At 64.2% G+C, this 112,299-nt stretch carries 108 protein-coding genes (1 of these 108 only partly in view); 42 read left to right on the top strand and 66 right to left on the bottom strand.

Translation table 11 applies throughout. The features are described 5' to 3' along the window. A protein-coding gene (locus tag N430_RS07630; protein WP_110635557.1) for a response regulator crosses the window boundary here: on the bottom strand, positions 1 to 261 show its start. 1,764 nt of this gene lie to the left of the window's left edge; 261 of the gene's 2,025 nt are visible here — the first part of the coding sequence; the start codon lies at positions 259 to 261; its stop codon lies beyond the left edge, outside the window. Positions 262 to 543: 282 nt separating this feature from the next. On the opposite strand from N430_RS07630, the gene N430_RS07625 reads away from it, so the two are divergent. Continuing rightward, on the top strand, positions 544 to 1,230 hold the full coding sequence (locus tag N430_RS07625) for a type 1 glutamine amidotransferase domain-containing protein (protein ID WP_110635229.1): 687 nt from the start codon (positions 544 to 546) through the stop codon (positions 1,228 to 1,230). A gap of 164 nt (positions 1,231 to 1,394) precedes the next feature. After that, entirely contained in the window at positions 1,395 to 2,168 is a 774-nt protein-coding gene (locus N430_RS07620; RefSeq protein WP_158288786.1) for a CSS-motif domain-containing protein, read from the top strand. A 16-nt stretch (positions 2,169 to 2,184) separates the two neighbouring features. On the opposite strand, the gene hppD is transcribed toward N430_RS07620, so the two are convergent. Then, positions 2,185 to 3,261, bottom strand: a complete 1,077-nt coding sequence (hppD, locus tag N430_RS07615; RefSeq protein ID WP_079227918.1) for a 4-hydroxyphenylpyruvate dioxygenase — start codon at positions 3,259 to 3,261, stop codon at positions 2,185 to 2,187. 302 nt (positions 3,262 to 3,563) lie between these two features. Between hppD and N430_RS07610 the strand changes: the two genes are divergently transcribed. Together N430_RS07610 and rarD are read left to right on the top strand one after the other, a co-directional pair. Beyond that, on the top strand, positions 3,564 to 5,150 hold the full coding sequence (locus N430_RS07610; RefSeq protein ID WP_110635235.1) for a cyclic diguanylate phosphodiesterase: 1,587 nt from the start codon (positions 3,564 to 3,566) through the stop codon (positions 5,148 to 5,150). Between the two features lie 32 nt (positions 5,151 to 5,182). Then, positions 5,183 to 6,070, top strand: coding sequence for an EamA family transporter RarD (gene rarD / locus N430_RS07605; RefSeq protein WP_110635238.1), 888 nt, complete (start codon positions 5,183 to 5,185; stop codon positions 6,068 to 6,070). Here the strand turns inward: rarD and N430_RS07600 are convergent. Further along, on the bottom strand, positions 6,033 to 7,604 hold the full coding sequence (locus N430_RS07600; RefSeq protein WP_110635241.1) for a TerC family protein: 1,572 nt from the start codon (positions 7,602 to 7,604) through the stop codon (positions 6,033 to 6,035). The genes rarD and N430_RS07600 overlap by 38 nt on opposite strands. Before the next feature lie 259 nt (positions 7,605 to 7,863). On the opposite strand from N430_RS07600, the gene N430_RS07595 reads away from it, so the two are divergent. Beyond that, the gene (locus N430_RS07595) at positions 7,864 to 8,445 is read left to right on the top strand and encodes a LysE family translocator (RefSeq protein ID WP_110635244.1); all 582 of its coding nucleotides are present in this window, start codon (positions 7,864 to 7,866) and stop codon (positions 8,443 to 8,445) included. Positions 8,446 to 8,503: 58 nt separating this feature from the next. Here N430_RS07595 and N430_RS07590 read toward each other — a convergent pair whose 3' ends face one another. Further along, entirely contained in the window at positions 8,504 to 9,331 is an 828-nt protein-coding gene (locus tag N430_RS07590; RefSeq protein WP_110635248.1) for an AraC family transcriptional regulator, read from the bottom strand. A 159-nt stretch (positions 9,332 to 9,490) separates the two neighbouring features. Between N430_RS07590 and N430_RS07585 the strand changes: the two genes are divergently transcribed. Continuing rightward, positions 9,491 to 10,543, top strand: coding sequence for a ComEC/Rec2 family competence protein (locus N430_RS07585; protein ID WP_158288787.1), 1,053 nt, complete (start codon positions 9,491 to 9,493; stop codon positions 10,541 to 10,543). Positions 10,544 to 10,640: 97 nt separating this feature from the next. On the opposite strand, the gene N430_RS07580 is transcribed toward N430_RS07585, so the two are convergent. The 3 genes from N430_RS07580 to N430_RS07570 all read right to left on the bottom strand — a co-directional run bounded on the left by N430_RS07580 (position 10,641) and on the right by N430_RS07570 (position 13,640). Then, positions 10,641 to 12,059, bottom strand: a complete 1,419-nt coding sequence (locus tag N430_RS07580; RefSeq protein ID WP_110635254.1) for a short-chain fatty acid transporter — start codon at positions 12,057 to 12,059, stop codon at positions 10,641 to 10,643. A gap of 190 nt (positions 12,060 to 12,249) precedes the next feature. Beyond that, a complete protein-coding gene (locus N430_RS07575; protein ID WP_060507397.1) occupies positions 12,250 to 12,906 on the bottom strand; it encodes a CoA transferase subunit B in 657 nt (218 codons plus the stop codon). A 35-nt stretch (positions 12,907 to 12,941) separates the two neighbouring features. Continuing rightward, a complete protein-coding gene (locus N430_RS07570; protein ID WP_110635257.1) occupies positions 12,942 to 13,640 on the bottom strand; it encodes a CoA transferase subunit A in 699 nt (232 codons plus the stop codon). A gap of 140 nt (positions 13,641 to 13,780) precedes the next feature. Here N430_RS07570 and N430_RS07565 point away from each other — a divergent pair, with 140 nt between their 5' ends. Together N430_RS07565 and N430_RS07560 are read left to right on the top strand one after the other, a co-directional pair. Beyond that, positions 13,781 to 14,686, top strand: a complete 906-nt coding sequence (locus tag N430_RS07565) for a LysR family transcriptional regulator (protein ID WP_110635260.1) — start codon at positions 13,781 to 13,783, stop codon at positions 14,684 to 14,686. Beyond that, positions 14,674 to 15,495 carry an aldo/keto reductase gene (locus tag N430_RS07560; protein ID WP_110635264.1) on the top strand — a complete coding sequence of 274 codons (822 nt, stop codon included), beginning with the start codon at positions 14,674 to 14,676 and terminating at the stop codon, positions 15,493 to 15,495. Before N430_RS07565 ends, N430_RS07560 begins: the two co-directional genes overlap by 13 nt. Positions 15,496 to 15,519: 24 nt before the next feature. Here the strand turns inward: N430_RS07560 and N430_RS07555 are convergent, their stop codons facing one another. Genes N430_RS07555 through lexA form a run of 4 tightly spaced genes read right to left on the bottom strand, consistent with a single transcriptional unit; the run spans position 15,520 to position 21,259 of the window. Continuing rightward, the gene (locus N430_RS07555) at positions 15,520 to 18,600 is read right to left on the bottom strand and encodes an error-prone DNA polymerase (protein WP_110635267.1); all 3,081 of its coding nucleotides are present in this window, start codon (positions 18,598 to 18,600) and stop codon (positions 15,520 to 15,522) included. Further along, on the bottom strand, positions 18,597 to 20,015 hold the full coding sequence (locus N430_RS07550) for a DNA polymerase Y family protein (protein ID WP_110635270.1): 1,419 nt from the start codon (positions 20,013 to 20,015) through the stop codon (positions 18,597 to 18,599). The genes N430_RS07555 and N430_RS07550 overlap by 4 nt, the downstream gene beginning before the upstream one ends. Positions 20,016 to 20,021: 6 nt before the next feature. After that, complete coding sequence (gene imuA, locus N430_RS07545) at positions 20,022 to 20,642, bottom strand: translesion DNA synthesis-associated protein ImuA (RefSeq protein ID WP_110635273.1); 621 nt, start codon at positions 20,640 to 20,642, stop codon at positions 20,022 to 20,024. Continuing rightward, entirely contained in the window at positions 20,642 to 21,259 is a 618-nt protein-coding gene (gene lexA, locus N430_RS07540; RefSeq protein WP_178083374.1) for a transcriptional repressor LexA, read from the bottom strand. Before lexA ends, imuA begins: the two co-directional genes overlap by 1 nt. A 95-nt stretch (positions 21,260 to 21,354) precedes the next feature. On the opposite strand from lexA, the gene N430_RS07535 reads away from it, so the two are divergent. Both N430_RS07535 and N430_RS07530 read left to right on the top strand, forming a co-directional pair. Next, the gene (locus tag N430_RS07535; protein WP_110635277.1) at positions 21,355 to 22,014 is read left to right on the top strand and encodes an HAD family phosphatase; all 660 of its coding nucleotides are present in this window, start codon (positions 21,355 to 21,357) and stop codon (positions 22,012 to 22,014) included. A 181-nt stretch (positions 22,015 to 22,195) separates the two neighbouring features. After that, positions 22,196 to 22,924 (top strand): thioredoxin family protein, encoded by a 729-nt coding sequence (locus N430_RS07530; RefSeq protein WP_110635280.1) that lies wholly within the window; start codon positions 22,196 to 22,198, stop codon positions 22,922 to 22,924. Between the two features lie 4 nt (positions 22,925 to 22,928). Here the strand turns inward: N430_RS07530 and ureG are convergent, their stop codons facing one another. From ureG to N430_RS07490, 8 genes are read right to left on the bottom strand one after another with little or no spacing between them, the layout of a single operon-like run. Next, a complete protein-coding gene (gene ureG / locus N430_RS07525) occupies positions 22,929 to 23,552 on the bottom strand; it encodes an urease accessory protein UreG (RefSeq protein ID WP_027916761.1) in 624 nt (207 codons plus the stop codon). A gap of 11 nt (positions 23,553 to 23,563) precedes the next feature. Next, positions 23,564 to 24,238 carry an urease accessory protein UreF gene (locus tag N430_RS07520; protein WP_110635283.1) on the bottom strand — a complete coding sequence of 225 codons (675 nt, stop codon included), beginning with the start codon at positions 24,236 to 24,238 and terminating at the stop codon, positions 23,564 to 23,566. Then, positions 24,238 to 24,783, bottom strand: coding sequence for a HupE/UreJ family protein (locus tag N430_RS07515; protein ID WP_110635286.1), 546 nt, complete (start codon positions 24,781 to 24,783; stop codon positions 24,238 to 24,240). The genes N430_RS07520 and N430_RS07515 overlap by 1 nt, the downstream gene beginning before the upstream one ends. A 23-nt stretch (positions 24,784 to 24,806) precedes the next feature. Continuing rightward, positions 24,807 to 25,292, bottom strand: a complete 486-nt coding sequence (gene ureE / locus N430_RS07510; protein WP_110635289.1) for an urease accessory protein UreE — start codon at positions 25,290 to 25,292, stop codon at positions 24,807 to 24,809. 10 nt (positions 25,293 to 25,302) lie between these two features. Then, on the bottom strand, positions 25,303 to 27,006 hold the full coding sequence (gene ureC / locus N430_RS07505) for an urease subunit alpha (RefSeq protein WP_110635293.1): 1,704 nt from the start codon (positions 27,004 to 27,006) through the stop codon (positions 25,303 to 25,305). Next, positions 27,003 to 27,320: an urease subunit beta gene (locus N430_RS07500; RefSeq protein ID WP_110635296.1), complete on the bottom strand. Its 318-nt coding sequence runs from the start codon at positions 27,318 to 27,320 to the stop codon at positions 27,003 to 27,005. The genes ureC and N430_RS07500 overlap by 4 nt, the downstream gene beginning before the upstream one ends. A 19-nt stretch (positions 27,321 to 27,339) precedes the next feature. Continuing rightward, the gene (locus N430_RS07495; protein WP_027916767.1) at positions 27,340 to 27,642 is read right to left on the bottom strand and encodes an urease subunit gamma; all 303 of its coding nucleotides are present in this window, start codon (positions 27,640 to 27,642) and stop codon (positions 27,340 to 27,342) included. Between the two features lie 9 nt (positions 27,643 to 27,651). Further along, the gene (locus tag N430_RS07490; protein WP_110635299.1) at positions 27,652 to 28,485 is read right to left on the bottom strand and encodes an urease accessory protein UreD; all 834 of its coding nucleotides are present in this window, start codon (positions 28,483 to 28,485) and stop codon (positions 27,652 to 27,654) included. 273 nt (positions 28,486 to 28,758) lie between these two features. Here N430_RS07490 and N430_RS07485 point away from each other — a divergent pair, with 273 nt between their 5' ends. The 4 genes from N430_RS07485 to N430_RS07470 all read left to right on the top strand — a co-directional run bounded on the left by N430_RS07485 (position 28,759) and on the right by N430_RS07470 (position 32,599). Then, a complete protein-coding gene (locus N430_RS07485) occupies positions 28,759 to 29,118 on the top strand; it encodes a hypothetical protein (RefSeq protein WP_110635302.1) in 360 nt (119 codons plus the stop codon). Between the two features lie 265 nt (positions 29,119 to 29,383). Beyond that, positions 29,384 to 30,403, top strand: a complete 1,020-nt coding sequence (locus N430_RS07480; protein ID WP_060514178.1) for a branched-chain amino acid aminotransferase — start codon at positions 29,384 to 29,386, stop codon at positions 30,401 to 30,403. 146 nt (positions 30,404 to 30,549) lie between these two features. Continuing rightward, positions 30,550 to 31,230, top strand: coding sequence for a response regulator transcription factor (locus tag N430_RS07475; RefSeq protein WP_103447069.1), 681 nt, complete (start codon positions 30,550 to 30,552; stop codon positions 31,228 to 31,230). Further along, positions 31,208 to 32,599: a HAMP domain-containing sensor histidine kinase gene (locus N430_RS07470; protein ID WP_110635305.1), complete on the top strand. Its 1,392-nt coding sequence runs from the start codon at positions 31,208 to 31,210 to the stop codon at positions 32,597 to 32,599. The genes N430_RS07475 and N430_RS07470 overlap by 23 nt, the downstream gene beginning before the upstream one ends. A gap of 138 nt (positions 32,600 to 32,737) precedes the next feature. On the opposite strand, the gene cysS is transcribed toward N430_RS07470, so the two are convergent. After that, a complete protein-coding gene (gene cysS / locus N430_RS07465) occupies positions 32,738 to 34,120 on the bottom strand; it encodes a cysteine--tRNA ligase (RefSeq protein WP_103447067.1) in 1,383 nt (460 codons plus the stop codon). Between the two features lie 9 nt (positions 34,121 to 34,129). Beyond that, positions 34,130 to 35,833, bottom strand: coding sequence for a glutamine--tRNA ligase/YqeY domain fusion protein (locus tag N430_RS07460; protein WP_110635308.1), 1,704 nt, complete (start codon positions 35,831 to 35,833; stop codon positions 34,130 to 34,132). Between the two features lie 248 nt (positions 35,834 to 36,081). On the opposite strand from N430_RS07460, the gene N430_RS07455 reads away from it, so the two are divergent. Together N430_RS07455 and N430_RS07450 are read left to right on the top strand one after the other, a co-directional pair. Then, positions 36,082 to 36,585: a peptidylprolyl isomerase gene (locus N430_RS07455; protein WP_110635311.1), complete on the top strand. Its 504-nt coding sequence runs from the start codon at positions 36,082 to 36,084 to the stop codon at positions 36,583 to 36,585. Then, complete coding sequence (locus N430_RS07450) at positions 36,582 to 37,304, top strand: UDP-2,3-diacylglucosamine diphosphatase (protein ID WP_110635315.1); 723 nt, start codon at positions 36,582 to 36,584, stop codon at positions 37,302 to 37,304. Before N430_RS07455 ends, N430_RS07450 begins: the two co-directional genes overlap by 4 nt. Before the next feature lie 120 nt (positions 37,305 to 37,424). Here N430_RS07450 and N430_RS07445 read toward each other — a convergent pair whose 3' ends face one another. After that, a complete protein-coding gene (locus N430_RS07445) occupies positions 37,425 to 39,737 on the bottom strand; it encodes an acylase (protein WP_110635319.1) in 2,313 nt (770 codons plus the stop codon). A 203-nt stretch (positions 39,738 to 39,940) separates the two neighbouring features. On the opposite strand from N430_RS07445, the gene N430_RS07440 reads away from it, so the two are divergent. Beyond that, on the top strand, positions 39,941 to 40,315 hold the full coding sequence (locus tag N430_RS07440; RefSeq protein ID WP_110635322.1) for a fe2+ zn2+ uptake regulation protein: 375 nt from the start codon (positions 39,941 to 39,943) through the stop codon (positions 40,313 to 40,315). 35 nt (positions 40,316 to 40,350) lie between these two features. Here N430_RS07440 and N430_RS07435 read toward each other — a convergent pair whose 3' ends face one another. Beyond that, a complete protein-coding gene (locus N430_RS07435; protein ID WP_003248064.1) occupies positions 40,351 to 40,539 on the bottom strand; it encodes a hypothetical protein in 189 nt (62 codons plus the stop codon). Between the two features lie 147 nt (positions 40,540 to 40,686). Between N430_RS07435 and N430_RS07430 the strand changes: the two genes are divergently transcribed. The 4 genes from N430_RS07430 (at position 40,687) to N430_RS07415 (ending at position 43,106) form a co-directional block, all read left to right on the top strand. Next, entirely contained in the window at positions 40,687 to 41,145 is a 459-nt protein-coding gene (locus tag N430_RS07430; RefSeq protein ID WP_110635325.1) for a hypothetical protein, read from the top strand. A 232-nt stretch (positions 41,146 to 41,377) separates the two neighbouring features. Further along, positions 41,378 to 41,758 (top strand): Mor transcription activator family protein, encoded by a 381-nt coding sequence (locus tag N430_RS07425; RefSeq protein WP_110635329.1) that lies wholly within the window; start codon positions 41,378 to 41,380, stop codon positions 41,756 to 41,758. A 54-nt stretch (positions 41,759 to 41,812) separates the two neighbouring features. Beyond that, positions 41,813 to 42,475, top strand: coding sequence for a DUF2589 domain-containing protein (locus tag N430_RS07420; protein WP_110635333.1), 663 nt, complete (start codon positions 41,813 to 41,815; stop codon positions 42,473 to 42,475). A 73-nt stretch (positions 42,476 to 42,548) separates the two neighbouring features. Continuing rightward, positions 42,549 to 43,106 (top strand): DUF2589 domain-containing protein, encoded by a 558-nt coding sequence (locus N430_RS07415; protein WP_110635336.1) that lies wholly within the window; start codon positions 42,549 to 42,551, stop codon positions 43,104 to 43,106. A gap of 5 nt (positions 43,107 to 43,111) precedes the next feature. Here the strand turns inward: N430_RS07415 and N430_RS07410 are convergent, their stop codons facing one another. From N430_RS07410 to N430_RS07400, 3 genes are read right to left on the bottom strand one after another with little or no spacing between them, the layout of a single operon-like run. After that, positions 43,112 to 46,786 carry a translocation/assembly module TamB domain-containing protein gene (locus N430_RS07410; protein ID WP_110635339.1) on the bottom strand — a complete coding sequence of 1,225 codons (3,675 nt, stop codon included), beginning with the start codon at positions 46,784 to 46,786 and terminating at the stop codon, positions 43,112 to 43,114. Continuing rightward, positions 46,783 to 48,525: an autotransporter assembly complex family protein gene (locus N430_RS07405; RefSeq protein WP_110635563.1), complete on the bottom strand. Its 1,743-nt coding sequence runs from the start codon at positions 48,523 to 48,525 to the stop codon at positions 46,783 to 46,785. Before N430_RS07405 ends, N430_RS07410 begins: the two co-directional genes overlap by 4 nt. Positions 48,526 to 48,578: 53 nt before the next feature. Continuing rightward, positions 48,579 to 49,229: an N-acetyltransferase gene (locus N430_RS07400; RefSeq protein ID WP_110635342.1), complete on the bottom strand. Its 651-nt coding sequence runs from the start codon at positions 49,227 to 49,229 to the stop codon at positions 48,579 to 48,581. 163 nt (positions 49,230 to 49,392) lie between these two features. Here N430_RS07400 and xthA point away from each other — a divergent pair, with 163 nt between their 5' ends. After that, the gene (xthA, locus tag N430_RS07395) at positions 49,393 to 50,205 is read left to right on the top strand and encodes an exodeoxyribonuclease III (RefSeq protein WP_079227856.1); all 813 of its coding nucleotides are present in this window, start codon (positions 49,393 to 49,395) and stop codon (positions 50,203 to 50,205) included. A 53-nt stretch (positions 50,206 to 50,258) separates the two neighbouring features. Here the strand turns inward: xthA and N430_RS07390 are convergent, their stop codons facing one another. Further along, entirely contained in the window at positions 50,259 to 51,011 is a 753-nt protein-coding gene (locus N430_RS07390; protein ID WP_110635345.1) for an anti-sigma factor, read from the bottom strand. Beyond that, positions 51,008 to 51,529 carry a sigma-70 family RNA polymerase sigma factor gene (locus N430_RS07385; protein ID WP_110635355.1) on the bottom strand — a complete coding sequence of 174 codons (522 nt, stop codon included), beginning with the start codon at positions 51,527 to 51,529 and terminating at the stop codon, positions 51,008 to 51,010. The genes N430_RS07390 and N430_RS07385 overlap by 4 nt, the downstream gene beginning before the upstream one ends. Positions 51,530 to 51,659: 130 nt before the next feature. On the opposite strand from N430_RS07385, the gene N430_RS07380 reads away from it, so the two are divergent. From N430_RS07380 to N430_RS07365, 4 genes are all read left to right on the top strand, one after another. Further along, on the top strand, positions 51,660 to 52,706 hold the full coding sequence (locus N430_RS07380; protein WP_110635566.1) for a catalase family peroxidase: 1,047 nt from the start codon (positions 51,660 to 51,662) through the stop codon (positions 52,704 to 52,706). Then, entirely contained in the window at positions 52,703 to 53,236 is a 534-nt protein-coding gene (locus N430_RS07375; RefSeq protein WP_110635358.1) for a cytochrome b, read from the top strand. The genes N430_RS07380 and N430_RS07375 overlap by 4 nt, the downstream gene beginning before the upstream one ends. Before the next feature lie 87 nt (positions 53,237 to 53,323). Next, the gene (locus tag N430_RS07370; RefSeq protein ID WP_110635361.1) at positions 53,324 to 54,529 is read left to right on the top strand and encodes an MFS transporter; all 1,206 of its coding nucleotides are present in this window, start codon (positions 53,324 to 53,326) and stop codon (positions 54,527 to 54,529) included. A 78-nt stretch (positions 54,530 to 54,607) separates the two neighbouring features. Continuing rightward, complete coding sequence (locus tag N430_RS07365; protein WP_027916793.1) at positions 54,608 to 55,153, top strand: cupin domain-containing protein; 546 nt, start codon at positions 54,608 to 54,610, stop codon at positions 55,151 to 55,153. Between the two features lie 40 nt (positions 55,154 to 55,193). On the opposite strand, the gene N430_RS07360 is transcribed toward N430_RS07365, so the two are convergent. Both N430_RS07360 and N430_RS07355 read right to left on the bottom strand, forming a co-directional pair. Next, entirely contained in the window at positions 55,194 to 55,787 is a 594-nt protein-coding gene (locus N430_RS07360; protein WP_110635364.1) for a 2-hydroxychromene-2-carboxylate isomerase, read from the bottom strand. Between the two features lie 26 nt (positions 55,788 to 55,813). Continuing rightward, on the bottom strand, positions 55,814 to 56,545 hold the full coding sequence (locus tag N430_RS07355) for an SDR family oxidoreductase (RefSeq protein ID WP_110635372.1): 732 nt from the start codon (positions 56,543 to 56,545) through the stop codon (positions 55,814 to 55,816). 87 nt (positions 56,546 to 56,632) lie between these two features. Between N430_RS07355 and N430_RS07350 the strand changes: the two genes are divergently transcribed. Together N430_RS07350 and N430_RS07345 are read left to right on the top strand one after the other, a co-directional pair. Then, positions 56,633 to 57,196 carry a TetR/AcrR family transcriptional regulator gene (locus N430_RS07350; protein ID WP_110635374.1) on the top strand — a complete coding sequence of 188 codons (564 nt, stop codon included), beginning with the start codon at positions 56,633 to 56,635 and terminating at the stop codon, positions 57,194 to 57,196. Continuing rightward, positions 57,183 to 57,776, top strand: a complete 594-nt coding sequence (locus N430_RS07345) for a DUF4157 domain-containing protein (RefSeq protein WP_110635376.1) — start codon at positions 57,183 to 57,185, stop codon at positions 57,774 to 57,776. Before N430_RS07350 ends, N430_RS07345 begins: the two co-directional genes overlap by 14 nt. A 95-nt stretch (positions 57,777 to 57,871) precedes the next feature. Here N430_RS07345 and N430_RS07340 read toward each other — a convergent pair whose 3' ends face one another. From N430_RS07340 to N430_RS07325, 4 genes are read right to left on the bottom strand one after another with little or no spacing between them, the layout of a single operon-like run. Continuing rightward, on the bottom strand, positions 57,872 to 58,339 hold the full coding sequence (locus N430_RS07340) for a DoxX family protein (protein WP_110635379.1): 468 nt from the start codon (positions 58,337 to 58,339) through the stop codon (positions 57,872 to 57,874). A gap of 10 nt (positions 58,340 to 58,349) precedes the next feature. Beyond that, positions 58,350 to 59,105, bottom strand: a complete 756-nt coding sequence (locus N430_RS07335) for a DNA-binding domain-containing protein (RefSeq protein WP_110635381.1) — start codon at positions 59,103 to 59,105, stop codon at positions 58,350 to 58,352. Further along, on the bottom strand, positions 59,102 to 59,935 hold the full coding sequence (locus N430_RS07330) for a DUF692 domain-containing protein (protein WP_110635384.1): 834 nt from the start codon (positions 59,933 to 59,935) through the stop codon (positions 59,102 to 59,104). The genes N430_RS07335 and N430_RS07330 overlap by 4 nt, the downstream gene beginning before the upstream one ends. A 16-nt stretch (positions 59,936 to 59,951) precedes the next feature. Continuing rightward, positions 59,952 to 60,239, bottom strand: coding sequence for a DUF2282 domain-containing protein (locus tag N430_RS07325; protein ID WP_085677313.1), 288 nt, complete (start codon positions 60,237 to 60,239; stop codon positions 59,952 to 59,954). 195 nt (positions 60,240 to 60,434) lie between these two features. Between N430_RS07325 and N430_RS07320 the strand changes: the two genes are divergently transcribed. After that, complete coding sequence (locus N430_RS07320) at positions 60,435 to 61,022, top strand: sigma-70 family RNA polymerase sigma factor (RefSeq protein ID WP_110635387.1); 588 nt, start codon at positions 60,435 to 60,437, stop codon at positions 61,020 to 61,022. Further along, complete coding sequence (locus N430_RS07315) at positions 61,009 to 61,650, top strand: DUF1109 domain-containing protein (RefSeq protein ID WP_110635390.1); 642 nt, start codon at positions 61,009 to 61,011, stop codon at positions 61,648 to 61,650. The genes N430_RS07320 and N430_RS07315 overlap by 14 nt, the downstream gene beginning before the upstream one ends. 6 nt (positions 61,651 to 61,656) lie before the next feature. Here N430_RS07315 and N430_RS07310 read toward each other — a convergent pair whose 3' ends face one another. The 3 genes from N430_RS07310 to N430_RS07300 are packed head-to-tail and all read right to left on the bottom strand — an operon-like array spanning position 61,657 to position 65,084. After that, positions 61,657 to 62,472: a helix-turn-helix transcriptional regulator gene (locus N430_RS07310; RefSeq protein WP_110635569.1), complete on the bottom strand. Its 816-nt coding sequence runs from the start codon at positions 62,470 to 62,472 to the stop codon at positions 61,657 to 61,659. Positions 62,473 to 62,525: 53 nt separating this feature from the next. Next, positions 62,526 to 63,944 carry an aminotransferase gene (locus N430_RS07305; RefSeq protein WP_110635392.1) on the bottom strand — a complete coding sequence of 473 codons (1,419 nt, stop codon included), beginning with the start codon at positions 63,942 to 63,944 and terminating at the stop codon, positions 62,526 to 62,528. 36 nt (positions 63,945 to 63,980) lie between these two features. Then, a complete protein-coding gene (locus tag N430_RS07300) occupies positions 63,981 to 65,084 on the bottom strand; it encodes a polyamine ABC transporter substrate-binding protein (RefSeq protein WP_110635395.1) in 1,104 nt (367 codons plus the stop codon). A gap of 230 nt (positions 65,085 to 65,314) precedes the next feature. On the opposite strand from N430_RS07300, the gene N430_RS07295 reads away from it, so the two are divergent. Further along, positions 65,315 to 66,706, top strand: a complete 1,392-nt coding sequence (locus N430_RS07295; RefSeq protein WP_110635398.1) for an FAD-dependent oxidoreductase — start codon at positions 65,315 to 65,317, stop codon at positions 66,704 to 66,706. Between the two features lie 173 nt (positions 66,707 to 66,879). Here the strand turns inward: N430_RS07295 and N430_RS07290 are convergent, their stop codons facing one another. Genes N430_RS07290 through N430_RS07270 form a run of 5 tightly spaced genes read right to left on the bottom strand, consistent with a single transcriptional unit; the run spans position 66,880 to position 72,664 of the window. Beyond that, positions 66,880 to 67,584, bottom strand: coding sequence for an NAD(P)H-dependent oxidoreductase (locus N430_RS07290; protein WP_110635401.1), 705 nt, complete (start codon positions 67,582 to 67,584; stop codon positions 66,880 to 66,882). 9 nt (positions 67,585 to 67,593) lie between these two features. Further along, positions 67,594 to 69,228, bottom strand: a complete 1,635-nt coding sequence (locus tag N430_RS07285) for an ABC transporter ATP-binding protein (RefSeq protein WP_178083373.1) — start codon at positions 69,226 to 69,228, stop codon at positions 67,594 to 67,596. A 2-nt stretch (positions 69,229 to 69,230) separates the two neighbouring features. Next, positions 69,231 to 70,058 (bottom strand): ABC transporter permease, encoded by an 828-nt coding sequence (locus tag N430_RS07280; RefSeq protein WP_110635404.1) that lies wholly within the window; start codon positions 70,056 to 70,058, stop codon positions 69,231 to 69,233. Between the two features lie 3 nt (positions 70,059 to 70,061). After that, complete coding sequence (locus tag N430_RS07275) at positions 70,062 to 71,021, bottom strand: ABC transporter permease (RefSeq protein ID WP_110635407.1); 960 nt, start codon at positions 71,019 to 71,021, stop codon at positions 70,062 to 70,064. Between the two features lie 41 nt (positions 71,022 to 71,062). After that, positions 71,063 to 72,664: an ABC transporter substrate-binding protein gene (locus tag N430_RS07270; protein ID WP_110635410.1), complete on the bottom strand. Its 1,602-nt coding sequence runs from the start codon at positions 72,662 to 72,664 to the stop codon at positions 71,063 to 71,065. A gap of 187 nt (positions 72,665 to 72,851) precedes the next feature. Here N430_RS07270 and N430_RS07265 point away from each other — a divergent pair, with 187 nt between their 5' ends. Next, positions 72,852 to 73,286, top strand: coding sequence for an Rrf2 family transcriptional regulator (locus tag N430_RS07265; protein WP_079228574.1), 435 nt, complete (start codon positions 72,852 to 72,854; stop codon positions 73,284 to 73,286). A gap of 187 nt (positions 73,287 to 73,473) precedes the next feature. Here the strand turns inward: N430_RS07265 and N430_RS07260 are convergent, their stop codons facing one another. The 11 genes from N430_RS07260 to N430_RS07205 all read right to left on the bottom strand — a co-directional run bounded on the left by N430_RS07260 (position 73,474) and on the right by N430_RS07205 (position 88,317). Next, positions 73,474 to 74,889 carry an aldehyde dehydrogenase family protein gene (locus N430_RS07260; protein WP_110635413.1) on the bottom strand — a complete coding sequence of 472 codons (1,416 nt, stop codon included), beginning with the start codon at positions 74,887 to 74,889 and terminating at the stop codon, positions 73,474 to 73,476. Then, a complete protein-coding gene (locus N430_RS07255) occupies positions 74,882 to 76,072 on the bottom strand; it encodes a pyridoxal phosphate-dependent aminotransferase (RefSeq protein WP_110635416.1) in 1,191 nt (396 codons plus the stop codon). Before N430_RS07255 ends, N430_RS07260 begins: the two co-directional genes overlap by 8 nt. A gap of 29 nt (positions 76,073 to 76,101) precedes the next feature. Then, positions 76,102 to 77,709, bottom strand: a complete 1,608-nt coding sequence (locus N430_RS07250) for a 5-guanidino-2-oxopentanoate decarboxylase (protein WP_110635419.1) — start codon at positions 77,707 to 77,709, stop codon at positions 76,102 to 76,104. 10 nt (positions 77,710 to 77,719) lie between these two features. Then, the gene (locus N430_RS07245; RefSeq protein WP_110635422.1) at positions 77,720 to 79,819 is read right to left on the bottom strand and encodes an acetate--CoA ligase family protein; all 2,100 of its coding nucleotides are present in this window, start codon (positions 79,817 to 79,819) and stop codon (positions 77,720 to 77,722) included. A 13-nt stretch (positions 79,820 to 79,832) separates the two neighbouring features. Beyond that, positions 79,833 to 80,993, bottom strand: coding sequence for an acyl-CoA dehydrogenase family protein (locus N430_RS07240; protein WP_110635427.1), 1,161 nt, complete (start codon positions 80,991 to 80,993; stop codon positions 79,833 to 79,835). Between the two features lie 36 nt (positions 80,994 to 81,029). Then, positions 81,030 to 81,821 carry an enoyl-CoA hydratase/isomerase family protein gene (locus tag N430_RS07235; protein ID WP_110635430.1) on the bottom strand — a complete coding sequence of 264 codons (792 nt, stop codon included), beginning with the start codon at positions 81,819 to 81,821 and terminating at the stop codon, positions 81,030 to 81,032. A 512-nt stretch (positions 81,822 to 82,333) separates the two neighbouring features. Continuing rightward, positions 82,334 to 83,740 carry an amino acid permease gene (locus N430_RS07225; protein WP_110635433.1) on the bottom strand — a complete coding sequence of 469 codons (1,407 nt, stop codon included), beginning with the start codon at positions 83,738 to 83,740 and terminating at the stop codon, positions 82,334 to 82,336. Between the two features lie 126 nt (positions 83,741 to 83,866). Then, the gene (locus tag N430_RS07220; RefSeq protein WP_110635436.1) at positions 83,867 to 86,119 is read right to left on the bottom strand and encodes an ATP-binding protein; all 2,253 of its coding nucleotides are present in this window, start codon (positions 86,117 to 86,119) and stop codon (positions 83,867 to 83,869) included. Next, positions 86,116 to 86,853 carry a substrate-binding periplasmic protein gene (locus N430_RS07215; RefSeq protein WP_371922766.1) on the bottom strand — a complete coding sequence of 246 codons (738 nt, stop codon included), beginning with the start codon at positions 86,851 to 86,853 and terminating at the stop codon, positions 86,116 to 86,118. The genes N430_RS07220 and N430_RS07215 overlap by 4 nt, the downstream gene beginning before the upstream one ends. Before the next feature lie 23 nt (positions 86,854 to 86,876). Beyond that, complete coding sequence (locus tag N430_RS07210; protein ID WP_110635442.1) at positions 86,877 to 87,593, bottom strand: response regulator; 717 nt, start codon at positions 87,591 to 87,593, stop codon at positions 86,877 to 86,879. Between the two features lie 76 nt (positions 87,594 to 87,669). Next, positions 87,670 to 88,317, bottom strand: coding sequence for a TetR family transcriptional regulator C-terminal domain-containing protein (locus N430_RS07205; protein ID WP_110635447.1), 648 nt, complete (start codon positions 88,315 to 88,317; stop codon positions 87,670 to 87,672). 106 nt (positions 88,318 to 88,423) lie between these two features. On the opposite strand from N430_RS07205, the gene N430_RS07200 reads away from it, so the two are divergent. The 4 genes from N430_RS07200 to N430_RS07175 all read left to right on the top strand — a co-directional run bounded on the left by N430_RS07200 (position 88,424) and on the right by N430_RS07175 (position 92,490). Next, positions 88,424 to 89,179 (top strand): enoyl-CoA hydratase-related protein, encoded by a 756-nt coding sequence (locus tag N430_RS07200; RefSeq protein WP_110635450.1) that lies wholly within the window; start codon positions 88,424 to 88,426, stop codon positions 89,177 to 89,179. A gap of 477 nt (positions 89,180 to 89,656) precedes the next feature. Next, the gene (locus N430_RS07190) at positions 89,657 to 90,331 is read left to right on the top strand and encodes a cysteine hydrolase family protein (RefSeq protein ID WP_110635456.1); all 675 of its coding nucleotides are present in this window, start codon (positions 89,657 to 89,659) and stop codon (positions 90,329 to 90,331) included. Positions 90,332 to 90,343: 12 nt separating this feature from the next. Continuing rightward, complete coding sequence (locus tag N430_RS07185; RefSeq protein WP_110635459.1) at positions 90,344 to 91,705, top strand: cytosine permease; 1,362 nt, start codon at positions 90,344 to 90,346, stop codon at positions 91,703 to 91,705. A 335-nt stretch (positions 91,706 to 92,040) separates the two neighbouring features. After that, positions 92,041 to 92,490 carry a GNAT family N-acetyltransferase gene (locus tag N430_RS07175; protein ID WP_110635464.1) on the top strand — a complete coding sequence of 150 codons (450 nt, stop codon included), beginning with the start codon at positions 92,041 to 92,043 and terminating at the stop codon, positions 92,488 to 92,490. Positions 92,491 to 92,543: 53 nt separating this feature from the next. Here N430_RS07175 and N430_RS07170 read toward each other — a convergent pair whose 3' ends face one another. From N430_RS07170 to N430_RS07155, 4 genes are all read right to left on the bottom strand, one after another. Next, positions 92,544 to 93,632, bottom strand: coding sequence for a helix-turn-helix transcriptional regulator (locus tag N430_RS07170; protein ID WP_110635468.1), 1,089 nt, complete (start codon positions 93,630 to 93,632; stop codon positions 92,544 to 92,546). A gap of 98 nt (positions 93,633 to 93,730) precedes the next feature. Further along, positions 93,731 to 94,690, bottom strand: a complete 960-nt coding sequence (locus N430_RS07165) for a PDR/VanB family oxidoreductase (RefSeq protein ID WP_110635471.1) — start codon at positions 94,688 to 94,690, stop codon at positions 93,731 to 93,733. 111 nt (positions 94,691 to 94,801) lie between these two features. After that, positions 94,802 to 95,920, bottom strand: coding sequence for an aromatic ring-hydroxylating dioxygenase subunit alpha (locus N430_RS07160; protein ID WP_110635474.1), 1,119 nt, complete (start codon positions 95,918 to 95,920; stop codon positions 94,802 to 94,804). A 136-nt stretch (positions 95,921 to 96,056) separates the two neighbouring features. Next, positions 96,057 to 97,673: a BCCT family transporter gene (locus tag N430_RS07155; RefSeq protein ID WP_110635477.1), complete on the bottom strand. Its 1,617-nt coding sequence runs from the start codon at positions 97,671 to 97,673 to the stop codon at positions 96,057 to 96,059. 232 nt (positions 97,674 to 97,905) lie between these two features. Between N430_RS07155 and N430_RS07150 the strand changes: the two genes are divergently transcribed. The 3 genes from N430_RS07150 to N430_RS07140 are packed head-to-tail and all read left to right on the top strand — an operon-like array spanning position 97,906 to position 100,056. After that, entirely contained in the window at positions 97,906 to 98,253 is a 348-nt protein-coding gene (locus tag N430_RS07150) for a metalloregulator ArsR/SmtB family transcription factor (protein ID WP_110635480.1), read from the top strand. Between the two features lie 21 nt (positions 98,254 to 98,274). Continuing rightward, positions 98,275 to 99,558: an arsenic transporter gene (locus N430_RS07145; protein WP_110635483.1), complete on the top strand. Its 1,284-nt coding sequence runs from the start codon at positions 98,275 to 98,277 to the stop codon at positions 99,556 to 99,558. 27 nt (positions 99,559 to 99,585) lie between these two features. Beyond that, the gene (locus tag N430_RS07140) at positions 99,586 to 100,056 is read left to right on the top strand and encodes an arsenate reductase ArsC (RefSeq protein ID WP_110635486.1); all 471 of its coding nucleotides are present in this window, start codon (positions 99,586 to 99,588) and stop codon (positions 100,054 to 100,056) included. 51 nt (positions 100,057 to 100,107) lie between these two features. Here the strand turns inward: N430_RS07140 and N430_RS07135 are convergent, their stop codons facing one another. Continuing rightward, on the bottom strand, positions 100,108 to 100,824 hold the full coding sequence (locus tag N430_RS07135) for a murein L,D-transpeptidase catalytic domain family protein (protein ID WP_110635489.1): 717 nt from the start codon (positions 100,822 to 100,824) through the stop codon (positions 100,108 to 100,110). A 90-nt stretch (positions 100,825 to 100,914) separates the two neighbouring features. Beyond that, on the bottom strand, positions 100,915 to 101,949 hold the full coding sequence (locus N430_RS07130; protein WP_110635492.1) for a L,D-transpeptidase: 1,035 nt from the start codon (positions 101,947 to 101,949) through the stop codon (positions 100,915 to 100,917). A 318-nt stretch (positions 101,950 to 102,267) separates the two neighbouring features. On the opposite strand from N430_RS07130, the gene N430_RS07125 reads away from it, so the two are divergent. Continuing rightward, positions 102,268 to 103,788: an NCS1 family nucleobase:cation symporter-1 gene (locus tag N430_RS07125; protein WP_110635496.1), complete on the top strand. Its 1,521-nt coding sequence runs from the start codon at positions 102,268 to 102,270 to the stop codon at positions 103,786 to 103,788. 336 nt (positions 103,789 to 104,124) lie between these two features. On the opposite strand, the gene N430_RS07115 is transcribed toward N430_RS07125, so the two are convergent. The 6 genes from N430_RS07115 to pstS form a co-directional block, all read right to left on the bottom strand. Beyond that, a complete protein-coding gene (locus N430_RS07115; protein ID WP_110635499.1) occupies positions 104,125 to 104,745 on the bottom strand; it encodes a hypothetical protein in 621 nt (206 codons plus the stop codon). Next, the gene (locus N430_RS07110) at positions 104,745 to 105,443 is read right to left on the bottom strand and encodes a hypothetical protein (RefSeq protein WP_110635502.1); all 699 of its coding nucleotides are present in this window, start codon (positions 105,441 to 105,443) and stop codon (positions 104,745 to 104,747) included. The genes N430_RS07115 and N430_RS07110 overlap by 1 nt, the downstream gene beginning before the upstream one ends. Positions 105,444 to 105,538: 95 nt before the next feature. Next, positions 105,539 to 106,324: a phosphate ABC transporter ATP-binding protein PstB gene (gene pstB / locus N430_RS07105; RefSeq protein ID WP_027918791.1), complete on the bottom strand. Its 786-nt coding sequence runs from the start codon at positions 106,322 to 106,324 to the stop codon at positions 105,539 to 105,541. A 49-nt stretch (positions 106,325 to 106,373) separates the two neighbouring features. Beyond that, complete coding sequence (gene pstA, locus N430_RS07100; RefSeq protein WP_103447793.1) at positions 106,374 to 107,267, bottom strand: phosphate ABC transporter permease PstA; 894 nt, start codon at positions 107,265 to 107,267, stop codon at positions 106,374 to 106,376. Beyond that, positions 107,267 to 108,232, bottom strand: coding sequence for a phosphate ABC transporter permease subunit PstC (gene pstC / locus N430_RS07095; protein ID WP_110635505.1), 966 nt, complete (start codon positions 108,230 to 108,232; stop codon positions 107,267 to 107,269). Before pstC ends, pstA begins: the two co-directional genes overlap by 1 nt. A gap of 72 nt (positions 108,233 to 108,304) precedes the next feature. Continuing rightward, positions 108,305 to 109,333 carry a phosphate ABC transporter substrate-binding protein PstS gene (gene pstS / locus N430_RS07090; RefSeq protein WP_110635508.1) on the bottom strand — a complete coding sequence of 343 codons (1,029 nt, stop codon included), beginning with the start codon at positions 109,331 to 109,333 and terminating at the stop codon, positions 108,305 to 108,307. A gap of 185 nt (positions 109,334 to 109,518) precedes the next feature. On the opposite strand from pstS, the gene ppk2 reads away from it, so the two are divergent. Next, positions 109,519 to 110,436, top strand: a complete 918-nt coding sequence (gene ppk2, locus N430_RS07085) for a polyphosphate kinase 2 (protein ID WP_110635511.1) — start codon at positions 109,519 to 109,521, stop codon at positions 110,434 to 110,436. A gap of 18 nt (positions 110,437 to 110,454) precedes the next feature. On the opposite strand, the gene N430_RS07080 is transcribed toward ppk2, so the two are convergent. Then, a complete protein-coding gene (locus tag N430_RS07080; protein WP_110635515.1) occupies positions 110,455 to 110,946 on the bottom strand; it encodes a GNAT family N-acetyltransferase in 492 nt (163 codons plus the stop codon). Positions 110,947 to 111,313: 367 nt separating this feature from the next. Between N430_RS07080 and N430_RS07075 the strand changes: the two genes are divergently transcribed. Then, the coding region (locus N430_RS07075; protein ID WP_116583636.1) for a type VI secretion system Vgr family protein at positions 111,314 to 112,299 on the top strand (986 nt) is incomplete at its 3' end.

The raw sequence follows: 112,299 nt of genomic DNA, 5'->3' as shown, positions 1-112,299 counted from the left end.
AGCCCACAACCTGTCGAATGCCTGCCCCAAGGCGTGGCCGTCACATTCGAGCAAATTCGCGTAAGCATCATTATGAATCACGGTCATCTGGGCGCCCCAGACCACTGCACAGGGAAACGGCGAAAGCACCATCATGTCGACGGCGATGCGCAAGGGTGCCTGCCAATGCGGCAGCGGCCCGAGCGCGCTGTGACGCCAGTCGAACCGCGCGACCTGCTCAGCCATGCCCTCTGCCGTTGACGACCGAGTGGCGAGCTCCATGCCTGATGCCGAAGGTTTGCGTGGCGAGTCGTTTACGAACACTATCGTGATTCCATCAATGCTCTTGGGTAAAAATTCCGTTTGCGCATCATCTGCCCGACGATTTGCCGCTGCAATAGCCGCAGGGTTAACCGCTTCACATTCGACGTAGCGCGCAGTCATCGCCCAATAGCATAGAGCCATTACCCAGATGGCGCCTTGGCAAACGGGAGCTATGCTCAATAGGTTTTCCCCGCGCCAAGGAACGCATTGCCCTTCAACGACAGACCAGGGAGCGTGGTGATGAGCAAGAAGATTCTGGTAGTACTGACCAACACAGCCAAGTACCCGACCCTGAAACGGGCCACCGGCCTATGGCTGGGGGAGGCTGTGCATTTTGTCGAGGTCGTGCAGAAAGCCGGGTATGAAGTCGATTACGTAAGCCCCAATGGGGGCTATGTGCCAATCGACCCACATAGCCTGCAGATGGCCCCGGAGCTGGACTGGCAATGGTACGACGACAAGTCGTTCATGAACCGACTGGGCACATCGTCAAGCCCGGGCAAGGTCAGGGCAGGTGATTATTGCGCCATCTACTACACGGGCGGCCACGGGGTGATGTACGACTTCCCGGACAACTCGCCGCTGCAGGAACTGGCACGCAAGATTTACGAGAGCAATGGCATCGTCGCCGCCGTCTGTCATGGTGTCGTGGGCCTGTTGAACATCAAGCTCAGCGATAACAGCTTGCTACTCAAGGACCGGCAGATTACCGGCTTTTCCAACACTGAAGAAAAACTGGCCGAGCTGGACAAGGTGGTGCCCTTTCTCACCGAAAACGAATTGGTTGCGCGGGGCGGCATCTACAGCAAGGACGATGACCCGTGGAAGCCGTTCGTGGTTTGCGATGACCGGCTGATCACCGGGCAGAACCCCGCCTCGACAGGCCTGCTGGCCGAAAAGGTCATCGCTGCACTCAAGCCGAAATGAGTCCTACACCTCAGTAGCCAAGTTCGCAAAGCTGGCATGGCGTTGGATTACAGCAGGAGTGCTTATTGATTCATAGGCTCTGCATTGGGCCAGCCATGTCGGGTGGCCCAGTGAAATGGGGCTGACCATTCATGTCAAAAAGCAGAACTGCAGGGCACGGCTTGGTGGAGTTGTTGCTGGCATTGGCAATCAGTTTGCTGCCCGTTCTCAGCGGGCTGATGATCTTGTTCTATCAGCATGACAAGAAACTTGAAGAAACCGCGCGTATTTCGGTCAACGAAGCGATCTATTCCGTGGATCTGGCATTGGATCGAATACACGCATCGGCTTCTACAGCACTGATGTTGGCAGGGGCTACCTGCGAGAGCGCCGAACCGCAATTGCTCGATCAGGTAGCGAAAGCACCGCACTTGCGCTCGCTGGCGTTGACCGTTGACGGCAGCACGTATTGCAATACCTTGAAAACGCCGTATCCACCGGATCACATGTTCCCGGATGCACAATCGCAATTTCGTCTGGCACTGCACCCGCCCGCAACCCCCAATTCCGTTTTGCTCGCCTATCAACTGACTGAGCAGAATATGGGAGTCATTGCCACGTCCTATGGCATGTTGCTGCGCAATGAACTGCGTGCATTTCAGACAGGGCTGACTTTGTTGCTCGAATTCGGAGAGTTATACATCTGGACCGACGGCGACAGTCGCGATCCGATGCGCCCATCTCAAGAAGAGTTTTTCAAAGAGGGTATCTCGACCAAGTATGGCTATACCGTCAAGGCGGGCTATGCAGCAGGTTACTCGGCACATGAGACGCGCCAGACGATGAAACAACTTTTCCCGTCCCTGGCGCTGGTCGGGGTCATTACCGGCTCGATCACTTACTGGGGTTTGTTCAGGCAACGTAACCAGCGTGTTCGCAGCGCCGCCAACAATGGCTGACGGCGCTGCATTTCACTTATTCGGCATTGAGCACGCCACGGCGCACCTGATCACGCTCGATGGACTCGAACAGCGCCTTGAAGTTGCCTTCACCGAAGCCGTCATCACCTTTGCGCTGGATGAATTCGAAGAACACCGGGCCGAGCAGCGTTTCCGAGAAAATCTGCAGCAGCAGGCGCTTGTCGCCTGGCTCGGAAGCGCCATCCAGCAGGATGCCGCGAGCTTGCAACTGGTCGACTGGCTCACCATGCCCTGGCAGGCGCTCTTCGAGCATTTCGTAATAGGTTTGCGGCGGTGCGGTCATGAAGCGCATGCCAAAGCCCTTGAGTGCATCCCAGGTCTTGAGCAGGTCATCGGTGAGGAAGGCCACATGCTGGATACCCTCGCCGTTGAACTGCATCAGGAACTCTTCGATCTGCCCGGCGCCCTTGGACGACTCTTCATTGAGCGGAATGCGGATCATGCCGTCAGGCGCGGTCATGGCCTTGGAGGTCAGGCCGGTGTACTCGCCCTTGATGTCGAAGTAGCGAATCTCGCGGAAGTTGAACAGCTTCTCGTAGAAACCGGCCCAATAAGCCATGCGCCCGCGATAGACGTTGTGGGTCAGGTGATCGATGATCTTCAGGCCTGCCCCTTGAGGGTTACGGTCGACGCCTTCGATGAAATTGAAGTCGATATCGTAGATCGAGCTGCCTTCCTCGAAACGGTCGATCAGGTACAGCGGTGCCCCACCGATACCCTTGATGGCCGGCAGGCGCAATTCCATCGGGCCGGTTTCGATCTCGACCGGCTGGGCGCCCAGTTCCAGGGCCCGGGCATAGGCTTCGTGGGCATTGCGCACGCGGAACGCCATGCCGCACACCGACGGGCCATGCTCGGCCGCGAAGTAGGATGCAATGCTCTTCGGCTCGTTGTTGAGGATCAGGTTGATGCCGCCCTGGCGATACAGGTGCACGTCCTTGGAGCGGTGAGTTGCGACCTTTGTGAAACCGAGTATCTGGAATACCGGCTCCAGCACGCCTGGCGTCGGCGAGGCCAGTTCGATGAATTCGAAGCCCATCAGGCCCATTGGATTGTCAAAGATATCAGCCATGTTCGTACCCTCATCTGCAGCGAAATTTAATGAATGCGTAGGATGTGGAACGGCAATGGTGGAGAGCACGGGATACCGCGCACGCTGCGGGCGAGGAAGTCACCAATGATCAGCTTGAACCCATGGTATGTCATATGGACCCATTCTCGGCGGGGGTTGACCCTTCAGAAACGAAGGACCTTATTGTTGTATTCGTAAATCGATTCTACATTGCGTAAATAGCTTTGTCGCGCATTAGTTCGCCACCTGCGCCGACAAACGGCTATCCTCAGCACGTCAGTCATCAGGAAGATCACCCAAGCATGCCCCTCACGGTCAAACGCCCCGCTCGCTGGAGCTGGCGCACGCTCCTGCCCTGGATCGTCGGCGTGGTGCCGATTGCCTGTGGCCTGGCGGTGATGAACTGGCAGATCGATCGCGAACTGCGCGTCAGCAGCCAGGCGACCACGCGCCAGGTGGTCGAGCATGTCGATCACATTCTAGACAACTTGGCCAATGCCGCGCAGGCCTTGCTGCCACTGGCCGGTACCCCCTGCGCGGACGCCCAGCTGGCCTTGCGCAGCCAGGTCACGCGCAATGCCTTCGTGCGCTCGACCAACCTCTTCCAGCACCATAACCTCTACTGCAGCTCGCTGTTCGGCGACTTCGACGAACAGGTCGAGGCCAATGACTACACCGATGGCCGGCTGTGGCTGATGGATGGCAACTCGGTTACACCGGGCCATGCCCTGCTGGTCTATCGGGCCAGCGACGGTGACCGTGGTGCCATCATTACCGTGGACGGCGATCATCTGCTTACCGCATTGCGCCTGATCGGCCCGGAGGAAGCGCTGCAACTGCGTGTCGGCAATGCCTGGATGGGCAAGGACGGCGTGGTGCACAGCGGTGCCCCACCGACAGCCGCCGCCGCCGATGTGACCCTGGGCTCTACCCGCTACCCGTTCAGCGTGCACGGTGGCTACGAGGCCGGCAAACAAGGTGAGGTGCTGCGCAGCCACTACCCCGCCCTGCTCAGCCTGCTGCTGGTGCTCGGTGTAGTGGCCGGCTGTGTTTGCCGCTGGCAGATTCGCCGGGCCAGCTCGCCCAGGGCCGAACTGCAGCGGGCCCTGGAGGCGGACGAGTTCTTGCCGTATTTCCAGCCGGTGGTGCGCAAGGGTGACTACCGCTGGGCCGGGGCTGAAGTACTGATGCGCTGGAACCATCCCCGTGAAGGCCTGGTGCGCCCCGACCTGTTCATCCCCTACGCCGAACACAGCGGCCAGATCGTCGCCATGACCCGGGCCCTGATGCTACACACAGCGCAGAGCCTGGCGCCCTACTCCGCGCTGCTGGAAGACGGCTTCCACATTGGCATCAACATTACCGCCGACCACTGCCGCGACCTGAGCCTGCTCGACGACTGCCAGACCTTCCTCCAGCATTTCCCCCCTGGGCGGGTACGGCTGACCCTGGAGCTGACCGAGCGCAAGCTGCTCGAAGCCACCCCGGTAGCCCTCGAGCTGTTCGCCAAGCTGCATGAGATGGGGGTGATGATCGCCCTGGATGACTTCGGTACCGGCCAGTCGAGCCTCAACTACCTGCGCCAGTTCAAGGTCGATTACCTGAAGATCGACCAGAGCTTCGTGGCCATGATCGGTGGCGACGCGTTGTCGCAGCACATTCTCGACAGCATCATCGAGCTGTCCGCCAAGCTGGGCCTGGGCATCGTCGCCGAAGGGGTAGAAACCGACGTCCAACGTGACTACCTGGCACGCAGCGGGGTGGACTTCCAGCAAGGTTACCTGTTTGCCCGGCCAATGCCGGCCGCTGATTTCCTCAAGGCACTCGCCACCCATCCGGGTGTCGCGCGGTTGCCGCAGGACGCGGCCCCTGAGATCATGCGCGGCTGATCCACCCGCTCACTCCCTTATCCGAGGCATTCGTGTCAAAAGGCATTATTTCGTCGGTCATGGCGTCCTGTCTGTTCGCTGTGATGTATTTCTATACCTCCTTGCTGTCGCCGCTCGATGGCGAAGAGATCTTTGGCTGGCGCACCTTGCTCACCCTGCCCTGCCTCACCCTGTTCATGTGGATCAGCAAAGACTGGAAACGCGTCGGCGAACTGCTCGCCCGCGTACGTCAGACGCCAATCCTGCTGCTGGGCATGGTCGGTACTTCGTGGTTGATGGGGGTGCAGCTGTGGCTGTTCCTCTGGGCGCCGCTGCACGGGCGTAGCCTGGAAGTGTCGATGGGCTATTTCCTGCTGCCGCTGGCGATGGTGCTGACCGGGCGCCTGGTGTATGGCGAGCGCCTGTCACGCCTGCAGAAAGTGGCGGTCAGCTGCGCCGCGCTGGGCGTCGGCCACGAGCTGTACCAGAATGGCAGCTTCGCCTGGGAAACCTTGCTGGTGACGATCGGCTACCCGATCTACTTTGTGTTGCGCCGACGCTGCCGCACCGACCACCTCGGTGGCCTGTGGTGCGACATGTGCCTGTTGCTGCCCTGGGCTGTTTATTTCGTCACCCAAGGGCCGTTGTCCACGGCCGACCTGCAGCAGCACCCCGGCCTCTACGGGCTAATCCCGCTGTTGGGGGCGATCAGCGCCTGTGCACTGATCGCCTACGTACTGGCCAGCCGCCTGTTGCCGTTCAGCCTGTTCGGCCTGCTCAGCTACGTCGAGCCGGTGTTGCTGGTGGGCGTCGCCCTGCTGCTGGGCGAAACCATCGGCCCGGATCAGTGGCTGACCTACCTGCCAATCTGGGCCGCGGTGCTGGTGCTGGTGCTCGAAGGCTTCAAGCACCTGCTGCGCCAGCGTCGGCGCTCGGTGTAAGGCGCACCTGGCGCACCCGGCGTTCCTCCACCGCCACCACGGTCATGCTCCAGCCATTCCAGGCCAGCTGGTCACCCACCACTGGCAGGCGGTCCAGCAAGCTCATCACCAGGCCCGCCAGGGTCTGGTAGTCCTCGGTGGCGCGGGCGCTGAAGCCTGTACGCGCCTGGACCTGGCTCAGGTTCAGGGCGCCACTGACGACAAAACTGCCACCTTCCTCAACGATCGCCGGGCCTTCAACCTCGCTGGCATCCGGCAACTCACCGGCGATCGACTCAAGGATGTCGGTCATGGTCAGCAAACCGGTGAAATCACCGAACTCGTTGATCACGAAAGCAATGTGCGTCGACTGGCTGCGCATCTGCTCCAGGGCGTTGAGGATGCTGAAGCTCTCCAGCAGGTTCAACGGCGCCCGCGCCATGCGTTCAAGGTCCGGCTGGCTGCCGGACAGCAGCTCCTTGAGCAGCTCCTTCTTGTGCACGAAGCCCAGCGGTTCCTCGATATGCCCGTTGCGAATCAGCGGCAGGCGCGAGTACGGCGAGTTGGCCAGCGCTTCGGTGATGGCGTGCTCGGGTTGCGCCAGGTCAATCACGTCGACTTCGGCACGTGCGGTCATCACTGTACGGATCGGCCGCTCGGCCAGGTTCAGCACGCCGCTGATCATCACCCGCTCACGGCGATCGAAAAGCACCTGCTCCTCGCCACCTTCGACCAGGTCGGCGATTTCTTCGCCCACCTCGTCAGCCTCGACCCGGCGGCCACCCAGCAGCCGCAGCACGGCATGCGCAGTACGTTCACGCAGTGGTCGGTGCTGCTGCAGGCTGCGCTTGCGGCGGGCACGGGCCAGCTGGTTGAACAGCTCGATGAGGATCGAGAAGCCGATGGCCGCGTACAGGTAGCCTTTCGGGATGTGGAAACCCAGGCCTTCGGCGGTCAGGCTGAAACCGATCATCATCAGGAAGCCCAGACACAGCATGATGACCGTCGGGTGGGCATTGACGAAGCGGGTCAGCGGCTTGCTGGCGACGATCATGATGCCGATCGAGAAGATCACCGCGATCATCATCACCGACAGTTCTTCGACCATGCCTACAGCCGTAATCACTGCGTCCAGCGAGAACACCGCGTCAAGCACGACGATCTGCGCCACGATCGGCCAGAACAAGGCATGACGCACGGCACCCGTAGCCTGGGTGACATGCCCTTCCAGGCGCTCGTGCAACTCCATGGTGGCCTTGAACAGCAGGAACACACCACCGAAGAGCATGATCAGGTCACGGCCGGAGAAGCTCTTGCCGAACACCTCGAACAGCGGCGCGGTCAGGGTGACCATCCACGAGATACTGGCCAGCAGGCCCAGACGCATGATCAGCGCCAGGCTCAGACCGATGACCCGCGCGCGGTCGCGCTGATGCGGCGGCAGCTTGTCGGCAAGGATGGCGATGAACACCAGGTTGTCGATGCCGAGCACCAGTTCGAGGACGATAAGCGTCAGCAGGCCTAGCCAGGCCGTGGGATCGGCTAGCCATTCCATTAGCGGGTACTCACGAAAGAAGCGTCACGAGGACGAAGGGGGGATGGCCGGGAAGGCCGGGGACTGGGGGGCTCCGCGAAGGTGCTCATATAGACCTTGATTGAAAATAGGGAAGACGATCCTACAAGCACAGCAGGTTTTTCTGATAGCGCGAAACTATTACAAAACCTGTAACCACGTTCAGGGGACTTTTCTTCAATACCCATGGTGCTTGAGGCAGCAGGATGGCGGCTTCGACATACACCAGGAGTTACGGAACATGAGCCTGTCCCTTTCCATGGCCGCATTCGCCCTAGCCGCTTCGATTTCTCCGGGGCCGGTCAATATCGTTGCCCTCGGCAGCGGTGCCCGTCATGGCCTGCGGGCGAGCCTGTGGCATGTGACGGGCGCGACGCTGGGCTTCTGCCTGCTGCTGGTGCTGGTTGGCCTGGGCTTGCACGAGCTGCTGTTAAGCTGGCCGTTGCTTGGCGTGGCGCTGCATTGGGGAGGCGTGGCGTTTCTGCTGTACATGGCCTGGAAGCTGGCCAGCGACGATGGCCAGCTGGGTGGCTCAGATGAGCAGCGTGCACCTTCGGCCTGGCAGGGTGCGGCGATGCAATGGCTGAACCCCAAGGCCTGGCTGGCGGCGGTGGCGGGCGTGGGTGCCTATACCGGTGGCGAACAGCAACTGCTGTGGTTGTTCACCTGGATCTACGGGCCGATCTGTTTCGTTTCGGTAGCCTGCTGGGCTTGGGCCGGCAGTGTGATCCGTCAGTATCTGCGGGAGCCGCGGTATCTACGGTTGCTGAACCGTGGGCTGGCGGTGTTGCTGGTGGGGAGTGCGGTTTATCTGCTGGTTTGATATCGCCAGTGCCGGCCTCTTCGCGGCTGAAGCCGCTCCCACAGGGGTATCACTATGCTCAAGTGCGGCGCTGTACCTGTGGGAGCGGCTTTAGCCGCGAAGGGGCCGGCACTGCATCGCGGTAATGCCCAGGTGTCGCCGCCAGGTGCTGCTTGAACGCCCGCTGCAGGTGCGCCTGATCGGCGAACCCCGCCTCCTGCGCCACCTCGGCGATTGCCCTTCCCTTGCGCAATAGCGCCCGCGCATGCTGTACCCGTTGATCCAGCAGATAACCGTGTGGCGTCAGGCCAAAGCGCTGGCGGAAGGCCCGGATCAAATAAGAGCGCGACAAGCCGCAGGCCGCGCAGACATCCTCAAGGCTCAGCGGGTCTGTGCGGTGAGCCCGGATGAACGCCGCTGCCGCGTCCAGTTGCGGATGGTCCATTCGCGCCTCATCTGCCAATGGCTGCAAATAGCGTGGGAGGTCGCCCAAAAAACGCTCCAGGCGATCTTCACGGTCGGCCAGCTCGTTGTCGAACAGGTCGGCAAACAGCTGCAGCAAGCGGCTGTACAACCCCGGCGAAGTGCTGACTGTCTGCACTGGCAGTATGAAGCCCCGGGCCTGCAGCCACGGCAGGTCGATGAACAGCATCAGGTACGACCAGGGCTGGCCGGCGATCGGGTTGCAGCTATGCACCACACCTGGGTTCATCAGTACCGTGGTACCGGCCATCACCTCGACGTGGCTGTCGCCGTTCAGGTAGGTGTTGCAACCACTGGTGATCACGCCGATGGAAAAGCTCTCGTGGGAATGGGCGGCATAACAGACCTTGCGCCCATCCCCCACGCGCCGGGCTTCGACGAAGGGCAATGCCGGATCCCGCCAGAACCGCGATACCTCGATCATAAGTCTGTCTTCCAGGTTGCGTCTGCTAGTAATTACATTTCCAGCCACGTTAGGTCACAAGCAAATTTTTGGCCATTGAAGGACGCCAGTGATAGCGCAACGATATCACCTTGAGTATTGTAGGGTGCGGTATCTGCAATAGCGTGTATGGAGAGCACAGTGCTTAAGGTTTTGAATGTTGGACAAGGTGATGCATTTCTTTTTTCCCCTGCGGCGTGCATGCGCAGTCAGGAACCGCTATTGATCGATACGGGCACCGCAAAAGCGAAGGTTGCCACGCGTATCCCCCCAAAACGGTATGTTGTGATGATCACCCACTCGCACGAAGACCACATGGGAGGCCTTCCGGCGCTGCTAAGGGCCAGCATGGTGAGTGAACTGATAATCCCTTACTACCTTCCAGAAGTGACCAGGATTGCAAAATTTCTGGGTAACGCTCTCAAGTCAGACATCAAGACTCCAGACTGGAGGAGAATCGCAAAGCTCAAGAAGGTGACTTTCGTTGCCGAAGGGAAAATGCTCTGCGATCACGCCACCGTTTTGAACCCCCCTTCAAATGTCGAAGAAATTAAACATGCGCTCCCGTTCCAGACGCTGGAAGGAGACATTTTCAGAGCCCTGAATATGTTGGGAGAACTTGGAATCGACCTGCCGACACAAGCGATCATTGATTACAATCCGCCATTGCTGCCCAATGATGATTTAGAGTATCGAGAACGCGCGATTGAATTCGTACATATGTTTTTCACTGGTTTGGCCGACGACCTTTCCCGACAACCTAAAGGGAACGCCGACTACCATATAAAGAAACATTTGGCACTTACCGCCAATCAGGCAAGCATCGTCTTCAGGCATCAAGGTCATGGGCACAGTTGGCTTTTCACGGGCGATGCCGACCAGCATGTTTTCAACCGACTGCTGGACAATGGGACCGATATTTCCGCCAACATTTTGAAAGTGCCACATCACGGGAGCAGGGAAAATCTGACGTCCGCCATTCTCAAAAACATCTCACCGTGCTACGCCATCGTTAGCCACAACAATAGAAAGTTCGGCCGATCCAGAGATCCTCACCCACACCATGAAGTGATCGACCTCCTTGATAGCATGAGAGTCAATACGTTCTACACAAACAATGTAATCAAAGAGCGCGCAGTATTGAAGAAACAGAGTACGGGGGTTGTTGCCGCAAAACTTATTGAGTTCATTTAAAAATCATAAGAACCTTACCTTTGATCGAATCACCGGCAGTCGTAATCAGATGACGTATCCAAATCTGATCACGCTATCGGTGATTTTTGTCTGGTTCTCAAGGCAAAACTGGCGGCACATACTGCAACGTGGTACCCAGTGCCCACAGCAACACCAGTACCAGCGGCACATGCACCAGCAACTGGACGAACGAAAAACCGATCAGATCACGCGCCTTGAGCCCCAGCACGCCCAGCAGCGGCAGCATGTAGAACGGGTTGATCAGGTTCGGCAGCGCCTCGGCGGCGTTGTAGATCTGCACCGCCCAGCCCAGATGATATTTCAGGTCGTTGGCCACCAGCATCACGTACGGCGCTTCGATGATCCACTTGCCACCGCCCGACGGGATGAAGAAGCCCAGCACCGCGGAATACACGCCCATCAGCAGCGCGTAGGTGTCATGGGTGGCGATCTGGGTGAAGAACAGCGAGATGTGATGGGCCAGGGTCTGCTCATCCACACCTTTGACCTGGGTGAGGATCGCAGCAATCGAGCCATACAGCGGGAACTGGATCAGCACCCCGGTGGTGGTCGGCACGGCGCGCGCCACGGCATCGAGGAAGCTGCGCGGGCGCCAGTGGAGCAAGGCCCCGAGCATGATGAACAGCAGGTTGTAGGTGTTCAGCCCGGAAATCGCAGTGATCGCCGGTTTGGTGGCGAACTCCTGGTACAGCCAGCCAGCGGCGAGGGCCACCAGCATCAGGATCAGGATCGGGCTGTGTTCCAGCCATTCGCCCGGGCGGGTACGCTTGGGCGCCGGCGGCGCAGTGAAGCTGGGGTCGACGCCACAGTCTTCGGCGCTGCGCGCACTGTTTGGGCCGGGGGCCGTGGCGTAGGCGATCACTAGCGAGACGATCACCAGGGCCGCCAGCATCACGCCGGACTGCCAGAGGAAAATGGTCTCGGTGAACGGGATCACGCCGGTGATCGACAGGATCGACGGCGGCAGACTGGCCGGGTTGGCCTGCAACTGCGCGGCCGAGGACGACAGGCCCAGCGCCCACACAGCCCCCAGGCCCAGGTAGGCGGCGGCACCGGCGGCGCGGTAGTCCATCTTCAGCTCGGTGCGACGGGCCAGGGCACGGACCAGCAGGCCACCGAACACCAGCGACAAGCCCCAGTTGAGCAGCGAGGCCAGCATCGAGATCAGCGCGACCCAGCACACCGCCGAGCGGCCGTTCTTGGGGATGCGCGCCAGGCGGTCGATCAGCTTGGCGGCGGGTGGCGAGCTGGCCACCACGTAGCCGCCGATGACCACGAAGGCCATCTGCATGGTGAACGGGATCAGGCTCCAGAAGCCATCGCCAAAGGCCTTGGCGGTATCGGTCGGCTTGGCGCCCATGGCCAGGGCGCCAATGCACACCAGCAGCACGGCCAGGGCGGCGAATACCCAGGAGTCGGGGAACCAGCGTTCAGCCCAGTTGGAACAGCGCAGGGCAAAGCGGGCGGAGCGGCTGTCTTGGATTTCAGCGGCCACGGTTACTTCCTTTTATTGGTCTTATCGGATACGTCAGGAAAAACACAAAACCCCTGTGGGAGCGGCCTTGTGTCGCGAAAGGGCCGCGAAGCGGCCCCACGAACGCAGCATCAATGCTGAAATCGCGGGGCTGCTCTGTAGCCCTTTCGCGACACAAGGCCGCTCCCACAGGGGTGGACAGTGTGATGCTTTAGAAGGTCATTTCCTTGACATCGTCCGGCACGATCAGCTTGCCGGCGGTTTTCTCGATGATTTCTTCAACGCTCACCCCCGGCGCGGTCTCGCGCAGGATGAAGGCGCCGTCTTCGATTTCCAGGTAGGCCAGGTCGGTCAGCACCTTGCGGATGCAACCGGCACCGGTCAGCGGCAGGCTGCAGCGCGGCAGCAGCTTGGACTCGCCATCCTTGGAGGCGTGGGTCATGGTGACGATGATGTTGTCGGCACCGGCCACCAGGTCCATGGCGCCGCCCATGCCCTTGACCAGCTTGCCGGGGATCATCCACGAGGCGATGTTGCCTTCCACGTCCACCTCGAAGGCGCCCAGCACGGTAAGGTCGACGTGGCCGCCACGGATCATGGCGAAGGATTGCGCCGAGTCGAAGATCGACGCGCCGCGGCGGGCGGTGACGGTCTGTTTGCCGGCGTTGATCATGTCGGCATCGAGGGTGCTCTCGGTGGGGAATTCGCCCATGCCGAGCAGGCCGTTTTCGGACTGCAGCATCACGTCCATGTCGGCCGGCACATAGTTGGCCACCAGGGTCGGGATGCCGATGCCGAGGTTGACGTAGTAGCCGTCCTTCAGTTCACGGGCGACGCGTTGCGCCATCTGTTCGCGGGTCAGTGCCATGGTCAGGATCTCTTTGTTGTTCTGATGGACGGCGCTCAGGCCTTGACGGTGCGCTTTTCGATGCGTTTTTCGAAGGTGCCGACGATCACCCGGTCAACGTAGATGCCCGGGGTGTGGATTTCGCTGGGCAGCAGCACGCCAGGCTCGACGATTTCTTCCACTTCGACCACGGTGATCTTGCCGGCGGTGGCCGCCAGCGGGTTGAAGTTCTGCGCGGTGTTGCGGTACACCACGTTGCCGTAGTGGTCGGCCTTCCAGCCCTTGACGATGGCGAAGTCGCCGGTAATGGATTCTTCGAGGATGTACTTGCGGCCCTTGAACTCGCGCACTTCCTTGCCGTCGGCAACCGGGGTGCCATAGCCGGTGGCGGTGTAGAAGGCCGGGATACCGGCACCGCCGGCGCGCATCTTCTCGGCCAGGGTGCCTTGCGGGGTCAGTTCGACTTCCAGCTCACCACTGAGCAGCTGGCGTTCGAACTCGGCGTTTTCGCCGACATAGGAGGCGATCATCTTGCGGATCTGCCGGTCTTCCAGCAGCACGCCCAGGCCGAAGCCGTCGACGCCGCAGTTGTTGGAGACCACGGTCAGGCCCTTGACGCCAAGGCGCTTGATTTCGGCAATAAGGTTTTCGGGAATGCCGCACAGGCCGAAGCCGCCGGCCAGTACTGTCATGTTGTCGGTCAGGCCTGCCAGGGCCTCTTCATAGGTTGCTACGCGCTTGTCCAGTCCGGCCATGCTGATCCGCCTTTTGTAGTTGTTGAACCGACGAGGCTGTCGGTGAGCGTGTGTAGCCATCTTCACCGCTGGCGACTGATTTGTTAATTTTGTTTTCATCATTGATTGATAACTTTTCCAAAACAGCGATCGAGACTGTCATGAACGTCAAGCAATTGCGCGCCTTCGTCGCCGTCGCCAAGTACCAGAGCTTCGCCCAGGCCGGTGAACACCTGCATGTGTCGCAGCCGGCCCTGAGCCTGACCATCAAGGCGCTGGAGGAAAACCTTGGCGGCGCCCTGCTTACCCGCACCACCCGCAGCGTCAGCCTGACCGCCGAGGGTGAAGTACTGCTGCCGCTGGCCCGGCGCCTGCTGGCCGACTGGGACGACACCGAAGAGATGCTGCGCCAGCGCTTCACCCTGCAGCTTGGCCGCGTGTCGGTGGCCGCCATGCCGGCCTTTGCCGGCAACCTGCTGCCGCATTCGCTCAAAGTGTTCCGCCAGCGTTACCCCAAGGTCAACGTCACCGTGCACGACGTGATCAACGAACAAGTGCTGGAACTGGTGCGCCATCGCCGCGTCGAACTGGGCATCGGTTTCGAGCCGGATAACAGCGAAGGCCTGAATTTCCATCCGCTGTACATGGACCGCTTCGTCGCCGTGGTGCCGGCCGATTCAGCGCTGGCCCTGCAGAGCCAGGTCACATGGGCGCAACTGTTGGCCGAGGACTTCATCGCCCTGCAACGCCCTTCGGCAGTGCGCTTGCTGATGGAACAGAATGTCGCGGCACACCACGGCAAACTGGCGGTGGCATTCGAAAGCCACCAGCTATCGACCATCGGCCGCATGGTCGCCAGTGGCCTGGGTGTGAGCGCGGTGCCGGCACTGTGCATTAATCAGATGCAGGAGCTTGGCGCCCGCTGCGTGACGCTGGTCGAACCCGCTGTCGAACGGCGCATCGGCGTGATTGCCCTGGCCGACCACAAGCTTTCCACCGCAGCCCAGGCGCTGCTCGAGGTACTGCTTTCCCATACCCAGACTCCGGAGGTGACATGCGTTACGTGAAACTGGCAGGTTGCAGCGTGCCGGCCATAGGCCAGGGCACCTGGTACATGGGCGAAGACCCGGCCCGCAAGGCTGGCGAAGTGGCCGCCCTGCAACAGGGCATCGAACAGGGCATGACCCTGATCGACACCGCCGAGATGTATGCCGAAGGCGGCGCCGAGGAAGTGGTCGGCCAGGCCATCGCCGGGCGCCGTGACCAGGTGTTCCTGGTCAGCAAGGTCTACCCGCACAACGCCAGCCGCCGCGGCGTGCCTGAAGCCTGCGAACGCAGCCTGAAGCGCCTGGGTACCGAGGTGATCGACCTGTATCTGCTGCACTGGCGCGGCCAGTATCCGCTGGAGGAAACGGTCGAGGCGTTCGAGCGCTTGCGTGAGCAGGGCAAGATCCGCCGTTGGGGCGTGTCCAACTTCGATGTCGATGACCTGCGCGAACTGCACAACCCGGATTGCGCGACCAATCAGGTGCTGTACAACCCGGCGCAGCGCGGCATCGAGTTCGACCTGTTGCCGTGGAGCCGCCAACGCGGCTTGCCGACCATGGCCTACTGCCCGCTGGCCCAGGCCGGGCGACTGTTGCAGCACCCGGTGCTGAGCGAGATCGCCGAGCGCCATGGCGCGACGCCGGCGCAGGTCAGCCTGGCGTGGGTGACGCGGGAGAATGATGTGATTGCCATTCCCAAGGCGGTGTCTGCGGAGCATGTGCGGTTGAATGCGGCTGCCGGGGCGTTGACCTTGACCCTTGAAGACCTGCGGGCGATGGACCGGGCGTTTCCGGCACCGACGCGCAAGCAGCATCTGGCGATGGTCTGATAGACCGCGAAGAGGCCGGCAAGATCAGTGAAAGTCCCGGCTCTTTACATCCAGCCCCTGCAGCAAGGGGCTGATGTCCTCCAGGCGCCGGGCTATCAAATGCCGAACCCCGTTCTCCTGCTCCAGCCGCCCGCTCACCTTGAGCAGCTGCGACCCCACCAGCGCCCTCCGCTGCCGCTCGGCCAGGTCCCGCCAGACAACCACGTTGACCATGCCGAACTCATCCTCCAGCGTGACGAAGGTCACCCCGCTGGCGGTCTGTGGCCGCTGTCGCCCCACCACCAGCCCGGCCACGGCAATCGCATCGCCATGCTCGACTCCTGCCAGTTCAGCGGAACTGCGACAGCCCAGCGCTCGCAACCGTGAACGCAACAGCCTGAGCGGATGCGGGCCCAATGTCGTCCCCAAGGTGTGGTAATCGGCAACCAGGTCTTCGCCAACCGTGGGCACGGGCAACGCCACCAGCGCTTCGGGGGCAGCCTGCACCTCGGCAAACAGCGGCAATTGCGCCTGCACTGCTGCCACCTGCCAGCGCGCCTGGTGGCGGTCGCGGGCCAAGGCTCGCAGTGCCCCCGCATCGGCCAGCCGGGCGCGGGCACGGCTGTCGAGCCCGGCGCGCAGGCACAGGTCTTCGACATCCCGCCAGGGGCGCTGCGCCCTCGCCTGCTCCAGCCGGCGGGCATCCGCCTCGCTGAAACCACGGATCTGCCGCAACCCTAGGCGTATGGCCAGAACACCGTGCTGATCGGGCTCCAGCGTGCAGTCCCATTCGCTATGGAACACATCCACCGGACGGACTTCGATCCCTTGCCGCCGCGCCTCCTGCAACAGCTGATCCGGGCTGTAGAACCCCATCGGCCAGCTGTTGACCAGCGCGCAGGTGAAGATCGCCGGCTCATGGCACTTGAGCCAGCTGCTGGCATAACACAGCAAGGCGAAGCTGGCCGCGTGGGACTCGGGGAAGCCGTAACTGCCAAAGCCTTTGATCTGCTCGAAGATACGCTCGGCGAACGCCGGTTCGTATCCGTTGCGCAGCATTCCCTCGACCAGTCGCTGGCGATGGGGCTCCAGCCCGCCATGGCGCTTCCAGGCCGCCATGCTGCGGCGAAGCTGGTCGGCCTCGCCGGCGCTGTAGTCGGCCGCGACCATGGCCAGCTCCATCACCTGCTCCTGGAACAGCGGCACGCCCAAGGTGCGCTCGAACACTTCCTTGAGCTTTTCCGAGGGGTAGGTCACCGGTTCCTGCTTGAGGCGCCGACGCAGGTAGGGGTGAACCATATCGCCCTGGATCGGCCCGGGGCGCACGATGGCGACCTCGATCACCAGGTCATAGAAAGTGTTGGGCCTGAGCCGCGGTAGCATGGCCATCTGTGCCCGTGACTCGATCTGGAACACACCCATGGTTTCGGCACGGCTGATCATCGCGTAGGTTGCCGGGTCTTCGCCGGGGATGGTCGCCAGGGTCAGCTGCCGACCACGGTGGCGCTGCAGCAGGTCGAAACAGCGGCGCAAGGCGCTGAGCATGCCCAGGGCCAGCACATCGACCTTGAGCAGGCCGACCATGTCCAGGTCGTCCTTGTCCCACTGGATCACCGTGCGCTCGGCCATGGCCGCGTTTTCCACCGGCACCAGGTGGTCCAGCGGCTGTTCGGAAATGACGAAGCCACCCGGGTGCTGCGACAGGTGACGGGGGAAGCCGATCAGTTCACCGGCCAGCACCAGAATGCGCCGCAGCGACGGGCTGCCGGGCTCGAAACCGGCCTCGGCGAGCCGTTGATCGTCCGGGATGCGGTCGCTCCAGCGGCCGCAGCACTTGGCCAGGGCATCCACCTGGTCGGCCGGCAGGCCCAGCACCCTGGCCACATCACGCACGGCGCCAGCAGCGTGATAGGTATTGACCACGGCGGTCAGCGCTGCGCGGTGCCGGCCGTAACGGCGGAACACGTACTGGATCACCTCTTCGCGCCGGTCATGCTCGAAGTCCACGTCGATATCGGGCGGCTCGTTGCGCTCACGGGACAGGAAGCGCTCGAACAACAGCCGATGTTCCATCGGGTCGAGCTCGGTGATGCCGAGCACGAAGCACACCACCGAGTTGGCTGCCGAGCCACGGCCCTGGCAGAGAATGTGCTGGCTGCGGGCAAAGGCGACGATGTCATGCACGGTGAGGAAATAGCTTTCGTAGCCCAGTTCCTCGATCAGCGCCAGTTCCTTGTCCAGCACCGCGCGCACCTTGCTGCTCGGCCCGCAAGGCCAGCGCAGCGGCAAGCCCCGCTCGCACAATACGCGCAGCCAGCTGGCGGGGGTCTGGCCCTCGGGCACCAGCTCGCGTGGGTACTGGTAGCGCAGTTCACCCAGGTCGAATTGGCAACGCTCGGCGATGACCAGGCTCTCGGCCAGCAGGTCTGCCGGGTACAGCTCGGCCAGTTGCTCCTGCGTGCGCAGGTGGCGCTCGCCATTGGCGAACAGATGGCGACCTGCCTCGGCCACGTTGCAGTGTTCGCGGATCGCGGTCATACAGTCCTGAAGCGCGCGCCGGCCGCGCACGTGCATGTGCACGTCACCACAGGCCACGGCACGGATGCCCAGCTGCGCCGCCAGTTCGCGCAGGCGCGCCAGGCGCCGGTCATCATCGCTGCCACGGTGCAGGTGCACGCCCAGCCACAAGCGCTCGGCGAACACATCGCACAGCCAGCGGCCTGTAGCCTGGTCATCGGCATCATCGGCAATCCACAGCGCCAGCAAACCTTCATGGTGTGGCTGCAGATCGTCAGCGAACAACTGGTAGTCACCCTTCTCGGCCCGCCGTCGGGCACGGGTGATCAAGGCACAGAGGTTCTGGTAACCGGTGAGGTTCTGCACCAGCAACACCAGTTTTGGGCCATCGTGCAGGCGCATTTCACTGCCGACGATCAGGCGCAACTGCTGTTCTTTGGCGGCCTGCCAGGCGCGCACGATACCGGCCAGGGTGCACTCGTCAGTGATCGCCAGGGCCTGATAGCCCTGCTCGCGGGCGCGGCGGAACAGCTCTTCGGCGCTGGAGGCGCCGCGCTGAAAGCTGAAGTTGGACAGGCAATGCAACTCGGCGTAGCCCGGTGTATTCATGCGAACCAGCCCTGCAGCCACAGCGGGCCGGGTTGCGCCAGGTCGTGGTAGGCCCAGCCACGCAGGCCATCGCGGGTTTCGATGCGGTAGTAGTCACGGCGCACGTCGCCACCGTCCCACCAGCCTGACTCGATGCGTTCGGCCTGCCCGAGTAGAGTGTGGCCAGTCGCATCCAGGGCCTGCGGTGTGGGCAGCAACCAGCCTGGGCGGCTACCGGGCAAGGCAGGCAGGCTGCCCTGGGCCCCCTGCTCCGCCTGCTGCCAGGCGCATTCTGGGCGGTGGTCGGCCTCGGCGCGCAACCCTTTGACGGCTTCATCCCCCAGGCGCGCACGCAGGCGTTCGCGCAGTTGCTCCCAGGGCTGGGCCTGCTTGGCGCGAGGATCGAACAGTGCCTGGTGCTGGGGCACGAAGGCTGGCAGGTCATCGGCGACCAGCCGCAGGTTGCGCACCGGTGCCGGGATGCGCAGCGGTTCAAGGCGCCCGCGGGCCAGTTCGAACAGCATGGCAGCGTCGCGCTCGGCGGCCAGCAGGCCCACCTGCAATTGAGTATCCGGCCCTTCGACGTGCTCCAGGTACAAGCTAAAGCGCTGCACACCGCAGTCACGCCCGGCGAGGAAGGCCGCGAGGTCATTGAGCATGCGCCGCATGGGGAACAGCAAGGCCTGGTGCGATTCGACGTCGAAGTTGAGTTCCAGGCGCGTTTCAAAGCGGTCCGGCGGCTGGTAGAAGTCCAACCCCATGGAGCGCAGCCCGAGCAACTGGTCCAGGTGCAACTGCACCTGGGCGGAAAATCGCCTGGCCAGCGCATCACGCGGCAAGGCCAACACCTGGCCCAGCTGGCGCAGGCCCATGCGGGCAAAGGCTTCGGCAGCATCGGTTGGCAACCCGACCCGTTCGATCGGCATGCGCGCCAGCGCCGCACGGGTTTCGTCACTGCAGGTCAGTGCCAGGCCATCATGGCCGTTGGCAAGCATGCGGGCCGCTACCGGGTTGGTCGCAAGTACGATGCGCTGGCGCAATCCCAGTGCAGCCAGTTCCTCGCGCAAGCGCGCCTCGAACAGCGGCCATGGGCCGAACAGCTGCAAGCTGGAGCCGACTTCAAGCAACAGGGCACGGGGGTAGTGAAGGCTTACCTGGGCACTGAACCGGTAAGCCCAGGCCGCCAGCAATTGCTGCAAGTGCTCGATGCGGGCCGGGTCGGCCTCGACACAGTGGAAGCCATCGGCCAGTGCCCGCGCGGCCGTCAGCGTCTGCCCGGCACGCAGGCCAAGGGCCGCCGCCGCAGGGTTGACGGCTTGCAGCAGGCGACGCTGCACGGGGCCGCCGATCAATACCAGCGGCGTATCGGCGTCGTCACGCTCGCGCAGGATCGAGTCCAGCGCCAGTTGGGGCAGGAGAATGCAGGCCCAGAGCATGGTGCATCAGCCCCGCCCAGGGCAGGCGATTGGCAAGGCCGGTGGCATGCCGCCACGGCACTTGAGTACGCGCCATTGCGCCGGGCGCGTATCCACGGCAATACGCAGCGCAGCGGGCGACGGGTTGTGCGCAGCCTGTTGCGGCCGACAGGCGAAGGCCAGTGCCTGCCCCGTTTCGGCGGCCACCTGCAGGCGGCGCAAGGCGCGGTCATCGGCGCGCTCCGGCCAGCACAGCACCGCCGCGCAGCTGCCAGAGCGCAAGCACTGTTCGGCCGCCCACAGGGCATCGGCCTGCCCGGCATCGACCTGCACCAGCCAGCGTAAATCCACGCCTGCTGCCTGCCAGGCCGGTGCATAGGGAATGAACGGCGGCGCCACCAGCACCACCCGCCCGCCTTCAGCCGTCAAGCGTGACAGGGATGGCCAGAGCAGTTGCAATTCGCCGCAGCCCGGGCTGGCCAACAGCAGCTCGCTGAGGGCTGCGGCCGGCCAGCCGCCATCCGGCAGGCGCTGGTCGAGCATCGCGTGGCCGGTCGGCTGCAAGCCGGCCGGACGCACCTGGCCCTGCCGCCCACGCCAGACCTGGCGCTGGTCAAGCAGCCGGTCGAGATCGACCACCGCGCCCATCAGTCGCGCCTCAACAGGCCACAGAACACGCCTTCGATGAAGAACTCGCGCTCAGGACCGACGTCGATCGGTGCATAGGCCGGGTTGCGCGGCAACAGCCGGTAACCGCCGGGCTGGCGCTGCAGGCGCTTGATGGTGACTTCGCCGTCCAGGCGCGCGACCACGATCTGGCCATCGCGTGCCTCGCCCTGCTGGAGGATGCCGACCAGATCACCGTCGAAGATGCCGTCTTCGATCATCGAATCGCCACGCACCTTGAGCAGGTAGTCCGGCGTGCGGCGGAACAGGCTGGGGTCGAGCAGCAATTGCTCGTGAATGCCCAGGTCCGGGCCGATCGGCGCACCGGCTGCCACTTGCCCGAGCACGGGAATTTCGAGGATTTCTGGCCGGCGCAGGGGCTCGGCCAGGCGAATGCCCCGCGCCTGGTTGGGCGTGACGTCGATGTAGCCGGCCTGGCACAACGCGGTGATGTGCTTGCGCGCCACGCTACGCGAGGCAAAACCGAAGCGGCTGGCGATATCGGCCAGGCTCGGTGGCTGGCCGTGGTCGGCAATGCGCTCGCGAATGAACGCGAGGATTGCACGGCGTTTTGGGGTGAGATTGTCCATGGAGTACATTTGTACTCTTTTCGGCGTACGCTGAACAGCCCCCTTTGTCGTCGGGTTTCGTTATCATCCTCGGGCTTTAGTTTTTTTGAATACCTGGATACCTGATGCTGACTGCCCTGCTGTTCGATCTCGATGGAACCTTGACCGACACCGACACCCTGCACTTGCAGGCCTTCCGCCAACTGCTGCATGACCATGACGGCCGCGAACTGACCCAGGAACAATTCGATGCCCAGGTCAGTGGCCGGGCCAATGGCGAACTGTTTGCCGAATTGTTTCCGCTTGCCGACACAACCGAGCGCCAGGCGCTGGCCGACCGCAAGGAAGCGCTTTTCCGTGTACTGTCACCTGTGCTGCAACCCATGCCCGGCCTGCTGCGCCTGATGGACCATGCGCGGGCCTGGGACATCGGCATGTGCGTGGTGACCAATGCGCCGCGGCTGAATGCCGAGCACATGCTCAAGGCCATGGGGCTTGGCCATCACTTCGAACATGTGCTGGTGGCCGAGGAGCTGGAGCGGGCGAAACCTGATCCGCTGCCCTACCTGACCGGGCTGCAGCGCCTGGAGGCGGTGGCGGGTGAGGCGCTGGCGTTCGAAGATTCGTTGCCGGGGGTGACGGCTGCGAGCGGGGCCGGGATCTTTACCGTCGGGGTTGCCACTACCCAGAAGCCGGAGCGGCTGCTGGCTGCGGGGGCCAAGCTGGTGGTGAAAGACTTCAATGATCCACAGCTGTGGGAATTGATCGAGACCATGCACGGCTGAAAACTACTCAGGATTTGCTGGCCTCTTCGCGGGTGAACCCGCTCCCACAAGGACTGCAAGCCATTCAAGGCCTGCACTTGACCTGTGGGAGCGGGACCATTCGTCGCCACCAGGCCTTATCCTGTCGATTCGTCCGCTCCCCACTCGACCACTCGCTGAACCCCTTCGCGGAGTCAGCACCATGAGCACCCCCGATCCCAAACACCCGATCGCCTCGCGCGAGCAATGGCTTGCCGCCCGCCGCCAGCTGTGGCTGCACGAAAAAGCCTTCACCCACCAGCGCGATGAACTCGCCGCTGCCCGTCGTGCCCTGCCTTGGGTCAAGGTCGAGCAGCCCTACCGTTTCCAAGGCCCGGACGGCGAGCTGAGCCTGGCCGACCTGTTTGCCGGGCGCAGCCAGCTACTGGTCTACCACTTCATGTTTGCCGAAGGCTGGAGCGAAGGCTGCCCAGGCTGCTCGTTCCTTGCCGATCACTTCGATGGCGCCAACCTGCACCTGGCCCATCACGACGTCTCGCTGGTCGCCGTATCCCGTGCGCCCTACCCCGAGTTCCAGGCTTTCCGCCAGCGCATGGGCTGGCGCTTCCCCTGGTATTCATCCCACGGCAGCGGTTTCAACGAGGACTTCGGCGTCAGCGTCGGCACCGAGGGCCAACGCCTGTACAACTATGAGCCGTACAACGGCAGCGAGGCCGAGCTGCCAGGCCTGAGCGCCTTCTACAAAGACACCGACGGCACGCTCTACCACACCTACTCCACCTATGCCCGCGGCCTGGACATCCTGGTCAATACCTACAACTTCCTCGACATTGCGCCGCTGGGGCGCAATGAAGCCGGGACCATGGACTGGGTGCGGCATCATGATCGCTACGAAGGGCAACCGAGCAAACCGCACTGCTGCCATGAGTGAGCGGTCAGCCCCTCACGCCCAGCATGCCCCGCTCAACGATGAAGTCGATCACCGCTTGCAGGCCTTCGCCCTTCTTCAGGTTGCTGAAGGTCCAGGGCCGCTGCGGGCGCATGCGCTGGGTATCACGCTCCATGACCTCCAGCGAGGCGCCGACGTAAGGCGCCAGGTCGGTCTTGTTGATCACCAGGAAGTCCGACTTGGTGATGCCGGGCCCACCCTTGCGCGGGATCTTCTCGCCCTCGGCCACGTCGATGACGTAGATGGTCAGGTCGGCCAGCTCCGGGCTGAAAGTGGCACTGAGGTTGTCGCCACCGCTTTCGACGAAGATCACTTCCAGGTTGCCGAACTTGCGCGCCAGCGCTTCGACGGCGGCCAGGTTCATCGAGGCGTCCTCGCGGATGGCGGTGTGCGGGCAGCCACCGGTTTCGACGCCAACGATACGCTCAGGCTCCAGGGCACCGGCTTCGGTGAGGATGCGCTGGTCTTCCTTGGTGTAGATGTCGTTGGTGACCACGGCTATCTGGTAGTGATCGCGCATGGCCTTGCACAGGCATTCGAGCAGCGCGGTCTTGCCAGAGCCGACCGGGCCGCCGACACCGACGCGCAGGGGTTGCTGATAGCTTTGCATGTAGGCAGTCCTCAGGAACGGAACAAACGGGTGTATTGGGTTTCGTGACGCGAAGAAGCGATTGCCAGCAGCGGCAGGCCGCCGCCGAGCTGGTCATCGGCCAATGCCAGGGCCTGGTCCAGCGCGCCGGGCAGTTCAGCGCCCAGGTCGCGTAGCAGGGTCTGCGCCGCCTGCTGGCCAAACGGCACCAGCTTGACCCCGGCCATCACTGCGCCTTCGAGCCAGGCGAAGCCATGGCCGAGGGCGAGCTGACGCAGCGGGATCTGCCAGTGCGCGGCGAGCCAGGCCATGCCGCCGAGCTGGCTGAGTTCGAGGCTGGCACGCCAGGCCGGGTCCTGGCCCAGCTGCCAGCCATCGAGCAAGCGTGCCAGGGCCGAGCCGCGTTGCTGTTCTTCCAGGCGCAGCTCGGCGGTTTCGCGGTTGGCCAGCAGGAAGTGGCTCCAGTGGCTGAACGCTTGCGCGTCGCCCGCCTCGCAGGCGCGGTACAGGCGCGCCAGCACCGGCCAGTCCAGGCAGGCCAGGGTGTCGTGCATCTGCTCGCGCTGCCAGGCGCTGAAGCCGGTAGTGCCCTGCACCCACCCCGCCTCGACGGCCCACTCCAACCCTTGCGAGTAGGTGAAGCCACCCACCGGCAGGCCGGGGCTGGCCAGCTGCAGCAGGCGCAGCAGTGCCAGGTCGCTGTTCATCAACCGGCCAGCACCAGTGCGGCGCCGGCCAGCATGCCGCCACCGAAGGCCTTCTGCAGGCCGCTGTGGCGGCGCAGCAGGCAGCCAACGCCGAAGCCGACGGCCAGCAGCAGGCCACTGACGGTGACGAAGCCAGCGCTGAACATCCAGAAGGCGCTTGGAGTGGCCTCCACACCGTGGGCCCAGCCGTGGAACAGGGCAAACACCGGCATGGCCAGGGCCAGCAGCAGCTGACGGCTCGGCAGCAGCACAGCGGCGGCGGCCACCAGCACCGACACGGCGATCATGCTTTCCATGCCCAGCACATCGCCGAACAGGTGGCCGCACACGGCACCGGCGAACATCGAGACCAGGGTGGCCAGCGGCAGGGCCAGGTTGCGCCGCGTCAGCGCGGCCAGCACACCGGTACCCAGCAGCATCAGCAGGTGGTCGAGGCCGGTCAACGGGTGCAGCAGGCCGTCTTGCAACGGGTTGCCGTCGTGACCCGGGTGGGCGAAGGCCGGCAGTGCGACCATCAGCAGGGCAAGGGCGAAAATCTTTTTCATGGAGGGTTCCTTATATGAGGGATTCAGGAATGGGCTGGCAGGCGCACGAACGGATGGTCGTTGCTGTGGCTGTGGCTGTGTGGCGCACTTTGGTAGGCACCGGCTTCAGGCTCGAACGGCGCCTGCTCGGCTAGCACCGTCAGGCCCAGGCCACGCAGCATGTCGTCAAGCACATGGTCGTGCTGGTAGCGCAGCAGGTCAGCTTCGATCTGCAACGGCACATGGCGGTTACCCAGGTGGTAGGCGGCGCGAGCCAGCAGGTGTGGGTCGTCGCAGCGCACGGTGGAAACCGCTTCGGGAGCTGCCAGCACACGGACCACATGCGCTCCCGAGGCATCGGCGAGCAACTCGCCGCCGCGCAGCAGGTGGCCACGTTCGAGCATCAGGCCGGCTTCGCGACCGTCGTCCAGGGTCACGCGCAGGCGGCTCTTGATACGGCTGTCGACGTCCAGGGTCACGGTACCGGTGACGGTCTCGGATGCCTCGATCCGGCGGGTCAGGACAATCATCTTCACTCCTTCAGAACAGGAAATAACGCTGGGCCAGCGGCAGTTCGCTGGCCGGCTCGCAGACCAGCAACTCGCCGTCGGCGCGCACCTGGTAGGTCTGCGAATCGACTTCGATCACCGGCTGCAAAGTGTTGTGGACCATGTCGGCCTTGCGCACCCGACGGCAGCCATGGGCGACACCGATCAGGCTTTGCAGGCCCAGTTCCTGATGCAGGCCGCGGTCCATGGCGGCCTGGGGCAGGAAGGTCATGCGCGTGGCGTGGCGGGCCGCACCCATGGCGCCGAACATTGGGCGGTAGTGCACCGGCTGCGGGGTCGGGATCGAGCCGTTGATGTCACCCATCGGTGCGGTAGCGATCATTCCGCCCTTGATCACCAGCGCCGGCTTGACCGCGAAGAACGCCGGCGACCACAGCACCAGGTCGGCCAGCTTGCCGACCTCGACCGAACCGACTTCATGGGCGATGCCGTGGGTCAGCGCCGGGTTGATCGTGTACTTGGCGATGTAGCGCTTGACCCGGAAGTTGTCGCTGTAGCCGGTATCGGGTGCCAGCGGGCCACGGCGCAGCTTCATCTGGTGGGCGACCTGCCAGGTGCGCAGCACCACTTCGCCGACCCGGCCCATGGCCTGGGAGTCGGACGAGGTCATGGCGAAGGCGCCCATGTCGTGAAGGATGTCTTCGGCGGCGATGGTCTCGCGGCGGATGCGCGACTCGGCAAACGCCACATCTTCGGCAATGCTCGGGTCCAGGTGGTGGCAGACCATGAGCATGTCCAGGTGCTCGTCGACGGTGTTGACCGTGTACGGCAGGGTCGGGTTGGTCGAGGACGGCAGCACGTTGGCCTGCCCCGCCGCACGGATGATGTCTGGCGCGTGGCCGCCACCGGCACCTTCGGTATGGAAGGTGTGAATGGTGCGGTCGCCGATCGCCGCCAGGGTGTCTTCGATGCAGCCCGACTCGTTCAAGGTGTCGGTGTGGATCGCCACCTGGATGTCCATTTCTTCGGCCACGCCCAGGCAGCAGTCGATGGCAGCCGGGGTCGAGCCCCAGTCTTCGTGCAGCTTGAGGCCCACCGCGCCGGCGGCGATCTGCTCGCGCAGCGCTTCGGGGCGCGAGGCGTTGCCCTTGCCCAGCAGGCCGATATTGATCGGCAGGCAATCGGCAGCCTGGAGCATGCGCGCCAGGTACCAGGGCCCCGGGGTGCAGGTGGTGGCATTGGTGCCGGTGGCCGGGCCGGTGCCGCCGCCAATGAAGGTGGTGACGCCGCTGGTCAGCGCTTCTTCCACCTGCTGCGGGCAGATGAAGTGGATGTGCGAATCGATACCGCCAGCGGTGACGATCTTGCCTTCGGCGGCGATCACTTCGGTACCCGGGCCGACCGGCACGGTCACGCCCGGTTGCACGTCGGGGTTACCGGCCTTGCCGATGGCGGCAATGCGCCCGTGCTTGATACCGATATCGGCCTTGACGATGCCCCAGTGGTCGATGATCAGGGCATTGGTCAGCACCAGGTCCATGGCCTCGGCGGCGAGCATCTGGCCCTGGCCCATGCCGTCGCGGATGACCTTGCCGCCACCGAACTTGACCTCTTCGCCATAGATCGTGAAGTCCTTTTCGACTTCAACCCATAACGCGGTGTCAGCGAGGCGCACGCGGTCACCGACGGTGGGACCGAACATGTCGGCGTAGGCCCGACGGGAAATCCGGCTCATGCCCTGCCCTCCAGTGCGCCATTCACCTTGCCCTGGAAGCCATACACTTCACGCTTGCCGGCATAGGCCACCAGCTGCACGGTGCGCGACTGGCCCGGCTCGAAGCGCACGGCAGTACCGGCCGGGATATCGAGGCGAAAGCCACGGGTCGGCTCACGCTCGAACACCAGCGCATCGTTGACCTCGTAGAAGTGGTAGTGCGAACCGACCTGCACCGGCCGGTCGCCATGGTTGGCCACACTGACGCTGACCGTGTCACGGCCGACGTTGAGTTCGATGTCGCCGGCGGCGACCTGAATTTCACCTGGGATCATGCTGGGCTCCTGCTCCAGGTCAGACGATAGGGTCGTGCACGGTCACCAGCTTGGTGCCGTCGGGGAAGGTCGCCTCGACCTGCACGTCATGCAGCATCTCGGCGACACCCTCCATGACCTGCTCGCGGCCGATCACTTCGCGGCCCAGGCTCATCAGCTCGGCCACCGTGCGCCCATCGCGGGCACCTTCGAGCACCGCAGCGCTGATCAGCGCCACCGCCTCCGGGTAGTTGAGCTTCAGGCCACGGGCCAGGCGCCGTTCAGCCAGCAGCGCGGCGGTGAACAGCAGCAGTTTGTCTTTCTCTCTCGGGGTCAGCTCCATGGCGCTCTCTCAAGTGGCCCAGATGCGCGGCGGGCACGCGGCCAGGCCGAGAACGGCCGGGCGCAGGGCATGCCAGAGGCGCTGCAGGGTGTGTTGCAGGTGTTGGTTGTCGTGGTCGAGCAGGCGGATCACCAGCAGCGAGCCGAGCAAGGTCGCGCCTGCGGGGGTGTCGAGTTCATCCAGTAGCGCGCGCACCTGCTCCAGCACCGCCGGGGTCGCGGGCGCGGCGCAGAAGGTGGCGACCAGCGGATGGCCGCCGACCTTGGCCAGTTGCCCGCCAGCGATGCGCAGCCGCTCGTGCAGGCCGGGGTCGTCGGGTAACTCGATGCACAGGCGGCTGTCCAGCGCGCCCTGCTCGAAACGCTCGTTCATCACCGGCCGGCCCAGGCACAGGGTTTCCCACGCCAGCAGCTTGGCACCGGGTTCGAGGGTGAAACGGCTGTCGAGGCTGGCGCGGGCACCATTGAAGAAGATGCTGTCCTGAGGCAGCCATTCCAGCGTGCTGCCAGCCTGCAGGTGGAAGCGCTGGGCCAGCCGCGCGGTGGGGCCGATGCTGCGGTAGAACTTGCTGGCCCCGGGCATGGTCAGTAACGCATGGCTGCCGGGTTCGAGGTGGATGTCCAGTTCCAGCCGGTCACCGGCAACAATGCCGCCGGGCGGGTGCAGCACATAAACGTGGCACGGAGCACCCTCCGGATAGAACGGACGCTGCACCAAAAGCGGGCCGAAATGCCGCCTCGCACCAAGGCGGGTCACGCCATTGCGCTCGACGAAGCGCAATTGCAGGTGCGCGCTCCAGCCGGCGTCCTGTTCCGATGATTCGATCTGCTCCGCGAGCGACATCCTGCGGCCCCTTGATATCCGTGGCCTGACGGCCGTTTAGAGGGTCATGTGCAGCGCCTGTGGGCGATTGCAGACTGACCACTCGATCAAATTTCGCTGGCTGGATATAGCAGGTTGCGGGCCAACTACGCAGGTGAATGAACATGAAACCTTCATGGCGAGGGCTCTGGCATGGGGCATACGGGCTTGCAACGCACATTGCGGGGGCGGCACTTGGCCCTGTTTCGGTGCTGCGCTAAAGTCTTTCACTAGCCTTTGGTATGGGAACCCGTTTTGAAAAACATCAGCAAACGTGACCTGGCGCGCCTTGAGCGTGAACTGGTCGCCTGCCTGACCGACGCCTGCGAGACCGCCAAGACAGAGATCGTAGGGTTCAGCTGGCTGACCCATCGACTGGACCCGAACGATTTTCCGGCCAGCCTGCGCATTACCTGGGTGTTCGAGCGTGAGGCCGATAAGGCAGCGGCGCTGGCGGGTGAGACCAAGGCACGCATGCTGGTGTTGACGGCACAGGCGCTCGATGAAGCAGGCGTGCAGCTGGACCATGTGGCCTGGCATGTGCGATTCGACAGTGAAGAGGCCTGTAATCGCAGTCATGCCGGAGACTGGAACAGGCGCTTGCAGCAGCGCTAAGGCTGGACGGGCCTTGTGTTGCCTGGGCCGGCCTCTTCGCGGGCAAGCCCGCTCCCACAGGGTTGGCGCAGCTCTCAAGACTTGCGCGATGCCTGTGGGAGCGGGCGCGCCCGCGAAGAGGCCGGCCCAGACAATCGAGAACGTTCAGATAATGGCCAATTCGTGACTGGCCGTTCCCGATCCGCAAGGTTTGTATTATCGTGGCGTGGTGCGCATATAACAGCAGCCCGAGCGATCGGGCACTTGCAAGACAATCGAGGGTGTCATGAGTAACGAAAGCATTAACTGGGACAAGCTGGGTTTCGACTACATCAAGACCGACAAGCGCTACCTGTCCGTATGGCGCAATGGTGAGTGGGACAAAGGCACCCTGACCGAAGACAACGTGCTGCACATCAGTGAAGGCTCCACCGCCCTGCACTATGGCCAGCAGTGCTTCGAAGGCCTCAAGGCCTACCGTTGCAAGGACGGCTCGATCAACCTGTTCCGCCCAGACCAGAACGCCGCCCGCATGCAGCGCAGCTGCGCGCGCCTGCTGATGCCGCAGGTGCCGACCGATGTGTTCATCGAAGCGTGCAAGCAAGTGGTCAAGGCCAACGAGAAGTTCGTCCCGCCACACGGCAAAGGCGCCCTGTACCTGCGCCCGTTCGTGATCGGTACCGGCGACAACATCGGCGTGCGCACCGCCCCCGAGTTCATTTTCTCGGTCTTCGCCATCCCGGTTGGCTCGTACTTCAAGGGCGGCATGAAGCCGCACAACTTCCAGATCTCCAGCTTCGACCGTGCCGCCCCTCAGGGCACTGGCGCAGCCAAGGTCGGTGGCAACTACGCCGCCAGCCTGCAGCCGGGCGCTGAAGCCAAGAAGGCCAACTTCGCCGACGCCATCTACCTCGATCCGCTGACCCACACCAAGATCGAGGAAGTCGGTTCGGCCAACTTCTTCGGCATCACCGCCAACAACGAGTTCGTCACCCCGAAATCGGCCTCGGTACTGCCAGGCATCACCCGCCTGTCGCTGATGGAGCTGGCGCAATCGCGCCTGGGCCTGACCGTGATCGAAGGCGACGTCGAGATCAACAAGCTCGACCGCTTCATCGAAGCCGGCGCCTGCGGTACCGCTGCGGTGATCACCCCGATCGGTGGCATCGAGTACAACGGCAAGCTGCACGTGTTCCACGACCTGGAAAAAGTCGGCCCGGTCACCCAGAAGCTCTATAACGAGCTGACCGGTATCCAGAGCGGTGACGTGGAAGCACCGGCAGGCTGGATCGTCAAGGTCGCCTGAGCCGCTGCGCCACGCTGATCGACGGGGCATGCCAGACACTGGCATGCCCCGTTTTGTTTTATCCGGCGTAGATGAATTTTTCTTAAATCGCTGTTTGGCTATTCTTTGGCACAATCAAATCTCCAAATAGACGCCCAGGAACGAGCATGCCACGCGTACTGACCATCGAAGACGACGCCGTCACCGGCCAGGAAATCGTCGCCGAACTCTCCAGCCACGGCCTGGAAGTGGATTGGGCCGACAATGGCCGCGAGGGCTTGGCCAAGGCCATTGCCGGCGGTTACGACCTGATCACCGTCGACCGTATGCTGCCCGAGGTCGATGGCCTGACGATCGTCACCACCCTGCGCAACCTGAAGATCGCGACGCCAATCCTGATGATCAGCGCCCTGTCCGACGTGGACGAGCGCGTGCGCGGCCTGCGTGCCGGCGGCGACGACTACCTGACCAAGCCGTTCGCCTCGGACGAGATGGCGGCGCGGGTCGAAGTGCTGCTGCGGCGCAACAGCGTACCCATGACCCAGACCCGCCTGCAGGTCGCCGACCTGCAGCTGGACCTGATCAGCCACGAGGCCCGCCGCGGCGAGCACACCCTCAACCTGCTGCCCACCGAGTACAAGCTGCTGGAATACCTGATGCGCCACAGCGGCCAGGTGATCACGCGGATGATGATCTTCGAGGAAGTCTGGGGCTACCACTTCGATCCGGGCACCAACCTGATCGACGTGCATATCGGCCGCCTGCGCAAGAAGATCGACTCCGCCGGCCAGTCGCCGCTGATCCGTACGGTACGGGGCTCGGGTTATGCCATTGCTGAACCCGTCTAAGGGCTGGAGTTCGTCCACCAGTCGCCTGTTGGCGCTGTACAGTTTCCTGTTCGTGGCCTGGAGCAGCATCCTCATGGGGGTGCTGTATTTCGAGGTTTCCAGCTACCTGAACAAGCTCACCCGCCACTCCATGCTGCAACGCCAGCACCTGTTCGCGCACATGAGTGGCAAGCAGCTGGACGATGCCCTGATCGCCAGCCAGGCGTTCGAAGAGCGCAGTTTCGATGCCTACGGCCTGTTCGACGCCCAATTCAACCCGGTGGGCGGGCGCATTCGCGCGATTCCCCCTGACCTTGGCCTGGACGGCAAGGTGCACGAGCTCAAACGCTGCCTGGACGCTGACGACCCGCACATGCCACGTGACAGCTGCGATGCCGTGGCGATCCAGGTGCAGGATGGCCGCTGGCTGGTGCTGTTCCGCGACAATGGCTCGTTGTTCGTGGTCACCCGCATCATCCTGCATGCCTTGTTGTGGGGTATCTCGCTGACCCTGATTCCGGGGTTTGCCGGTTGGTACCTGCTGCGCCGCCGGCCGCTGAAGCGCATTCGTGCCATTCAGGCCCAGGCCGAGCTGATCGTCGCCGGCGACCTCACCCACCGCCTGCCGCTGTCGGCGCGCCGCGATGAGCTGGACATGCTGGCCGATATCGTCAACGCCATGCTCGACCGCATCGAACGGCTGATGCACGAGGTCAAAGGCGTCTGCGACAACATTGCCCACGACCTGCGCACCCCCCTCACCCGCCTGCGGGCCCAGCTGTACCGTATTCGCCAGCAGAGCGCGCACGACTCGCCACAAGCCGAAGCGCTGGACCAGGCGATCGGCGAGACCGACACGCTGATGGCACGCTTCCGTGGCCTGCTGCGTATCAGCGAGCTGGAAGACCGCCAGCGTCGCGCCGGCTTCGTTCAGCTCGATCCGCACGACTTGCTGGTGGAACTGCACGATTTCTATCTGCCGCTGGCCGAAGATGGCGGCATCCGCCTGAATCTTGAACAGCCTGCCCAGTTGCCGGCGCTGCATGGTGATCGCGAGTTGCTGTTCGAAGCGCTGGCCAACCTGGTGGGCAATGCCATCAAGTTCACACCCGAAGAGGGTCGGGTTGCCATCAAGGCGACTCAGGATGAGCTGGGTGTACACATTGCCATTGAAGACAGTGGGCCGGGGATTCCCGAAGAGGAGCGGACTGCGGTGTTGAAGCGGTTCTATCGCAGCGACGAAGGCCACCGCCATTCCGGGTTCGGCCTGGGGTTGTCGATCGTTGCGGCGATCGTCGACCTGCACGGGTTCGGGCTGGAGATTGGCGAGAGCGAGATGGGTGGGGCCAAGCTGGTGCTACATTGCCCGCTTGCCGGGCTAGCCAAGTAAAAGTTGGGGCCGCTTTGCGGCCCTATCGCGACACAAGGCCGCTCCCACAGGGATAGCGCAGCACCTGATGCATGCGCGGTCTCTGTGGGAGCGGCCTTGTGTCGCGATAGGGCTGCAAAGCAGCCCCAGTTACGCCGATCAGTCAGCCAGGCGCCAGGTGGTGGCACCCTTGCTGTCTTCCAGCACCACGCCCATGGCAGTGATCTGGTCACGGATGCGGTCGGATTCCGCCCAATTCTTGTCCGCACGCGCCTGCAGGCGCGCCTGGATCAAGGCTTCCACCTCAGCTGCATCGACCTTGCCTTCGGCACCGGCACGCAGGAAGTCATCGGCCTCCAACTGCAGCACGCCCAGCACATCACCCAGCTCACGCAGGCGACCGGCCAGGCCAGCCGCTGCATCGACATCGCTGTCACGCAGGCGGTTGATCTCGCGCACCAGGTCGAACAGCACGGCGCAGGCTTCCGGAGTACCGAAGTCGTCGTTCATCGCCACGCTGAAGCGCTCGACGAACGCTTCGCCACCCTTGGCAGCAACCCGTGGCAGGCCACGCAGGGCGTGGTAGAAGCGCTCCAGGGCGCCCTTGGCGTCGCGCAGGCTGTCTTCGGAGTAGTTGATGGCGCTGCGGTAGTGGCTGGCCACCAGCAGGTAGCGCACCACCTCCGGGTGGTACTTGTCGAGCACGTCGCGGATGGTGAAGAAGTTGTTCAACGACTTGGACATCTTCTCGCCATTGATGCGGATCATGCCGCAGTGCATCCAGCTGTTGGCGTACTGCTTGCCAGTGGCTGCCTCGCTCTGCGCGATCTCGTTCTCGTGGTGCGGGAACTCCAGGTCGCTGCCGCCACCGTGGATGTCGAAGCTCTCGCCCAGGCAGCAGGTGGACATCACCGAGCACTCGATGTGCCAGCCCGGACGGCCCGGGCCCCACGGCGAATCCCAGTAAGGCTCGCCCGGCTTGACGCCTTTCCAGAGGACGAAGTCCAGTGGGTCCTGCTTGGCCTCGTCGACCTCGATGCGCGCACCGATGCGCAGGTCTTCGATCTTCTTGCGCGACAGCTTGCCGTAGCCGACGAACTTGCCGACCCGGTAGTACACGTCGCCGTTGCCCGGCGCGTAGGCGTAGCCCTTGTCGATCAGGGTCTGGATCATCGCGTGCATGCCGGCGATATGGTCGGTGGCACGCGGTTCCAGGTCCGGCTTGAGGATGTTCAGGCGGCGCTCGTCCTCGTGCATCGCGTCGATCATGCGCGCGGTCAGGGCGTCGAACGCCTCGCCGTTCTCGTTGGCGCGGTTGATGATCTTGTCGTCGATGTCGGTGATGTTGCGCACGTAGGTCAGGTCGTAGCCGCTTTTACGCAGCCAGCGGGTCACCAGGTCGAACGCCACCATGCTGCGGCCGTGGCCAAGGTGGCAGTAGTCGTACACGGTCATGCCGCACACGTACATGCGCACCTTGTTGCCATCGAGCGGCTTGAAGGCTTCCTTGGTCTTGCTCAGCGTGTTGTAGATGGTAAGCACGGCGATTCCTTAGCTGCCCCAGGAGTCACGCAGGGTGACGGTGCGGTTGAACACCGGGCGACCCGGCTGGCTGTCCTTGAGGTCGGCGCAGAAGTAGCCTTCGCGCTCGAACTGGAAGCGGTCCTCAGGCTGTGCCTGGCCCAGCGACGGCTCGGCGCGGCAGCCGGTCAGCACTTGCAGCGAATCCGGGTTGATGTTGTCGAGGAAGCTGCCGCCATCTTCGGTCTTCTCCGGGTTGGCGGAGCGGAACAGGCGGTCGTACAGGCGTACTTCGCACTCGACGCTGCCGTCAGCCGGCACCCAGTGGATCACGCCCTTGACCTTGCGGCCTTCCGGGTTCTTGCCCAGGGTGTCCGGGTCGTACGAGCAGCGCAGTTCGACGATGTTGCCGTCGGCGTCCTTGATCGCCTCGTCGGCGCGGATCACGTAGCTGCCGCGCAGGCGCACTTCACCGGCTGGCTCCAGGCGCTTGTAGCCCTTCGGCGGCTCTTCCATGAAGTCGTCGCGGTCGATGTACAGCTCGCGAGCGAACGGCAGCACACGCACGCCCATGTCTTCCTTCGGGTGGCGCGGCAGTTCAAGCTGCTCGACCTGGCCTTCCGGGTAGTTGGTGATGACCACCTTCAGCGGGCGCAGTACGCACATCGCGCGTGGTGCGGTGCGGTCGAGGTCGTCACGGATGCTGAACTCGAGCATCGACATGTCGACCACGCCGTCGGAACGGTTGGTACCGATCATTTCGCAGAAGTTGCGGATCGACGCCGGGGTGTAGCCACGACGGCGGAAGCCCGACAGGGTCGACATGCGCGGGTCATCCCAGGCGCTGACGTGCTTCTCGTCGACCAGCTGCTTGAGCTTGCGCTTGGAGGTGATGGTGTAGTTCAGGTTCAGGCGGCTGAACTCGTACTGACGCGGGTGCGCCGGTACCGGCAGGTTGTCGAGGAACCAGTCGTACAGCGGGCGGTGGCCTTCAAACTCGAGGGTGCAGATCGAGTGGGTGATGCCTTCGATGGCGTCCGACTGCCCGTGGGTGAAGTCGTAGTTCGGGTAGATGCACCACTTGTCACCGGTCTGGTGGTGGTGGGCATGGCGGATGCGGTACAGGATCGGGTCGCGCAGGTTCATGTTCGGCGAGGCCATGTCGATCTTGGCACGCAGCACGCGCTCGCCGTCCTTGAACTCGCCGGCCTTCATGCGCGCGAACAGGTCGAGGTTTTCCTCGACGCCGCGCTCGCGGAACGGGCTGTTCTTGCCAGGCTCGGTCAGGCTGCCGCGGTATTCCTTGGCCTGATCAGGGGTCAGGTCGCAGACATAGGCCTTGCCACGCTTGATCAGTTCAACGGCCCAGTCGTGCAGCTGGTCGAAGTAGTTGGAGGCATAGCGCACTTCGCCGGCCCAGTCGAAGCCTAGCCACTTGACGTCGCTCTGGATGGCGTCGATGTATTCCTGGTCTTCCTTGGCCGGGTTGGTGTCGTCGAAGCGCAGGTGGCAGACACCGCCAAATTCCTTGGCCAGGCCGAAGTTGACGCAGATCGACTTGGCGTGGCCGATGTGCAGGTAGCCGTTGGGCTCCGGCGGGAAACGGGTGACGATGCTGCTGTGCTTGCCCGAGTCCAGGTCGGCCTGGATGATCGGCCGCAGGAAGTTCGCAGGGACAGCGGGGGCGCCTTTGGCAGCGGCGTTGGGCGCGTTGTCGGCAGTGGGCTTGCTCATAGGATCCTTGAATGCACGTGTCCGGCCTGGGTAGGCCGATTGAATCAAAGGGCCTATCATAGCCGAAGCAGTCAAGCTGCTGACAGCCGGGCACCGACAAACTGGCGCGATTTATCGCGATCCGTGCAAAATGATCGCCGTGCGCCATGTGCCATGAACATGTGTCGCGGTTGCCCGATCCTGCGTCAGGTGACTACACGCGCCCTGCGCAACCTATTCCCGTATGCCTTGAAAGAGCGAATTTCAGCATGTCCAAAGTCAAACTGACCACCAACCACGGCGACATCGTCATTGAACTGAACGCTGAAAAAGCCCCGATCACCGTGGCCAACTTCATCGAATACGTCAACGCCGGCCACTACAGCAACACCGTGTTCCACCGCGTGATCAACAACTTCATGATCCAGGGCGGCGGTTTCGAGCCAGGCATGAATGAAAAACGTGACAAGCGTCCCAGCATTCAGAACGAAGCCGACAACGGCCTGAAGAACAACAAGTACAGCATCGCCATGGCCCGCACCATGGAGCCGCACTCCGCTTCCGCACAGTTCTTCATCAACGTCGCCGACAACGACTTCCTCAACCACAGCGGCAAGAACGTGCAGGGTTGGGGCTACGCGGTATTCGGCGAAGTGATCGAAGGTCGTGAAGTGGTCGACGCCATCAAGGGCGTTTCCACCGGCTCCAAGTCCGGCCACCAGGACGTGCCGAAAGAAGACGTGATCATCGAGAAAGCCGAGATCATTGAGTGATCCTGCTGATCTCTGATCTGCATTTGCAAGAAGAACGCCCGGACATTACCCGGGCGTTTCTTGATCTGCTCGACGGTCGCGCCCGTCACGCCAAGGCGTTGTACATCCTCGGTGACTTCTTCGAAGCGTGGATCGGTGACGATGCCATGACCCCGTTCCAGCAGTCGATCTGCCAGGCCTTGCGCCAGCTCAGCGACAGCGGCACGGCGATCTACCTGATGCATGGCAACCGCGACTTCCTGATTGGCCAGGACTTCTGCACGGCCGCCGGCTGCACGCTGCTGGCCGACCCGAGCGTGATCGAGCTGGGCGGTGAACAGGTGCTGCTGATGCATGGCGACACCCTGTGCACCCGCGACCTGGCCTACATGAAGATGCGCCGCTACCTGCGCAACCCGGTGAGCCTGTGGATCCTCCGGCACCTGCCGCTGGCCACCCGGCAGAAACTGGCGCGCAAGCTGCGCAGCGAAAGCCGGGCGCAGACGCGCATGAAGGCTACCGAAATCGTCGACGTTACGCCGGACGAAGTGCCGAAGGTGATGGCGGCGCACGGCGTGCGCACGCTGGTGCATGGTCACACCCACCGACCGGCGATTCACAAGCTGGTGGTGGATGGCGAACCGGCACGGCGCATTGTGCTGGGGGACTGGGACCGCAGGGGCTGGACCTTGCAGGTCGATGGGCAAGGCTTTGCCCTGGAGCCGTTCGAGTTTTCCTGACAGATCAAGTCGACCCTTTCGCGGGCAAGCCCGCTCCCACAGGAACCGCACCAAGGCTACAGGCGGTGTAATCCTGTGGAAGCGGGCTTGCCCGCGAATAGGCCAGTGCAGGCTATAACCTCAAGGCCGGCTAGCCACCGCCCCTTTGTCCCGCTCACTGATCACATACTGCCGATACTCCGGGTCCGCCTTGATCTGTGCCTCGGTAAACGGCAACGCTGCCAGTTGCTTGGCGGCAAACGCCTTGGTCTGGTCGCTGAAATGCGCCGAACCGGCTTCGCTGGACTGCGAAAACGCCAGCAATCCACGCGCCTGTGGCCCATTTTCAGTGAAACTCACCAACTGCAGATAGCTGGTACCGCTGACCACCAGGCGCTTGCCCGGCCCGTGCGGCACGCTGAACATCGCATTGTAGACCCCCAGCTGCTGCGGCCCGCCCGGTACCGGCGTACCATCGGCGGCCTGCTGGATCTGCCCCCAACGGCTGCCCTCCTCCACACCCGCCTTGGCCACTTGCTGCAGTGACGCCAAGGCCGCCTCGCGCAACAGTTTGCGTACCGCTGCCTGCTCCACCGCCAAGCCACGCGGCGTGTGCTGCGGGTCTGCCGGGTCGAAGGCCACGCGCCAACTTTGCGGGTGTTTGGCCATGCTCTCGACCATGTTCTGGAAATGCACCAGGCCGACACCACTGTTCAGATCGGCCTTGCCATTCCACGCGGCGAGGCTGGCGCACACGGCCTGCAGGTCTGCCTCAACCCCTTTGCACCACTGCAGCAGGTCGGGCAGCACCAGGCTGGCCAGGTACACGTCGTCATCCAGCACCATGCGCTGCAGGTCATCGACGCCCAGCTTGGCGTTACCTTGCAGGCGCTCGAGGGCGAAACGCCCGCGCATGCCCAGCGGCTGGTCGCTGCGGCTGATCAAGGGCGAGAACCCGGTCAGCGGCTGGGCCGGGTTGGCCATCCAGGCCGGGTCATTGGAATTCTGCACGAAGTCGTTGCGCTCAAGGCTTGGCAGCATCCGCGCCGGGAAGATACCAGGCTGCGCGGCTTGGGCATCGACCTTCCACTGGCAAGTGCTGCGCGACCCGTCCAGCACCACCAGCGGGCCTTGCGCCGCCGGGTTGCTGCATTCGCTCAGCAGTTGCTGATCGACATAAGGCACCACGGACTGGTTCAGGTACAGCGCCTTGCCTGCGGCATCGACCGCCAGGGTGTTGACCCATGGGATGCCCTGCAACTGCTCGATGGACCCTTTGAGGGCATCCAGGCTGTCGGCTTGGTTGATGCGGTACCACTGCTGCAGCACGCGCGTATTGTCCAGGTTGGCATCGCGCAGGCTATAGGCCGCCTGGGTGTCCCAATCCAGTCGACCGGGCCACTGCACCACCGGCCCGAAACTGGAGCTGTAGACCTGGCGCTCGACCTGGCTGAGCGAGCCATCGGCGGCCTTGACCGTGACGCTCACAGTCTGCCGTGCCATGGGGATCGACTTGCCATCCTGCAGGTAGTGGGTCGGGTCCTTGGGGTCCAGTTGCAAGCGATACAGGGTGAAGTGCTTCGAGGTATCCACCGTGTGGGTCCAGGCCAGGTGGCGGTTGAAGCCGATGTTCACCACAGGCAGGCCAGGCAAGGCGGCCCCCATCACATCCAGCTTGCCAGGAATGGTCAGCTGCATCTGGTAGAAACGCATGCCGCCCATCCACGGAAAGTGCGGATTGGCCAGCAGCAGGCCACGGCCATTGGCCGAGCGCTGCGCCCCCACGGCCACGGCGTTGCTGCCGCGTTCGGAGGCGAAGCGCTGCTGCTGGGCCAGTGCCACGTCAAAGGCCGGGGCTGCTTGCTGGGCTGCCAGCTTGGGGGGCTGGGCGCCCGCCAACGCTTCGGCGAACTGGCCCACACCGCCTTCGGCCAACAGGCGACGGGTCAGCTTGACCAGGTCCTGACTGGTGATCGGGCGTACCCACTGGCCATCGCCACATTCCGCTGGCAGGCCTTGGCTGCGTCGCTCAGCCAGGGCGCGGTTGAAACCGCTGGCATACCCCTCCAGCAGTTCTCGCACCTGCGCTGGCTGGGCCTGCATGAAGTCACTGACTGCCGCCGGCGTGTTGAGCCAGGTAAAGAACAGGTCGCTGGCCAGGTTGTCGCGCTGCTCGAGGGTCTTGCCCTGGGCGCCGAAATGGCGCGAGCGCTCACCGTTGACCGTCAACACTTCGTTGGCCAGCAGGCACAGGTTGTCCTGGGCATAGGCATAACCAATGCCATAGCCCAGGCCGCGCTCGTCCTTGGCAACGATATGCGGCACGCCAAAACTGGTACGGCGGATCTGCGCACTGGCATCAGCGCTGGGCTCCCGCGCCTGCACGGCTACGCTGGAGGCGACCAGGGCAGCCGCCAGGCTGGCACAGGTCAAGGGACGCGAAATTGGCAACACGGGCACTCCTCGGATTCAGGGGGTCATTCCCGATCAGACGAATGGCTGGATGAAAATTTTACGCGCGGGCGCGCCGCGAACCGTCTTTAAGAAAAACCGGCAGAAATCTTTTTTCAGTCAGAAGCTGCAGATTTGCCGTTCTCATTCGTCCTAATCAGTGAGCCACCCATATTTCGGGACAGTCCACGAAAAGGAGCATTCACATGTACAACCCGCAACCCTCAGTGCAGAGCGGACGCGCCCTGGGCAAAGCTGCCGACGGAGCGGCCGCCTGCGTGGACGAGCGTGCCGGCAACGTGCAGATTCGCGAACTGCTGCGCGGATACGGCCTGCGTACCAGCCTTATTCGCCTGAAGGTGATCGATGCGCTGTACAACGCAGACCGCACCGGGCGCAGCATTGGCGTACGCGGCGTGCATGCGCAACTGGAACAACTGGACATACCGCTGTCGTTCCTGAGCGTACGCGAAGTGCTCAAGCGGCTGTGCACGGAGGGTGTGATCAGCCTTGGCAGCGACAAGTGCTACAGCCTCAAGCCAGAAGCACGCGCCGTGCTCGAGCAGCCGTTGCCGCGCTGACTGAAGGCCGGCCTGGCGTGGCCGGCCGGCAGGCGTCAGGGCTTGACCTTGCGCCGCAGAATCCCGTTGATCACCACCACGACCACGGCGATGGCAATGGCCAGCATCTGGAAGGTCTGCTCACTGATCGTGCCTTGCTTCTGCAGATGCGACAGGCCCAGCATGAGGCCCAGCACCACCAGGATGATCAGAAGCGAGTATTTGAGGCGCTGCACGTGTGTCATCGAAAATTCCTTCAACATCGGGGGCATTTGCTCACAACGAGCGGCGACAATGATACAACGCGACGCCTTGCAGCGCTGTATTTCCTGCTTAGCGTGGCAAGTCAGGCCTGAAAGCATGGGGTTTCCCCCATCCATGCTGGAGGCACCATGCGCAGGTTCGCGCTGTTCTTCATACTGTTCGCTCCATCACTTCCCATCCAGGCCCTGGACACCCGCCAGACGGCGCCTGAGCGCTTGCTTGAGCTAGGTGGTCAGCTGGCTGCCCATGCAGGCAACAGTCAATGGCAACAACTATGGCAAAGAACCCGTGCAGCCGGGCATCTGCAAGCCAGGCCCGGCCATGCCTACTTCACCATCCCGCACCCGCTGCTGAAAGAGCTGGCTCGCCAGGCGTTGGCGCAGGCGGATCAGGTCGAGCCCCTGGGCAATACCGCCGCCCGCTATCGGCGAATCTTTCCCGACAGGGTCATAGGCATGCTCGATAACCAGCCATTGAGCAGCCTTTGCCTGGTCATCGACTGGCGCACATTGCCACAAGTACAGCCCAGTAACGCGCATGCCTACCTTGCAGGTGCAAGCCTCCTGAGCAGTTATCCATGTGAATGAGGGGGGCTGGACTTACTCGCTCGATGGATAAGCAATCCAACGAGAAATCGGGCCTGCATGGCAGCACAAAGGCAACTTCCTACATTGAGAGACATCGTTGCCTGCAAGCCCTGCTCACCAAAGCTACAACCACCAGCCCACTTGGCGCCTAGCGGCATCATTCGGCGCTCACCGAGAATTCCCCCATGCCAACGACAGGCATCGCGCCCCAACCACCGCGAGGAAGTCTCATATGGAACTGCCAGATCTTTCATCCATCGACATCAGCCAATTACCGCATTCGTTGCAGGCCCTGATCGAATGCATTGGCCTTGAACACGCCTACCACCTGACCTGCGCCTACGGCGGCAGGCCCAAATACATCCCCAAGCATCGCGAGCGCACCAAGCTCATCGATGTACTCCCGGCCGACGCGCTCGACGCCTTGATCAAACGCTTTGCCGGCGTGGCCCTGGAAATCCCCAAGGCAGACCACTTCCTGCGCCAGCTGCGCAACCTGCAAATCCAGAAGGAGAGCGCCAACGGCCTGTCACGCAGCCTGCTGGCCAACAAGTACGGCTTGAGCCTGCGCCAGATCGGCAACATCCGCCGGCAGGAACACTGCTCCCGCTGACATCACGTCCCAATCGTAGCCGCATCCTAAAACCTGAAAAAAGAGAAGACATCCATGTCCATCGACAACAGCCTCATCGGATCGGTCATCAACGCCCTCCCCATGGACCGCATGATAGCTGCGCCGCTACAAGCCATGGTGCAGGCGCAGGTCACAGCCAGCAAATCCTATGCAGACTTCCTCATGCAGGTGTGCGTGCAAGATGGCAAAGCCGTTGCCATCCAGTTCGACTACGACGAAACCATCGTTGACGAACAAGGCGAGTACAAAGGCATCGTCAGTAAATCCATGAAGGTGCCACTGCTGGCAGCCATCACCCACCCGAACATCACCATCGAAGAAGGTAGCGTCGAGTTCGAACTGACCATCAGTCAGATGGCCGAGGACTTCAGCGAATCGAGCAAGAGCGGCGACTTGGCTGCCTCGCTGGGCTGGGGCCCGTTCAAACTGGATGTGAAAGGCAGTATCAGCAGCAAATCCACACAAACCCGCAAGTCCGATACCCGGGCACGCTATGCATTCAGTACCTCACTGCGTCGCCAGGATCCACCGGAGGCGATGATGCGGGTAATCGACTTCCTCACCGAAGCCGCCACCAAGCCAACAGTGGTCAAGACCTCAACCCTGGATAGCCAGGACTCGATCTCGCAAGCCGACACCTTGAAAACCCCGCCCGCCTTAGAGCGCGACGCGGGCAATGCTTCCACTACCGCCTGACCGTCATCCCGATGCCTGATCGACCGCCCCGCCCCTGCCGGCGGGGCCTCTTCCTGCCTCAGGAGCCTGCCCCATGGATACCCCGCCAGCCCCCATGACCGCCATCGACCTGCGGGATATCACCCGCGGTCTTCAAGAAGCCGCTGCGGCCAGCAACAGCCTGATCGCCCAGCAGTACATCAACCTGTTCGATCAATTTTTCGACTGCGATACCCAGGCACTCGGAAGCCCGATGAAGGCGAAGATGGTCGAGGTCGCCATGGACGACAGGCACGTCATGCGCGTGCCGCTGTTCGCCCTGGTAGCACCCAAAGGCCTGACCCTGGAGCGCATGCAGGTGGACCTGTCGGTACGGGTAAACGCCACCGAGGGGCTACGTGCCTTGCGCGAGGAATGTGAACAGGCTGGTGCCGCCAGTTTCAAAGTGACGATCGGCGCGCAAGGCCGTCAGGGCGAAGCTCGGGACCCTGACGAAGTGCAGATCCGCATGCAGTTTCATGCCAGCGAACCACCCGAGGCACTAAACCGCCTGATCGAGGAATACACCAAGCTGATCACGCCCATACGCATGCCAGACGCGCCTGCCCCCGCCGAAACCAACGAATTCATCGAGGCCGCCACCGTACGCTGAGCCCCTCAGAAGTCTCGCTTGTAGAAAATATCCAGGGAGCTTGCCAGCCCGCTGGCAGCCTCCAGATACACCTTCTTGCTCAGTTTGTAACGCAGCGCAATGGTGTTGGCCGGCTCGAAAACCCCGACCCCGTAGCGCAAGCTGAGCTTCTCGGTCAGGTTGCCGCTGGCCACCACGCTGGTACTGTTACCGGAGCCTTCGGTGTCCAGCTGGAAGTCATCGATCCCCAGGCCCGAGGCCAGGCTGCCGGTAAGCCCGGCACTGCCCGCCAGGCCCAGACCCAATGCCGCTTCGGCAAGCATGTTGTTGTCCTCACCGGTAGTCCCCAGCGGGCGGCCGAGCACCAGATAGGACAACGCCTGCTCCTGGCTCATGGCCGGTTCCGAGAACACCGTGGTGGTCGGTTGCTCGGCACTGCCACTCAGGCGGATACCGGCAATCACATCGTCGACCTTGCGGATGGCCTCGATATCCAGATAAGGCTGGTCGATCGGCCCGGCGAACAGCAGCCGTGCGCGGCGAATGGTCAGGCGCTGGCCGTAGGCACGGTAGCGACCATCGGCCAGGCTCAGTTCGCCACGGGTGTCCATGTTGTCGCCGATGTGCACATGGCCAAGCAGGTTGGCGGTCAGGCCGAAGCCGCTGAACGACAGCGTGTCTTGCCCTACGACCACGTCGATGTCCATGGCCATCGCCATGGGCGGTTTACCCTCTTCGGTCTGGTGGCCGACGATGACCGTGTCATCCGAGACCTTGACGGTCGAGGGTGGTAATTCGCGCACAACAATCTTGCCCTTGGGCACCAGCACCTTGCCGGTCACCGCCAGCTTGTCGTCGATCAGGCGCAGGTTCAGGTCTGGCGCGACGTCCAGTGTGGCGTAGGGCTCGACGGTCACGGGCAGGTGTTGGCCCTGCAGACGCAGGTCCATGCCCAGGGCCTGGCCCCAGGTCAGGTGACCGTTGAGCTGGCCGCGCCCGGCGTCGCCACTGCGCCAGCCGCCGTTGAGCTGCACCTGCTCGCCGGCGATCAAGGCCTGCAGCGAAAGGTCCTGCAGGCTGACCGGCAACTCGCCACCACTGACCTCGCCACCACTGAGCATGAGGTTGCCGTTGACCTGTGGCGCCAGCAACGTACCGGTCAAGCGCCCGCTGCCATTCAATTGCCCGGCTAGCCGCTCGACCATCGGCACGAACGGACGGGCAATCGACAAGTCCAGCCCAGCCAGGCGGAAGTCGCCCGACAGCGGTTTGTCCTTGCCCAGCGGATCGAGGCGCGTGTTCAGGCTCAGTTCACCCAGGCGTTCGCCGCGAAAATCCAGGCGCGTATCGACCCGGCGTGGCGCCAGTGTGCTGTCCAGGCGCAGCGCCTGGTAAGGGAAGTCGATCCAGCGGCCCTTGTCGCGAACGCGCAACGTACCGCCACTGGCATCGATACGCACGGTGCCTTTCGGGCCGCTGGCCGGAATATCCAGGTTCACGTCGGCATTGAGCATGCCCTGCCAGGCGAAGTCCTTCGGCAGCCATTGCGCCAGGCTTTCCAGCGGGAACTGCTTGAGGTGATAGCGCAGACGCGGTTCGGGCGCCAGGCGCTGGTCCTCACCGCACAGGCTGGCCTGACCGGAGCGCCAGCAGTGTGCACCGAAGTCCATCTGGCCACTGGCCAATCGCTGTAGGCGGGCCGGGGCCTGCAACTGCCAGTCCTGGCCGCCGGCCTGGATCCTGCCGCTGGCCAGGCGGCCACGCCAGTCGCCTTTGTTCAGTTGACCATCCAGGCCCAAGTCGAGCTTGAGTTGCGGACCATCCAGGGCCAGGGTCAGCGCCTGCTGACGGATGTCACCCTTGCCATTGGCCTGCAAGGTGCCCAGCAGCGTGTCGCCCAGGCGGATGCCGTTGGCCTTGAGGTCGATGACGCCCCGTTGAGCGCTGTCCAGACGGGCCTCCAGATCAAGCCGCTGGAGGCGGTTTTCCTCCTGTGCCAGTTGCTGGCCCTGCAGGGTCAGGTTGCCCTGCGGCGCGTTCAGCGTGCCGCTGACGTCCAGGCGCCCTGTTACCTGCCCTTGCAGCCTCGGCCAGAGTTGGCCGAGCCGCGGCAGGTTGAGGTCGACACGGCCGGCCAGGCGCTGCTGCAAGCTGCCGCTGCCGTTGATCCGGTTATCGCCCAATTGCACGGCCAGGGCGCCGAGCGTCCAGTTCTGCCCGGCCCCTTGGGCCTCGACCTTGAGCACCGCCGGCTGCCCGCGCAGGCGCCCCTTGAGGTCGAGCTGGGCATCCAGGCTGAGCTGCTCGCCTTTCATTTCACCTTTGCTGCGCAGCGGCCCGGCCAGGGTGCCGGGCAGCTCGGCGAGCCAGTACGCAGGGTCGAGGGCCGACAACTGCAGGTCGACGTCCCAGGCCAGGGTATCGGCGAAGCGCACCGCGACGCTGCCCGCCGCCTTGCCCTGCCCGGCCGTCAGCGCCAGCTGCGGCAAGCGCACCTGGCCCAGGTCACCGTCGAACGGGCTGGCCAGGGTGAACGCCCCGGCCGGGCCGTCGAGGTCACCGTTGAAGGTGCCCTGGTACTTGCCCTCCTGGTATTGAACCTGGGCATTGAATCGCTTGAGGGTAACCTGCGGCGGTGTTTCCAGCGGGTACAGGCGCAACCACGGAAAGTCCTGCCACTCCAGTTGGGCGTCGGCCTTGAGTGCCTGCTGCCAGTCAGCACTGGCCTGCAGCTTGACGCGCTGGGTATCGCTGGCGGTCAGGTCCAGCGCATCCAGCTTGGCGCCCTTGGCGTCCACCTTGCCGGTCAGTGCCAGTGCGATCGGTGCCTGCTCGGCCGGCAGGCTGGCGCTACCAGACAGTTGATAGCCCTTGAGCAGGTCGCCCTGGGCATCCAGCACGAGCTGGTTGAGTTGCAACGTGTCGGGCAACGAAGCCGTTGGTTTGAATGCGTCGGCGCGAATCTGCAGTTTTGCCGGCAAGTGTTCGGCAAGCGCCTGTACCGTCCCGTTCAGGCGGGCATCAAGGTAGCCGCTGCTGGTGGCATCGAGGGTTAGGGTTTTCTGCAACTCACCCGTTGCGTTCAGCGCCAGCTGCCATGCCTTGCCCTCTACCGCTGGCAATTGCACCTGGCCTTGCAGCTGCACCGGCCAATCGTCCTCAGGCTGCACATCACCCTGCACTTGCAGGCGCAAATCGTCACGTTGCAGCTGCAGGCTGTCGATGCGCAGGCCGCTCGCGGTCCAATGCGCCGCCAGGTGCAGGTCGCCGAGCAGATCACTGCCATCCAGGCGCAACTGCTCAACCTTTACCTCGCCCACCTCGATCGCCACTGGCAAGCGCAGCGCAGGTAACTGCAGCGGAGCGCTATCGGCCGGCTGATCGCTTGGCGCGAAGGCCATGTCGACCCGCTGGGCATGCAACTGGTCGATACACAGCGTGGCACGCATGAGGCATGCCGGCGACCAGCTCAATAGCGGCGCCTCCACTTGCACAGTGTTGCCGCCATCGACCCAACTCAAATGGCTGGCCTGCCAGGTGCCCGCCAAGCGGCCCTGGAAATCGTCGATCGTCAGCCCTAGCACCCGGCCGAGTGCCCAGCGGCTGCCACCTTCGGTGCCCAGCAACAGGCCCAGGGCCAGGGCCACCAGCAGCACACTGCCAAGTACGCCCAGCAGAATGAATTTCAACACACGCATCACAGCTCAGGCCCCATGGAGAAGTGCAGGCGGATACCGCCGTCGTCATCGAGCGCCTTGGCCAGGTCCAGGCGCAGCGGCCCTACCGGCGACACCCAGCGCACACCGATACCGACCCCCGTCTTGAGGCTGGGCAACTCCAACGTGTTGAACGCGTTGCCCTGGTCGATGAAGGTTGCCACCCGCCATTTTTCGGCCAGCGAATACTGGTACTCGACACTGCCGGCGACCAGGTAGCGGCCACCGATGCGGTCGCCGTCGCTGTTCTTCGGCGACAGGGTCTGGTAGTCGTAGCCGCGCACGCTCTGGTCGCCACCGGCGAAGAAGCGCAGCGACGGCGGAATGTTGTTCTTGTAGCCATTGGTGGCACTGCCACCGAACTGCACCCGGCCGAGGAAGCGGTGGTTGTGGCCGAGGGTGGTCAGCCCCTTGAGCAGGACATTGCCATGCAACAGGTTGGTGTCGGACACCAGCCCTTCCTTGGCCACCTGGGTGTCGAACTGCAAGCGGTAGCCGTTGTGCGGGTCGATGCGGTTGTCACTGCGCAGGTAGGAAAAGCTCACGCCCGGCATCAACAGGTTGCTCAGCCCCGAATCGTCGCCCAGGCGATACTCTTCGCGCTGGTACTTGAGCGAGATCACCCGCTGCCAGCCGCTGGCCAGCTTGCTGTGCCACTCCGGGCCGACGGTCAGCAGCTTGCTGAGGGTGTCGGTGCCGGCGATTTCCTCGTTCTGGTAGCCGCCGGCGAAACGCAGCTTGTCGGTCAAGGGTGGGTCCAGGGGCACGTCGTACCACAAGCCGACGTTCTGCCGCGGTGCCGAAAGCTCGGTTTCCCAGCCATAACTGTGGCCTTGCGGGTTGACCCAGTGCCGCGTCCAGTTGGCCTTGCCACGCGGCCCGACGTCGGTCGAGAAGCCCAGGCCCAAGCCCATTGTGCGCGGTTTGCGGGTGTCAAGGCGGACGTCCACCGGGATGTCTTCGCCTACCGCTGCGGTGGGCGCGGCATCCACCCGCACGCCTTCGAAATAGCCGCTCGATTGCAGGTCGTTGTTGAGTTGGGCGATCAGTTCGGAGTCGTAGGGCGTGCCGGGCTTGAACGAGACCATGCGCTGCAGCAGGTCTTCGTCGAGCGGCGTGTCGCCACTGAATTTCACGGCCCCGAGGCGATAACGCGGACCGCTCTGGTAAACCAGTTCGATATCGGCCACGCCGGCCTGAGGGTCGACTGCCAGGCGCTGGCGGGTGAAGTGGCCATTGAAGAAGCCATAGCGCGAAGCCTGGTTCTGGATCAGCCGCTTGGCGTCTTCGTACAGGCCGTGATTGAGCTGTTCGCCCGCGCGCAGGGCGCGGCTGTCAGGTACGCGAAAGGCCTTCATCTCGCTGGCCGGCCCTTCGATACGTACGGTCACGTTGCGCAGGCGCACCGGCTCGCCGGGGTCGATCTTGATGATCAGTTGTGGGTGCTGGTCGGCCTTGGCGGGCGGCTTGACCTCGGTGTCGATCTGCGCCTGATAGTAGCCAAGTGCCTGCGCGGCCTTGCGCGCCTGCTCCTGAGCCCCGCGACTGAAACGCAGCAGCGCTTCTTCATCGCGGTCACCAAGGGTACCAATGTAGCCTTCGACATTGGCCTTGAGCTCCTTGTTGGCAGGTTTTACCTTCACCAGCAACTCGCTCTGGCCCCATGCTGCAAAACTGGCGGCCCAGAAAACCAGGCCCCAGGTTAGTCTTCCTGAATACGTCATGCGGCGCATGCTACCAGAGCCAGGCGCTCAAGGGAGGCGCCTGGCGGCCTTCTTCAAGCAATTGATGACATGGATGACACTGGATTGGGGTGAAAGAACACCCTTTCCCGGATTGGCCCTACAGCCACTTCGCCTATCTCTTCATAGCCCTGGCGCGCGTAAAACGCCAGGTAATGCTCGTTGCCGGAGTCCAGCACCACGCCCTGGGTATTGGGGTCTTCCGCGCACCAGTCGTGAACAGCTTGTAACAATTGTTCGCCGTAGTGAGCACCGCGAAACTGTGGGTGCACCCCCAGCAATGGCAGCATGTGCACCTGTTCACTCGGCAGGCAGCTGGCCAGCGCCGCCTGGTAATCCATGTAGCGCCGGGTGCAGCGCTGGCCGGTGCCCAGCAGCATGCGCAAGCGCCAGGCCCAACTATCGGCCACACCCAGGCGACGTTGCGGCGGCACGATCAGGGCCAGGGCGATCAGGCGGTCATCCAGCAGCAGGCCGATGGCCGGCAACTGCAGATAGAAGTGCTGGCGTACCCACTCGCGCACCATCACCCGCAACCTGCGTTCGTAGCCCGGGCGCTGGGCCTCGAAGATATAGGCGAAGGTCGGTTCGTGGCGGTAGGCGTTGTACAGCAGCGAACGCGCCTCACGGCTGTAGCCGTCATCGAGGGTGCAGATGCGCGCCTGGGCGGCAGTGGCTTCGAGCATGGCAGGTCGTCCTCCTGGAAAGGGCATGTCAGTGCCTTGGAGGTGCTCCACAGCGCATCGTTCACCTCATCCAGCACGTTAGCAGCGCCTTGGCCAAGCCGCCACGCTGGTGATGAACGCCGATGTCGGCTAGCATCCGGCCTTTTACCAGGATTGTCTTTCCATGAAGATCGTCTGTTTCAACATCAACGGCCTGCGGGCCCGCCCGCACCAGCTGGCGGCGCTGATCGAAAAGCACCAGCCGGACGTGATCGGCCTGCAGGAAACCAAGGTCAGCGACGATCAGTTCCCCCTGGCCGATGTCCAGGCATTGGGCTACCACGTGCACTACCACGGCCAGAAAGGCCACTACGGGGTCGCCCTGCTCTCGCGCCAGGCGCCGCTGAGCCTGTTCAAGGGCTTTGCCACGGATGAAGAAGATGCCCAGCGCCGCTTCATCTGGGGCACCTTCGCCGATGCCGACGGCAACCCGATCACCGTCATGAACGGCTACTTCCCGCAAGGTGAAAGCCGTGACCACCCCACCAAGTTCCCGGCCAAGCAGCGTTTCTACAGCGATCTGCAGGCGTTGCTCGAAGGGCAGTTCAAGAACGACCAGCCGGTACTGGTGATGGGCGACATGAACATCTCGCCCCAGGACTGCGATATCGGTATCGGCCCGGACAACGCCAAACGCTGGCTGAAGACTGGCAAGTGCAGCTTCCTGCCGGAAGAGCGCGAGTGGATGGAGCGCCTCAAGGGCTGGGGCCTGGTGGACAGCTTCCGCCATCTGCACCCGGAGGTGGCCGACCGCTTCAGCTGGTTCGACTACCGCAGCCGCGGCTTCGAGGACGAACCCAAGCGCGGCCTGCGCATCGACCTGATCATGGCCTCCCAGGCACTGGTGCCGCGGATCAAGGCGGCCGGCGTGGACTATGAGCTGCGTGGGATGGAAAAGCCGTCAGACCATGCGCCGATCTGGCTCGAATTGAGCTGACCTGATCCGACGCTTTCGCGGGCTTGCCCGCGAAGAGGCACACACGATAGCCGTTAAAGCCCCAGGCGCAACGCCTCCCCTACCCCCGCCCCTCGCCCATCGTCCGCCGCGCTGACCAGGGCAAAGTTGTACGCCCCATGCGACCAGTACCGCGCCTCCAGTTGCCCGTCGACCCGCTGCCCCTGCGGCATGCGCTCATAGCGGTCACCCGGTGAACGCAGGAACAGGCTGATGCGCTGGCCGTTGCGGTCCTGGAACACCAGCAGCGCCGCCGGCCCCTGCTCGTTACTGAGCAAGCGCGCGCCCACCGGCTGAAAGCCGTAACCCGCCAGGTCAGGCAGCTGCCCCACGCGGCTGAAATGCCGGCCCAGCCAGTCGCGCAGCTGCGCCGGGTCGCTGGCCTGGATATCCAGTGCCTCACTGCCGGCAAACAACCGATGGGCCTGCACCGCATCGGCCATCGGCAGTTCATTGCTGGCCAAGGTCACCTGCCGTGCCTGCCAGCCACCCAACCCGCCGACGCCCATGGCCAGCAGCAACACCGCTGCTGAAGCCAGCCGCCGCTGCCGGCGCTGGCGCACCCGCTGCTGCACCTGGCGCAGGTCGAGCGTGGCCGCACCAGGCTGCTCGGCAAACCCTGCCAGGGCCGCGCGCAGGCGCCGGGCGTCATTGCGCCAGGCCTCGACCCGCGCCGCTTGCTGCGGGTTGGCCGCCAGCCAGGCCTGTACCTCGGCGCGCCGCGCCGGCTCCAGGCGGTCGTCGATGTAGGCGTGCAGCTCGTCTTCACCAGGGATCAGGCGTGTCATTTGAGTCTCCGCAAGGCCGGCGGCTGGGGGTTGCCCTCGGTCAGTTCGCGCAAGGCGGCACGGGCGCGCGACAGGCGCGACATCACCGTACCAATGGGGATTTCCAGGGCTGCGGCCGCGTCCTTGTAACTCAGCCCTTCGATGCTGACCAGCAGCAGCAAGGCCCGCTGCTCGGTCGACAGCTGGGCGAAGGCCTGCAAGTCGGCCTGGGCCAGGACGATATCCTCGGTATTGTCGCCCACCGCTTCGTGTTCCACGGCGCTGCGGCCGAACCACGACAGCCAGCGAGCATGCAAACGCTCGCGGCGTTTACCGTCGAGAAACAGCCGATAAAGAATGGTGAACAGCCAGGCGCGCAGGGCCTCGGCTTCGCGTTGCTGGCCACGGCGGCTCAGGGCGCGCTCGACCGTGGCCTGGACCAGGTCATCGGCACTGCCGGGTTCACGGGTCAGCCACACGGCAAAGCGGCGCAGGCGCTGCAACAGTTCACGCCATTGCTGTTCGTCCAGATCGTGCATGGTCAGGTACCGGGCGCTGGGGTTGTCAGTGTATGGGGCAGACGCCTGGCAAGAAAATCTATTCCCGCCGATGGAATAAGTTTTTCCCTGCCCCGTCGTACCGGCACCTTCACTGAACCGGATGACCACCATGAATTCACCCTTGCAAGGCCCCGCCAAGGCGCTGCGCCTGGCCGGCATAGGCGCCGTGATGCTGGCGCTGGGCGCAGGCTTCGCCTATGCCGCAGGCTGGATCGGCGGGCCGCAACTGACCCCGCAACGCATCATCGACACCTTCGAGGCCCAGGCCGGCCACCATCCAGGCTACCGCAAGAACCACGCCAAGGGCCTGTGCGTCAGCGGCTACTTCCAGCCCAGCGGCCAGGCCGCGAGCTTGTCGACTGCACGGGCCTTCAGCCAGGCGCGGGTGCCGGTGATCGGCCGCTTCGCCATCGGCGGCGCCAACCCGTTCGCCCCGGATACCGGCGTGCCGGTGCGCAGCCTGGCCATCCAGCTGAGTACCGATGACGGCCAGGTCTGGCGTACCGGCATGAACAACCCGCCGGTGCTGGCGGTCAGCACCCCGCAGGGCTTCTACGACCAGGTGCTGGCAGGCGCGCCAGACCCGGCCACCGGCAAGCCAGACCCAGCCAAGCTGCAGGCATTCTTCGCCGCCCACCCGGAAAGCGCGGCATTTCGCCAATGGGCGGCGGGCTACAAGCCCAGCGACAGCTTCGCCAGCACCCAGTACCACAGCATCAACGCCTTCCGCCTGATCGATGCCAGCGGCACGGCGCACCCGGTGCGCTGGCTGCTCGAACCGCAAACGCCCTTCACCGCCCTGCCCGGCCAGGTCGACGACAAGCAGTTCCTCCAGCACGACCTGCAACAGCGCCTGACCCAAGGTCCACTGCGCTGGACCCTGCGCCTGGTGCTGGCCGACCCGGGCGATGCAGTGGACGATCCGGCCCGCCCATGGCCAGCCGAGCGCCGTAGCGTCGATGCAGGCACCCTGGTGGTCGAACAGGTCGACGCCCCCGAACAAGGCGCCTGCCGTGACCTGAACTTCGACCCATTGATCCTGCCCAGCGGCATCGAACCGTCCGCCGACCCGATTCTCGCCGCCCGTTCGGCAGCCTATTCGGAATCCTTCAACCGCCGCAGCCGCGAGACCCTCGGCGCAGGAGCACAGCGATGAAACCTGAAGTCTTCCACCCCTTGGCGCGCCTGGTGCACTGGCTGATGGCGATCCTGATCATCGGCATGCTGTTCATCGGCGTGAGCATGGTCGGCGACCTGTCACCGCGCCACCCGTTGCTGGTCGAACTGCACAAGGCCACGGGCCTGGCCTTGCTGGTACTGGTGATCGTGCGCATTGGCCTGCGCCTGACCTTGCCACATCCGCCATTGCCCGCCGACCTGCCGGCGTTTCAACGTTTTGCCGCAGGCGCCTCGCACCTGCTGCTCTACGGCCTGATGCTGGCCATGCCGCTGCTGGGCTGGGCAATGCTGTCGGCGGGCGGCTACCCACGCCCCCTGCAACTGCCGGCAATCGCCCCGCACGACCTGCAACTGTATGCCGTGCTGCGCCAGGCCCATGGCTGGGCCGGCTACCTGCTGTTCGCCACGGTGCTGGTGCACCTGGGCGCTGCGCTGATGCATGCCTTGGTGCGCAGGGACGGCGTGTTGCGTAGCATGTGGCCAGGCCCCGTGCGGCGCAGCGAATGACAGGCTGATGCCCGGGCGGGCTCGACAAACAACAATTATTCTCATTAAGCTCGACAGCTTTCTTGTCGACCTGCCCTGGACTGCCTGATGAACGTCGCAAAGGATCCTGCATTACTGACACCCGCCAACACCCTGGACATGCGCCCGTTACTGCTGGCCAACATGGCCTGCACCATGTCGATGATGGCCTTCGTCGCGCTGATCGGGCCGATCTCGCGCCTGCTCGGCATGGCCACCTGGCAAGCCGGCGCAGCGGTAACCGTGGCCGGTGTGGTCTGGGTACTGCTGGCCCGCCCATGGGGGCGGTTGTCCGACCGCGTGGGGCGTCGCCGCATCCTGCTGCTGGGTAGCGCCGGCTTCACCCTGGCCTACTGGCTGCTGTGCCTGTTCGTCGAAGGGGCGCTGCGCTGGCTGCCGGGGGCGGGCCTGGCGTTCGTCGGCCTGATGCTGGCACGCGGTTGCATCGGCGCCTTCTACGCCGCCATCCCGGTGGGCTGCAACGCGCTGATCGCCGACCATGTCGAGCCACAGCGCCGGGCGCGGGCCATGGCTTCGCTGGGCGCGGCGAATGCCGTGGGCCTGGTGGTGGGGCCGGCGCTGGCAGCCGTGCTGGCACAGCACAGCCTCAGCCTGCCGTTCCATGTCATGTCACTGCTGCCGGCCAGCGCGTTCCTGGTGCTGCTGTTCAAGCTCAAGCCCCAACCCCTTGCGCAAAGCCATGCGCCCAGCCCTGTCCGGCTCAGCGACCCGCGCCTGCGCCGGCCACTGCTGGTGGCGTTCAGCGCCATGCTCAGCGTCACGGTGTCGCAGATCGTCGTCGGTTTCTTCGCCCTCGACCGCCTGCAGCTGGCGCCGACCGATGCCGCCCAGGCGGCCGGCATCGCCCTGACCACCGTCGGGGTGGCGCTGATCCTGTCGCAGGTGCTGCTGCGCCAACTGGAGTGGCCGCCATTGAAGATGATCCGGGTCGGCGCCAGCGTGTCGGCACTGGGTTTCGCCTGTGGCGCACTGGCCACCACGGCGCCCTGGCTGTGGAGTTGCTACTTTGTTGCCGCAGCCGGCATGGGCTTTGTGTTCCCGGCGTTTTCCGCGCTGGCGGCCAATGCCATGCAGGCCTCGGAACAAGGCGCCACTGCGGGCTCGATTGGCGCAGCCCAGGGCATGGGCGCGGTGATCGGCCCGCTGGCTGGAACACTGGTCTACGCCCTGGATCCACGCCTGCCGTTCCTGGCAGTGGCGCTGCTGTTGCTGCTGGTCGGGCTGTGGCCGCTGCCGCGTGACCAACGCCCCTGAAAGCACAGCGCGCAAGCGTGCAGAGTGTGTTTTAATGCGTCGCTAATTATTTTAAACACCTCTGATTACAAGGCGGCTATGGACACGGGGACGCGACTCAAACTGGTGCGTGAACGCAACAACCTCTCCCAACGGGAACTCGCCCGCCGCAGCGGGTTGACCAACTCGACGATCTCGCAGATCGAACAGAACCGTGTCAGCCCTTCGGTCAGCTCCCTGAAAAAACTCCTCGAAGGGATCCCCATGACCCTCGCCGAGTTCTTCAGCTTTGACGAGCCGGTGCGCGAAGAGCGCTTCGTGTTCCGCGCCAGCGAGCAGCCTGACCTGGGCCGCAATGGCCTGCGCATGCTGCTGGTCGGCGCCAGCGTCGAGGCCCGGCAGATGCGCATGCTGCGCGAGCTGTATGCCCCGGGTGCCGATTCCGGCGAACCGATCGTGCATGCCGAAGGCGAAGAATGTGGCCTGGTCACCCGTGGCACCGTGGAACTGTGGGTCGATGGCCAGGTGAGCATCCTCAACTCGGGCGATGGTTACTACATCCCCACTACCCTGCCGCACAGTTTCAAGAACATTGGCCAGGACGAGGCGGAGATCATCAGCGCCAACACCCCGGCGAATTTCTGAGCCAGGTTTGGCCTCGCCCCCGTGGCGAGGCCATCCAGCCTCAACGGCTCAACGCTTGCGCGACGAAATCCAGGCGGTCCTGGCCGAAGAACATCTCCCCGTCGACAAAGCAGGTCGGCGCACCGAACACACCCCGCGCAACCGCCTCTTCGGTCACTCGCTTGAGTTCGGCCTTGACCTCGCCATCCGCCGCCAGCGCATGAAATGCCCCAGGGTCGAAGCCAGCCTGGCCGAGCGTTTCATCCAGTACCGCGCCATCACTCAAGTTGCGTCGCTGTTCCCACAGTCCCTTGAACAGCGCGGCCAACAACGCTTCGAATTGCGCTGACGCCCGAAGCTGCATGCCGATGGCGCCGCGCATCAGGGTCAGCGTGTTGACCGGGAACCCCGGCGGCAGCCCGAATGGCACGCCATAACGGCGGGCATAACGGCCCAGGTCGGTGAACATGTAGCGGCCCTTGGCAGGGATCATCGCTGGCGAAGCGTTGCCGGTGGCCTGGAACACCCCACCCAGCAGCATGGGCCGGTAGACCAGGGTTGCGCCATGCCGGGCGCACAGTGCAGGCAACTGGGTCCAGGCCAGGTAGCTGGCCGGGCTGCCCAGGTCGAAGTAGAACTCCACGGTCTTGCTCATACGTCACTCTCCTTGGTCAGTCAGGCTTACCAGCGTTCCATCCACGGGCGCAGGTCCAGTTCGAAGGTCCAGGCATCACGGGGCTGGGCATGCAGGAACCAGTAACTGTCGGCGATGTGCGCCGGGTCGAGAATGCCGTCCTGATCCTTCAGCGCGTAGCGTTCGGGGAACGTGTCGCGGATGAACGCGGTGTCGATGGCACCATCCACCACCACATGGGCCACGTGGATGTTCCGTGGGCCAAGCTCCCGCGCCATGCTCTGGGCCAGGGCGCGCAACCCGTGCTTTGCGCCGGCGAAGGCAGCGAAACCGGCAGCGCCGCGAGTGCCTGCGGTGGCCCCCGTGAAGAGGATGGTGCCGCGTTCACGGGTGACCATACGCCGGGCCACCGCCTGGGCGGTGAGGAAGCCGGCGAAGCAGGCCATTTCCCAGATCTTGAAGTATTTGCGCGGGGTCTCTTCAAGGATGCTGCACGGCACATTGGCGCCGATATTGAAGACAAAGGCTTCGATCGGGCCGATATCACGCTCGATGGTGTCGACCAGCTCGGCCACCTCCTCTTCTTTGCGCGCATCCGAGCCGAAGCCATGGGCCTGGCCCCCTTCAGCGCGGATCTCGTCGATCAGCGGCTGCAGCTTTTCGGCCTGACGCCGGGTGACACACGCGACATAACCCTCACGGGCAAAGCGCTTGGCGATCGCGCCACCGGTGGCGTCCCCGGCACCGATCACCAGCACCACTTTTTGTTGTTCTGCCATGCCTGCCTCCATTGGTGAATGATCGTTTAGTAAACGAACGCTATGTTATGATCGCCCCCATCGTCAAGCAGCGCGAAGAGGCCGTGCATGCGCTACTCCACCGAACACAAGCAGCAGACCCGCGACAAGCTGCTGGCCAGCAGCGGCGCGCTGGCCAAGCGTGGCGGTTTCTCCAGTACCGGCGTGGCCGGGTTGATGAAAGCCATCGGCCTGACCGGCGGCGCTTTCTACAACCATTTCCCATCCAAGGACGACCTGTTCACCGAGGTGGTCCGCCAGGAACTGTGCAACAGCCCGCTGGCGCGCCTGGCCAACCAGGGTGCCAGCCGCGAACGCCTGGCCCGCTGCCTGCAGCAGTACCTGAGTCTGGCCCACCTGCACAATGCCGAAGGCGGCTGTCCACTGCCGCCACTGGGGGTGGAAATCGCCCGCGCCGAACGGCCCGTGCGCGAAGAGGCCGAGCACTGGCTGGTCGGCTTGCATGGCGCGTGGAGCGAAACCCTGGAAGACCCGGCGCTGGCCTGGGTGCTGATCAGCCAGTGCGTCGGCGCACTGGTGGTCGGGCGCATGCTGGCCAGTGAAGCGGTGCAACAGCAGTTGCTCGATGCCAGCAAAGGCTTTGTCGACAGGGCATTGAATGAAGCGAATTAACCTGCTGTTGGGGCTGCTGCTGGCAGCGCCCGCCCTGGCCGAACAGGCCTGCCCGCCGGGGCAGTATCAGGTGTGCCTGATGGGCTGTTTCTGCGCGCCGATCGACCCCGGCCAGGCCGGGCAGATTCTCAAGGATGTCGAGACCGTGGCGTCGAGCAGCCTGGCGTTTGCCTTGCAACAGGCTCGCGACGAAGCCACGGCCAGCGGCAGCCAACCGATCCCTTTGCACATCCGCGCGCAACTGGAGCCCTGGTACGACTTTGCCGTGCTCGATGCTGCGCGCTACCGGGTCGGTGACGAGCAGCAGGTCACGGCGGCCAACGCCATGCTGCAAAACCCCGACGTAAACGCAGTGACGCTGATCGACACCATCATCTTCCGCCATGCCAGCGATGCCGAGGACAACGTGGCGCTTTGGGCCCATGAACTGAAGCATGTGCAGCAGTATCAGCAACTGGGGGTAAATGAGTTTGCCCGGCGCTATACGCGCAACTACGAGGAGCTGGAAGGGCCGGCCTACAAGATCGAGGCCGAGGTGGGGAAGGCATTGCGTGAGCGCAGTTCCGGGCAGGCTCGATAACCTGCACTGGCCTCTTCGCGGGTAGAGGAGCAGGGACATGACTCGCGCCTGACTGATCGAGCGCCGCCCGCCAGACATTCCTCACTTGCCAGCGATCAGCGCACCTTCAGCAGATGATCCAGAGACAACTTGCCCGCCCCACGCGCGATCAGCAGCAGGAGCAAACCCGCCCAGGTCAGGTGGGTGGGCCAGGCATCGGGGTAGACGAACACTTCGATTACCGTGGTCATGCCCAGCAGTGCCAATGCCGACAGCCGGGTCATCAGGCCCAGCACCAGCAGCAGCGAGAACAGGTGCTCGGCGTACGTCGCCAGGTGCGCCGCCAGCCAGGGGGAAAGCAGCGGCAAGGCGTACTCGGTTCGAAACAGCTCGTAGGTGCTCGGTGTGATGGTGAGAAAGCCTTCGACCTTGGTTCGCCCGGACAGGAAGAACACCGAGGCAATGCCGATCCGCGCAACCAGGCACAAGATGCTGTCGCCCAGGTGCTGTTGCAGGGCGTCGGCAAGCCGGTTCCAGGCATGGCGCAGGTTGCTGGTCAAGGGTGTGGCGTGGACGTGGTCCATGGCGGTGTCCTCAAGCAAAGCTGAGCGGGCGAAAGACCTGTGCAGCAACCAGGCGGCCGAGCAGGTCGCCGAAGTCCAGGTCCGGTTGGGTGTGTTGGGCAAACTCAGAAGCCTGTTCAAGGGGCTGCCCGGCTGCGCAGGCCTGCAGGAACGCGCAGCCGCCCTCCTCCAGCGGCTGGTGAATGACGCCTTCGGGGCCGCCGACGAACAGCGCACCTTCGCCGGCCCAGGGCTGATCGTCCGCCCAGGCCAGCTGCTCGCGGCCGCAGCGCCAGAGGCGGTAGGCCGGGTGCGCCGCGCACCAGTGCCAGCGGGCATTGCTCCGGGGGTAGAGAACGCTGCGCGCCAGGTCGCCGGCCGTCATGCCCGCCAGTTCGGCCAGGTCGAGGCAAGGCGCATCGAGCGCGCTGAAGGCCTCGTTCCAGCAGGCATCCAGCCGTGCAACCTCGGCCAGGTACGGCACGCCGTGTTGTGCCTGCCCCTGCTCGAGAAAGTCGGCGAAGGCTGCGCCGTAATGGATCAGCCGTGGGTCGTCGGGTGGCGCTTGCCGTGCGTAGGCCGCAGCAGCAGCCTCCATCCATTCACGCCCGACCAGGGTCAGCACACTGGGAAAGTTGTCACACAACGCCTCCACACAGCCGGCCATGACCGTGTTGCGGTACACCGCGAACGCCGGCTGCCCGGTGAGCGCCGCCAGCCCTGGCGCCGGGTGCCCCTGCAAGGCGGCGACGAACGCGTCCTGGAACTGACTCAAGGTGAGGTTCATGGCTGCTCTCCTGGGCTATCAAGGGTCGCCTGGACCATGGCCCGTTCGCCCAGCAGTTCATTGAACGACGGGACATTGCCATCCCGCTCGACCAGTGTCGGCCGCGGGCCGATCCGGGCGATCAGGCGCCGGTAAAGCGCCCAGACCGGCTCGGCGATTCGCGCATCGTGCGAGTCGATCAGCATGCTGCCCTGCGCGTCGTGGCTGTAGCCGGCCAGGTGGATTTCGCTGATCGCCTGTGCCGGAAAGCGGTCCAGATACTCGGCAGCGCTGAAGCCCAGGTTGTGCGCGCTGACATAGACGTTGTTGACGTCCAGTAGCAAGCCGCAACCGGTACGCTGGGCCAGTTCCGCCAGGAAATCGATCTCGTCCCACTCATGCCCGTCCAGTTGCAGGTAATGGCTGGGGTTCTCGATCGAGATCCGCCGCCCCAGCGCTTCCTGGCTGCGCTGGATATTGCTGCTGATGCGGGCCAGGGCCTCACTGCTGCGTGGGAACGGCAGCAGGTCGGGGTGATAGGCGCCGCGCCAGGTCGACCAGGCCAGGTGCTCGGACACCAGCGCCGGCCGCACCTGGTCGATCAGCGTGCGCAAGCGTTGCAGGTGCTGCGGGTCCGGCTCGGCATCGGCCGCCAGCGACAGCGCCACGCCGTGCAGCGACAGCGGGTGGCGCTCGGCGATGCGCAGCAGCCAGGCAAGGCGCGGGCCGCCGACCATGTAGTTCTCCGGGTGAACCTCGAACCAGAGCCCCTCGGCGCTGCACGCCAGCGCCGCGTCATAGTGCTCGGCCTTGAGCCCGATCCCGGCGCCCAGTGCTGCCTTGCCGTTCATGGTCGGCCTCCTCTGCTCAGGACTGGATCGGCGTCAGCGAGCCCATGCCGTTCGGGGTCTTGATCGAGGTGCAGGTGCCGGCCGGAACGTTCTTCCAGTGCATGCCGTCGTAGTCCTTTTTCGCGGAGCCTGCGCAGGTGGTGCCGGCGCCGGCCTTGCAGTCGTTCTTGCCGGCCATGGCGACGCCGTAGCATTTTTCCATGGCGGCGCCGCTGCCGGCCGGCTGGGTGGGGGTGGCTGCCAGGGCGGCGCTTGCCAGCGAAGCGAGGGCCAGGGCAGCGGTGGCGAGGGCTAAGGTTTTCATGCTGAAGTCTCCAGAGTGGGTGGCCGTGGCAGGTTTACCGGCGGCTCATGGAGTAGTTCGTGGCATGTGCGGATCGGGTTACAGCCCTGGAAAAATTTTTCGCTCAACCGGCTGCGGCGACCTAAGGTTTCAATCCAGGGGGTCGCCGACGGCTGGCTCACCGAAAATGCACCCACGGTGTAACCCAGGCGGCCCATGCAGCGAACTAACTCACAGGCAGTGCTCGATGCGCGCGAAACCCAGCTGCAAACCTTGCTGCTGGCCGGGCTGGCGGGTGATGCGCAGGCCTACCGGGCCTTCCTCGCGGCCCTGGCGCTGCATATCCGGGCGTTTCTGCGGCGGCGCCTGGCCAGCCGCCCGGCCGAGATCGAGGACCTGCTGCAGGAGGTGCTGCTGGCGGTGCACAACGCACGGCATACTTATCAGGCGCAGCAACCGTTGACCGCCTGGGTGCAGGCGATCGCCCGCTACAAGCTGGTCGATTACCTGCGCAGCCGGGCCCGTCTGGATGCGCACAGCGCGCCACTGGATGACGACGCCGAGCTGTTCGCCAGCAGCGATGCGGAACCTGCCGAAGCCAGCCGCGACCTGGCCAGGCTGCTGCAACAGCTGCCCGAGCGCCAGCGGCTGCCGATTGTCCACGTCAAGTTGCAGGGGCTGTCGGTAGAGGAAACCGCGCAACTGACCGGGCTTTCCAGCTCAGCGGTCAAGGTGGGCATACACCGTGGCCTCAAGGCCCTGGCCAGGTTGATTGGAGGTAAATACGACGATGAAGACCGATGACCTGATCTGCCTGCTGGCCGCAGGCGAAGGCCCGGTGCAGCACAACGCTACGATTCGGCGCCTGGGGCTGGCCGTGGTGCTCGGCGGCCTGGCCGCAGTGCTGATGACCGCGGCCCTCTACGGCGTGCGTAGCGATCTCGCCGAAGTGGCACGCACGCCGCTGTTCTGGGCCAAGGTGGCCTTGCCCGGCAGCCTGGCGTTGCTCGGGCTGTGGCTGACCAGCCGGCTGGCCAGGCCGGGCGTGCGCGGTGGCCTGGCCTGGGGGCTGCTGGGCCTGCCCCTGCTGCTGCTGTGGCTGGGGGCGGCGCTGAGCCTGGCCGGTGCCCCGCTCGATGCACGCGCCGACCTGCTGTTCGGCCGCACCTGGCGCACCTGTGCGCTGAACATCACCTTGCTCTCGCTGCCGGGGCTGGCAAGCGTGCTCTGGGCCCTGCGCGGCCTGGCACCGACCCGTTTGCGCCAGGCCGGCGCTGCCGGTGGCCTGCTGGCCGGCTCCACGGCCACCTTGGCCTACTGCCTGCACTGCCCGGAGATGGGCGTGCCGTTCTGGGGCTTGTGGTACGTGCTCGGCATGCTGCTGCCGACCGCGCTCGGCGCCTGGCTGGGCCCGCGCCTGCTGCGCTGGTGAGCCCGCTCAGATCCGCCGCAACCAGCCGATGAACTGGGCGAACAGCTCCGATTGCGAGTTGATCTCCAGCTTCAGGTACAGGTTCTTGCGGTGCATGCGCACCGTCTCTGGCGAGATGCCCAGCTCATGGGCGGTGGATTTCACCGAGTGCCCCTGCAACACCATCTGCGCCACTTGCCGCTCACGCTCGGTCAGCACCCCGCACCCAAAGCTGTCGAACGCGGCCTGCACGCTTTCATTCGCTTCCGGCTGCGGCTCCAGGCCGTGCCGGGCAAAGCGCATCAGCAGCTCGCGAACCATCGGCTCCACCGCCTGCAACAGGTGCAGCTGTGCTTCGCCCAGGCGCGCACCGCTGCAGCCCTGGAACAGGCTCAGGGAGATCTTGCTGTCGTTGCCCAGGTCGACGATGAAGTAGCTGTCCTCGCTGCAGCCGGTGCCCAGGTAATAAGTCTTGTAGTAGTCGCTGTCGAAGAAATTGTCCGGGGCGATGTCTTCCAGGTGGTAGAAGCCCTGCGCCAGGCCCTTCTGCACCGCCAGGCAGAACGGGTCGAGCAGGTAGCCCGCGGCGAAATAGCGCTCCAGCACCGCCTCGTGATAACGGTCGGGGATGCCCTGCTGATACAGCAGCTGCGGCGGCTGGCCCTTGCGTTCGAGGCTGATCAACATCGACTCGGCGGCCACCAGCTGGCTGATGGCTGCCGCCAGCCAGGCCAGCGCGTCCGGGCCCTCGCTGTGGGCGAAGGCCTGTTGCAGGGCGCTGTGCCATTGCTGCAGGGCATGAAACGGCAGGTTTATTGTGGTGTTTTCGTGTGCTCGGCTCATGCCCCGCAGTCTACCGGCCGGGGCACGCGCGTGCATCTTTGGCAGAAGGTCGATCATTGGCCGTGGTACAGGCCCTGCTCGGTCAGCTCCTGCGCCGCCTCGAGAATGCAGCTGCGCAGGGTGTCGACGATCTCGTCGACCTGGGCGTGGGTGATGATCAGCGGCGGCGACATCACGTTCAGGTGCATGATCGGGCGCACCAGCAGGCCCTTGGCCTGGGCCCGCACATGGATGCGCTCGCTGATGTTCACCGCGTCCGGGAACAGCGCCTTGGTCTGCTTGTTGGCGACGAACTCGACACAGGCCATCAGCTTCATGCAGCGCACCTGGCCAACCAGCGGCAGTTCAGCCAGGGTCTGCAGGCGCTGCTCCAGGTAGCTGCCGACATCGTTGACGTGGGCCAGCAAGTTCTCCCGCTCGATGATCTCGATGTTCTTCAGCGCCGCCACGCAGCACACCGGGTGCCCGCTGTAGGTGAAGCCGTGAGTGAAGCAACGGCCCTTGCCCGGCTCGGCGATCACCTTCCAGATGCGCTCGGAGAAGATGCACGCACCCAGTGGCAGGTAGGCCGAGGTCAGGCCCTTGGCGGTGGTGATGATGTCCGGGGTGACGCCAAACAGCGCTTCCGAGGCGAAGAACGTGCCCAGGCGGCCGAACGAGGTGACCACTTCGTCGGCGACGAAGAGGATGTCGTAGGTCTGGCACACCTGCCACATGCGCTGGAAGTAGCCCTCGGGCGGGATGATCACCCCGCCCGAACCCATGATCGGCTCGGCGAAGAAGGCGGCGACGTTGTCCGCGCCCAGGGAGAGGATCTTGTCCTCGAACTCGGCCACCAGGAAGTCGAGGAACTCGGCCTCGTCCATGTCGTCGCCGGCCCGGTAGAAGTTGGGGTTGGAGACGTGGTGAATAAGGTCGTGGGCGTAGTCGAACTCCGGCACCCGGTCGGCGGCCTTGTTGCCGATCGACATGGTCAGGCAGGTCGAGCCGTGGTAGGCGTTGTAGCGGGCGATCACGTGCTTCTTGTGCGGTTTGCCGCGGCAGTTCTGGTAGTACTGGATCAGCCGGTAGGCAGTGTCCACGGCGGTGGAGCCGCCGGTGGTGAGGAACACGTGGTCGAGGTCGCCGGGCGCCAGGCTGGCGAGCTTCTGGCACAACTCGATGGCCTTCGGGTTGGCCATGTCCGAGAACGGGTTGGAGTAGGCCAGCTGGCGCACCTGGTCGGCGATGGCCAGGGCCATTTCCTCGCGGCCCAGGCCGATGTTGGTGCACCACATGCCGCCGACTGCGTCGAGGAAGCGGTTGCCCTGGGTGTCGTGGATGTAGGCGCCGTCACCGGCCTGGATGTTCAGCGCGCCTTGCTCGGCGTGCTCGTCGAACATGTGGTAGCCGTGCATGTAGTGGGCTTTGTCGGCTTTCACCAGCTGGTCGTTGTGCGCGGTGGCGGCCAATGGGCGAGTCGGGGTAGCCATAAGCAATTCCTTGTCGGATCGGTACGGTAAAAGGTGTCAGATGCCGGTCTTGACCGTGCTCCAGACCCGGGTAATGGCGCGCATGGCCTGGGGGTCCTGGGACTTCTGGGTAAACAGCCGCTCGCGGGTCGGCTCGTCGGGGTAGATGGCCGGGTCGTTGCGGATATCGGCCTGCACCAGCGCCGTGGCGGCCGCGTTGCTGTTGGCGTAGTGGATGTAGTTGGTCACGTCGGCCATGGTCTTGGGTTGCAGCAGGTATTCGATGAAGCGGTGGGCGTTGGCCACGTGGGGGGCGTCGTTGGGCAGGTAGAGGCTGTCGAACCAGATCAGCGAGCCTTCCTTGGGAATGAAGAACGCCAGGTTGATGTCCTTCTTCGCCTCCACCGCGCGGGCCTGGGCGGTGGCGTAGTCGCCGGACCAGGTCAGGGCCATGCACACGTCGCCGTTGGGCAGGCTGGTGAGGTAGTTCACCGAGTCGAATTTCTTGATGTAGGGGCGGATGCCCATGAGCACGTCCTGTGCGGCCTTGAGGTCAGCCGGCTTGGCGCTCTGCGGGTCTTTGCCAAGGTACTTGAGGGCCAGCGGGATGACTTCGCTGGGCGCGTCCATCACGGTCACGCCGCAGTCGGCGAAGCGCGAGACGATCTTCGGGTCGAACAGCATGGCCAGCGAGCCGATCGGCGCGTCGGGCATGCGCTGCTTGATCTTGTCGACGTTGTAGGTGATGCCCGAGCTGCCCCAGGTGTAGGGCGCCGAGTAGCGCATGCCGGGGTCGAAGGCTTGCAGGCTCTGCACCACTTGCGGGTCGAGGTTGGCCCAGCTCGGCAGTTTGGATTTATCCAGCGGCTGGAACACCCCGGCCTTGATCAGCGGCGGTACCAGCGAGCCGTTGAGCATCACCAGGTCGTAGCCGGAGCGGCCGGTGAGCAGTTTGGTCTGGACCGTTTCGTAGCCGTCGAAGGTGTCGTAGATCACCTTGATGCCGGTCTGTTTCTCGAAATCGGCCAGGGTGTTTTCGCCGATGTAGTCGGTCCAGTTGTACAACCTGAGCGTGTTGCTGGTGTCTGCCTCGGTGGCCAGGGTGGCCGTGGCGGTACAACACATCAGCAGACTGGAAATCACCTTCAATGCCTTGCGCATAGCAACTCCATCGTGTGATCAGGATCGGCTCGGGTGAGCTGATGGAGCCACTATCCGGGGGATTGCGCCACGGGACCATAACCCGAATGGGTGGGGTCGCTGATACATAGACTGAGCTTATATATGCATACGTTAAATCGATTTTATTTATGAACAGTGCGCTGCAAGGATGCGGGACACAGGGCGCACCTTGCTCGGCGCCCTTTTCGGTCCCTTTCTGGAGAAGCACGATGCGCCCTTTCTGGCTGGAACAAGCCCTGAAGAATCAGCCCGACGAGCCCTGCCCGCCCCTGCGGCAGGACACCCATGCCGATGTCTGCATCGTCGGTGGCGGCTACACCGGCCTGTGGACCGCCATCATGCTCAAGGAACAGAACCCCGCACTCGATGTGGTCATCGTCGAGGCGGACATCTGCGGCGCGGGCGCCAGTGGGCGCAACGGTGGTTGTGCGCTGTCCTGGTCGGCGAAGTTCTTTACCCTGGAGCGTCTGTTCGGGCTCGAAGAGGCCGTGCGCCTGGTCAAGGCGTCGGAGCAGAGCATCTACGCGATCGGCGACTTCTGCAGAAAGTACGGCGTGGATGCCGATTATCGTCTCGACGGCACGCTGTATACCTCCACCAGTCAGGCCCAGGTCGGCTCCACCGACGCCGTGGTCGCGGCGCTGGAGCGCCATGGCATCAACACCTTCAGCAAACGCCCGCTCGCCGATGTGCAACGGATGGCGGGCTCGGCCCAGCACCTGGAAGGCTGGTACTCGCCCGCAGCGGCCAGCGTGCAACCGGCCAAGCTGGTGCGTGGCCTGCGCCGTGTGGCACTGGGGCTGGGCGTGCGCATTCAAGAAGGCACGCCCATGGTCGGCCTGGACGAAGGGCAGCCAGCCACGGTCATCACACCCCACGGCAAAGTCACGTGCGGCAAGGTGGTGCTGGCGATCAACGCGTGGATGGCCCGGGCCTTTCCACAATTTTCGCGTTCGGTGGCCATTGTCTCGAGCGACATGATCATCACCGAACCTCGGCCAGACCTGCTGGAGCGCATCGGCCTGACCAGCGGCGTGACCGTGCTCGACTCGCGCATCTTCGTTCACTACTACCACAACACGCCTGACGGGCGAATCATGCTGGGCAAAGGGGGTAATACCTTTGCCTTCGGCGGGCGCATGCTGCCGGTGTTCGACCAGCCATCACCCTATGCGAACCTGCTGCGCGATTCGTTGGAAAAGTTCTTCCCGGCATTCACCGGCGTCGATATCGCGGCGACCTGGAACGGCCCTTCGGATCGGTCGGTCACCGGTTTGCCGTTCTTTGGCCGCATGGGCGCCAAGGACAATATCTTTTATGGCTTCGGGTATTCCGGCAGTGGTGTGGGCCCCTGTCACATGGGCGGTCAGATTCTGTCGTCGCTGGTGCTGGGGCTGGACAACCCGTGGACACGTTCGCCGTTGCTCGACGGCCCGCTCGGGCATTTCCCGCCGGAGCCCATTCGTTACCTGGGGTCATTGATGGTACGCAATGCCATTCGTCGCAAGGAGCGTGCCGAGGACCTTGGCCGGCGCCCTCGCCGGCTGGATGTTCAGTTGGCCAAGTTCGCTGCCGCAGCCGGCAAGGCGGACAAGGCGTGATACCCAGGCTGGACGCCCCCCTTTGTGGGAGCGGCCTTGTGTCGCGAAAGGGCCGCGAAGCGGCCCCACCAATGCAGGCTGTGTAGCTGAAATCCTGGGGCCGCTGCGCAGCCCTTTCGCGACACAAGGCCGCTCCCACAGGTACTGCGCAGTCGCTCAGACCGCGCAAACGGTCAGCTCGGCAACGGATACAGCGCCTCATCGAACTGGTCTAGCCGTGGGAAGCTCAGCGGCAGGTCATCCGACAGGTGCTGCAGGCGTTGCTCGTAGCTGCGCAGGAACTCCTGGCGTGCCTCGTCGCTGATGTACGGCACATGCCAGGCCACGAACGGCTCCAGCACCTCGAAGCCGACATAGGCCAGGGTGCCGCGCAGGATCGGCCGCAACATGTCTTCCAGCGGCCCGTGGATCGCGCCTTCGCCGAACATGTGCTCGCGCCCGCCCAGGGTCACGGTCACCAGCGCACGCTTGCCGGCCAGGCCGCCCTGGTCGTAGAAGCGCTTGCCGCCGTAGCAAACCCCGGACACCAGCACCCGGTCGATCCAGCCCTTGAGCATCGCCGGTGCCGAGAACCAGAAGATCGGGAAGTTCAGCACCAGCAGGTCGGCCCACAGCAGCTTGTCCAGCTCCTGCTGGATGTCCGGCGCGATGGAACCACTCTTTACACCCAGGCGCTGCTCCAGCGCATACACCAGGTACTCCGGGTTTTCCCGGTGGCTGAAGTCATCGGCGCTGGCCACCGGGTTCCAGCCCATGGCGTACAGGTCGCTGACCTGCACCTCATGGCCCTGGGCACGGAAGGTCTGCGCCGCCTGGTCGCGCAGTGCGGCGGTGAAGGACTGAGGCTCGGGGTGAGCGTGAACGATCAGGACTTTCATGGGCAATCCTCAAACAGTTGCCAAAGGGGAATTGGAGTTGCGCGCCGCCAGCAGGCGGTCGAGCCAGTCGGGGTCCATCTCGGGTTCGCAGGAGAACAGCAACCCGGTGTAGTCGCGGTGCGGCGGCTGGAAGATCGCTTCGCGGCTACCTTGGTCGACCACCCGTCCGCGCTGCATCACCAGCACCTCGTCGGCGATGGCGCGCACGGTGGCCACGTCGTGGGTAATGAACAGGTAGGCCACGCCCAGCTCGCGCTGGATGCGGTCGAGCAGTTTCAGAACGCCCTCGGCCACCAGCTGGTCGAGGGCCGAGGTCACTTCGTCGCAGATGATCAGCTGGGGTTCGGCGGCCAGGGCACGGGCGATGCAGATCCGCTGCTTCTGCCCGCCCGACAGCTCGCGTGTCAGGCGGTCCATGTACTTGGCCGGCTCCAGGTCGATCATCCGCAGCAGGTCGGCGACCCGCTCGCGCAGCGCCTTGCCCTTGAGCCCCAGGTAGAAGCTCAGCGGCCGGCCGATGATGTCGACGATGCGCTGGCGTGGGTTGAGCGCGGTGTCGGGGATCTGGTAGATCATCTGGATACGCCGCAGCTGCTCCTTGCTGCGCTGGCGGTAGTCGGCCGGCAAGGCTTCGCCGTCATACAGCACCTGGCCCGAGGTCGGCGGCAGCAGGCCGCTGATCAGGCGTGCCGTGGTGCTCTTGCCGCTGCCCGACTCGCCGATCACTGCCAGGGTCTGGCCGCGATAGAGCTTCAGCGAAACGTCGTGCAGCACCGGCTGCTGGCCATAGCGGGCATCGGCGTTGCGCACTTCCAACAAGGGTTTTTCATTTCCCGGGCAGGCCTTGGCCGTGGTGTGGAAGTTGCGCACCGCCCACAGCGACTGGGTGTATGCCTGCTGCGGGGAACTGAGCATGTGGCGGGTCTGCGCCTCCTCCACCAGGCTGCCGTGGCGCAGCACCATGATGCGGTCGGCCATCTGCGCCACCACTGCCAGGTCATGGCTGATGTACAGCGCGGCGCTGCCGAAGGTCTTCACCGCGTCGCGGATCGCCGCCAGCACCTCGATCTGGGTGGTGACGTCCAGCGCCGTGGTCGGTTCGTCGAAGATGATCAGGTCCGGGTGGCAGGCCATGGCCATGGCGGTCATCACCCGCTGCAGCTGGCCGCCGGACAGCTGGTGCGGGTAGCGCTGGCCGATGTGCTCGGGGTCGGGCAGGCGCAGGATGCGGTACAGCTCCACCGCCTCGGCCTCGGCCTTGGCGCGGTCGATGCCGCCGTTGGTCACGGCCGTTTCCACGTGCTGGTCGATCAGCCGGTGCGCCGGGTTGAACGAGGCGGCAGCGCTCTGCGCCACATAGGCGATGCGCAGGCCGCGCAGCTTGCGCAGGGTGTCGGCGCTGCACTCGAGCAGCTGAATGCCATCGAAGCACACGCTGCCGCCGGTGATCCGGCAGCCGTCGCGCACGTAGCCCATCGCGGCCAGGCCCAGGGTCGACTTGCCGGCACCGGACTCACCGATCAGGCCCAGCACCTCGCCGCGCTTGAGGGTCAGGTCGATGCCCTTGATCAGCGGGTGCCAGGCGTCGTCATGGTGGCCTTCGATGCGCAGGCCACGGATCTCCAGCAAAGTATCAGGGTTCATGCTCAGCACTCCTTCAGGCCGCTGGAAAGGTGCAGCACCCAGTCGACGACAAAGTTCACGCTCACCGTGATCAACGCCACCGCCAGGGCCGGCAGCAGCGGGCTGATGTCACCGAAGGTGATCAGCACTGCGTTGTCACGCACCATGCTGCCCCAGTCGGCGGTCGGCGGCTGAATGCCGAGGCCGAGGAACGACAAGGCGCTGATGAACAGGAAGACGAAGCAGAAGCGCAGGCCGAATTCGGCAATCAGCGGCGCGGCGGCATTGGGCAGCACTTCGCGGGTGACCAGCCACCACAGCCCTTCGCCGCGCAGCCTTGCGGCTTCGACGAAGTCCTGCACCACCACGTTCATGGCCACCGCCCGCGACAGGCGGAACACCCGCGTGGCGTCGAGCAGGGCGATCACCAGCACCAGCGAGGTGGCGGTGGTGCCGACCACGCTGAGGATCAGCAAGGCAAAGATCAGTTGCGGGATGGCCATCAGGATGTCCACCAGGCGCGACAGGCCCTGGTCGATCCAGCCACCCTTGATGGCCGCGACCAGCCCGCACAGGCCGCCCAGCAAAAAGGCCAGGCTGGTGGTCAGGAAGGCAATGCCCAGGGTGTTGCGGGCGCCGAACAGCAGGCGGCTGAAGGTGTCGCGGCCCAGGTTGTCGGTGCCCAGCAGGAACTGCGGGCTCCACGGCGCGAAGCCCTCGCCGACCACCTGGGTTTCGCCGTAAGGCGCCAGCAGCGGTGCAAACAGCGCCACCACGGTGTAGGCAACAATCACCAGCAGGCCGAACTTGGCGCTCAGGGGCGCGCGCAGCACAGGTGTGAACAGGCTCATGGTCTACCCCTTCGGATGCATCAGGCGTGGGTTGCTGGCAATCGACAGCACGTCGGCGCCGGTATTGAGCAGGATGTAGGTGCCGGCGAAGATCAGGCTGCAGGCCTGCACCACCGGGATGTCGCGCTTGGCCACCGAGTCCACCAGCAACTGGCCGAGCCCCGGGTAGACGAACACCACCTCCACCACCACCACGCCCACCACCAGGTACGCCAGGTTCAGCGCCACCACGTTGACGATCGGCGCCAGGGCATTGGGCAAGGCATGCTTGAAAATCACCCGCGCCGGCGACACGCCCTTGAGCCGGGCCATCTCGATGTAGGGGCTGGCCAGCAGGTTGATCAGCGAGGCGCGGGTCATGCGCATCATCTGCGCGATCACCACCAGGCTCAGGGTCGCCACCGGCAGCACCGAGACTTCCAGCACTTCACCCAGCGAGGCATCCGCAGGCAGGCTGGAGATGCCCGGCAGCCATTCGAGGTTCACCGCGAACACCAGGATCAGCAGGTAGGCCACGAAGAACTCGGGGAACGACACGGCGCTCAATGCGCCGGTATTGAGCAGGCGGTCGAACCAGCTGTTGCGGTACAACGCCGCGAGCATGCCCAGCAGCAACGCCGTCGGCACCGAGAACAGCGCCGCCAGCAGGGCGAGGCTGAAGGTGTTGCCCAGCCGTGCGCCGACCAGTTCGATGATCGGCCGCTGGTTGGCCAGCGACACGCCCAGGTCACCGTGCACCAGGCGCCACGCCCACTGCACGAAACGCTGCACCGGCGACAGGTCCAGCCCCAGCTGGGCGCGCAGGGCCGCCACGGTTTCCGGGGTGGCCGACTGGCCGAGCATGGCCTGGGCGATGTCGCCTGGCAGCAGGCTGACTGCCAGGAAGATCACCACCGAGACCGCAAACAGCGACAACAGGCCCAAGGCCAGCCGCTGCACAAGCAGTTTGCCAAGATTGTTCACCGTACCACTCCTCGTCTGGATGCTTGCGAAACGTCAGCGGCTCAGGCTTGCCACCAGCGCTCGATCACCCGCAGGCCATCCAGCTCGCCATAGGGCGCGGTGAGCGGGCCATGGGCCACGCGGCTGGAGCGGGCGGCGACGGAGCTGGCGAACAGCGGCACGATCGCCCCGCCGTCGTCGCGGCACAGCGCCTGCATCTCGTTGTACATCTCGCGGCGCAGCGGCTCGTTCATCTCGCCACGGGCGGCGTTGAGCAGCTGGTTGAAGCGCGGGTTGTCCCAGTGCGTCTCGTTCCACGCCGCACCCTTGGCGTAGCCGATGCTGAACATGCGGTCGGCGGTGAGGCTGGAGTACCAGAACGAAGTGGTGAACGGCTGTTTCATCCAGACATTGGTGAAGAACCCATCGGCCGGTTCGCGCACCACGTCGATGTCGATGCCGGCCTGGCGCGCCTGCTCCTTGAACAGCACCGATGCATCCACCGCACCGCTGTAGGCGGCATCGGAGGCCTGCAGGCGCACCTTGAGGCTGTCCATGCCGGCCTGGCGCAGGTAGAAGCGGGCCTTGTCCGGGTCGTAGACGCGCTGTTCCAGCGCCGGGTTGATGAAGCGGTTGGCCGGCTGCAGCGGGTGGTCGTTGCCGACCTGGCCGTAGCCGTAGAGCACCGAAGCCAGCAGGGTCTCGCGGTTGATCGCGTGCTTGAGGGCCATGCGCACGTTGTTGTCGCGGAACTGCTCGCTGTCGGTGAGCATCGGGAAGGTGTAGTGCTGGGCGCCCTTGGTTTCCTCGATCACCAGCTTCGGGTTGCGCTTGAGCAAGGACACGGTCTTGAGGTCGACCTTGTTGATCACATCGACCTTGCCGGTGACCAGGGCGTTGACCCGTGCGGCGCCGTCGGCGATGGCGATCAGCTCGGCGCTGGCGAAATGCGCCCTGCCCGGCTTCCAGTAGTCCGGGCTGCGCTCCAGGTCCATGCGCACGCCCGGCTCGAAGCCCTTGATGCGGTAACCGCCTGTGCCGACGCCGGCCTGCCAGTCGGCCAGGCCATCTTTGGCGGGCATGATCACCAGGTGGTAGTCGGCGACCACGTAGGCGAAGTCGGCGTTGCCCGAGTGCAGCTCGAACACCACGGTGTCGGGGGCGCTGGCGCTCACCTTGGCGACATCGCCCAGCACGGTCTTGGCGGCGGAGGTGGACTTGTCGCCCAGGTGGTGCTGGATCGAGGCCACCACGTCGTCGGCGTTGAGGGTCTTGCCGTTGTGGAAGGTCACGCCCTGGCGAAGAGTGAAGGTCCAGACCTTGGCGTCGGGGCTCGATTCCCAGCGCTCGGCCAGCTCAGGGATGGCAGTGCCTTCCACGGAAATCTCGGTGAGGGTGTTGTACACCGCCGAGAAGCCGATGAAGGTGAAGGTATCGACCCACGAGCCTGGGTCCTTGGAGTCGGTGGTGCTGCCCCCGGCCAGGCCCAGGCGCAAGGTCCCGCCCGGCTTTGGCGTGGCCTCGTCGGCATGGCCAGGCAGCGGCAGGCCGAGGGAGAAGGCCCCGGCGATGGCTGCGGCGGCCGCGCTGTACTTGAGGAAATCCCGGCGCGGCAGGCTGCCGTCGAGGGTGGCGTGAGGATTGTTCTTGTTGTTATCGCTCATGGCATTTGCCCCTGTTGAACCGCAAGAAATTGTTATTCGGTCAAAGCGGATTGCGTAGAAGCTGTTTACAATTTGTAATTGTTACCGTAACAAATACATTAGCGGCAGGACAAGCTGATTTCCAGCGCCCGATACCGGGCTTTTTCACTGGTGTACCATTGACGTTTTCGCAGGGAGCCTTTGCCCCATGAGCCAGTCGACCCGACTCATCACCGCCTCGTACATCCTTTCGTTCGTGGCGGCCAATGCCCCGCAGAAGCTGCGCACCGAGACCATCGCCAAATGGGTCAAGGTGCACCCGACCCGCGTGCGCTCGATGGTGTCGCAGATGGTCAAGGCCAATATCCTGACCTCCTATCGCGGCGCCCAGGGCGGCGTGACCCTGGCCCGCGCACCGCAAGAGATCACCTTGCGCGAGGTGTATGACGCGGTGCAGGAAAGCTCGCTGATCGCCGAGAAGATCGACAACCCGTTTGCCGGGCTTGAAGACCACTGCAAGGTGTACGAAGTGTTCACCCGGCTGTTCGCGATGCTGGAGCAGAACATGCGCCTGGACCTGGGGGCGATCACCGCGGACCAGTTGTTCGTGGCGTTCGATACCCCCAAGGAACACACAGCGTGAACCCCAGTTTCTGAAAACTGGCGCGGTCCCTGTGGGAGCGGCCTTGCGTCGCGAAAGGGGTGCGAAGCGCCCCCAGGATTTCAGCTTCGCCGCATGAATTGCCGGGGCCGCGCTGCGGCCCTTTCGCGACGCAAGGCCGCTCCCACAGGTGTCCCAACACATGCCCCCACAGGCGTTCCCATAGCGATCAGAGCTGGATGGCCTTCACCTCGACGAACTCGTGCAGGCCCTCCTCCCCCCACTCGCGGCCATTGCCCGACTGTTTGTAGCCGCCGAACGGTGCCTGGTAGTTGAACGCCCCGCCATTGACGAAGCACTGCCCCGCACGCAACTGGCGGCCCAGTTGCAGCGCCTTGTCGCGGCTACCTGCCCACACCGCGCTGGACAGCCCGAACGGCGAGTCGTTGGCCAGGGCAATGCCTTCGGCCTCGTCGGCGTAGGGAATCAGGCACAGCACCGGCCCGAAGATTTCCTCCTGGGCAATGCGCATGCGGTTGTCGACGTCAGCGAAAATCGTCGGCGGTACATAGAACCCACGCTCGAAGCCCGCTGCCGTCTCCCCGCCACACACCAGCCGAGCGCCCTCTTCCTGCCCCACCCGGATGTACGCCTGTACCGTGCGCCGCTGCCCGGCCGAACACATTGGCCCGAGGAAACTGCGCGGGTCCTGCGGATCGCCCATCACCAGGCTGCGGGCCTCGTCCACGGCGATCTCCACGGCCTCGTCATAGCGCGAAGCCGGCAACAGCATGCGCGTCAGTGCCGTGCAGGTCTGCCCCGAGTTGATCATCACGTCCTGCACGCCATGGCGCACCGCTGCTTCGAGCGGGGCATCGGCGGTGATCAGGAACGGCGACTTGCCACCCAGCTCCAGGCACACCCGCTTTACCGACGGCGCTGCCGCCTGGGCAACCCGCACCCCCGCCCCGGTGGACCCGGTGAACGAGACCATGTCCACCAGCGGGTGCCGCGCCAAGGCCTCACCGACCTTCGCCCCCGGCCCGCTGACCAGGTTGAACACCCCGGCCGGCAACCCGATGGCCTCGATCATTTCCGCCAGCAGGAAGGCATGCAGCGGGGTCTCCTGGCTCGGCTTGACCACCACCGTGCAGCCCGCAGCCAAGGCCGGTGCCAGCTTGCCGATCAGTTGATGCAGCGGGTAGTTCCAGGGGTTGATGAACGCGCACACGCCTACCGCCTCGCGGTACAGCAGCGAGTTACCGACTTCGCGCACCTCGTCCATCTTGCCGGCCAGCTCGATGTACTGCTCAAGCCCGACGATGGGCCCATCGACCTGCACCGACCGGCACCACTGCACCGGCATGCCCAGCTCGGTGGTGATCACCGCGGCCATCTCGTCGGCCCGCGCCTTGAGCTGTTCGGCCAGGGCGCGAATGAACCCGGCGCGCACGCTGGACGGCGTGCGCGACCAGTCGCCGAACGCTCTGCGCGCCGCATTGACGGCGCGTTCCACATCCTCTTCATTGCCCAGCGGCACCTTGCCGGCCACCGCTTCGCTGGCCGGGTCGATCACCTCGGCCATGCCCTGCCCCGCTGGTTGCTGCCAGCGGCCATCGAAGAACAGACTGCTGTATTCACGCATCGCGTTGCGCCTCCATCAGTTCGCTGGCGCACAGGGCAATGCGCCGGCAGGCTTCACCGAGGGGTTCGGCGCCGAGCACCAGGCCCAGGCGGATATGCCCGGCCGCACTCGGGCCGAACGCTTCACCGGCCAGCACCGACACCCCATGCTGGTCGAGCAGGCGGTCGGCGAAGGCTTGTGCGCTGAGCCCGGTCTCGCGGATATCGACCATCACGAACATCCCGCCATCGGGCTTGAGTGCCCGCAAGCCCGGGCAGTGCGCCAGGCGCTCGCACACCAGGTCACGGCGCTGGCGGTAGGCTTCGCGCATGCCGTCCAGTTCCGGCAAGGGCTGCTCCAGCGCGGCCACTGCGGCATCCTGAATGAAATCCGGCGAGCCGTAGAGCATGCACAGCGCCAGGTTTTCCAGGTGCCCGGACAACGCGGGCGAACCGACCACCCAGCCGACCCGCCAACCGGTCATGGCATGGGACTTGGACAGGCTGTTCAGCGTCGCCGTGCGCTCGGCCATGCCCGGCAGGCTGGCAGGGCTGATGTGTTCGCCTTCGAACAGCAGCTCGCTGTAGACCTCGTCGCTGATCAGCCACAGGTCATGGGCGATGCACAGTTCGGCCAGGGCCTCCCAGGTGCTGCGCGGCAGGCTGGCGCCGGAGGGGTTGTGCGGGCTGTTCAGCGCCAGGGCACGGGTGCGCGGGGTGATCCGTGCGGCGACGTCCTCCGGTTGCACGCGGAAGCCATGCTCCGGGCGCACCGGCACCGGCACCACCGTGGCACCGCAGGCACCGAACACCGCTTCGTAGGTGACATACATCGGCTCGGCGACGATCACTTCATCGCCCGGCTCCAGCACGCATTGCGCGACGCAGAACAGCGCGCATTGCGCCCCTGCCAGCACCGTCACCTGGTCGGCGGTAACCGCCTGGCCGCTGCGTTGCTGGTGGCGACGGGCGATGGCCTCGCGCAGGCTGCGCTTGCCGCGCACATCGGCGTAATGGGTGTTGCCGGCTTCGAGGCTGTCCACAGCCGCCTGAATGATCGGCGCCGGGGTGTCGAAGTCCGGGTCGCCGACCGACAGCAGCAATACGTCGCGGCCTTCTTCGAGCATGGCCAGGGCGCGGTAGTGGATCTCCCAGGCGGCGGCGCCGTCACCGGCGATCCGTTGGGTCAATGAGGAAAATCGCATGGCTGGTCGTCCTGTTGTGCGGTTTGGGCTCAGCGCGCGCAGGCGTGCTTGAGCTCGATCAGGGTCACGCCGTTGCGGGCAAAGCCGCCGCGCAGGTCCCGTTGCAGTTCGTCGAGGCTCTGCGGCTGCGCGACCGTGCAACCAAAGGCGCGGGCCAGGCCGGCGAAGTCCGGGTTGCGCGGCAGTACGCCGATGGGCTCGATGTCCAGGTCGAGCATGTCGTCGCGGATCTGCCCCAGCGCGTCGTTGTTCCACAGCAGCACCACCAGCGGGCGGTCAAGCTCCTCGACCGCGGTCGCCAGCTCCTGCGCGGTGTAGAGGAAGCCACCGTCGCCTACCAGCACCAGGCCGGGGCGGTCGTCCGTGGCGAACATGCCGCCGATACCGGCCGGCAGGCCGTAGCCGAGGGTGCCGTAGCCGGTCGGGTGCAGCCAGCTGCGCGGGGCCCGGCTGTTGAACACATAGTTACCGGTGTAGGCCAGCTGGGTCATGTCGGTGCTGATGAAGGCGTTTTCTGGCAGCTCGGCCGCGACCCGCTGCAGGATCGCCTGGTGGATCGCCTGCAGAGGGCCGTGGTTCGCCTGCACGGCAACCCGCAGGCGGGCCACTGCCGCGCTTGCCTGGGCCGCATCGCGCACGCCGTCCGGCAACTGTTCCAGCAGCCCCGCCAGGGTCTGCCGGGCATCGCCGTGCAACGCCAGTGTGCAGGGGTAGAAGTCGTTGAACTTGCGCGGGTCGATATCCACCCGCAGCAGCTCGCCGGTCAGCGGCAGGCGCTCGCGCCAGAAGTCGGTGTCGGCCATTTCAGTACCGACCGCCAGCACCACGTCGGCCTCGGCGATCAGCGCCCAGCCCGGTTCCACGCACAGGGTGGAGCCGGCGTTGAGCGGCGAGTCCAGTGGCGCCAGGCCCTTGCCGGCGACGCTGGTGAACAGTGGCGCCGCCAGGCGTGTGCTCAGTTGCTGCAGCTCGGCGCCCGCCTGCAGGGCACCCCCGCCGGCAATGATCATCGGGCGCTTCGCTGCCGCCAGTTTGGCCGCCGCCTGTTGCAGGCTGTCGAGGCTGGCCGGGCCACGCCCGGGGCGACGTACCACTTCATTGCTCCAGTCCCGCGCCACCGGCGCAGCCAGTACGTCCAGCGGCACCGAGATATGCACCGGGCGCGGGCGTTCGCTGTCGAACACGGCATAGGCGTGGGCGATCAGCTCCGGCAGGTCTTCGGCCTTCAGCGCCACAGCCGAGAAAGCGGTGATTGGCGCGGTCATGGCGCGTTGGTCCTGGGTCTCGTGCAGGCAGCCCCAGCCTTTGCCCAGGCTGGCGGTGTGGTTGACGCTGGAGATCACCAACATCGGGATCGAGTCGGCGTAGGCCTGGCCGATGGCGGTGGCCGCGTTGGTCACGCCGGGGCCGGTGATGACAAAGCAGACGCCCGGCTTGCCGCTGACCCGGGCATAGCCGTCGGCCATGAAGCCGGCGCCCTGCTCGTGCCGGGTGAGCACGTGGCGAATGCCGCTGCCGGGCAGGCCGCGGTACAGCTCCAGGGTGTGCACGCCGGGGATGCCGAACACGGTGTCGACGCCGTAGTTGGCCAGCAGGCGCACCAGCGCCTGGCCGCCCGTGAGTGTGGGGTGGGTCATGTTCATGTCCTTACACTTGGCCGAGGCGGATCAAGGCATCGACCGCCGTGGTGCCATTGGCACCGACCATCAATGGGTTCACATCCAGCTCCAGCAGCTGGCTGGCGTTTTCGCAGGCGTAGTCGGCCACCGCGCGGATGGCGGCGACCAGTGCATCCAGGTCGACCGCCGGTTTGCCACGGAAGCCCTGAAGCAAAGCCGCACTGCGCAGGCCGAGCACGGCCTTGCGGATGGCACCGTCGGTGGTTGGCAGCAGCAGGCTGTTGCTGTCCTTGAGCAGCTCGACGAGGATGCCGCCGGCACCGATCACCAGCGCCAGGCCGAAATCCGCCTCGCGCTTGATGCCGACGATCAGCTCGGCCAGTGGCGCGCCGGCCATGGGTTCGAGCAAAACCTGGTCGAAGGCGACGCCCGGCGCGTAAGCGGCGATGCGCGTGCGCATCTGTTCAAGGGCGCGGCTGAGGGCGGCCTCGTCGGCCAGGTTCAGCGCCACTGCGCCGGCCTCGGTCTTGTGCGGCAATTGCGCGCTGACGGCCTTGAGCACCAGCGGGAAGCCCACCTGGCCGGCATCCGCCAGCGCGTGTTGCGGGCTGCTCAGCACGCCATTCGGAATGGGCAGGCCGAAGCCGCGCAGGGCCTGCTTGGAATCCCACTCGTTGAGCAGGCGGCTGTCACCGGCCAATGGCTGCGGGCACAGTGGTACCAGCGCCGATTCGCCCAGCGCCAGCAAAGCCGGACGCTGCTGCGCGTAGCGGGCAACCCGGCCCCACGCGGCCAAGCCATCCTCCACCCCTTGCAGCGCCGGAACACCGGCCGCGTGCAGGCGCTCGCGGGCGCTGGCCGGCAGCAGTTCGGGGAAGGCCGAGGTGACGAAGCCGGTCTTGCCATGGCGCTTGAGCGCCGCGCAGTACAGCTCCAGCAGCAGGTCGCACTCCTTGCGTTCGCCGGTGAACTCGGCGGGGTAATCGAGCACCAGCATCGCCGCGTCGGCGTCGCTGCGCAGGGCGCTGTCGAGCATGCGCGCCTTGGCCGGGCCATCGCCCCAGATCGCCGTGGTGAAGTCCAGCGGGTTGACCAGGTTGGCGTAGGCCGGCAGCACCTGGGCCAGTTCCTCGACCTGGCTGGCGTCCAGGGCCGGCAGGCTCAGCAGGTTGCTCTCGCTGTAGTCGGCGATCAGCCCGGCATCGCCGCCCGAGCAGGCCAGCGCGATCAGGCTGGGGCCCTTGGGCAGGTTGCCGCAAGCGGCGGCCTTGAGGGTTTCGACGAAACTCACCGGGCCACTGACGCGAATCACCCCCAGGCGTTCGAACAGGCTGTCGTACAGGGCATCGGAGCCGGACAGTGAACTGGTGTGGCTCAATGCGAGTTCGGCGCCGATCTGCGATACGCCGGTCTTCAGCGCCACGATCGGGATGCCCTTCTCCAGCGCCTTGTGCGCGGCCCGGGCAAAGCCCGGCACGTTCTTCAGGCCTTCCAGGTGCAGGCCGATGGCGGTGACCCGGGGTTCATCGAGCAACACGTCCATCAGCTCGGCAATGCCCAGTTGTGCCTGGTTGCCGACCGAGGCCATGTAGGCCACCGGCAGCGAGCGGTCGCTCATCGACAGGTTGTAGGCGAAGTTGCCGCTCTGGGTCAGCACCGCAACGCCTTTCTCTACCGCCTTGCCACCGTGCGCCACCGGCCACAGGGCGGCACTGTGCAGGTAGTCGAGCAGGCCGTAGCAGTTGGGCCCGAGCAGGGCCATGTTGCCGGCGGCGTCGAGCAGCTGCTGTTGCAGCGCCTGGCCTTCGGCGCCGCTTTCGGCAAAGCCCGAGGCATAGCAGATCGCCCCGCCCGCGCCCTTGGCGGCGAGCTCGGCGACACAGGTCAGGGTCAGTTCGCGGTTGGTGGCGATGAACACCGCGTCTGGCGCGCAGGGCAGCTCGGCCACGCTGCGCACACAGGGCACGCCGTCGATGCTGTCCTGCTGCGGGTTGACCAGCCACATCTGGCCCGGGTAGCCGCCTTCGGCGCAGCGCTTGAGTGCACGGGCCATGCTGCGCCCGCCGACGAAAGCCAGGTGCCGGGGAGCCAGCAGGCGTTTGAGGTTGTCACGAATGGCTTGCGACATGGGGATGCTCCGGTCAGCGCAGCAGTGGGCGCAGCAGTTCGCGCGAGATGATGTGCCGCTGGATCTCCGAGGTGCCTTCCCAGATCCGCTCGATGCGTGCGTTGCGCCAGATGCGCTCGACCGGCCCTTCGTCCATCAGGCCCATGCCGCCGTAAATCTGCACCGCTTCGTCGGCAACCTTGCCGAGCACTTCGCTGGCGAACAGCTTGGCCATGCCTGCCTCGCCGTCGGTCATGCTGCCCTGATCCATCTTCCAGGCGGTGTGCAAGGTCAGCAGTTCGGCGGCGCGGATCTGCGTGGCCATGTCGGCGAGCTTGAACGACACGCCCTGGTAGGTACCGATCGGCTGGCCGAACTGTTTGCGGTCGGCGGCCCATTGCAGCGACACGTCCAGCGCGCGCTGGGCCTGGCCGACGCAGTTGGCAGCGACCATGACCCGGCCTGCGGTCAGCCAGGCGTTGGCCACGTCCCAGCCCTTGCCGACTTCACCGAGCACCTTGGCAGCCGGCACCTTGCAGTCGTCGAAGAACAGCTCGTAGGTGTGGTAGCCACGGTTGCTCACGCATTTCGGCCCGCGGCGGATGGTCATGCCCGGGGTGCCGCGGTCGACCAGGAAGGCGGTGACGGCGTTGCGCTTGCGGCCGTTGTGCTCGTAGGTGTCGGTGACGGCAAAGACGATGGCGAAGTCGGCGTGCCCGGCATGGCTGATGAAGTGCTTGCTGCCATTGATTACGAAGTCGTCGCCTTCGCGCACGGCGCGGGTCTTGATCGAGTTGGCGTCGGAGCCGGCGCCCGGTTCGGTCAGGGCGAAGCAATCGGTCTTTTCGCCACGGATGCACGGCAGCAGGTAGTCCTCGATCTGCTGGCCGGTGCAGGCCATGAGGATTTTCGAAGGCCGGGCGACGAACACGTGCAGCGCCCAGGAAACCTTCGACAACTCGCGCTCGATCAGGGCCTGGGACAGGTAGTCGAGGCCGCCGCCGCCGACTTCCTCGGGCATGTTGAAGGCGTAGAAGCCAGCGGCGATGGCCTTGCCACGGATCTGCGCGGCGAGCTCCGGGGACACCTCGTCGGCACGGTCCACGGCTTCTTCATGGGGCAACAGCTCCTTGGCGACGAAGCTGCGTACGGCATCCACCAACATTTCTTGTTCTTGGGTCAGTTGGAAATTCATGGCCTGTTCCTGGGTAAGCGGGGAAAGAGAGCGTGCTTATTTGCCGCTGAAACGTGGTGCGCGTTTTTCCGTGACTGCGCGCAAGGCCTCGGCGCCGTCGGCGCTACGCCCGCAAAGCAGGCCGGCGGCCAGTTCCGCAGTGAGCTGCTCGGCCAGGCTGCGCGAGGCGCCATCGCGCATCAGGCGCTTGGTCTGGGCGTAGGCGAAGGTCGGCCCCTGGGCCAGGCGCGCCGCCAGTTCGGCGGTGGCGGCGGGCAACTGGTCGTCGGCGACCACTTCACCGACCAGGCCGGCCGCCAGGGCGCGTTCGGCGCCCCACAGCTCGTCGAGGAACAGCAGGCGCTTGGCCTGTTCGCTGCCGATCAGCCGTGGCAGGTGCCAGCTGGCGCCGGCATCTGGCGAGTAAGCCATGCTGGTGTAGCCGGCCTTGAACCGGGCCGACTGGGCGGCCAGGCGCAGGTCGCAGCACAGTGACAGGTCCATGCCGGCGCCCACGGCGGTGCCGTTGATGGCGGCGATGGTGGGCTTGTCCAGGGTGTGCAGGCAGTGCATCAGGGCGTGGGCGGTTTCGGTCCAGCCATAGGTTTCCAGTGCGCCACGGGCTTCGGCCTCGGCCCATTCGGCGAGGTCGGCGCCGGCGCAGAAGCTGCGGCCTGTGCCGGTCAGCACCACTACACGCACAGCCGGGTCGAGGTTGTACGCCTCGAGGATGGCGTGCAGCTGTTTCAGGGTGGGGATGTCCAGCGCATTGCGCTGCTCGGGGCGGTTCAGGGTGATCCAGGCAACGCCGGCTTCAACCTGGGTGAGTAGGGACGACGGAGCGGTCATGACGGGCCTCGGATTATTGTGATTGCTGTGGGAGGTGAGGCTCATGCTAAACGAGTGTTCAACAAGGAGGCAATTGGGGGTGTTAGCGGTGTTACAACTTCGAACAAGTGGTGCGTAATCGGGGGGTAAAGCAGATCGCGATTGGGCCACAAGGTGCATGGCGACAGGGTTGCAGCGCCTAGGAGATCGAGCGCCGCCCGCGCGGCGCATCGCGGGCAAGCCCGCTCCCACATCTGTTTCGGGCCAGTCACTCCTGTGCCGCCAACAGGAACCGCCTTGGCGCATGACTGAAGATTGATGAAAAGCAGTTGCGCCCACCTCGATATCGAAGGGAACAAACAAGGCGGTCCCTGTTGGCTTCACAGGAGAGATTGGCCCGAAACAGATGTGGGAGCGGGCTTGCCCGCGATGCGCCGCGCGGGCGGCGCTCGATCTCACAGGCACTGCAAAAACACCGGCGAGCACTTGGTAGCCCTCACCCAATACCCTGCCATACCCCTAGCAAACCCTCCTCAAGCAGCCGGCATTTCCATCACCACCCCCTGGCGCTTGCGCTGCACCAGGAAGTACGCCGCATAGCACAACGCAATGAAGCCAAAGCCCCAATACAGCGAAGGCCGCTGCGTCTCATCCATTGCCAGGAACACAAACAGCGAACTGCACAGGGTGATGCACAGCAACGGCACCAGCGGGTACATCGGCGCGCGGTACTTGAGGTCGCTCAGCTGGCCGCCATCACGCAGGAACTGCTTGCGGAAGCGGTACTGCGCCAGGGCAATGACGATCCAGGTCACCGTGCCGGCCATGCCGCTCACCGCCATCAGCACCATGAACAAGGTGTCGGCAGCGACAAAGCTGGTCAGCAACGACACCAGCGCGAAGCACAGGGTGACGAAAAGGGCACGCAGTGGCACGCCACGGCTGCTCAGTGGCGACAGGCTGCGCGGTGCCATGCCGGTCTTGGACATCGCCCAGAGGATGCGGGTAGAGGCATACAGCCCGGAGTTGCCCACCGAGAGAATGGCGGTGAGGATCACGAAGTTCATCAGGTCTGCGGCGTAAGGAATGCCGACCATGTCGAACACCTGCACGAACGGGCTTTCCATCAGCCCGGCCTGCTGCCATGGCACGATCGCCGACAGCACCACGATCGCCAGCACGTAGAAGATCAGCACGCGGAACACCACGTTGCGCACGGCCCGCGGGATGCTCTTTTCCGGCTGGTCGGTCTCGCCCGCCGCCACGCCCATGATCTCGCAGCCCTGGAAGGCGTAGACCACGGTCATCATCACCGCGAACACAGCCGACAGGCCGTTGGGGAACAGCGAATCGCCGATCAGGTTGGTCATCATCGGCGCCGGCGCCCCGCTGTTCAGCGTAATGCCGCCGAAGATCACCAGCACACCGACGATGATGAAGCCGAGGATCGCCGCCACCTTGATACCGGAGAACCAGTATTCCGCCTCGCCGAAGGCGCGGGTGGCCAGGGCGTTGATGCCGAAAAGCACGGCCACGAACAGCGCCGACCAGTACCAGATCGGCACCTCCGGGAACCAGCGGGTCATCAGCATGCCGGCGGCGGTGAACTCCAGGCCCACGGTGGTGGCCCAGCTCATCCAGTACACCCAGCCGATCATGAAGCCGGTGGCCGGGCCAATGAATTTCGTCGCATGGGCCTGGAACGAACCGGACACCGGCATCTGCACCGACAGTTCACCCAGGCAGACCATCACCAGGTACATCAGGAAACCGGCGACCAGGTAGGCCAGGATCGCGCCCACCGGGCCGCCCTGGTTGATGGTCACCCCCGAGCCCATGAACAGCCCGGTGCCGATCACGCCACCGAGCGAGAGCATGAAGATGTGCCGGCTCTTCAATGCCCGTGTGAGGTGGATACCTTCAGCTTTACGGCCTTTCATTATTATTATCTCCAATAAGCGTCGAAGACCGCGTGTGCAGCGGTTGCGTCCGATTATTGGAAAGCGATGTAAGGCCCGGTTGATCGTAAAGATCAAAGATGTAAAAAGTCGTAAGGATTTTGTCGCTCAGGCGAGCAGCAGTTCGGCCAGGGTGTTTTCGGCACGCTGTAGCTGCTCGCCCAGCAACGGGCCCATGGCGCGCACGCCCGCCTTGTCACGGGCCAGGGCGTGCTCTTCAAGCTGGCGCAAGGTCGCCGCCAGGCCGCACAAGCCCAAGGAGTCGCTGCTGCCGGCCAGCCGATGGGCCAGGTGGGTCACCTCGGTGCAGTCCCCCGCCTCGACCGCTTCCAGCAAGGGCTGGCGCTGTTGCGCCAGGCCGTCTCGCAAGCCAGCCAGCAAGCCTTGCAGCTTCTGTTCACCCAGCAGCGTGCGGTGCGTGGCCAACAGTTCGTGGTCGAGCCAGGCGGACGTGGCCGGCGTTTCCTCCTGACATTGCCCCGCCAGCGCCTGGCGCAGGCTGGCAAGCTTCAGTGGCTTGCCCAGCACCCCCTGCATGCCGGCATCCAGGTAGGCACGCACCAGCCCCGGCTGCACGCTGGCGGTGAGTGCCAGGATGCGCGTATCGCGATTGGGCGTGGCGCTGGCACGCAGCTGTCGGCACAGCTCCACGCCACTGATACCCGGCAGGTGCACATCCAGCAGCAGCAGGTCGAAGCGTTGCTGTGCGCACAACTGCAAACCCTGCTCGGCATCCTCGGCCAGCCAGACTTCATGCCCGTCACGCTCCAGCAGCCCGCGCACCACCTCACGGTTCAGGGCCACGTCTTCCACCACCAGAATCTGCAGCGGCGCCGTGGCACGGTCAGCTTCCGCCATGGCCTGGGGCGCCTGCGCCGTTTCCAGCTCCAGTTCCAGCCAGAAGCAGCTGCCCTCCCCCTCGCGGCTGCGCACGCCAATCTGCCCGCCCATCTGCTCGACCAGGTGCTTGCTGATCGCCAGCCCCAGGCCGGTGCCGCCATAGCGCCGTGCGACTGCCTCGCTGGCCTGGACAAAACGGTCGAAGATCTTCGGCTGCATCGCCTCGCAGATGCCGATGCCGTCGTCGGTGACGCTCAGGCGCAGGCGTTGCCGGCCGGATGCCTGCTGCAACACCTGCACTTCGACGAGGATCTCGCCGCCTTCGGTGAACTTGATGGCGTTGGCCAGCAGGTTGCTCAGCACCTGGCGCAAGTACTGCTCGGCGCCGTGCTGGTACGCGGCCAGCTGCGGGTCGATGCGGCACAGCACCAGGCTGTCGTTGGCCAGCGCGCGGGGTTCAAGCAGAGTCACCACTTCGGCGCACAACTGGCGCAGGGAGAACGCCACGGCCTCGGGGCGGCTTTCGCCCTCTTCGAGGCGGGCAAAATACAGCACTTCGTTAAGGATGCTCAGCAGCCCCTCACCGGCCTTGTACAGCGCCTCCAGGCGCTGGCGGTCCGGCGCCGCGAGCCCGGCGCCACGCAGCAGTTCGGCCATGCCGAGGATGCCGTTGAGCGGCGTGCGCAGTTCGTGGCTCATGGTGGCGAGGAAGCGTGACTTGGCCAGGTTGGCCGCTTCGGCATCGTCCTTGGCGCGCATCAGGCTGGCCGTGCGCCGCTCCACCTGCTTCTGCAGTTCGTCGCGCTTGTCTTGCAAGGCCAGGCGGTCGGTTTCGCGGCGCTCGCTGTCACTGAGGATCGCCCGGCGCATGTCGTCCAGTGCCAGCGCCACACTGTCGATCTCGTCGGTGTGGGGTGAGCGACGCTTGTTCAGGCGCAGGGGCTCGTGCCATTGCCCGGCACCGATGCGCCGGGCGAAGTCGGCCATGACCTGCAGGTGACGGGTCACCAGGCGATAGAACAACCCCGACAGCGCCAGCGCCAGGCCACAGAGGAACACGCTCATCCACAACAGGCTGGTGAGGCCGGTGGCAAACAGCCGCCGGTGCACCGCGCCCAGGTCCGTGCTCACCTCCAGCTCGCCCAGGTGCCGCGCAGGCCCGGAAGGTGGCTGGTAGTCCAGCGCAAAACGCTCGACCCGCAGCGGCCCCTGCGGGTTCGGCTCACCTTGCTGCAAGGTGAAGTCGGCGCTGTTCAGGCGCACCCGCGCCACATCGGAAAAGTCCACCAGCCCGCGCAACTGCACGTTCAGCTGCTCCTGGTTCAGGTCCCACAGGCTGCGCTCCAGGCTGGCCAGGTAGCCGGCGCGGATCAGCGCCATGCGCGCATCGATCTCGCGCATCTCGCGGCGGTATTCGAAATACAGCTGCACGCTGCTGGCCAGCACCGTGAAGCACAGGCTGAACAGCAGGATGAACAGCAGCAGCCGGCGCAACAGGCCACCCGGTTGCAGGCGGTTCATGGCTGGCTGACCATGTCGCGGTAGGTGACCTCGCTTTCATGCAGCCAGCGCTCCAGCTCGCCGGCGTCGGTCATCTGCTGCAGTTGCGCGTCGATGTCAGCCATGCGCGCGCTCAACGGCGAGTGGCGCGACACCGCCACGCGCAGGTAGTCGACGCTCAGGGCCGGGGGCAGCGCGACAATGTCCTGGGCGCCGGGCAGGTGCTCGACGAACAGCTGGCCGGTGCGCCGCTCCTGGACCACGAAGTCGATACGCCCGCGAATCAGCTTGCCGAAGTTCTGCCCGCTGTCCGACACCCACTCGATGTTCTGGTGCTGCGCGACGAAGCGGTCGAACGCCGGGCCGTAGCTTTCGCCGAACAGTAGCCCGCCGCGGTACCTGGCCAGGTCTTCGAGCTTGTCGAACTGCAGCGGGTGTTGACGGTTGGCGAACACCGCCACCTCCTCGCGCAGCACGGGCACCTGCGAGAAGCGCATCGTCCTGGCACGCTGCTCCGAGGTATAGGCCAGCACCACATCCACCCGCCCTTCGGCAGCGTCGATCAGGCAGCGTTGCCAGTTGCCCAGCACGACCATCTCGACCTGGTAGCCCAGCCGCCCGAACAGCTCGCGCACCACCGTCGGCGCCAGCCCGCGCGGCTGCTTGCCATCGCTCCACGACACTGGTGGGTACACCGGGTAATCGCAGTAGCGCACGGTCTCGGCGGCCTGCAGGGCACCGCTGGCCAGCAGCATCAGCAGGCCGAACAGGTACTGGTTCACGCGGCCACGCTGGCAGTGAACAGGTAGCCGGCGCCGTGGATGGTGATGATCAGCTCGGGTTCGGCGGGGTCGTCGTGCAGCTTGCGACGCAAGCGGCCGACCAGCACGTCGATGGAACGGTCGTTGGGCACCCACTCACGGTTGCGGATCTGGTCCATCAGCTGGTCGCGGCTCAGGGTATGGCCGCTGTTGCGCAGGAACACGCTGAGCAGCTGGAACTCGCCATGGGTCAACAGGGTTTCGCCGCCTTGCGCATCGATCAGACGGCGGCGGTCGCAGTCCAGCGACCATTCGCCGAACTGCTTGAGGGTGGTCGTGGCGACGCTGACTGGCCGGGCGCCCTGGGCGTGGCGCACGCGACGGATCAGGTTCTTCGCGCGCGACACCAGTTCGCGGGGGTTGAGTGGCTTGCTGACATAATCGTCGGCGCCGCATTCCAGGCCGACGATGCGGTCGATCTCGTCGTTGCGCCCGGTGATCAGGATGATCCCCACTTCCGAGCGCACCCGCAGCTCGCGGGTCAGGGTCAAGCCGTCCTTGCCGGGCAGGCGGATGTCGAGCATCACCAGTTCCACCGGCTGCTCGCTCAGCAGCGTTTCGGCCTGTTCCGCGGTGGCGGCGCAGTGGACGGTATAGCCTTCCTGGGACAGGTAAGCCTGGAGCAAGTCACGAATCAGCGGATCGTCATCGACGATCAGTACCTGAGAGGTCATTGCGGGTAGTCCTGAAGCGCCCGAAGGCGATTTTTTTATTAGAGTGGGCCAAGACTAGCGACTGCTGAACGGTCGATCAACAGCCCTCGGGGGCTGTACTGAAGCGTTGCCGACCGCCGGCCTGCAGGCCATCGACCCAGGCCTCGCAGATCTGCACGCCCTGGGCCGGGGTGAAGGTGCCCGGGTTCAGCCCGGACTCCAGCCACAGGCCGTCGAGCAAGGCGCTGAGGCTGATGGCGGCGAGGTCGGCATCGAAGTGTTCCCAGCCCTCCTCCCGCGCCAGGTCAGCGAGCAGCGTGCGCAGTTCGCGGCGGTATTCGCCGTAGGAGTGGTCGTGCACCTGGTTGATCGCCTCGGCGGTCTTAACCGCGCCCCAGAATGCCAGCCAGGCGTCGAGCAGCTGCGGGTCGAGCAGTTCGGCGCTGAACGAGCCGCGGAAGAATGCCGACAGCCGTTCGCGGGCATTGGGCGCGACCTGGGCCATGGCCTCGCGCAGCAGTTGCATGACCCGGCCGGTGACCGCCATGTAGGCTTCGGCGACCAGCTCGTCCTTGCCCGAATAGTGGTGGCTGATCAGGCCCACCGAGACGCCGGCTTCGGCGGAAATCTTGCGGATCGACGCGCCCTGGAAGCCATGGCGCTTCAGGCAGGCCAGGGTGGCCTCGACCAGATTGGCCTTGCGCAGTTCGGGCAGCATGCGGCTGAAGCGGGCTTCCTGGGTCATGGGGGGCTCTCGTGAATCGCACAGTTGAACGACTGTATAGCAACTCGCCTCGGTCGCGAAAGCCTGTTTATACTCGGGCACGATAACAACAACAGAGGCACTGCCCATGACCGACCTGATCCACCAGCAGCTCGACGAAGGCCTGCTGACCCTGCGCCTGAACCGTGCGGACAAACTCAACGCCCTGACCAACGCCATGTACACGCGGCTGGCGGAGCTGTTCGAAGCGGCCAACAATGACCCGCAGGTCGAAGTGATCCTGATCACCGGCAGCACCGAGTGTTTCACCGCCGGCAACGACTTGCCGGACTTTCTCGACCAGCCCCCGACCGACCTGCAGAGCCCGGTGTTCCGCATGATGTGGGCGGTGCTGGCGCTGGACAAACCGCTGATCGCCGCGGTGGCTGGGCCGGCGATCGGCATCGGCACCACGCTGTTGCTGCACTGCGACCAGGTACTGATCAGCCGTGACGCCAAGCTGCGCACCCCATTCGTGGCGCTGGGCGTGTGCCCGGAGTTTGGCGCGAGCCTGTTGCTGCCACAGATGCTCGGGCATGCGCGGGCGGCGCAGCTGTTGCTGTGCAACCAGGCGCTGAATGGCGAACAGGCCGTGCAGTGGGGCCTGGCGAGCGAACTGTTCGACGATGGCACGCAATGCCTGGCTGCCGCCGTCAAGCTGGCGCGGCGCCTGCAGCAGCTGCCTGCCGATGCGCTGCGCATCAGCAGGCGTCTGCTCAAGGATGGGCAGCGCGAAGCGCTGGCCGCAACGGTGGCCAAGGAAGGCCTGTTGTTCATCGAGCGGCTCAACAGCGATGAAGCCAGGGCCGCCTTGACCGCGATGGTATCGCGCAAGGGTGCCTGAGCGTCAGGTTGATACGCTTGGTAGCACAGTATTACGGCATACCACATACCAGAAAGTAACACTACCAAGCTCAACCCGCCAATACCGCCACTCCCAGCGCATTTGCGGCATTGGCCCGAGTTTTGCTGCCATGACTGGACCCATCACGCGAGTGTTCTGTTCATGGCCCGCCTCCCCTCCCACATTGCCAGGTTTCGCACCCGCCGGTCTGGCTGGGTGCGCGCCTTGCCATACGGGGCCATGAACGGGTTCCTGCGCCGAGCCGCGGCACCGTTGCAGGTCACCCTGCAACGCCTTCCCGCCGCAGTCGCCGCCAAGCAGAACGGTTTCTGGCAGATAGTCGGCTGATTTCTTCCACGAGCGTTGCGCTCGATCCACGCAGGCACCGCTGTCGCGGCGCCCGCGCACCTGTATCCGCAGAACCGCCTGGCGCGCCCTTGGTGCAGCGCCCGGGGTCCTGCACCTGGAAGAAATCCAATGACTCAAGACACCGCTATTCTCGTGATCGACCTGCAGCAGGAGGACAGCTTCCCCCTGCCGCGCCTGGACACTGTGATCGACAACGCCGCCACGCTGATTGACGGCGCCCGCAGCCGCAACCTGCCGCTGTTCTACACCCGCCACGTCAACGACGCGCAAGGCCGCGATCTGGCACTCGGCGAACCGGTCGACGCGCAAGGCCGGCCAACCACCTACCGGGCCGGCACCCCGGCCATCGAAATCATCGACGCCCTGGCACCGCAGGCCGGTGACGTGGTGATCGACAAGCAGCGCTACAGCGCCTTTCACGGCACGCGCCTGGCCCAGACTTTGAAAGGCCGCGGCATCAAGCGGCTGGTGGTGATCGGTGTACTGACCGACGTGTGCGTGATGAGCAGCCTGTTCGATGCCTACCAGCACGACTTCCAGCTGGTGCTGGTCGCCGACGCCTGCACGGCGACCACGCTCGCCGCCCACTATTCGGCACTGTTCATCCTCTCCAACTGGCTCTATGGGCTGGAAGTCTTCGCCACCGAGCAGTTGCTGCGCAGCTGGAACCACCAGCCGGCAGCCTCCGTGCGCAGCGCAGAACCCGACCACCTCGCCCATGAGCCAGACGCGTTCGTGCAGACGATTGCGCGCTTCGAACGCCAACTTGCTGCTCAGTGCTGAGGGGAGAACGACATGAAAGTAGAGAAAAGAAGCATCGACTTCATCCCGGAAGCCGAACGCCATGGCGAACCGCGCTCACTGTTCTTCGTCTGGTTTGGCGCCAACGCCAACATCACCACGGTGGCTGCCGGTGTGCTGCCGATCAGCATGGGGCTCAACCTGTTCTGGAGCGCGCTGTCGATTCTGCTCGGCTCGTTGATCGGCGCGATCTTCATGGCCTCGCATTCCGCACAGGGCCCGCGCCTGGGCATCCCGCAGATGATCCAGAGCCGCGCGCAGTTCGGCGTGTTCGGCGCCATCGTGCCGTTGCTGTTCGTGATGCTCATCTACCTGGGGTTCTTCGTCAGCAACACGCTGCTGGCCGCCCAGGCCATCGCCAGTGCCAGCCCGTTCGGCAACGGCGGCAACATCGCCCTGCTCGGCGGCCTGTGCTTCCTGGTGGCGCTGTTCGGCTATCAGCTTATCCACCGACTGCAGAAGCTGCTGTCGTTGCTGTCGATCGCGGTCTTCGGCATCGCCACCCTGCTCGCCCTGGCGTTGCCGATGGACGCTGGCCAATGGTCTGCGCAAGGCTTCAACCTGGCCAGCTTCCTCGCCTCGGTGAGCATCGCAGTGACCTGGCAGTTGTCCTATGCGCCTTACGTGGCCGACTACTCGCGCTATCTGCCAACCCGCACGTCCACACGGCAGGTGTTCTGGTACAGCTACGCGGGCACGGTCATCGGCGGCAGCTGGATGATGCTGCTGGGTGCGGTGCTGGCCAAGGCCATCGCCGGCTTTTCCGACAACGTCGGCCTGCAACTGCTCGGCGTGCTCGGTGGCAGCACCTTGCTGGCGGTGGCGTTCGTGCTCTACGGGCAGATCGCGATCAACGTGTTCAACCTGTATGGCGCCTTCATGTCGACGGTAACAGTGATCGAGCCGTTCGCGGCGCTGAAGGTCACCCCCGGGGTACGCGCAGGCTTCATGCTGGTGATCTGTGGGTTGGCGACGGCGTTGTGCACGTTGGCCCAGGATGACTTCATCCAGTTCTTCCTGAACTTCATCTTTTTCATGAGCTACTTTTTGATCCCCTGGACGGCGATCAACCTGGTGGACTACTACGCGCTGCGTAAAGGGGTTTACCAGATTGCCGATATCTTCGACCCGTCGGGCATCTACGGCCGGGTCAACTGGATCGCGGTGGGCGTGTTCCTCGCCACCATCGCGCTGGAGATTCCGTTCATGAACACCTCCCTCTACGTCGGGCCGGTCGCAGCTTCGCTGCAGGGCATCGACCTGGCTTGGTTGGTGGGGCTGCTGTTCCCGGCAGCCTGCTATTACGTACTGATGAGCAAGCGCAAGGCTGTGGCGACCGGCACCGTCAAGACCTGATAATGCGGCACTCAAGGCTTGCGCGGCTCTTGCGGGAGCCGCGCAAGCTTTCGAGCGGCCGATTTCGACCCGTTGCTGCCGGTGAGCGGGACAGCAATCTTTGTGGGAGCGGGCGTGCCCGCGAAGAATTCAACGCGGAGTCTGGCACCGGCTGCGCCGGTGTTCGCGGCGGTTCGACACGCCCGCTCCCACAGAGTGCGCATCGCGCTCACGAAACCAGTTATTTTTCAGCGTCTGCTGGTCAGGAACCTTCAGCCTCTTGGTGAGGTTGCTGCCCATCGCAAAATCAGATCTTTCGCGGTAGAAATACCCAACTCAAGTCACGGAGGACGACCATGCAAATACGAAAGATGACTCACGAAGACCTGCCAAGCGCCAATGCCTTGTGCCTTGAGTCGTTCATGCTGGCGGTTGCCCCCTCGGTCTCGGCCCAGGGAGTGGCAACATTCACCAAGATTGCTGCACAGGAGGCATTAGCTGAACGAATGGCTGGTGACAACCTGACACTGGTTTGTATCGTAGAAGGGACCCTGGCCGGGCTTATTGAACTCAAGGAAGGGCGCCATGTAGCGATGCTGTTCGTTGCGCCAGCCTGGCAGCGCCGCGGTATTGGCAAGCGCCTGATGAGTTCGGCGCTGCAGCAGGCCAGGGCCAACGTAGTCACCGTCAGGGCGTCGCTGTCTTCAGTGGCAGCTTATGAACGTTACGGTTTTGCACTGGCAGGGGCAGTCGGCGAGGTTGCTGGACTGATCTATCAGCCAATGGAGAAGCGACTGAGCAATTGAATGGCGCCTTCGGTCCCTGAGCAAACACCGCCCAAGGCTCTGTTGTCAGTGCCCTAGGAAATCGGGCTACCCGCCAGCTGCGACTCCAAGGCTTCGATTTTCATCAGCAACGCCTGCTGCTCCACCTTGGCCGCGTGGATGTCTTCGAAAACGCTGATGAGGTAATCGGCAGCGCCATCGCCCTGGCGCTGGATGGAGGTCCGCACCCTCACCCACTTGTAGCTGCCATCGCCGCAACGTACGCGCTTTTCGACCACGTAGCGGTTGATCGAGCCTGCCAGCAACTGCACCAGCAGGCTCAGGTTGGCCTGCAGGTCATCGGGGTGGGTGATCTGTTGGAAATTCAGCGCGCACAAATCCTGCTGGCTGTAGCCGAGCAGTGCACACAGGCTGTCGTTGACGCGCTGCAAGCGGCCATCCAGATGAATGAAGGCGAGCGCGCCTTCGCTCAGTTCGAAGATCGAGCGGAAGCGCTCCTCGCTGGTGCGCAGCGCTTCCTCTGTCAGCTTGCGCGCGGTGTTGTCCATGCTGATGCCGACGATCTTGATCGGCCGGCCTGCCGCGTCGTGGACCACCGTCGAGCGCGACGAGATCCAGCGCACGCTGCCGTCGGGCTGGGACATCCGGTAATCGTATTCGCAGTTTTCACCCGAGCGGATGATGCGGTCGTACATCGCCTGCATCGCCTCGACGTCCTCCTCGGGGAGATGGCTCCAGAAGTCTTCGTTCGCGCTGATGGTCCAGCCGTAAACGTCCTCGACGTTCGGTGAGTAGGTCAACTCGTCGCTGATCAGGTTCCATTCCCAGGTCACGATCCGCGCGGCTTCCTGGGCAAGCTTCATGCGGGCTTCGTTTTCCATGATCTCGGCGGCGTAGCGGCGGCGCAGGTCGGTCATCGGCAGTTCGACGGGCTCCGCATGCTGCACGCTGCTCAGGGCCTCCTGGCCATAGCGCAGCCAGATCCAGTTCACCCGCAGGAAGTCGGCGAGCTTGCGCAGGTTGTCGTAGTCGATTTCCCCGCCCTTGGTCCATTTGTGGACAGCGGTGCGGGAGATACCGAGGGCGGTACCGACTGCCTGCAGCGTCAGCTTGTTGTGTTCCAGCAGTTCCTTGAGGCGGAAGGCGAAGCTGTTTTCCTGCATGAGGGGGCGGTCCAGGGAGGGCTTGGCTGCCAGTATACACATCTGTCAACCGATGGATGACAGACATGCCTGGCAAGCCCTTGACCTGGAGCGGGGGTTCAGAGGTCGATGACCAACCGTGAACCACGGGCCCTGGAGACGCAGATCATCAGGGTCTGCTGGGACGCTTTCTCTTCATCGGAGAGGTACTGGTCGAAGTGCTCGGCTTCGCCTTCGAGGATGGCCGTTTCACAGGTACCGCAAACGCCTTCCCGGCACAGGCATTCGACCTGGGCGGCCTTGACGTTCTCGATGGCCTGAATGATGGTCATGCCCTCCTCGACCTGCAGCTCGCGACCGGACTTGCCCAGCACCAGGGTGAAGGCACCGCCGGCTGCCGGGGTGGCCGCGAACTGCTCGAAATGCACGCGGGCATCGGCAATGCCCGCCGCCTTGGCCCCCTCCACCACCGCATCGATCAACGGCTTGGGGCCGCACACATAGACGTGCGCGTCCTCGCTCATGCCGGCAAACAGTGCTTGCAGGTCCAGGCGACGCCCGAGGCTGTCGACGTATACATTGACACTCGCGGCATGCGGGCCATCCACCAGTTGCCCGTGGAAGGCGCCGTGATCGGGGCTGCGGAAGGCGTAGTGCAGCTCGTAGGGCGTGGCGCCGCCTTCCAGTTCGTGGAGTTGCGACAGGAAGGGGGTGATGCCGATGCCACCGGCGATCATCACATGTTTGCCGGCCGCGGCATCGAGCGCGAACAGGTTGTTCGGCGTCGAGATGGTCAGCTCGCTACCGACTTCGACCTGCCCGTGCATGAAGGCCGAACCGCCCTTGGACTGCTCTTCCAGGCGCACGCCGATCTGGTAGTGCGACAGGTCCCTGGGGTCGCTCATCAAGGAATACGCGTTGCTGAGGCCTTCCGCCATCTTCACGATCACGTGGCTGCCACCGGTGAAGGCCGGCATGGGCTGGCCATCGGCGCGCGCAAGGGTGAAGCGCTTGATTTGTGGCGTCGCCTGTTCAACCTCGAGCACCCGCACACTGAACATCTCGTAAACACTGGCCATCTTGCACCTCAACTCCGCACAGGGCGGCGGCCCCGCCGCCCTGGTCATTGCTCGATCCGAAATCAACGATAGGTATGTACAAGCCCCGCCCTTTTCTGCCGGGGCGCTGGGTCAGTCCAGGTGGGCAACCGCAATCAGGTTGTGGAAGTGAGCGATGCCGTGTTCGCTGATGCCGGAGCGCTCCTTGTCGACCATGATCCGGCCCTGGCCACGGTAGCCCCGCGACTTCAGGCCCTTCTGCACGCTCTCGACCAGGCGCAGGTCTTCCGGACGGAACACTTCGCGGTACCAGTCGATCAGCACTTGCTGCTCCGGGGTGATGTCCTTGTTCAGGAAATAGATGTCGTAGTGCTGCAAGGTGGTCTCGGCATCGACCGGGAACTCATAGATGCAGGTCATGAAGTTGGCCCCCGGCGGCACGTTGAACATCGTGCACGGCCAGGCCCAGAAGCCTGCGAAGGACGGGTCGGTGACCGACTCGTCAACCTTGAACGACTGCTCGGACGACTTGGCCACGCCGTACTGCAGCGTCCAGTTGCCGTGCAGGGTGTGGCCGTACTGGCCGACGTCCACCGAGTCGGCGAAACTTGGGTGCGCCGGGCCACAGTGGTAGCACTCCAGGTAGTTGTCGACGATCGACTTCCAGTTGGCCGGGGTGTGGCTGACGAAGCGTGCCGCCAGTTGCAGGTCGTCGATGACGCTGCAGGCTTCGCGCATGCGCTGTTGCAGGCCGGGCAGCTGCTCTTCCACAGAGCCCGCGGCATTGTCCATGTTGATGTAGATGAAGCCTGCATACTCTTCGACGCGCAGCTGGACGAGGCTGTAGTCACCCTTGTCGAATGCCTCGACCTGGTCGCAGTTGCGCACGTGGGTCAGGTCGCCGTCGAGCTTGAAGGTCCAGGCGTGGTACGGGCAGGCGATCACGTTCTTGGCCTTGCCGCTGCCTTCGAGCAGTTGGTGGCCGCGGTGCGGGCAGACGTTGTAGAACGCACGCAGCACGCTGTCGCGGCCTCGGATGACGATGATGCTCTCGCCAATCACTTCGCGGGTGATGTAGGCGTTGTTCTCCGCCACTTCGCTGCGATGGCCGACGCAGATCCAGCTCTTGGCGAAGATCTGCTCCTTCTCGTGCTCGAAGACCTCCTTGCTGGTGTAGTACGTGGCCGGAATGGTGAACGCTTTTTCGTGGTCGCTGCAGAAATCGGCAGGCAGGCGTTGGAACTTGGTCATCTCTTGTCTCCAGGCTGCGCGTTGCGCATCTTGTAATTTACAGTTAACTGGCATCTATCAGTTAACAGATCAGGCAAAAAAAAGCCTGCTGCGGTCTCAACCGAGGGTCAGGGCGACACCGCGCAGGAAAAGATCATCAAGCCGGTTCGGCGGCTGCAGCGATTGGCTGGGCCAGCTGGCGTTCGCTGACCGGTTGCTCTTCGCGCGCCAGGGCGGCGGCTTCTTCCTCGATACGATGGGCCGGCATAGAGCCGTAGTCGGCCAACATCCATTTGAAGAAGCCATACACCTTGATCAGCAGGATCACGGTGAACGGAATGGCGGTAAGCACCACGGCTGTCTTCATGGTGGACAGCGACGCCTTGGCAAACAACATGGCCAGCGGCACCAGGGTCAGGGTCACGCACCAGAACAGGCGATGAGTGGGCGATGGGTCTTCACCGTCCTGCAGGTTGCGGGTGCTGGTGGCGGCGACGGCGTAGGCGGCAGCGTCCATGTGCGAGGCACAAAACACCGCCATGATGAACAGGTACACGGCCATGAACACCTTGCCCCATGGCAGGCCCATGACCACCGCTTCAACGGCACTTTCACCGCCCTGTTCGGTGAGGATCTTCGGTACATCGATGGCACCGGTGATGAACTGGTGCATGCTGTAGCTTTCCATCGCGCCGAAGAAGAACCAGCAGCCGACGCTGCCGCCCATGATCAGCGCGAGCACCACTTCCTTGATCTGCCGGCCACGCGATACGCGGGTGACGAACATCGCGACGCCAGGTGCATACGACACCCACCACAGCCAGTAGAACACGGTCCAGTTGCGGGTGAATTCGCCCTCCCCGGCCGGGTCGGTGAACAGGCTCATGTGCACGTAGTTCTGGATCATCAGGCCAATGCCGTTGGCCGTGTTGTTGATGGTGAACTGGGTCGGGCCGACCAGCAGCACCACGGCGGCGAACACCAGCGCGCCATAGCAGACGATCTTGCTGAGTTTCTGCAGCCCGCCGTCAATGCCGATGTAGGAACTCAGCGAGAACAGCACCGCAATCACCCCGATCAGCATGACCTGCACGGTGAAGGTGTCAGGTGTACCCACCAAGCCCGACAGGCCGCGGGTCAGGGTCGAAGCGGTCAGTGCCAGGGACACGGTCAGCGCGCCCATCATGGTCAGCAGGAAGATCAGGTCGACAAGCCGGCCCACCGGCCCGGTGGCCTTGAGCCCGGTGACCGCCTCGACGATCGAGGCCAGGTTCAGGCCGCTCTTCTTGCGCACGTGGAAGTGGTAAGCCATGGCCAGCGACGCCAGGGCGTAGATCGACCAGGCGCTGATACCCCAGTGGAAGAACGAGTAGCCAACGCTGTATTCCAGGGCTTCGCGGGACTGCGCGGCAATGTTCAGGCCGGGGGTCTGGTAGTAGTAAGCCCACTCCATCACGCCCCAGTAGAGGGTCGAGGAGCCCATGCCGGCGCAGATGAACATGAACACCCAGGTCAGGGTGGCGTATTCCGGCTTGCCGGCGCCGAGGCGGATGTTGCCGTACTTGCTGAAGGCGATGCCCAGCACAGCAATGGTGCTGGCGAAGATCAGCAGTTGCACCGCGGTACCAAAGGAGCGAGTGGACCATTCGAACAGTTGATTGGCAGCAATGCCGGCCTGCTCGGGGAAGGCGGCCAGGCCAACCACCGTCAACAGGACCGCGATCAGGCTCATGCTGATGAGGAACACATCGACCTTTTTGTTGAGGTAAGACATCAAGTGACTCCCAGGACGTTTTTGTTTTTTTGTCACATCCAACGCAGGCTCGGGATGAGGACGCTCTCCCTAGCGTCGTAACCATTGGTTAACTGCAATCCCTTGGTTAACAGTTTGCGGACAATTTTCAGCTTTCGCAAGCGCCTTTCATCTTCGGCCTGCTTCAATGCAGGGGTTGCAATTTACATATGGAAATTCGTATATTCGGATTTCCATATGTATTGGAGCTGCCATGCTCACTCCAACCGATGTCTTCAAGTGCCTGTCCGATGAAACCCGCACACGCGCCACCCTGCTGATCGCTGGCTTGGGTGAACTCTGCGTTTGCGAATTGATGTGTGCGCTGAACGACAGCCAGCCGAAGATCAGTCGCCATCTGGCGCAACTGCGCAGCAGCGGCATGCTGCTGGATCGCCGCCAGGGGCAATGGGTGTATTACCGCCTCAACCCGGAACTGCCCGCCTGGGTACACGAGATCTTGCAGGCGACACTGCAAGCCAACGTGCAATGGTTGGCGGAAAACACCTTGCGCCTGCAGAACATGGACGGCCGCCCCGTTCGTGACGCTGCCTGCTGCTGATCATCACCGAGCGAGATCTTCATGCTGGTCGCCATTGCCGTCTTTGTTTTCACCCTCATCCTGGTCATCTGGCAACCGAAGGGGCTTGGCGTTGGCTGGAGTGCCGCGCTCGGCGCCCTCATCGCCCTGGCGGCGGGTGCCGTTTCGCTGCACGACATCCCGACGGTATGGGCCATTGTCTGGAACGCCACCGCCACCTTCATCGCCGTCATCATCATCAGCCTGCTGCTGGACGAGGCCGGTTTCTTCGAGTGGGCCGCGCTCCACGTGGCGCGCTGGGCAAACGGCAGCGGTTACCGCCTGTTCGCCTTCTGCGTGCTGCTCGGCGCTGCTGTGTCGGCGCTGTTCGCCAATGACGGTGCGGCGCTGATCCTCACACCTATCGTCATGTCGATGCTGCTCGCGCTGCGTTTCTCGCCTGCTGCGACGCTGGCCTTCGTCATGGCGGCTGGCTTCATCGCCGATACGGCGAGCCTGCCGCTGGTGGTCTCCAACCTGGTGAACATCGTCTCGGCCGACTACTTCAGGCTGGGTTTCAGCGAATACGCCTCGGTGATGGTGCCGGTGAATTTCGCCAGCGTGGCCGCAACCCTGCTGGTGCTGTTCCTGTTCTTCCGCCGTGATATCCCGAGGCAGTACACGGTCGCGGCCTTGAAGACGCCAAGCGAAGCGATTCATGACCGCGCGACCTTCAACGTCGGTGGCTGGGTGCTGCTGGTGCTGCTGATCGGCCTGTTCGCCCTGGAACCACTGGGTATCCCGATCAGCGCGGTAGCCGCAGCTTGCGCGGCGATCCTCTTTGCCGTCGCCGCTCGCGGGCATCGCATCTCGACCCGCCGGGTACTGCGCGAAGCGCCCTGGCAGGTGGTGATCTTCTCTCTAGGTATGTACCTGGTGGTCTACGGGCTGAAGAATGCCGGCCTCACCGACATGCTCACCCACCTGCTCGATCGCCTTGCGCAGCAGGGGCTGTGGAGTGCCGCCATCGGCACCGGGTTGATTGCTGCCTTGCTGTCCTCGGTCATGAACAACATGCCCAGCGTGCTGGTCGGCGCCTTGTCGATCCAGGCCAGCGAGGCGCAAGGGCTGGTGCGTGAGGCGATGATCTACGCCAACGTCATCGGCTGCGACCTCGGCCCGAAAATCACCCCCATCGGCAGCCTCGCCACGCTGCTCTGGCTGCACGTGCTGGAGCGCAAGGGCATGCGCATCACCTGGGGTTACTACTTCAAGGTCGGCATCCTGCTGACGCTGCCGGTGCTGTTGATCACCCTTTCGGCCCTGGCATTGCGCCTGAGCCTCTGACATCCGCCACGAAGCGGAGGAGCCCCCATGCGAGTCCTGTTCATGTGCACGGCCAACAGCTGCCGCAGCATCCTTTCCGAGGCCATGTTCAATCACCTTGCGCCCCACGGATTTGAAGCCGTCAGTTCCGGCAGCTTTCCGAAGGGCCAAGTGTTGCCCCGCAGCCTGACCACCCTGCAGCATGCAGGGATCTCGACCGATGGGCTGAGCAGCAAGGGCAATGACGCATTCGAGGGTTGCCCTCCCGATATCGTCATCACCGTGTGCGACAAGGCTGCTGGCGAAGCTTGCCCGGTGTATTTCGGCCCTGCACTGAAGTCGCACTGGGGGCTGGAGGATCCGTCCGATGTCGTGGCTGACGAAACGTCGGTCGACGCTGCATTCCGCGCCACGCTGGCCCGCATCGAAGCTCGCTGCCAGGCCTTCTTCGCCCTGCCTTTCGATCACCTCGACCGCGACCAGCTCAAGCATGCGCTGGATCGCATCGGTACGCTTTGAACAGCTATCGGCCCGGGTGAACCGGCGCTCGATCCGAGCGCAGTCCTCCCGTTACTTGCTGGCGATCGATTGGCTCGCCAGCGGGCAGCTCTGGGCATTGAGGAAACGCGATTTCTTCAGCCAGTCCTGCTGCGGGTAATAGGCAAACACATAGCTGCCGCGTTGCAGCGTGTCGATCAGCTTGCCGGCAATGGCCGGCCGCACGGCTGGGCAGCCCTGGCTGCGCCCCAGGCGACCGAGGCCGGGCACCACCTTGGGGTCGGCATAGGCGGCGGCATGCATGACAATCGCCCGCGACATGCTGTTGTCGTTGAACCCTGGCTCCAGCCCCTGCAGGCGCAGCGAGCGGCCGTGCTTGCCGCTGTATATCTGGCCGGTTTCATACAGGCCGATGGACGATTGGTAGCTGTTCGGGGCGTTGGAGAACGTGGTCGGCACATCGGCGCCGCTGTTCTTGCCGTGGGCGACCCACTCCTCGAACAACAGCTTGCGCGCACGCAGGTCGAACACCCACAGGCGCTTGTCGCGCGAGGCCTTGGAGTAATCGATTACCGTCAGCAGCTTGCCCGCCTCGCCATGGCTGGCGCAGGCGTAGGCCGTGAGGGCCATGCCCAGCGCCGACAGGCTGGCGTTGGGTGCCAGCTGCTGCAACTCGGCGGCGCTGGGCAGGGGTTGCGCGTGGGCGATTTGCCAGGCGCTGAGGAAAAACAGGCCAAAACTGGCCACCGAGAGCCGGAAAGCTCCCCGAAAGGGTTCAAACATCGACATGGACTACCCCGGTAAAGGCCTGTCAGCAAAAAGTCAGCTGGCTTGCGGCCAAAAAGCCACCACTTTGCTTGAATTCTTCGGGATTGCCGATCATTTTTTGACCAATGGCTTAAGTTCTTCACTGTCGTCGGTGGTGATCACAGTGAATTTTCCGTCGCTGCGGGTATCCCGGGTGGACGCCCAATCGGTGATCACCAACATGGTGCCGACGTCCATCGCTGCACGAAGATGGTGGCGGAACTCCGGGTTGATGTTCAATTGCCCCAGTTGTTCATAGGGCGTATCCCCGTACTCCGGGTTGCTCAGGCCAACCACCGACCACCGTAAGGGTAGCGCGCCATCGAGCGCCAGGGCGGAAGGTTTTTGCAGCAGCGAATACACCGCCATGCCACTGCGGTGCTTGCTGTTTTCTAGCGACAGTGCTGGCGCCGAACCGATCAGCTGGCCACCGCGATACACGTAGGCACGCAGGTCGGCGCGACTGATCAGGATCGACAGCGGCCCTGACGTTGGATCCGGGTCGTTCCAGAACTGCTGGTTGCTCAATACCAGCGGGCCCTGGGCCTTGCCCGCGCTGACCGTGGGCGCCAGCACGCCGGGGTGGTAGACCTCCACCGGTGCACTTTGGGTATCGGAAACGATGACGGTGGTCGAACTGAAGCCGGTGACCTCATAGAGCTTCTTGGCGAACTCCAGCGGCAGGCGCACGCAACCATGGGAGGCCGGGTAGCCCGGCAGGTGGCCCGCGTGCAGGGCAATGCCGTCCCAGGTCAGCCGCTCCATATAAGGCATCGGTGCGCTGTTGTAGAGGCTGGATTTGTGCTCGACTTTCTTCTGCAGAATGCTGAATACCCCGGTGGGGGTTTCCCGCCCGGCCTTGCCGCTGCTCACGGTGCTGACGCCAATGGCGATGCCGTTGCGATAAACATAGGCACGTTGCTCGGTGAGACTGACCACCACGGTCACCGGCCCCACCGGCGAGACCTGCGGATACCAGAGAAACTGGCCAGGCTTGAGGCTGTCGAGCTGACTTCTGAGTGCAGCCGGGGTGGGCACCTTCAGCGGCGCGGCCTCGACCAGGGGGGTGGCAAGCAACAGACCCAGCGCGAGCGGTACATGCAACATCGACCTGATCCTCATGGCATCCTGCCCTCAGCTTATGCGGAACATGCCCCGCAAGCCACCTGAGCGCTCTCGCGTGGGCGGGGCGGTAACAACACTGCACCAAAGTGTGCACAAAATTCCCAGCTCAACGCGCATAACCTGTGGGAGCGGCTTTAGCCGCGAACACCGGCAAAGCCGGTGCCAGGCACCGCGTCGCCTGCTTCGCGGCTAAAGCCGCTCCCACAGAACTCCCGGCGCTCTTCACGCTCAGGGATTGGTACGAATCTTGTTTGTATACAAATACAAACAATAAAAGTACACAACCATCACGGAGTTCCGATGGCGTCGATTTCCCGTTCCGATGTTGGCCAGCTTGCCGATCGCCCCGCCGCAACGGCCGGGTCCATTGAGTCGCAGCTGAGCCCTCGCCTGTACAGTACCGACCTCGCACCGACCCGCGCGGCCAACCGCACCTGGGGGCGCTACAGCCTGTTTGCGCTGTGGACCAACGATGTGCACAACATCGCCAACTATACCTTCGCTATCGGCCTGTTCGCCCTGGGCATGAGCGGCGCGCAGATCCTCGCCGCCTTCGCGCTGGGCGCGCTGCTGATCTACGGCCTGATGAACCTGTCCGGCTACATGGGGCAGAAGACCGGCCTGCCCTACCCCGTCATGTGCCGGATCAGCTTTGGCATCCACGGTGCGCAGATCCCGGCACTGATCCGCGCGGTGATCGCCATCGCCTGGTTCGGCATCCAGACCTACCTTGCCTCGGTGGTCCTGCGCGTGCTGCTCACCGCCATCGCGCCAGACCTCAACGCCTACGACCAGAACGCTATCCTCGGCCTGTCGACCCTGGGCTGGGTCACCTTCCTTGGCATCTGGTGCGTGCAGGTGGCGATCTTCGCCTACGGCATGGAGATGGTACGCCGCTTCGAATCCGTCGCCGGGCCAATCATCCTGGTCGCCTTCAGCGGCCTGGCGGGCTGGATGTACTGGCGCAGCGGCCTGTCGATTGCCTGGTCCAGCGGCAACGCGCCGACCGGCTCCGGCATGTGGCTGAAAGTGTTCGGTGCCGCCGCGCTGTGGGTGTCGCTGTACGGCACGATGATCCTCAACTTCTGCGATTTCACGCGTAACTGCCCGGATCGTCGCACCATCAGCGTGGGTAACTTCTGGGGCCTGCCGGTGAACATGCTGGGCTTCGCGCTGATCGCCGTGGTGCTCGCCGGTGCGCAGTTCAGCATCGACGGCAAGCTGGTGCAGAGCCCGAGCGAAATCGTCGCCGCCATCCCCAACACCGCCGGCCTGGTGCTGGCCTGCCTGGCCTTCCTGCTGGTCACCGTGGCGGTGAACATCATGGCCAACTTCGTCGCCCCGGCCTTCGTGCTGACCAACCTGGCACCCAAGGTACTGAACTTCCGCCGCGCCGGCTTGCTCAGCGCCACCATCGCGGTGGTGATCCTGCCCTGGCACCTGTACAACAGCCCATCGGTGATCGTGTACTTCCTCGGCGGCCTGGGCGCCCTGCTCGGCCCGCTGTACGGCATCATGGTCACCGACTACTACCTGGTGCGCCGTGGTCGGGTGAACCTGCCGGAGCTGTACAGCGAAAGCCCGCAAGCCGCCTATCACTACCAGGGCGGGGTCAACCTGCGCGCCGTGGCGGCGTTCATCCCGGCGTCGCTGATTGCCATCCTGCTGGCGCTGGTGCCGGCGTTCGAGACGCTGTCGCAGTTCTCCTGGTTCTTCGGTGCCGGGCTGGGCGGGCTGATCCACTACGCCATCGCCAACCGCAGTGCCCGGTATCAGGAAGTGTCTGGCGAAAACATCGCCGTGGACGCCGCGCATCACTGATCAGAGCCGGTAAAGCAAGTGCCTGCCTGGAGATTGGAGGTGAGGCATAGATCGAGCGCCGCCCGCGCGGCGCATCGCGGGCAAGCCCGCTCCCACATCTGTTTCGGGCCAATCACTCCTGTGCCGCCAACAGGATCCGCCTTGGTGCATGACTGAAGACAGGTGGAGCGGCATCAGCACCCACCGAGATGCATTGACATGCCAACAAGGCGGTCCCTGTTGGCTTCATAGGAGTGATTGGCCCGAAACAGATGTGGGAGCGGGCTTGCCCGCGATGCGCCGCGCGGGCGGCGCTCGATCTCACAGGCGCTACAAATCCAATGCCGATAGAGGCGGTCAGGAGGCCAGCGCTTGCTCAGGCCGACGCACCGGTGCCTCGTAGCGGTGCGGTTGCTGCCAGGCCAGCTGAGCCTGCACCTGCTGCGCTGCATCCATCACCTTCTGCGCCCAGCTGTCATCTTCCGGGTTGACCACGACCACGCGGAAGCCGTGGTCGAAGCCCTCGATCCCGACCCCTTCGGAATCGTCGACATGCAAGTCGATGTCGAATGCCGGCGGGTATTTCGAGGGGGTGTTCTCGAGCCCATGCTGCGACAGGGCATGCTGGTGGCGATCACTGTTGACCACGCCGTCGACATGGATGCCGTAGAGCATCAGCCAGCGCCGGATATAGGCTGGTGTGCGGCCCGACGAGGTGTAGATCCAGATGCTGCAGCCCTGGCGGCGCAGGTCGCGCATCAGCGAACGGGTGCCGCTGCGCAGCGGCTCGCCCAGCCAGCGGTGCACGAACACCGGCAGCTTGCTCTCCTCTTCATCGGCGTGGTGCGGCAGGCAGGCGAGCGTGTCATCGATATCGAAGGAAATGCGCATCTGCGGGCGCTTGAATTTGCGCCCGATGGCTTTCCACGCACGTCGGCCACCGGCCTTGCCTTGCTCCAGCATCGAATACCTTTCCATCATCGGCTCCCCTGACGAGCTGGCGGGCAGGTGCCGCGCAGGAAGAACTTGTCGGGTTCAGGCGCCTTAGCTTCCAGGAAGGCCGCATACTTTTTCTTGATCTTGGGCAATTCGTACAAAGCTTTCACACCATGCTTGGCGGAGTTGCGAATGACCGAGGACGGGTTGAAATAGCCCTCGGCGTTGTCGAGCGTCAGCACGAACGGCGGCAGCCCGGCACGCATCAGCAGATAGCTGACGATGAGCGACCCCGTGCGATTGTTCCCTTCGATGAACAACTGCGGCTTACTGAGGATGCGTACATAAACACCGGCTGCGCGCTTCCAGATCGACTCGCTGCGGTACGAGCAATACCAGTTGTACAGATCCTTGATGCCGCCTTCCACGTTGTTGAAAAAGCGTGCCTCGGTGGCCTCGAGGTGTGGCGCGAACTCGCGGCGGCGCGCCGGATCACTGCCGCAGAGCACAGTGGCGTTGATCTCCAGCATCAGGTTCAGCTGCTGCAGGTCGAACAGGTCCACACCCCGTGCGACATAGTCGTCAATCAAGGCATAGCCTTCAAGCACATTGAGCAGCACCTCGTCGGTGAACGGGTCACGCGGCTCGGTGAAATGCTGGCTGAGCTCGGCAAAACGGCCCTGCACCTCGCGCAGTGCACGCTCTACCGCGGGCAGGTCAAGACGACATGTCGCATCCATTGGTAATCTCTTGAAACAGTACAACTGTGAAAGCGACCCACCCCGCTCGGCCTTCCTGGCCTGCGGGGCGGGTCGCCTGGCGGGTGCCGACTGAATCAGCTGAACTTGCCGCTGATGTAGTCACTGGTCAGCTGCTCACGCGGATTCTGGAAAATCTGCGTGGTCGGGCCCATCTCCACCAGGTAACCGGTACGGGTGCCCTGGGAGATATCCACCGAGAAGAACGCGGTGGTGTCGGCCACACGGATAGCCTGCTGCATGTTGTGGGTCACCAGGGCGATGGTGTAGTCCTTCTTCAGTTCGACCATCAGCTCTTCGACGCGGCGGGTGGCGATCGGGTCGAGTGCCGAGCACGGCTCGTCGAGCAGCAGCACTTCTGGCTCGGTGGCGATGGCACGGGCGATGCACAGGCGCTGCTGCTGGCCGCCGGACAGCGACAGGCCGCTGACCTTGAGCTTGTCCTTCACTTCATCCCAGAGTGCCGCGCCTTGCAGGGCGTGCTTGACGCGGTCACCGATGTCGCCCTTGTAGCGGTTCAGGCGCAGGCCGAAGGCGACGTTGTCGAAGATGCTCATGGAGAACGGGTTCGGCTGCTGGAACACCATGCCGATGTAGCGGCGCACCACTACAGGGTCCACGCCCTTGCCGTAGACATCCTGGCCGAGGAAGTGCACATGGCCTTCGAAGCGGAAGCCTTTGACCAGGTCGTTCATGCGGTTGAGGCTGCGCAGCACGGTACTCTTGCCGCAGCCGGACGGGCCGATGAAGCCGGTGATCTCGTTCTTGCGGATCGGAACATGGCTGTCACGCACGGCCATGAAGTTGCCGTAGAAAATCTTGTCCAGCTTGCAGTCCATGACGATTGGCGCTTCGCTGACCATGGGAGCGGCTCTCTGTGCAGTTGATACGTTCACGGTCGAATGCTCCCTTTCAATACTTTGGCTTGCCGAAGATTCGGCTAAGAATGTTGACTACCAGCACGATCATCACCAACACCAGCGAGGCCGCCCAGGCGAGCTCCAGCTGGTTGTCGAACGGCATGCCGGAGAAGTTGTAGATCAGTACGGCAAGCGATGCCGTGGGGTTCATGACGGCCAGGCTGCCGTCGTGGTAGATCCAGTAGTTGCTGAACAGCGCGGTGAACAGCAGCGGTGCCGTTTCACCCGCAGCGCGGGCCACCGCCAGCATGACGCCGGTGAGGATGGCCGGCATGCCGGTCGGCAGGACGATCTTCCAGATCACCTGGGCGCGGGTGCAGCCCATGCCGTAGGCGGCGTCCTTCATGATCTTGGGCACCATCTTCATGGCTTCTTCAGCGGTCAGCACGACGATCGGCAGCATCAGCACGGCCAGTGCCACGCCACCGGCCGGGGCCGAGTAGGTACCGGTGGTCATCACCACCAGGGCGTAGGCGAATACACCGGCGAGGATCGACGGCAGGCCGGTGAGCATTTTGGCGGCGAAGCGCGAGGCGTTGGCCAGCTTGCTCTCAGGGCCGAGTTCGGCAAGGAACACCGCCGCCAGGATGCCGACCGGTACCGCGATGGCTGCGGCGATGCCGACCATGACGAAGGTACCGGCCAGGGCGTTACCGAAACCACCGCCCATCTCGAAACCGGTGGGTGGCAACTCGGTGAACACTTCCAGGCTCAGGCGCGCACCGCCACGGGTGATCAGCATGTACAGCACGGAAATCAGCGGCACGCTGGCCAGCAGGGCCACGCACCAGACCGTGGAGGTCAGCACCAGGCTGCGCAGGGCGCGGCCTTCGAAGCGGCGCTGCAGGCTGGGCAGCGCGGTAGTGGCTGCAGAGAGGTCAGTCATTATTTGTTACCCCGCTGGGCGTAGAGCATGATCATCGAACCGAACACGTTCACCAGCAAGGTGATGAACATCAGCACCAGTGCTGCGTACATCAGCACCTCGATCTCGTTCGGCCCGGCTTCCGGGAAGTTCAGCGCCAGCAAGGCTGCCAGCGTGTTGGCCGGGGCAAACAGGGACAGGGTGATGGTGTTGGCGTTACCGACCAGCATCGCCAGGGCCATGGTTTCGCCCAGTGCGCGGCCAAGGCCCAGCACCAGGGAACCGAAGATGCCGGTGGCGGCCGATGGCACCATGACCTTGAGGATGGCTTCCCAATGGGTGGTGCCCATGCCGTAGGCAGCCTGCTTGGTCTTCATCGGCACGCTGGTCAGCGCATCCTGGGAAACCGCGGCAATGGTCGGCAGGATCATGATCGCCAGCACCAACGCCGCCGGCAGCAGGCCGGGGCCACTCAGGGAGGTGCCGAAGAACGGGATCCAGCCCAGCTCGCTGTTCAGCCAGGCGGTCAGCGGCCGGATGGCCGGAATCACGACATAGATACCCCACAGGCCATAGACGACGCTGGGGATGGCGGCGAGCAGCTCGACGATGGTGCGAAACACCGCGGCGAGCCTCGCCGGCAAGAAATCCTGGGTAAGGAAAATGGCCATGCTGACGCCGAAGAAACCTGCGATCAACAAGGCGATCAGGGCGCTGTAAAGCGTGCCCCAGATGGCCGGCAGAATGCCGTATTTGCCCTGGTTGACGTCCCACACACTGCCGAACAGCACGTCGAAACCGTGCTTTTCCATTCCTGGAAGTGCTTTGCGTCCTACTTCATATACCAACGCGAAAACCAGCGCGAGAATCAGCACCACACCGATACGTGCAAGGGCACGGAAGGTGCGGTCAACCAGGAAGTCCTTGGCGGACGGCGGCTGGCACGCGGAGTCTGGATTATCCGGTATGGCAAAAGGTGTGTTCATTGTCTTATTCCGGGACAAGGGGCAAACACTCCCGGCACGGCTGTCACGCCACGCCGGGAGCGCCTGAGGGTGTTACTGGATGCTCTGCGACGCTTTGCGCACTTCGTCGACAACCGACGGAGGCAGCGGGATGTAGCCCATCGAGTCGGCAATCTTCTGACCGTGGGTCAGGCCGTACTCGACCATGTCACGCATGGCCTTGGCCTTTTCCGGGCTGCCGTTGTCCTTGCGGAAGATCATCCAGGTATAGGAAGTGATCGGGTAGGACTTGGCACCTTCCGGGTCTGGCAGGTGAGCGATCAGGTTTTCCGGCATTTTCACCGCAGCCAGAGCCTCGGCACCGCTCTCGGCGTTAGGCACGACGTATTTGCCAGCCTTGTTTTCCAGCTCGGCGAAGTCGACCTTGGCCAGCTTGGCGAAGCCGTATTCGATGTAGCCGATGGCGCCTGGGGTCTGGCGAACGGTGGCGGTCACGCCGTCGTTCTTCGGCGACTTGATGAACTTGTCGGTGGCCGGCCAGTTGACGGTGTTGCCTTCACCCAGGTCTTTCTTGAAGTCGGCGTTGATGGCCGACAGGTGCTTGGTGAAGACGGCGTTGGTACCGCTGGAGTCGGCACGCACGACCACGGTGATCGGCAGGTCAGGCAGCTTCATGCCTGGGTTGGCCTTGACGATCTGTGGGTCGTTCCACTTGGTGATCTTGCCCAGGAAGATGTTGGAGTACACATCGCGTGGCAGCTTCAGGCCTTTCGGGTTGCCCGGCAGGTTGTAGGCCAGAACGATTTCACCGGCGGTCATCGGCAGGAGTTGCACGCCTTCGCGGACCTTGGCGATGTCTTCTTGACTCATGGCCGAGTCGCTGGCGGCGAAATCGACGGTCTTGTTCAGAAAGTCCTGAACGCCTGCGCCGCTACCCTTGGACTGGTAGTCAACGGTGACGCCAGCAGTGTTCTTGCTGAAGTCCTTGAACCAGGTCAGGTAGATCGGTGCTGGGAAGCTCGCGCCGGAACCGGTCAGGCGAACGTTGTCTGCGGCAAAGGCCGAAGTGGCAGACAGAGAAACCGCAACGGCAAGTGCAGCAGACTTCATGAGGCGTATCATGGAAAAGCGCTCCGTGTGATGGCCAGCACACTTTGCATCAGCTGTGTTACAGCTTTGTGACTGTTGAATGGCAGTCGATGTATTCACCCCCTCTAGATCGGGGCTGAACGGCAATGGGTTGTCATTCCGTGGTAACCAAATATGACTAAACACATTGCCATCATCCCCCGACGCGAGTGCCAGCCATGTCCCCCACCGAACACACCTTGATCAGGCGCATCCATCGCGAGCTGCTGGACCACAGTGATGAAGAGCTGGAGCTGGAACTGATCGAGGACGACCATGACCTCGATGCGCTGTTTGATACCCATATAGAAGAAGGCAGCGAAAAGGCCGCACGCCGGACCTACTTCCGCGAACTGTTCCGCCTGCAGGGCGAACTGGTGAAACTGCAGAGCTGGGTGGTCAAGACCGGCCACAAGGTGGTGATCCTGTTCGAAGGCCGTGATGCCGCTGGCAAGGGCGGCGTGATCAAGCGCATCACCCAGCGCCTCAACCCCCGTGTATGCCGGGTGGCAGCGCTGCCGGCCCCCAATGACCGGGAACGCACGCAGTGGTACTTCCAGCGTTACGTTTCACATTTGCCGGCGGCCGGCGAGATCGTGCTGTTCGACCGCAGCTGGTACAACCGCGCGGGCGTCGAGAAGGTCATGGGCTTTTGCAACGACGACCAGTACGAGGAGTTCTTCCGCAGCGTGCCGGAGTTCGAGCGCATGCTCGCCCGCTCGGGCATCCAGCTGATCAAGTACTGGTTCTCCATTTCCGACCAGGAACAGCACCTGCGTTTTCTCAGCCGCGTGCACGACCCGCTCAAGCAATGGAAGCTCAGCCCCATGGACCTGGAGTCACGCCGGCGCTGGGAGGCCTACACCAAGGCCAAGGAAGTGATGCTTGAGCGCACCCACATCGCCGAAGCGCCCTGGTGGGTGGTGCAGGCCGATGACAAGAAGAAGGCCAGGCTCAACTGCATCCACCACCTGCTCGGGCAAATGCCCTATGAAGAAGTACAGGTGCCGACGATCGAGCTGCCGCAGCGGGTCAGGAAAGAGGACTACATCCGCAACCCGACCCCGACCGACATCATCGTGCCGCAGGTCTACTGATACCGGGCGCTGGCTGGCTCAGAGCGCCATGACCATTTCATGCCAGGCCATGCCACCGTGGTCCGAGGGCGAAGGCCGCACATACTGGTAGCCCATCTTGCGGTACAGCTCGACGTGCTGCTCCTTGCACATCAGGTGGATGGTCTGTTTGCCCTGCGCCCTCATGCGGCTGATGAACTCGCTCATCAGCCGCTTGGCGTAGCCCTTGCCCTGGTGGGCCGTGTCCACCACCACCGACATGATCACCACGTTGGGTGCCTGCGGGTCATGGCCGACCAGCTCCTTGAATGCCTCGTCGGACATCACCACGTCGTGGGCGCAACCGCTGTTGATGAAGCCGACGATGCCATGGGGGTCTTCGAGCAGCAGGAAGCCTTCAGGGTATTGGCTGATGCGCGTGCGGATCTTCTCCAGCGTGGCTGCTTCGTCACCCTCGTAGGCACCGATTTCGATCGCGAAGCAGCGCTCGGCGTCCGCGATGACGGGTTGGCGGAATGAGGTATTGCTCATGGGCAGGCATCCGTAAATGAAATGACGATGTCGATAGGGTAATTGAGCCGAGCCGCAAATCCCGCATTCTTTTTCATGGCCTGCCACGGAGCGAATGGCGGCTAATTTGTAACCCCCCTGATTCAGCGGGACCCTTTGAGAGCATTTCACCGGTAAGCGAGGGCGAAGTCCTTGTCGGCACACATCTGCCGCAAAGTAGCGCCGTTGCTGGGGTGGCGCCTGGGGGCTCGCACGCTGTGTAGGAAAGCGGGAAATCACCCGGTTTCGCGGTCCTACAAACGCATTTTTTCCTCAACACCGCGTTCATTGTGGACCCCGCGATCATTGCCCTAACCTACGAGCGCTTCGAGTTCGCAAGGAGATTGCAATGTTCATGGACCTGGCCGAACGCCTGTTGTCGCAGCATCGCCGACTGTTCAAGTTCCACCACCTGACCGACCCCGATCAGCCACTGCTGCTGGAAAGCTTCCGGGGCACCGAAAGCCTGTCGGAGCCTTTTACCTACGAACTGCTGCTGATCTGCGATGCACCGCAGCTGCCGCTGAAATCAATGCTCGGCCAGCAGGTCAGCCTCGAGATCGAGCTGGCCGATGCTGCGCCGCGATTCATCAACGGCTACTTCACGCGCTTTGCCAGCCAGGGTAGCGACGGTGCGCTGGACCGTTACGGCGCAACCCTCAGCCCCTGGCTGACGATGCTCAGGCACCGCACCGACACGCGCATCTTCCAGAACTGCACGGTCGATGAGGTGCTTGCAGACGTCTTCGCCCTGTACCCGGCCTATGCCGACTACGACTTGCGCCTGAGTCAGCTGCAGAAACGCCACACCTACCTCACCCAGTACCGCGAAAGCGACCTCAACTTCGTTCAGCGCCTGCTGGATGAAGCCGGGCTGTTCTATTGGTTCGAGCACAGCCTCGAAGGCCACACCCTGGTCATCAGCGACGACTCCACCGTGCTCGACGCACTCCCAGAGCAAGCGCAGATCCGCTTCCACAGCGCCTCGGTCACCGAAACCGCCGACTCCATCACCCAGTGGTGCGGCCACCGCCAGCTGCAGGCCGGCAGCATGGCCGTGCAGACCTTCGACTACCGCCAGCCACGCAACCGCCTGCCGGTGGCCATGCGCAGCCTCAACGAGCAAGGCGCCGTGCAGCGCTTCGAAATCTACGACCCCGGCCAGTACACCCACAGCACGTCTGATGAAGGCGAGGCGTTGTTGCGCCGGCGCGTGGAAGCGCTGGAGCTGGCCGGCAAACAGTTCGAGGGCGCCAGCAACTGCCGCGCCATGCGCCCCGGCTACAGCTTCGAACTGCTGCAACACCCGAGCCACCAGACCGGTCCCGTGGAGGA

It is taken from the genome of Pseudomonas sp. CC120222-01a (assembly GCF_003097235.1).
Lineage (GTDB): Bacteria > Pseudomonadota > Gammaproteobacteria > Pseudomonadales > Pseudomonadaceae > Aquipseudomonas.
Note: the sequence above shows the minus strand (reverse complement) of the source record. Positions and strands in the feature narration are given on the sequence as shown.

Coding starts and splice junctions, on each gene's coding strand:
- N430_RS07330 (WP_110635384.1), bottom strand. CDS start 59,935: ATGAACGGCAAGGCAGCACTGGGCGCCGGGATCGGGCTCAAGGCCGAG.
- N430_RS07145 (WP_110635483.1), top strand. CDS start 98,275: ATGCTGGTCGCCATTGCCGTCTTTGTTTTCACCCTCATCCTGGTCATC.
- N430_RS07440 (WP_110635322.1), top strand. CDS start 39,941: ATGTACAACCCGCAACCCTCAGTGCAGAGCGGACGCGCCCTGGGCAAA.
- N430_RS07190 (WP_110635456.1), top strand. CDS start 89,657: ATGACTCAAGACACCGCTATTCTCGTGATCGACCTGCAGCAGGAGGAC.
- N430_RS07270 (WP_110635410.1), bottom strand. CDS start 72,664: ATGAGCGATAACAACAAGAACAATCCTCACGCCACCCTCGACGGCAGC.
- N430_RS07535 (WP_110635277.1), top strand. CDS start 21,355: ATGCTGACTGCCCTGCTGTTCGATCTCGATGGAACCTTGACCGACACC.
- N430_RS07305 (WP_110635392.1), bottom strand. CDS start 63,944: ATGGCTACCCCGACTCGCCCATTGGCCGCCACCGCGCACAACGACCAG.
- N430_RS07595 (WP_110635244.1), top strand. CDS start 7,864: ATGAGCCTGTCCCTTTCCATGGCCGCATTCGCCCTAGCCGCTTCGATT.
- N430_RS07400 (WP_110635342.1), bottom strand. CDS start 49,229: ATGCTCGAAGCCACTGCCGCCCAGGCGCGCATCTGCACCCTCGATGAC.
- pstA (WP_103447793.1), bottom strand. CDS start 107,267: ATGACTGACCTCTCTGCAGCCACTACCGCGCTGCCCAGCCTGCAGCGC.
- N430_RS07310 (WP_110635569.1), bottom strand. CDS start 62,472: ATGAGCCGAGCACACGAAAACACCACAATAAACCTGCCGTTTCATGCC.
- N430_RS07420 (WP_110635333.1), top strand. CDS start 41,813: ATGTCCATCGACAACAGCCTCATCGGATCGGTCATCAACGCCCTCCCC.
- N430_RS07425 (WP_110635329.1), top strand. CDS start 41,378: ATGGAACTGCCAGATCTTTCATCCATCGACATCAGCCAATTACCGCAT.
- N430_RS07385 (WP_110635355.1), bottom strand. CDS start 51,529: ATGCACGATCTGGACGAACAGCAATGGCGTGAACTGTTGCAGCGCCTG.
- N430_RS07475 (WP_103447069.1), top strand. CDS start 30,550: ATGCCACGCGTACTGACCATCGAAGACGACGCCGTCACCGGCCAGGAA.
- N430_RS07165 (WP_110635471.1), bottom strand. CDS start 94,690: ATGGCCAGTGTTTACGAGATGTTCAGTGTGCGGGTGCTCGAGGTTGAA.
- N430_RS07460 (WP_110635308.1), bottom strand. CDS start 35,833: ATGAGCAAGCCCACTGCCGACAACGCGCCCAACGCCGCTGCCAAAGGC.
- N430_RS07130 (WP_110635492.1), bottom strand. CDS start 101,949: ATGTTGCATGTACCGCTCGCGCTGGGTCTGTTGCTTGCCACCCCCCTG.
- N430_RS07115 (WP_110635499.1), bottom strand. CDS start 104,745: ATGGAAAGGTATTCGATGCTGGAGCAAGGCAAGGCCGGTGGCCGACGT.
- N430_RS07530 (WP_110635280.1), top strand. CDS start 22,196: ATGAGCACCCCCGATCCCAAACACCCGATCGCCTCGCGCGAGCAATGG.
- N430_RS07135 (WP_110635489.1), bottom strand. CDS start 100,824: ATGTCGATGTTTGAACCCTTTCGGGGAGCTTTCCGGCTCTCGGTGGCC.
- ureE (WP_110635289.1), bottom strand. CDS start 25,292: ATGATTGTCCTGACCCGCCGGATCGAGGCATCCGAGACCGTCACCGGT.
- N430_RS07260 (WP_110635413.1), bottom strand. CDS start 74,889: ATGCGTGAATACAGCAGTCTGTTCTTCGATGGCCGCTGGCAGCAACCA.
- N430_RS07575 (WP_060507397.1), bottom strand. CDS start 12,906: ATGGCACTGACCCGCGAACAGATGGCGCAACGCGTCGCCCGTGAACTG.
- N430_RS07600 (WP_110635241.1), bottom strand. CDS start 7,604: ATGGAATGGCTAGCCGATCCCACGGCCTGGCTAGGCCTGCTGACGCTT.
- N430_RS07125 (WP_110635496.1), top strand. CDS start 102,268: ATGGCGTCGATTTCCCGTTCCGATGTTGGCCAGCTTGCCGATCGCCCC.
- N430_RS07390 (WP_110635345.1), bottom strand. CDS start 51,011: ATGACACGCCTGATCCCTGGTGAAGACGAGCTGCACGCCTACATCGAC.
- N430_RS07355 (WP_110635372.1), bottom strand. CDS start 56,545: ATGGCAGAACAACAAAAAGTGGTGCTGGTGATCGGTGCCGGGGACGCC.
- N430_RS07415 (WP_110635336.1), top strand. CDS start 42,549: ATGGATACCCCGCCAGCCCCCATGACCGCCATCGACCTGCGGGATATC.
- N430_RS07280 (WP_110635404.1), bottom strand. CDS start 70,058: ATGAGCCTGTTCACACCTGTGCTGCGCGCGCCCCTGAGCGCCAAGTTC.
- imuA (WP_110635273.1), bottom strand. CDS start 20,642: ATGGGCGCGGTGGTCGATCTCGACCGGCTGCTTGACCAGCGCCAGGTC.
- N430_RS07210 (WP_110635442.1), bottom strand. CDS start 87,593: ATGACCTCTCAGGTACTGATCGTCGATGACGATCCGCTGATTCGTGAC.
- N430_RS07570 (WP_110635257.1), bottom strand. CDS start 13,640: ATGGCCGGACTGGACAAGCGCGTAGCAACCTATGAAGAGGCCCTGGCA.
- N430_RS07285 (WP_178083373.1), bottom strand. CDS start 69,228: ATGAACCCTGATACTTTGCTGGAGATCCGTGGCCTGCGCATCGAAGGC.
- N430_RS07215 (WP_371922766.1), bottom strand. CDS start 86,853: ATGCTGCTGGCCAGCGGTGCCCTGCAGGCCGCCGAGACCGTGCGCTAC.
- N430_RS07405 (WP_110635563.1), bottom strand. CDS start 48,525: ATGACGTATTCAGGAAGACTAACCTGGGGCCTGGTTTTCTGGGCCGCC.
- N430_RS07520 (WP_110635283.1), bottom strand. CDS start 24,238: ATGAACAGCGACCTGGCACTGCTGCGCCTGCTGCAGCTGGCCAGCCCC.
- N430_RS07225 (WP_110635433.1), bottom strand. CDS start 83,740: ATGAAAGGCCGTAAAGCTGAAGGTATCCACCTCACACGGGCATTGAAG.
- xthA (WP_079227856.1), top strand. CDS start 49,393: ATGAAGATCGTCTGTTTCAACATCAACGGCCTGCGGGCCCGCCCGCAC.
- N430_RS07235 (WP_110635430.1), bottom strand. CDS start 81,821: ATGACCGCTCCGTCGTCCCTACTCACCCAGGTTGAAGCCGGCGTTGCC.
- ureC (WP_110635293.1), bottom strand. CDS start 27,006: ATGAGCCGGATTTCCCGTCGGGCCTACGCCGACATGTTCGGTCCCACC.
- N430_RS07455 (WP_110635311.1), top strand. CDS start 36,082: ATGTCCAAAGTCAAACTGACCACCAACCACGGCGACATCGTCATTGAA.
- N430_RS07625 (WP_110635229.1), top strand. CDS start 544: ATGAGCAAGAAGATTCTGGTAGTACTGACCAACACAGCCAAGTACCCG.
- hppD (WP_079227918.1), bottom strand. CDS start 3,261: ATGGCTGATATCTTTGACAATCCAATGGGCCTGATGGGCTTCGAATTC.
- N430_RS07220 (WP_110635436.1), bottom strand. CDS start 86,119: ATGAACCGCCTGCAACCGGGTGGCCTGTTGCGCCGGCTGCTGCTGTTC.
- N430_RS07560 (WP_110635264.1), top strand. CDS start 14,674: ATGCGTTACGTGAAACTGGCAGGTTGCAGCGTGCCGGCCATAGGCCAG.
- N430_RS07155 (WP_110635477.1), bottom strand. CDS start 97,673: ATGTCTTACCTCAACAAAAAGGTCGATGTGTTCCTCATCAGCATGAGC.
- N430_RS07325 (WP_085677313.1), bottom strand. CDS start 60,239: ATGAAAACCTTAGCCCTCGCCACCGCTGCCCTGGCCCTCGCTTCGCTG.
- ureG (WP_027916761.1), bottom strand. CDS start 23,552: ATGCAAAGCTATCAGCAACCCCTGCGCGTCGGTGTCGGCGGCCCGGTC.
- N430_RS07205 (WP_110635447.1), bottom strand. CDS start 88,317: ATGACCCAGGAAGCCCGCTTCAGCCGCATGCTGCCCGAACTGCGCAAG.
- N430_RS07110 (WP_110635502.1), bottom strand. CDS start 105,443: ATGGATGCGACATGTCGTCTTGACCTGCCCGCGGTAGAGCGTGCACTG.
- N430_RS07430 (WP_110635325.1), top strand. CDS start 40,687: ATGCGCAGGTTCGCGCTGTTCTTCATACTGTTCGCTCCATCACTTCCC.
- N430_RS07375 (WP_110635358.1), top strand. CDS start 52,703: ATGAAACCTGAAGTCTTCCACCCCTTGGCGCGCCTGGTGCACTGGCTG.
- N430_RS07175 (WP_110635464.1), top strand. CDS start 92,041: ATGCAAATACGAAAGATGACTCACGAAGACCTGCCAAGCGCCAATGCC.
- N430_RS07555 (WP_110635267.1), bottom strand. CDS start 18,600: ATGAATACACCGGGCTACGCCGAGTTGCATTGCCTGTCCAACTTCAGC.
- N430_RS07295 (WP_110635398.1), top strand. CDS start 65,315: ATGCGCCCTTTCTGGCTGGAACAAGCCCTGAAGAATCAGCCCGACGAG.
- N430_RS07500 (WP_110635296.1), bottom strand. CDS start 27,320: ATGATCCCAGGTGAAATTCAGGTCGCCGCCGGCGACATCGAACTCAAC.
- N430_RS07240 (WP_110635427.1), bottom strand. CDS start 80,993: ATGAATTTCCAACTGACCCAAGAACAAGAAATGTTGGTGGATGCCGTA.
- N430_RS07565 (WP_110635260.1), top strand. CDS start 13,781: ATGAACGTCAAGCAATTGCGCGCCTTCGTCGCCGTCGCCAAGTACCAG.
- pstB (WP_027918791.1), bottom strand. CDS start 106,324: ATGGTCAGCGAAGCGCCAATCGTCATGGACTGCAAGCTGGACAAGATT.
- ppk2 (WP_110635511.1), top strand. CDS start 109,519: ATGTCCCCCACCGAACACACCTTGATCAGGCGCATCCATCGCGAGCTG.
- N430_RS07340 (WP_110635379.1), bottom strand. CDS start 58,339: ATGGACCACGTCCACGCCACACCCTTGACCAGCAACCTGCGCCATGCC.
- N430_RS07495 (WP_027916767.1), bottom strand. CDS start 27,642: ATGGAGCTGACCCCGAGAGAGAAAGACAAACTGCTGCTGTTCACCGCC.
- N430_RS07150 (WP_110635480.1), top strand. CDS start 97,906: ATGCTCACTCCAACCGATGTCTTCAAGTGCCTGTCCGATGAAACCCGC.
- pstS (WP_110635508.1), bottom strand. CDS start 109,333: ATGATACGCCTCATGAAGTCTGCTGCACTTGCCGTTGCGGTTTCTCTG.
- N430_RS07160 (WP_110635474.1), bottom strand. CDS start 95,920: ATGACCAAGTTCCAACGCCTGCCTGCCGATTTCTGCAGCGACCACGAA.
- lexA (WP_178083374.1), bottom strand. CDS start 21,259: ATGTACTCCATGGACAATCTCACCCCAAAACGCCGTGCAATCCTCGCG.
- N430_RS07245 (WP_110635422.1), bottom strand. CDS start 79,819: ATGTCGCAAGCCATTCGTGACAACCTCAAACGCCTGCTGGCTCCCCGG.
- N430_RS07200 (WP_110635450.1), top strand. CDS start 88,424: ATGACCGACCTGATCCACCAGCAGCTCGACGAAGGCCTGCTGACCCTG.
- N430_RS07380 (WP_110635566.1), top strand. CDS start 51,660: ATGAATTCACCCTTGCAAGGCCCCGCCAAGGCGCTGCGCCTGGCCGGC.
- N430_RS07370 (WP_110635361.1), top strand. CDS start 53,324: ATGAACGTCGCAAAGGATCCTGCATTACTGACACCCGCCAACACCCTG.
- N430_RS07345 (WP_110635376.1), top strand. CDS start 57,183: ATGAAGCGAATTAACCTGCTGTTGGGGCTGCTGCTGGCAGCGCCCGCC.
- N430_RS07300 (WP_110635395.1), bottom strand. CDS start 65,084: ATGCGCAAGGCATTGAAGGTGATTTCCAGTCTGCTGATGTGTTGTACC.
- N430_RS07590 (WP_110635248.1), bottom strand. CDS start 9,331: ATGATCGAGGTATCGCGGTTCTGGCGGGATCCGGCATTGCCCTTCGTC.
- N430_RS07265 (WP_079228574.1), top strand. CDS start 72,852: ATGAGCCAGTCGACCCGACTCATCACCGCCTCGTACATCCTTTCGTTC.
- N430_RS07490 (WP_110635299.1), bottom strand. CDS start 28,485: ATGTCGCTCGCGGAGCAGATCGAATCATCGGAACAGGACGCCGGCTGG.
- N430_RS07255 (WP_110635416.1), bottom strand. CDS start 76,072: ATGCGATTTTCCTCATTGACCCAACGGATCGCCGGTGACGGCGCCGCC.
- N430_RS07250 (WP_110635419.1), bottom strand. CDS start 77,709: ATGACCCACCCCACACTCACGGGCGGCCAGGCGCTGGTGCGCCTGCTG.
- N430_RS07315 (WP_110635390.1), top strand. CDS start 61,009: ATGAAGACCGATGACCTGATCTGCCTGCTGGCCGCAGGCGAAGGCCCG.
- N430_RS07290 (WP_110635401.1), bottom strand. CDS start 67,584: ATGAAAGTCCTGATCGTTCACGCTCACCCCGAGCCTCAGTCCTTCACC.
- N430_RS07170 (WP_110635468.1), bottom strand. CDS start 93,632: ATGCAGGAAAACAGCTTCGCCTTCCGCCTCAAGGAACTGCTGGAACAC.
- N430_RS07470 (WP_110635305.1), top strand. CDS start 31,208: ATGCCATTGCTGAACCCGTCTAAGGGCTGGAGTTCGTCCACCAGTCGC.
- N430_RS07080 (WP_110635515.1), bottom strand. CDS start 110,946: ATGAGCAATACCTCATTCCGCCAACCCGTCATCGCGGACGCCGAGCGC.
- pstC (WP_110635505.1), bottom strand. CDS start 108,232: ATGAACACACCTTTTGCCATACCGGATAATCCAGACTCCGCGTGCCAG.
- N430_RS07320 (WP_110635387.1), top strand. CDS start 60,435: ATGCAGCGAACTAACTCACAGGCAGTGCTCGATGCGCGCGAAACCCAG.
- N430_RS07140 (WP_110635486.1), top strand. CDS start 99,586: ATGCGAGTCCTGTTCATGTGCACGGCCAACAGCTGCCGCAGCATCCTT.
- N430_RS07480 (WP_060514178.1), top strand. CDS start 29,384: ATGAGTAACGAAAGCATTAACTGGGACAAGCTGGGTTTCGACTACATC.
- N430_RS07515 (WP_110635286.1), bottom strand. CDS start 24,783: ATGAAAAAGATTTTCGCCCTTGCCCTGCTGATGGTCGCACTGCCGGCC.
- N430_RS07350 (WP_110635374.1), top strand. CDS start 56,633: ATGCGCTACTCCACCGAACACAAGCAGCAGACCCGCGACAAGCTGCTG.
- N430_RS07550 (WP_110635270.1), bottom strand. CDS start 20,015: ATGCTCTGGGCCTGCATTCTCCTGCCCCAACTGGCGCTGGACTCGATC.
- N430_RS07610 (WP_110635235.1), top strand. CDS start 3,564: ATGCCCCTCACGGTCAAACGCCCCGCTCGCTGGAGCTGGCGCACGCTC.
- N430_RS07185 (WP_110635459.1), top strand. CDS start 90,344: ATGAAAGTAGAGAAAAGAAGCATCGACTTCATCCCGGAAGCCGAACGC.
- N430_RS07435 (WP_003248064.1), bottom strand. CDS start 40,539: ATGACACACGTGCAGCGCCTCAAATACTCGCTTCTGATCATCCTGGTG.
- N430_RS07335 (WP_110635381.1), bottom strand. CDS start 59,105: ATGAACCTCACCTTGAGTCAGTTCCAGGACGCGTTCGTCGCCGCCTTG.
- N430_RS07365 (WP_027916793.1), top strand. CDS start 54,608: ATGGACACGGGGACGCGACTCAAACTGGTGCGTGAACGCAACAACCTC.
- N430_RS07360 (WP_110635364.1), bottom strand. CDS start 55,787: ATGAGCAAGACCGTGGAGTTCTACTTCGACCTGGGCAGCCCGGCCAGC.